Source organism: Bacillus sp. SD088, from assembly GCF_017355205.1.
GTDB lineage: Bacteria > Bacillota > Bacilli > Bacillales > Bacillaceae_C > Lederbergia.
In genome coordinates, this window is the sequence record NZ_JADIJK010000010.1 from 1 (window position 1) to 115,343 (window position 115,343).

114 protein-coding genes, 1 tRNA gene, 2 pseudogenes and 2 other annotated features (1 of these 119 running past the window's edge) are annotated in these 115,343 nt (G+C 38.3%); of the genes and pseudogenes, 34 read left to right on the forward strand and 83 right to left on the reverse strand.

Annotated elements, in window-relative coordinates:
- Positions 1-257: 257 nt before the first annotated feature.
- A complete protein-coding gene (locus IPU53_RS10200) occupies positions 258-1,121 on the reverse strand; it encodes a nucleotidyltransferase-like protein (protein WP_207450425.1) in 864 nt (287 codons plus the stop codon).
- 221 nt (positions 1,122-1,342) lie between these two features.
- Here IPU53_RS10200 and IPU53_RS10205 point away from each other — a divergent pair, with 221 nt between their 5' ends.
- Both IPU53_RS10205 and IPU53_RS10210 read left to right on the forward strand, forming a co-directional pair.
- Positions 1,343-1,696, forward strand: a complete 354-nt coding sequence (locus IPU53_RS10205) for a YgzB family protein (protein WP_207450427.1) — start codon at positions 1,343-1,345, stop codon at positions 1,694-1,696.
- A gap of 141 nt (positions 1,697-1,837) precedes the next feature.
- Positions 1,838-2,476 (forward strand): YesL family protein, encoded by a 639-nt coding sequence (locus IPU53_RS10210; protein ID WP_207450429.1) that lies wholly within the window; start codon positions 1,838-1,840, stop codon positions 2,474-2,476.
- A 109-nt stretch (positions 2,477-2,585) separates the two neighbouring features.
- On the opposite strand, the gene perR is transcribed toward IPU53_RS10210, so the two are convergent.
- The 4 genes from perR to IPU53_RS10230 form a co-directional block, all read right to left on the reverse strand.
- Positions 2,586-3,023, reverse strand: a complete 438-nt coding sequence (gene perR, locus IPU53_RS10215; RefSeq protein WP_207450431.1) for a Fur family transcriptional regulator — start codon at positions 3,021-3,023, stop codon at positions 2,586-2,588.
- 96 nt (positions 3,024-3,119) lie between these two features.
- Positions 3,120-3,665 (reverse strand): cob(I)yrinic acid a,c-diamide adenosyltransferase, encoded by a 546-nt coding sequence (locus tag IPU53_RS10220; RefSeq protein ID WP_207450434.1) that lies wholly within the window; start codon positions 3,663-3,665, stop codon positions 3,120-3,122.
- A 600-nt stretch (positions 3,666-4,265) separates the two neighbouring features.
- Positions 4,266-4,739, reverse strand: coding sequence for a thioredoxin-dependent thiol peroxidase (gene bcp, locus IPU53_RS10225; protein WP_207450436.1), 474 nt, complete (start codon positions 4,737-4,739; stop codon positions 4,266-4,268).
- Between the two features lie 70 nt (positions 4,740-4,809).
- Entirely contained in the window at positions 4,810-5,217 is a 408-nt protein-coding gene (locus IPU53_RS10230; RefSeq protein WP_207450666.1) for an ion channel, read from the reverse strand.
- 370 nt (positions 5,218-5,587) lie between these two features.
- Here IPU53_RS10230 and IPU53_RS10235 point away from each other — a divergent pair, with 370 nt between their 5' ends.
- Positions 5,588-6,883 carry a glutamate-1-semialdehyde 2,1-aminomutase gene (locus IPU53_RS10235; protein WP_207450438.1) on the forward strand — a complete coding sequence of 432 codons (1,296 nt, stop codon included), beginning with the start codon at positions 5,588-5,590 and terminating at the stop codon, positions 6,881-6,883.
- Positions 6,884-6,980: 97 nt separating this feature from the next.
- Positions 6,981-8,048: an FUSC family protein gene (locus tag IPU53_RS10240; protein ID WP_207450440.1), complete on the forward strand. Its 1,068-nt coding sequence runs from the start codon at positions 6,981-6,983 to the stop codon at positions 8,046-8,048.
- 68 nt (positions 8,049-8,116) lie between these two features.
- Here IPU53_RS10240 and IPU53_RS10245 read toward each other — a convergent pair whose 3' ends face one another.
- The 5 genes from IPU53_RS10245 to mutY all read right to left on the reverse strand — a co-directional run bounded on the left by IPU53_RS10245 (position 8,117) and on the right by mutY (position 13,343).
- Positions 8,117-9,865 carry an ABC transporter ATP-binding protein gene (locus IPU53_RS10245; RefSeq protein ID WP_207450442.1) on the reverse strand — a complete coding sequence of 583 codons (1,749 nt, stop codon included), beginning with the start codon at positions 9,863-9,865 and terminating at the stop codon, positions 8,117-8,119.
- A gap of 254 nt (positions 9,866-10,119) precedes the next feature.
- Entirely contained in the window at positions 10,120-10,650 is a 531-nt protein-coding gene (gene ntdP, locus IPU53_RS10250) for a nucleoside tri-diphosphate phosphatase (protein ID WP_207450444.1), read from the reverse strand.
- A 307-nt stretch (positions 10,651-10,957) separates the two neighbouring features.
- Positions 10,958-11,155 carry a gamma-type small acid-soluble spore protein gene (locus tag IPU53_RS24940; protein ID WP_242698216.1) on the reverse strand — a complete coding sequence of 66 codons (198 nt, stop codon included), beginning with the start codon at positions 11,153-11,155 and terminating at the stop codon, positions 10,958-10,960.
- A gap of 94 nt (positions 11,156-11,249) precedes the next feature.
- Positions 11,250-11,996, reverse strand: coding sequence for an enoyl-[acyl-carrier-protein] reductase FabL (gene fabL, locus IPU53_RS10260; protein ID WP_207450448.1), 747 nt, complete (start codon positions 11,994-11,996; stop codon positions 11,250-11,252).
- A 225-nt stretch (positions 11,997-12,221) separates the two neighbouring features.
- Positions 12,222-13,343 carry an A/G-specific adenine glycosylase gene (gene mutY, locus IPU53_RS10265; protein WP_207450450.1) on the reverse strand — a complete coding sequence of 374 codons (1,122 nt, stop codon included), beginning with the start codon at positions 13,341-13,343 and terminating at the stop codon, positions 12,222-12,224.
- Positions 13,344-13,497: 154 nt separating this feature from the next.
- Here mutY and IPU53_RS10270 point away from each other — a divergent pair, with 154 nt between their 5' ends.
- The 3 genes from IPU53_RS10270 to IPU53_RS10280 all read left to right on the forward strand — a co-directional run bounded on the left by IPU53_RS10270 (position 13,498) and on the right by IPU53_RS10280 (position 14,942).
- Entirely contained in the window at positions 13,498-14,478 is a 981-nt protein-coding gene (locus IPU53_RS10270) for a metal-dependent hydrolase (protein ID WP_207450452.1), read from the forward strand.
- A 102-nt stretch (positions 14,479-14,580) separates the two neighbouring features.
- Positions 14,581-14,751 carry a small, acid-soluble spore protein K gene (locus IPU53_RS10275; RefSeq protein ID WP_207450453.1) on the forward strand — a complete coding sequence of 57 codons (171 nt, stop codon included), beginning with the start codon at positions 14,581-14,583 and terminating at the stop codon, positions 14,749-14,751.
- 26 nt (positions 14,752-14,777) lie between these two features.
- Positions 14,778-14,942, forward strand: coding sequence for a YpzG family protein (locus IPU53_RS10280; protein ID WP_207450454.1), 165 nt, complete (start codon positions 14,778-14,780; stop codon positions 14,940-14,942).
- Positions 14,943-15,031: 89 nt separating this feature from the next.
- Here IPU53_RS10280 and IPU53_RS10285 read toward each other — a convergent pair whose 3' ends face one another.
- Both IPU53_RS10285 and recX read right to left on the reverse strand, forming a co-directional pair.
- A complete protein-coding gene (locus IPU53_RS10285; RefSeq protein ID WP_207450455.1) occupies positions 15,032-15,352 on the reverse strand; it encodes a YfhH family protein in 321 nt (106 codons plus the stop codon).
- Positions 15,353-15,366: 14 nt separating this feature from the next.
- Positions 15,367-16,158 (reverse strand): recombination regulator RecX, encoded by a 792-nt coding sequence (gene recX, locus IPU53_RS10290; protein WP_207450456.1) that lies wholly within the window; start codon positions 16,156-16,158, stop codon positions 15,367-15,369.
- A gap of 122 nt (positions 16,159-16,280) precedes the next feature.
- On the opposite strand from recX, the gene IPU53_RS10295 reads away from it, so the two are divergent.
- Together IPU53_RS10295 and IPU53_RS10300 are read left to right on the forward strand one after the other, a co-directional pair.
- A complete protein-coding gene (locus tag IPU53_RS10295; RefSeq protein ID WP_158323265.1) occupies positions 16,281-16,403 on the forward strand; it encodes a YfhE family protein in 123 nt (40 codons plus the stop codon).
- Between the two features lie 23 nt (positions 16,404-16,426).
- Complete coding sequence (locus IPU53_RS10300) at positions 16,427-16,612, forward strand: YfhD family protein (protein WP_207450457.1); 186 nt, start codon at positions 16,427-16,429, stop codon at positions 16,610-16,612.
- A 59-nt stretch (positions 16,613-16,671) separates the two neighbouring features.
- Here IPU53_RS10300 and IPU53_RS10305 read toward each other — a convergent pair whose 3' ends face one another.
- The 4 genes from IPU53_RS10305 to IPU53_RS10320 all read right to left on the reverse strand — a co-directional run bounded on the left by IPU53_RS10305 (position 16,672) and on the right by IPU53_RS10320 (position 20,305).
- A complete protein-coding gene (locus IPU53_RS10305; protein WP_207450459.1) occupies positions 16,672-18,135 on the reverse strand; it encodes an arylsulfatase in 1,464 nt (487 codons plus the stop codon).
- Between the two features lie 21 nt (positions 18,136-18,156).
- On the reverse strand, positions 18,157-18,774 hold the full coding sequence (locus tag IPU53_RS10310; protein WP_207450461.1) for an NUDIX hydrolase: 618 nt from the start codon (positions 18,772-18,774) through the stop codon (positions 18,157-18,159).
- 294 nt (positions 18,775-19,068) lie between these two features.
- Complete coding sequence (locus IPU53_RS10315) at positions 19,069-19,578, reverse strand: DoxX family membrane protein (protein ID WP_207450463.1); 510 nt, start codon at positions 19,576-19,578, stop codon at positions 19,069-19,071.
- A gap of 352 nt (positions 19,579-19,930) precedes the next feature.
- Positions 19,931-20,305 carry a DUF488 domain-containing protein gene (locus tag IPU53_RS10320; protein ID WP_207450465.1) on the reverse strand — a complete coding sequence of 125 codons (375 nt, stop codon included), beginning with the start codon at positions 20,303-20,305 and terminating at the stop codon, positions 19,931-19,933.
- Between the two features lie 93 nt (positions 20,306-20,398).
- On the opposite strand from IPU53_RS10320, the gene IPU53_RS10325 reads away from it, so the two are divergent.
- Positions 20,399-20,566, forward strand: coding sequence for a hypothetical protein (locus tag IPU53_RS10325; protein WP_207450684.1), 168 nt, complete (start codon positions 20,399-20,401; stop codon positions 20,564-20,566).
- Positions 20,567-20,792: 226 nt separating this feature from the next.
- Here the strand turns inward: IPU53_RS10325 and IPU53_RS24945 are convergent.
- The 5 genes and pseudogenes from IPU53_RS24945 to IPU53_RS10350 form a co-directional block, all read right to left on the reverse strand.
- Positions 20,793-21,053, reverse strand: a pseudogene (locus IPU53_RS24945) (DUF5412 family protein); the annotation flags it as partial.
- Positions 21,054-21,650: 597 nt separating this feature from the next.
- Positions 21,651-23,384 carry a thiol reductant ABC exporter subunit CydC gene (gene cydC, locus IPU53_RS10335; protein ID WP_207450467.1) on the reverse strand — a complete coding sequence of 578 codons (1,734 nt, stop codon included), beginning with the start codon at positions 23,382-23,384 and terminating at the stop codon, positions 21,651-21,653.
- On the reverse strand, positions 23,381-25,105 hold the full coding sequence (gene cydD / locus IPU53_RS10340; protein WP_207450469.1) for a thiol reductant ABC exporter subunit CydD: 1,725 nt from the start codon (positions 25,103-25,105) through the stop codon (positions 23,381-23,383). The genes cydC and cydD overlap by 4 nt, the downstream gene beginning before the upstream one ends.
- Positions 25,106-25,459: 354 nt before the next feature.
- Positions 25,460-26,461 carry a cytochrome d ubiquinol oxidase subunit II gene (cydB, locus tag IPU53_RS10345; protein ID WP_207450471.1) on the reverse strand — a complete coding sequence of 334 codons (1,002 nt, stop codon included), beginning with the start codon at positions 26,459-26,461 and terminating at the stop codon, positions 25,460-25,462.
- Positions 26,448-27,851: a cytochrome ubiquinol oxidase subunit I gene (locus IPU53_RS10350; RefSeq protein WP_207450473.1), complete on the reverse strand. Its 1,404-nt coding sequence runs from the start codon at positions 27,849-27,851 to the stop codon at positions 26,448-26,450. The genes cydB and IPU53_RS10350 overlap by 14 nt, the downstream gene beginning before the upstream one ends.
- A 492-nt stretch (positions 27,852-28,343) precedes the next feature.
- Between IPU53_RS10350 and IPU53_RS10355 the strand changes: the two genes are divergently transcribed.
- Both IPU53_RS10355 and IPU53_RS10360 read left to right on the forward strand, forming a co-directional pair.
- A complete protein-coding gene (locus tag IPU53_RS10355; RefSeq protein ID WP_207450475.1) occupies positions 28,344-29,165 on the forward strand; it encodes a hypothetical protein in 822 nt (273 codons plus the stop codon).
- A gap of 841 nt (positions 29,166-30,006) precedes the next feature.
- Positions 30,007-30,447: a hypothetical protein gene (locus tag IPU53_RS10360; protein ID WP_207450477.1), complete on the forward strand. Its 441-nt coding sequence runs from the start codon at positions 30,007-30,009 to the stop codon at positions 30,445-30,447.
- Positions 30,448-30,490: 43 nt separating this feature from the next.
- On the opposite strand, the gene IPU53_RS10365 is transcribed toward IPU53_RS10360, so the two are convergent.
- From IPU53_RS10365 to IPU53_RS10395, 7 genes and pseudogenes are all read right to left on the reverse strand, one after another.
- Entirely contained in the window at positions 30,491-31,465 is a 975-nt protein-coding gene (locus IPU53_RS10365) for an ABC transporter ATP-binding protein (protein WP_207450479.1), read from the reverse strand.
- Positions 31,462-32,448, reverse strand: coding sequence for an ABC transporter ATP-binding protein (locus IPU53_RS10370; RefSeq protein WP_207450481.1), 987 nt, complete (start codon positions 32,446-32,448; stop codon positions 31,462-31,464). Before IPU53_RS10370 ends, IPU53_RS10365 begins: the two co-directional genes overlap by 4 nt.
- A gap of 5 nt (positions 32,449-32,453) precedes the next feature.
- Positions 32,454-33,380 (reverse strand): oligopeptide ABC transporter permease, encoded by a 927-nt coding sequence (opp4C, locus tag IPU53_RS10375; RefSeq protein ID WP_207450483.1) that lies wholly within the window; start codon positions 33,378-33,380, stop codon positions 32,454-32,456.
- Positions 33,381-33,437: 57 nt separating this feature from the next.
- Positions 33,438-34,394 (reverse strand): ABC transporter permease, encoded by a 957-nt coding sequence (locus tag IPU53_RS10380; protein ID WP_207450485.1) that lies wholly within the window; start codon positions 34,392-34,394, stop codon positions 33,438-33,440.
- 134 nt (positions 34,395-34,528) lie between these two features.
- A complete protein-coding gene (locus IPU53_RS10385) occupies positions 34,529-36,265 on the reverse strand; it encodes an ABC transporter substrate-binding protein (RefSeq protein WP_207450487.1) in 1,737 nt (578 codons plus the stop codon).
- Positions 36,266-36,331: 66 nt separating this feature from the next.
- Positions 36,332-37,525, reverse strand: coding sequence for a M20 metallopeptidase family protein (locus IPU53_RS10390; protein ID WP_242698217.1), 1,194 nt, complete (start codon positions 37,523-37,525; stop codon positions 36,332-36,334).
- 186 nt (positions 37,526-37,711) lie between these two features.
- A pseudogene (locus IPU53_RS10395) lies at positions 37,712-39,057 on the reverse strand (MATE family efflux transporter).
- Between the two features lie 145 nt (positions 39,058-39,202).
- On the opposite strand from IPU53_RS10395, the gene IPU53_RS10400 reads away from it, so the two are divergent.
- Positions 39,203-40,024, forward strand: coding sequence for a MerR family transcriptional regulator (locus IPU53_RS10400; protein ID WP_207450491.1), 822 nt, complete (start codon positions 39,203-39,205; stop codon positions 40,022-40,024).
- Between the two features lie 23 nt (positions 40,025-40,047).
- On the opposite strand, the gene IPU53_RS10405 is transcribed toward IPU53_RS10400, so the two are convergent.
- The 10 genes from IPU53_RS10405 to IPU53_RS10450 all read right to left on the reverse strand — a co-directional run bounded on the left by IPU53_RS10405 (position 40,048) and on the right by IPU53_RS10450 (position 55,522).
- Positions 40,048-41,259, reverse strand: coding sequence for an MFS transporter (locus tag IPU53_RS10405; RefSeq protein WP_207450493.1), 1,212 nt, complete (start codon positions 41,257-41,259; stop codon positions 40,048-40,050).
- A 617-nt stretch (positions 41,260-41,876) separates the two neighbouring features.
- Positions 41,877-43,427, reverse strand: a complete 1,551-nt coding sequence (locus tag IPU53_RS10410; protein ID WP_207450495.1) for an NAD(P)H-hydrate dehydratase — start codon at positions 43,425-43,427, stop codon at positions 41,877-41,879.
- 378 nt (positions 43,428-43,805) lie between these two features.
- A complete protein-coding gene (locus IPU53_RS10415) occupies positions 43,806-45,095 on the reverse strand; it encodes a hypothetical protein (RefSeq protein WP_207450497.1) in 1,290 nt (429 codons plus the stop codon).
- Between the two features lie 13 nt (positions 45,096-45,108).
- Positions 45,109-45,765: a rhamnogalacturonan acetylesterase gene (locus tag IPU53_RS10420; RefSeq protein WP_207450499.1), complete on the reverse strand. Its 657-nt coding sequence runs from the start codon at positions 45,763-45,765 to the stop codon at positions 45,109-45,111.
- Positions 45,766-45,801: 36 nt separating this feature from the next.
- Complete coding sequence (locus IPU53_RS10425; protein WP_207450501.1) at positions 45,802-48,312, reverse strand: glycosylhydrolase-like jelly roll fold domain-containing protein; 2,511 nt, start codon at positions 48,310-48,312, stop codon at positions 45,802-45,804.
- 734 nt (positions 48,313-49,046) lie between these two features.
- Positions 49,047-50,354, reverse strand: coding sequence for a coiled-coil domain-containing protein (locus tag IPU53_RS10430; protein WP_207450503.1), 1,308 nt, complete (start codon positions 50,352-50,354; stop codon positions 49,047-49,049).
- 501 nt (positions 50,355-50,855) lie between these two features.
- On the reverse strand, positions 50,856-51,548 hold the full coding sequence (locus IPU53_RS10435) for an OmpA family protein (RefSeq protein ID WP_207450505.1): 693 nt from the start codon (positions 51,546-51,548) through the stop codon (positions 50,856-50,858).
- Positions 51,538-53,376: a MotA/TolQ/ExbB proton channel family protein gene (locus IPU53_RS10440; protein ID WP_207450507.1), complete on the reverse strand. Its 1,839-nt coding sequence runs from the start codon at positions 53,374-53,376 to the stop codon at positions 51,538-51,540. Before IPU53_RS10440 ends, IPU53_RS10435 begins: the two co-directional genes overlap by 11 nt.
- Before the next feature lie 423 nt (positions 53,377-53,799).
- Positions 53,800-54,840, reverse strand: coding sequence for a YdcF family protein (locus IPU53_RS10445; RefSeq protein ID WP_207450509.1), 1,041 nt, complete (start codon positions 54,838-54,840; stop codon positions 53,800-53,802).
- A gap of 97 nt (positions 54,841-54,937) precedes the next feature.
- Entirely contained in the window at positions 54,938-55,522 is a 585-nt protein-coding gene (locus tag IPU53_RS10450; protein ID WP_207450510.1) for a TetR/AcrR family transcriptional regulator, read from the reverse strand.
- A 164-nt stretch (positions 55,523-55,686) separates the two neighbouring features.
- Between IPU53_RS10450 and IPU53_RS10455 the strand changes: the two genes are divergently transcribed.
- The 5 genes from IPU53_RS10455 (at position 55,687) to IPU53_RS10470 (ending at position 59,605) form a co-directional block, all read left to right on the forward strand.
- Complete coding sequence (locus IPU53_RS10455; protein ID WP_207450511.1) at positions 55,687-56,457, forward strand: SDR family NAD(P)-dependent oxidoreductase; 771 nt, start codon at positions 55,687-55,689, stop codon at positions 56,455-56,457.
- Between the two features lie 299 nt (positions 56,458-56,756).
- A complete protein-coding gene (locus IPU53_RS10460; RefSeq protein ID WP_207450512.1) occupies positions 56,757-58,001 on the forward strand; it encodes an aminopeptidase in 1,245 nt (414 codons plus the stop codon).
- Positions 58,002-58,384: 383 nt separating this feature from the next.
- Positions 58,385-58,603, forward strand: coding sequence for a GyrI-like domain-containing protein (locus IPU53_RS24960; protein WP_242698220.1), 219 nt, complete (start codon positions 58,385-58,387; stop codon positions 58,601-58,603).
- Complete coding sequence (locus IPU53_RS24965) at positions 58,600-58,890, forward strand: GyrI-like domain-containing protein (RefSeq protein WP_242698221.1); 291 nt, start codon at positions 58,600-58,602, stop codon at positions 58,888-58,890. Before IPU53_RS24960 ends, IPU53_RS24965 begins: the two co-directional genes overlap by 4 nt.
- Before the next feature lie 211 nt (positions 58,891-59,101).
- Entirely contained in the window at positions 59,102-59,605 is a 504-nt protein-coding gene (locus IPU53_RS10470; protein WP_207450513.1) for a GNAT family N-acetyltransferase, read from the forward strand.
- Between the two features lie 175 nt (positions 59,606-59,780).
- Here IPU53_RS10470 and IPU53_RS10475 read toward each other — a convergent pair whose 3' ends face one another.
- The 3 genes from IPU53_RS10475 to IPU53_RS10485 all read right to left on the reverse strand — a co-directional run bounded on the left by IPU53_RS10475 (position 59,781) and on the right by IPU53_RS10485 (position 62,990).
- On the reverse strand, positions 59,781-60,779 hold the full coding sequence (locus tag IPU53_RS10475) for a zinc-binding dehydrogenase (protein WP_207450514.1): 999 nt from the start codon (positions 60,777-60,779) through the stop codon (positions 59,781-59,783).
- 63 nt (positions 60,780-60,842) lie between these two features.
- A complete protein-coding gene (locus IPU53_RS10480; RefSeq protein WP_207450516.1) occupies positions 60,843-61,697 on the reverse strand; it encodes a DegV family protein in 855 nt (284 codons plus the stop codon).
- Between the two features lie 417 nt (positions 61,698-62,114).
- Positions 62,115-62,990, reverse strand: coding sequence for a YitT family protein (locus tag IPU53_RS10485; RefSeq protein WP_207450518.1), 876 nt, complete (start codon positions 62,988-62,990; stop codon positions 62,115-62,117).
- A 330-nt stretch (positions 62,991-63,320) separates the two neighbouring features.
- Between IPU53_RS10485 and IPU53_RS10490 the strand changes: the two genes are divergently transcribed.
- Positions 63,321-64,070, forward strand: a complete 750-nt coding sequence (locus tag IPU53_RS10490) for a phosphotransferase family protein (protein ID WP_207450520.1) — start codon at positions 63,321-63,323, stop codon at positions 64,068-64,070.
- Positions 64,071-64,094: 24 nt separating this feature from the next.
- Here IPU53_RS10490 and IPU53_RS10495 read toward each other — a convergent pair whose 3' ends face one another.
- Entirely contained in the window at positions 64,095-65,537 is a 1,443-nt protein-coding gene (locus IPU53_RS10495) for an HD domain-containing protein (RefSeq protein WP_207450522.1), read from the reverse strand.
- Between the two features lie 454 nt (positions 65,538-65,991).
- Here IPU53_RS10495 and IPU53_RS10500 point away from each other — a divergent pair, with 454 nt between their 5' ends.
- Positions 65,992-66,399, forward strand: a complete 408-nt coding sequence (locus IPU53_RS10500) for a hypothetical protein (RefSeq protein ID WP_207450524.1) — start codon at positions 65,992-65,994, stop codon at positions 66,397-66,399.
- 72 nt (positions 66,400-66,471) lie between these two features.
- Here the strand turns inward: IPU53_RS10500 and thrS are convergent, their stop codons facing one another.
- The 11 genes from thrS to IPU53_RS10555 form a co-directional block, all read right to left on the reverse strand.
- Positions 66,472-68,391, reverse strand: a complete 1,920-nt coding sequence (gene thrS, locus IPU53_RS10505; protein WP_207450526.1) for a threonine--tRNA ligase — start codon at positions 68,389-68,391, stop codon at positions 66,472-66,474.
- A 54-nt stretch (positions 68,392-68,445) separates the two neighbouring features.
- Positions 68,446-68,669, reverse strand: a binding site (T-box leader).
- A 251-nt stretch (positions 68,670-68,920) separates the two neighbouring features.
- Positions 68,921-69,144: a binding site (T-box leader), on the reverse strand.
- A gap of 619 nt (positions 69,145-69,763) precedes the next feature.
- On the reverse strand, positions 69,764-70,546 hold the full coding sequence (gene ant(9), locus IPU53_RS10510) for an aminoglycoside nucleotidyltransferase ANT(9) (RefSeq protein ID WP_207450528.1): 783 nt from the start codon (positions 70,544-70,546) through the stop codon (positions 69,764-69,766).
- Between the two features lie 106 nt (positions 70,547-70,652).
- Positions 70,653-71,330: an ABC transporter permease gene (locus IPU53_RS10515; protein WP_207450530.1), complete on the reverse strand. Its 678-nt coding sequence runs from the start codon at positions 71,328-71,330 to the stop codon at positions 70,653-70,655.
- Entirely contained in the window at positions 71,323-72,246 is a 924-nt protein-coding gene (locus IPU53_RS10520; RefSeq protein ID WP_207450537.1) for an ABC transporter ATP-binding protein, read from the reverse strand. The genes IPU53_RS10515 and IPU53_RS10520 overlap by 8 nt, the downstream gene beginning before the upstream one ends.
- A 125-nt stretch (positions 72,247-72,371) precedes the next feature.
- Positions 72,372-73,307, reverse strand: coding sequence for a sensor histidine kinase (locus IPU53_RS10525; RefSeq protein WP_207450538.1), 936 nt, complete (start codon positions 73,305-73,307; stop codon positions 72,372-72,374).
- A gap of 3 nt (positions 73,308-73,310) precedes the next feature.
- Positions 73,311-74,003, reverse strand: a complete 693-nt coding sequence (locus IPU53_RS10530; protein ID WP_207450539.1) for a response regulator transcription factor — start codon at positions 74,001-74,003, stop codon at positions 73,311-73,313.
- A 249-nt stretch (positions 74,004-74,252) separates the two neighbouring features.
- The gene (locus IPU53_RS10535) at positions 74,253-75,128 is read right to left on the reverse strand and encodes a DNA-3-methyladenine glycosylase family protein (RefSeq protein ID WP_207450540.1); all 876 of its coding nucleotides are present in this window, start codon (positions 75,126-75,128) and stop codon (positions 74,253-74,255) included.
- Between the two features lie 125 nt (positions 75,129-75,253).
- Positions 75,254-76,051 carry a delta-lactam-biosynthetic de-N-acetylase gene (gene pdaA / locus IPU53_RS10540; RefSeq protein WP_207450541.1) on the reverse strand — a complete coding sequence of 266 codons (798 nt, stop codon included), beginning with the start codon at positions 76,049-76,051 and terminating at the stop codon, positions 75,254-75,256.
- 75 nt (positions 76,052-76,126) lie between these two features.
- A complete protein-coding gene (locus IPU53_RS10545) occupies positions 76,127-76,924 on the reverse strand; it encodes a YfkD family protein (protein ID WP_207450542.1) in 798 nt (265 codons plus the stop codon).
- An 81-nt stretch (positions 76,925-77,005) separates the two neighbouring features.
- The gene (cax, locus tag IPU53_RS10550; RefSeq protein WP_207450543.1) at positions 77,006-78,061 is read right to left on the reverse strand and encodes a calcium/proton exchanger; all 1,056 of its coding nucleotides are present in this window, start codon (positions 78,059-78,061) and stop codon (positions 77,006-77,008) included.
- Positions 78,062-78,173: 112 nt separating this feature from the next.
- Positions 78,174-79,022, reverse strand: a complete 849-nt coding sequence (locus tag IPU53_RS10555; protein WP_207450544.1) for a YihY/virulence factor BrkB family protein — start codon at positions 79,020-79,022, stop codon at positions 78,174-78,176.
- A gap of 187 nt (positions 79,023-79,209) precedes the next feature.
- On the opposite strand from IPU53_RS10555, the gene IPU53_RS10560 reads away from it, so the two are divergent.
- Positions 79,210-79,431, forward strand: coding sequence for a DUF1128 domain-containing protein (locus IPU53_RS10560; RefSeq protein ID WP_207450545.1), 222 nt, complete (start codon positions 79,210-79,212; stop codon positions 79,429-79,431).
- 638 nt (positions 79,432-80,069) lie between these two features.
- Here the strand turns inward: IPU53_RS10560 and IPU53_RS10565 are convergent.
- The 3 genes from IPU53_RS10565 to IPU53_RS10575 all read right to left on the reverse strand — a co-directional run bounded on the left by IPU53_RS10565 (position 80,070) and on the right by IPU53_RS10575 (position 83,066).
- A complete protein-coding gene (locus IPU53_RS10565) occupies positions 80,070-81,662 on the reverse strand; it encodes a GNAT family N-acetyltransferase (RefSeq protein WP_207450547.1) in 1,593 nt (530 codons plus the stop codon).
- Between the two features lie 37 nt (positions 81,663-81,699).
- A complete protein-coding gene (locus tag IPU53_RS10570) occupies positions 81,700-82,269 on the reverse strand; it encodes a glycerol-3-phosphate acyltransferase (RefSeq protein WP_207450548.1) in 570 nt (189 codons plus the stop codon).
- Between the two features lie 284 nt (positions 82,270-82,553).
- Complete coding sequence (locus IPU53_RS10575) at positions 82,554-83,066, reverse strand: type 1 glutamine amidotransferase domain-containing protein (protein WP_207450549.1); 513 nt, start codon at positions 83,064-83,066, stop codon at positions 82,554-82,556.
- 199 nt (positions 83,067-83,265) lie between these two features.
- Here IPU53_RS10575 and IPU53_RS10580 point away from each other — a divergent pair, with 199 nt between their 5' ends.
- Positions 83,266-83,718: a flavodoxin domain-containing protein gene (locus tag IPU53_RS10580; RefSeq protein ID WP_207450550.1), complete on the forward strand. Its 453-nt coding sequence runs from the start codon at positions 83,266-83,268 to the stop codon at positions 83,716-83,718.
- 59 nt (positions 83,719-83,777) lie between these two features.
- Here IPU53_RS10580 and motB read toward each other — a convergent pair whose 3' ends face one another.
- From motB to hmpA, 4 genes are all read right to left on the reverse strand, one after another.
- Positions 83,778-84,563: a flagellar motor protein MotB gene (motB, locus tag IPU53_RS10585; RefSeq protein WP_207450551.1), complete on the reverse strand. Its 786-nt coding sequence runs from the start codon at positions 84,561-84,563 to the stop codon at positions 83,778-83,780.
- A complete protein-coding gene (gene motA, locus IPU53_RS10590; RefSeq protein WP_207450552.1) occupies positions 84,556-85,350 on the reverse strand; it encodes a flagellar motor stator protein MotA in 795 nt (264 codons plus the stop codon). Before motA ends, motB begins: the two co-directional genes overlap by 8 nt.
- 91 nt (positions 85,351-85,441) lie before the next feature.
- Positions 85,442-85,819 carry a J-domain-containing protein gene (locus IPU53_RS10595; RefSeq protein ID WP_207450553.1) on the reverse strand — a complete coding sequence of 126 codons (378 nt, stop codon included), beginning with the start codon at positions 85,817-85,819 and terminating at the stop codon, positions 85,442-85,444.
- A 333-nt stretch (positions 85,820-86,152) separates the two neighbouring features.
- Complete coding sequence (hmpA, locus tag IPU53_RS10600) at positions 86,153-87,373, reverse strand: NO-inducible flavohemoprotein (RefSeq protein ID WP_207450555.1); 1,221 nt, start codon at positions 87,371-87,373, stop codon at positions 86,153-86,155.
- 193 nt (positions 87,374-87,566) lie between these two features.
- Here hmpA and IPU53_RS10605 point away from each other — a divergent pair, with 193 nt between their 5' ends.
- From IPU53_RS10605 to mreBH, 4 genes are all read left to right on the forward strand, one after another.
- Positions 87,567-88,016 carry an RrF2 family transcriptional regulator gene (locus IPU53_RS10605; RefSeq protein WP_207450556.1) on the forward strand — a complete coding sequence of 150 codons (450 nt, stop codon included), beginning with the start codon at positions 87,567-87,569 and terminating at the stop codon, positions 88,014-88,016.
- A gap of 243 nt (positions 88,017-88,259) precedes the next feature.
- Positions 88,260-89,492, forward strand: a complete 1,233-nt coding sequence (locus IPU53_RS10610) for an aminopeptidase (protein WP_207450557.1) — start codon at positions 88,260-88,262, stop codon at positions 89,490-89,492.
- 48 nt (positions 89,493-89,540) lie between these two features.
- On the forward strand, positions 89,541-90,056 hold the full coding sequence (locus IPU53_RS10615) for an acyl-CoA thioesterase (RefSeq protein ID WP_207450558.1): 516 nt from the start codon (positions 89,541-89,543) through the stop codon (positions 90,054-90,056).
- A gap of 318 nt (positions 90,057-90,374) precedes the next feature.
- Positions 90,375-91,382, forward strand: coding sequence for a rod-share determining protein MreBH (mreBH, locus tag IPU53_RS10620; protein ID WP_207450559.1), 1,008 nt, complete (start codon positions 90,375-90,377; stop codon positions 91,380-91,382).
- Between the two features lie 90 nt (positions 91,383-91,472).
- On the opposite strand, the gene IPU53_RS10625 is transcribed toward mreBH, so the two are convergent.
- The 4 genes from IPU53_RS10625 to queF all read right to left on the reverse strand — a co-directional run bounded on the left by IPU53_RS10625 (position 91,473) and on the right by queF (position 95,109).
- On the reverse strand, positions 91,473-93,038 hold the full coding sequence (locus tag IPU53_RS10625; RefSeq protein ID WP_207450560.1) for a flotillin family protein: 1,566 nt from the start codon (positions 93,036-93,038) through the stop codon (positions 91,473-91,475).
- Between the two features lie 14 nt (positions 93,039-93,052).
- The gene (locus IPU53_RS10630; RefSeq protein WP_207450561.1) at positions 93,053-93,583 is read right to left on the reverse strand and encodes an NfeD family protein; all 531 of its coding nucleotides are present in this window, start codon (positions 93,581-93,583) and stop codon (positions 93,053-93,055) included.
- 370 nt (positions 93,584-93,953) lie between these two features.
- Entirely contained in the window at positions 93,954-94,601 is a 648-nt protein-coding gene (locus tag IPU53_RS10635) for a queuosine precursor transporter (RefSeq protein WP_207450562.1), read from the reverse strand.
- Positions 94,602-94,611: 10 nt separating this feature from the next.
- A complete protein-coding gene (gene queF, locus IPU53_RS10640; protein WP_207450564.1) occupies positions 94,612-95,109 on the reverse strand; it encodes a preQ(1) synthase in 498 nt (165 codons plus the stop codon).
- Positions 95,110-95,443: 334 nt separating this feature from the next.
- Here queF and IPU53_RS10645 point away from each other — a divergent pair, with 334 nt between their 5' ends.
- Positions 95,444-96,013 carry a beta-class carbonic anhydrase gene (locus IPU53_RS10645; protein ID WP_207450566.1) on the forward strand — a complete coding sequence of 190 codons (570 nt, stop codon included), beginning with the start codon at positions 95,444-95,446 and terminating at the stop codon, positions 96,011-96,013.
- A gap of 328 nt (positions 96,014-96,341) precedes the next feature.
- Here IPU53_RS10645 and IPU53_RS10650 read toward each other — a convergent pair whose 3' ends face one another.
- Together IPU53_RS10650 and IPU53_RS10655 are read right to left on the reverse strand one after the other, a co-directional pair.
- Positions 96,342-96,494: a hypothetical protein gene (locus IPU53_RS10650; protein ID WP_207450567.1), complete on the reverse strand. Its 153-nt coding sequence runs from the start codon at positions 96,492-96,494 to the stop codon at positions 96,342-96,344.
- Positions 96,487-96,654 carry a hypothetical protein gene (locus IPU53_RS10655; RefSeq protein ID WP_207450568.1) on the reverse strand — a complete coding sequence of 56 codons (168 nt, stop codon included), beginning with the start codon at positions 96,652-96,654 and terminating at the stop codon, positions 96,487-96,489. The genes IPU53_RS10650 and IPU53_RS10655 overlap by 8 nt, the downstream gene beginning before the upstream one ends.
- Positions 96,655-96,817: 163 nt before the next feature.
- Here IPU53_RS10655 and IPU53_RS10660 point away from each other — a divergent pair, with 163 nt between their 5' ends.
- Positions 96,818-97,108 (forward strand): hypothetical protein, encoded by a 291-nt coding sequence (locus IPU53_RS10660; RefSeq protein WP_207450569.1) that lies wholly within the window; start codon positions 96,818-96,820, stop codon positions 97,106-97,108.
- A gap of 341 nt (positions 97,109-97,449) precedes the next feature.
- Here the strand turns inward: IPU53_RS10660 and IPU53_RS10665 are convergent, their stop codons facing one another.
- On the reverse strand, positions 97,450-97,629 hold the full coding sequence (locus tag IPU53_RS10665) for a twin-arginine translocase TatA/TatE family subunit (RefSeq protein WP_396019942.1): 180 nt from the start codon (positions 97,627-97,629) through the stop codon (positions 97,450-97,452).
- Between the two features lie 191 nt (positions 97,630-97,820).
- Here IPU53_RS10665 and IPU53_RS10670 point away from each other — a divergent pair, with 191 nt between their 5' ends.
- The 4 genes from IPU53_RS10670 to IPU53_RS10685 all read left to right on the forward strand — a co-directional run bounded on the left by IPU53_RS10670 (position 97,821) and on the right by IPU53_RS10685 (position 100,403).
- Positions 97,821-98,438 (forward strand): DUF47 domain-containing protein, encoded by a 618-nt coding sequence (locus tag IPU53_RS10670; protein WP_207450571.1) that lies wholly within the window; start codon positions 97,821-97,823, stop codon positions 98,436-98,438.
- A gap of 16 nt (positions 98,439-98,454) precedes the next feature.
- Positions 98,455-99,453 carry an inorganic phosphate transporter gene (locus IPU53_RS10675; protein WP_207450572.1) on the forward strand — a complete coding sequence of 333 codons (999 nt, stop codon included), beginning with the start codon at positions 98,455-98,457 and terminating at the stop codon, positions 99,451-99,453.
- A gap of 309 nt (positions 99,454-99,762) precedes the next feature.
- Positions 99,763-99,954, forward strand: coding sequence for a hypothetical protein (locus IPU53_RS10680; protein WP_207450573.1), 192 nt, complete (start codon positions 99,763-99,765; stop codon positions 99,952-99,954).
- Positions 99,955-100,064: 110 nt separating this feature from the next.
- Positions 100,065-100,403, forward strand: a complete 339-nt coding sequence (locus IPU53_RS10685; protein ID WP_207450575.1) for a hypothetical protein — start codon at positions 100,065-100,067, stop codon at positions 100,401-100,403.
- Positions 100,404-100,514: 111 nt separating this feature from the next.
- On the opposite strand, the gene IPU53_RS10690 is transcribed toward IPU53_RS10685, so the two are convergent.
- Positions 100,515-100,587 (reverse strand) — tRNA-Arg (locus IPU53_RS10690).
- 178 nt (positions 100,588-100,765) lie between these two features.
- Here IPU53_RS10690 and IPU53_RS10695 point away from each other — a divergent pair.
- Positions 100,766-100,909 (forward strand): hypothetical protein, encoded by a 144-nt coding sequence (locus tag IPU53_RS10695; RefSeq protein WP_207450577.1) that lies wholly within the window; start codon positions 100,766-100,768, stop codon positions 100,907-100,909.
- A 144-nt stretch (positions 100,910-101,053) separates the two neighbouring features.
- On the forward strand, positions 101,054-101,188 hold the full coding sequence (locus tag IPU53_RS25285) for a hypothetical protein (protein ID WP_278253269.1): 135 nt from the start codon (positions 101,054-101,056) through the stop codon (positions 101,186-101,188).
- A gap of 72 nt (positions 101,189-101,260) precedes the next feature.
- Here IPU53_RS25285 and pabC read toward each other — a convergent pair whose 3' ends face one another.
- From pabC to IPU53_RS10770, 15 genes are all read right to left on the reverse strand, one after another.
- Positions 101,261-102,112 carry an aminodeoxychorismate lyase gene (gene pabC, locus IPU53_RS10700; protein ID WP_207450668.1) on the reverse strand — a complete coding sequence of 284 codons (852 nt, stop codon included), beginning with the start codon at positions 102,110-102,112 and terminating at the stop codon, positions 101,261-101,263.
- Positions 102,113-102,114: 2 nt separating this feature from the next.
- Positions 102,115-102,696 carry an aminodeoxychorismate/anthranilate synthase component II gene (pabA, locus tag IPU53_RS10705; RefSeq protein ID WP_207450579.1) on the reverse strand — a complete coding sequence of 194 codons (582 nt, stop codon included), beginning with the start codon at positions 102,694-102,696 and terminating at the stop codon, positions 102,115-102,117.
- Positions 102,693-104,093: an aminodeoxychorismate synthase component I gene (gene pabB, locus IPU53_RS10710; protein WP_207450581.1), complete on the reverse strand. Its 1,401-nt coding sequence runs from the start codon at positions 104,091-104,093 to the stop codon at positions 102,693-102,695. Before pabB ends, pabA begins: the two co-directional genes overlap by 4 nt.
- Positions 104,090-104,758 carry an HAD family hydrolase gene (locus tag IPU53_RS10715; RefSeq protein ID WP_207450583.1) on the reverse strand — a complete coding sequence of 223 codons (669 nt, stop codon included), beginning with the start codon at positions 104,756-104,758 and terminating at the stop codon, positions 104,090-104,092. The genes pabB and IPU53_RS10715 overlap by 4 nt, the downstream gene beginning before the upstream one ends.
- Positions 104,755-105,918, reverse strand: coding sequence for a DEAD/DEAH box helicase (locus IPU53_RS10720; protein WP_207450586.1), 1,164 nt, complete (start codon positions 105,916-105,918; stop codon positions 104,755-104,757). Before IPU53_RS10720 ends, IPU53_RS10715 begins: the two co-directional genes overlap by 4 nt.
- 89 nt (positions 105,919-106,007) lie before the next feature.
- Complete coding sequence (locus IPU53_RS10725) at positions 106,008-106,946, reverse strand: methyl-accepting chemotaxis protein (RefSeq protein WP_207450588.1); 939 nt, start codon at positions 106,944-106,946, stop codon at positions 106,008-106,010.
- A gap of 247 nt (positions 106,947-107,193) precedes the next feature.
- Complete coding sequence (gene hisIE / locus IPU53_RS10730) at positions 107,194-107,844, reverse strand: bifunctional phosphoribosyl-AMP cyclohydrolase/phosphoribosyl-ATP diphosphatase HisIE (protein ID WP_207450590.1); 651 nt, start codon at positions 107,842-107,844, stop codon at positions 107,194-107,196.
- Positions 107,834-108,595 (reverse strand): imidazole glycerol phosphate synthase subunit HisF, encoded by a 762-nt coding sequence (gene hisF, locus IPU53_RS10735; RefSeq protein ID WP_207450592.1) that lies wholly within the window; start codon positions 108,593-108,595, stop codon positions 107,834-107,836. Before hisF ends, hisIE begins: the two co-directional genes overlap by 11 nt.
- 6 nt (positions 108,596-108,601) lie before the next feature.
- Positions 108,602-109,297, reverse strand: coding sequence for a 1-(5-phosphoribosyl)-5-[(5-phosphoribosylamino)methylideneamino]imidazole-4-carboxamide isomerase (gene hisA / locus IPU53_RS10740; RefSeq protein WP_207450594.1), 696 nt, complete (start codon positions 109,295-109,297; stop codon positions 108,602-108,604).
- Positions 109,298-109,647: 350 nt separating this feature from the next.
- A complete protein-coding gene (hisB, locus tag IPU53_RS10745) occupies positions 109,648-110,235 on the reverse strand; it encodes an imidazoleglycerol-phosphate dehydratase HisB (RefSeq protein WP_207450596.1) in 588 nt (195 codons plus the stop codon).
- Positions 110,236-110,250: 15 nt separating this feature from the next.
- The gene (gene hisD, locus IPU53_RS10750) at positions 110,251-111,540 is read right to left on the reverse strand and encodes a histidinol dehydrogenase (protein WP_207450598.1); all 1,290 of its coding nucleotides are present in this window, start codon (positions 111,538-111,540) and stop codon (positions 110,251-110,253) included.
- Positions 111,537-112,160: an ATP phosphoribosyltransferase gene (gene hisG, locus IPU53_RS10755; protein ID WP_207450600.1), complete on the reverse strand. Its 624-nt coding sequence runs from the start codon at positions 112,158-112,160 to the stop codon at positions 111,537-111,539. Before hisG ends, hisD begins: the two co-directional genes overlap by 4 nt.
- Positions 112,157-113,281, reverse strand: coding sequence for an ATP phosphoribosyltransferase regulatory subunit (locus tag IPU53_RS10760; protein WP_207450602.1), 1,125 nt, complete (start codon positions 113,279-113,281; stop codon positions 112,157-112,159). The genes hisG and IPU53_RS10760 overlap by 4 nt, the downstream gene beginning before the upstream one ends.
- A 292-nt stretch (positions 113,282-113,573) precedes the next feature.
- Positions 113,574-114,581, reverse strand: coding sequence for a family 20 glycosylhydrolase (locus IPU53_RS10765; RefSeq protein WP_207450604.1), 1,008 nt, complete (start codon positions 114,579-114,581; stop codon positions 113,574-113,576).
- A gap of 447 nt (positions 114,582-115,028) precedes the next feature.
- Positions 115,029-115,343, reverse strand: the 3' portion of a protein-coding gene (locus IPU53_RS10770; protein ID WP_207450606.1) for an ABC transporter substrate-binding protein. It continues 1,029 nt past the right edge of the window; the window shows 315 of its 1,344 coding nt (coding positions 1,030-1,344); its start codon lies off the right edge, out of view — the gene reads right to left on this strand; its stop codon occupies positions 115,029-115,031.

Here is a 115,343-nt window from a genome sequence, read left to right on the forward strand (position 1 = left end):
ACATTCCTACTCAATTGCTGGCAATGGTTTAAAACCATTTATCCAATATTTATTGACGTTCGTTTCGTTCAGTTTTCAAAGATCAAATTCTTGTTCGCCGCCTCGACAGCGACTTTCTTATAATACTTCATTCGATTAAGAAAGTCAAGACTTTTTTCCGTGTTATTGTTGCTGTTTTTCTTTGTCATCAGCGACGCTTACTAATATAACAAGAATTATATTCTTCGTCAATACTTTTTTTGAAAAATTATTCCATTTTATATTTTATATTTTATATGGAATAATCCGGGCGTTTTCGATTCTACTTGAAAGGCATCGATCACATCCTTTTCTACGAGATGTTCAATCAATATATTTAGATCAGTCCCATAATAATTTAATTCAGGATGAGATTTGATTTCATTCATATTCCAATCAGGCTGCATTTTTAATATTTTCTTTACATGTTTGGTCCCCGCGGCTGTTCTAGAATAGATTAAAAATTCACTTGCGATAAAAAGCAACTCTAATCTTTTTTCAATTGGTTCATCACTTTTCGTTAGTTCTTCATATAACTTATAAATTTCTGGATCTAATTGTTTTACCTGATTCCACACAGTGAGCTCCGGATGCAAACCTTTTTCAATAATGGCTAGGCGGGCTAGATGATGCAGAGAGTGGACAGTGTGATTAAATGCATCCATAAACTGTTTTGTCTCAAAGAAGCCTTTAGCCATCCAATATCTTCTAATTAACTTAGCAAATTCAATCCCTGTTTTTATTTCTCTTTCATATAATGGAAAGTCTTCAAGTTCATTTTGGAGATTAAAGAGATAATCGTTTTTATCAAATAGAATCTTGCCAACATGAACCCATTCGACGATTTTCCTATTAGTTCCAAGCAATAACCATTCCTTCAATTGCTGATCACTAACAATTTGCAAGGCAATTTTAATATCCTCAAATTGATAGTGCTTCAAAGTTGTTGATTCTTTCTCTATATCATAAACGATCACAAGTAAGATAATATCAAAGTTGTTTGTAATGGCAGGGATATGAGGTTTCTTATGAATTTGTAAAACCCCCAGAGAATTTTCCATGCTTGCTCGCTCTTGATATATATGTCTTAAAATATCCTCCATCCTGTTTTACCCTCCAAATAAATCGATTTAAAATATAGGTTTCGACATTTTTCTATAAATTCCTTCTAACTGACACGAGCATAGAGTAAATAAATCTATGTACCCATCATTTTATTGCCTAATCGCAAAAGTTTTTTTCGATTTTTCGTCATCAAAGTTTAAGTAATTAATGGGACGTGTACCATTGATTATGGTATAGTTTATTTTCAGGAGGGCTTGTAATGGCAAAAAAATATTCGAGTAAGATAAATAAGATCCGTTCTTTTGCATTGGGTCTAATCTTTATCGGTTTCATTATTATGTATGTAGGGATTTTCTTTAAAAACCATCCTTTAGTGATGACCATCTTTATGTTGCTTGGGCTACTTGCTATCGTCGCCAGTGTCTTCATCTATTTTTGGATAGGTATGCTTTCAACTAAGGCTGTACAGGTTGTCTGTCCGAATTGCGGTAAGACGACGAAAATATTGGGTAGAGTAGACATGTGTATGTATTGTCATGAACCTTTAACTATTGATCCTAATCTTGAAGGGGTCGAATTCGACGAAAAATACAATCGGAAAAGAAGACAATAGAGGAATTTTCGAGGGGAAAACCCCTCCTCAAACTTCCTTAAGTAATTAGATTTACTAGATTCACAAACTTCGTTTCAGAAATGAAAGATTCATGTTATAATATAATTAAGTACAAGAATTTAACAGATAGTTGGTGAGACATTGAATATTTTAAACAGCAGATTGTACAGCATTTTGGAAACGGTGTCTTTTTTCTTCCTTTTAAATATCCTTTGGTTTATTATGTGTCTTCCAATCATTACGATTTTCCCAGCAACAGCTGCGATGTTCGGAGTGGTTCGGCAATATATAATGAAGAAAGATTCAGCCGTATTTGTACCTTTTTTTCGTTTCTTCAAAGATAATTTTAAACAAAGCTTTATTTTAGGGATCATCGTTTTTGTTTTTTCGTATATCTTCTATATTGATTTTATGCTGATCAGTAGTTTAGGCAATGTTATGCAAAACCTTTTGTTGGCCTCCTTATTTTTAATTGCCCTTATTGGAACATTAACATTCGTCTATATTTTTCCAATGATGGTGCATTATAAATTAACTTTATGGTCAACCATTAAAAATTCATTCTTCTTTTCGGTAAAATATTTCCCGACTACACTTTTATCGATTATTTTTATAGGACTAATGCTGGTTGTTTTATATTATTTGCCAGTTGCTTTTCTCATGATCTTTAGCTTTATGGCATATGTTACCTTCCTTATCTGTCATAGCCGTTTCCATAAGGAAGGAGAGCTTGCAAAGAAACATCAATTAACGCAGGAGCACCCTTCCGTTGAGGGGTAGTGAGAATCGTCTAGAATTAGGCGTACTTCCAACAGTGATGCCGGGATAAACGAAGTTCTAGCAAAAAAATAGCAACCTATTGGAGAATAGGTTGCTATTTTTAATTTTTTCAATGTGTCTTTTTATCGTGACAATCAGGACAAACACCATAAATTTCCATCCTATGAGAGTCCACTTTAAAGCCAGTGACATGTGCAGCTAATTGCTCTACATCGTCTAGCCCTGGATAATGAAAATCAACAATTTTACCACAATGCTCACAAATAGCATGATAGTGGTCAGATGTCACAAAATCAAATCTACTTGAAGCGTCTCCATACGTAAGCTCTTTGACTAAGCCTGCCTCACGAAAAACACGTAAATTATTATATACGGTTGCAACACTCATGTTCGGGAACTTACCTTCAAGTGATTTATAAATTTCATCTGCAGTTGGGTGTGACATCGATTGGACAAGAAACTCCAAAATCGCATGACGCTGAGGAGTGATTCGAACTCCAGTTTCCTTTAGTGTGTGGATTGCTTCTTTTAATTGATGTTCTGACACCGTCATGCACCTCTTTTCTAACATAAAATTGATTATCTATTTATAATTCTTATAATTAAGTTTACTAAAAAATAGTTGATACGTCAATGTATCCACTTAATCATGAAGGTTCATTTCTTCATAACCTAAGGTATGATTCACATATCGAGCGGATACAAATAATAAATCAGAAAGCCGGTTTAAATACGGAAGGACAAAGTCATTTTGAACCTCCACGGCAACTGCCAACCTCTCCGCTCTCCGTACTATCGTTCTTGCAGTATGTAATGTGGCACCAGCTGGATGTCCTCCTGGTAAAATGAAATTTTTAAGCTGAGGTATTTTTTCTTCCCACTCGTCAATCAACGTCTCCAATTCGAGCACATCTTTTTCCAAAACTTTCCATGCTACTTCTTTTTCTGGTGGGGTAGATAGTTCCGCCCCTACATGAAAAAGCATTGTTTGGATTTTGTGGAAAGCCTTTTTTAGGTTATTTATTTCCGCATTTTCCATATTATGAAGATGGCTTAGAGCCAACCCAATCATTGAATTCGCTTCGTCAATTGTTCCATATGCATCTACTCGAATATCATGCTTAGATATTCGACTTCCATATACTAAAGAAGTTGTGCCTTTGTCACCTGTCTTTGTATATATCTTCATTATATTCCCTGCCTTCCATTCATGAGTATCCTAAAAAAGATGTTCAAATAGTTCTTCTACTAAATGCCAGCACGTCCTGTGGTAGCTCGTTGGCTTGTTCCTACGTTGCTCGAAAAAGAAATCCCTTTCCTTCGTCCGATGTGGATTCTGGGAAGTTTTCCTGTTGTCATGTATCAGGAAATGATCTTCCGTTAAAAACGACTACGTTCTGTGGGCACCACGGAAGTCAGTACATCCTGTACAAGTCCGCCTCGAACTTTCGATGTACACGCTTGGTCCTTTCTATCCTCTTTTTTGAACATACATTTAAAATAAAAAGTGGGCTGAAATAAATCAGCCCGGAAAAATTTATATGCAATGAGGAGGTATGCCCTACTTTACTTTATGCGCGGGTGCTTATTTAGAATGGACAACAGCCGGCTTTTTCGAAAAATAGGCCATTATTTTTCACTATTGTTTAAGAATTTATAAAATTCTAGTTTATGGCTACATTGCGGTTTGACATCCACACCGAGCATCGAGAAGCTCACATGGTGCGAGTTCATTGGCGAAGATATGCGGACGCAGCTATCTTAGCAGACATCCCCTTACAGCGATCACTTAAGATAGGCTAGTTTGGATAAAATTCAATGCTTCTTGCACATGACCGCTTACTTTGACTTTACGCCATTCCTTGGCTACTTTGCCCTCTTTATCAATAATAAATGTCGAGCGTTCAATCCCCATAAATTCTTTCCCAAACATTTTCTTATGTGTCCAGACATCAAATTTCTCAGCTACTTCATGTTCATTATCAACAAGCAATAAAAATGGCAATCCATGCTTATCAATGAATTTCTCATGCTTCTCAAGTGGGTCGGCGCTTACACCCAAAATCACGGCATCTAACGCGGAGAAATCTTCATGATGGTCTCGAAAATCACAAGCTTCTGTTGTACAGCCAGGGGTCATATCTTTCGGGTAAAAATACAAAACCACATGTTTTTTTTCTCGAAAATCTGACAGCTTGACCATTTCTCCATTACTGGCTTGGAGTTGAAAATCTGGTGCCATCTCATTCACAGTTACAGACATCAATAAGTTCCCCCTCTGTTCATCATTTCATTAAGCGTACAAAAAAATGTGCAGGAATTCAAATATTTGATCATTTAGGCCGTTCATAATCTATAAAGGTTCGCACTACGAAAGCGGCTGGGATTGTATAACCTAGTAAAGCTTCGATCATTACAAATAGTCGTCCAATTCCAACAGGCACCACATCTCCAAAACCCACTGAAAATAAAGTAATCGCACTTAAATATAAAGAGGTTGATAAACGCTGATTCCAATCACTAGATTCCTGGAGTGAAGAATCAATGATCACCGTCCAGCCCTTAATCTCCAATAAAAGAAAAAGCAGGCCAAAACCAATCATGATCACCACATATGTACAGCCTAAAAAGGCGAAATTTTCAAAAGAAACTTGTTTATATTTAAAGCGATTAGGGATAAACAATAATCTTAATGCGAAAAGAATACAAATGATTACTGCAAAAAAGATCATATACCACATTAACATCACTTTTCCTTTCTGTTCTATAAGTTACGAAAATAAAAATGCGAATAGAACTAAGAAAAGCGGAGAGCGACTGGTTAGCGACGTACAAATTTTAAGTCTTCTGACGAAATATAGGAAACACGATGAGCCAAAAGGTGAAGCGATGTTGACTTATCATAGGAAGATGGCGTAAATTTGCTAGGAGGCGAAGCTAGACAGAGAAAAGCAGAATCAACTGTTTAGCGGCATCATTTAAAACTTGATTCCCTTTCATTGCGCAGTTTACGTAGAACGTCTACAATAATAGAAGCTTGTGGATTTATAAGAATGCAAATTCGCATAAAATGATCATGTTTTATACAGCGAGAAAAAAGGAGTCTTAACGATGAATGTTACACAATCAGAAATCATCCAAAAAGAAGCGATGGAACATATTGTTGGAGGAGTAAACAGTCCATCCCGTTCCTATAAAGCTGTCGGCGGCGGAGCCCCGATTGTCATGGAAAAAGGAAATGGTGCGTATTTATATGATGTAGATGGTAATCGATATATTGACTATTTAGGGGCATACGGACCTATTATCACAGGTCATGCCCATCCACATATTACAGACGCTATTAAAAAGGCGGCTGAAACGGGGGTCTTATATGGTACTCCCACTCCCCACGAAGTGAAATTTGCAAAAATGATTAAGGAAGCTATTCCGTCCCTTGATAAAGTTCGATTTGTAAATTCGGGTACTGAAGCTGTCATGACGACGATTCGCGTGGCGAGAGCCTACACTGGAAGAGATAAGATTTTAAAATTTGCTGGTTGCTATCATGGCCATTCAGATCTTGTTTTGGTTGCAGCTGGCTCTGGTCCATCGCAATTAGGAATGCCTGATTCTGCCGGAGTCCCACAAAGCATTGCTAAGGAAGTCATCACGGTTCCTTATAATGATATTGAGGCATTTCTAGATGCTATCAAAAAATGGGGGCCTGAAATTGCGGCAGTTCTAACCGAACCAATTGTAGGTAATTTTGGCATTGTTGAACCTTTCCCTGGTTACCTAGAGGAAGTGAAGAGATTAACGCATGAGGCTGGTTCCCTATTGATTTTTGATGAGGTGATTACTGCTTTTCGATTTATGTATGGTGGAGCCCAGGATTTACTTGGTGTCACCCCAGATTTGACTGCACTTGGTAAAATTATCGGTGGCGGCCTTCCAATCGGTGCCTATGGAGGGAAAAAGGAAATTATGGAAAAAGTTGCTCCTCTTGGCCCAGCATATCAGGCAGGTACCATGGCTGGAAATCCGGCTTCCATGTTATCAGGGATTGCTTGTTTAGAAGTTTTACAAAAAAATGGGGTGTACAAACAACTTGATCAGCTAGGGGCACATTTAGAAAAAGGCATTTTAGACGCTGCCAACAAATATAATATTTCCATTTCCATTAATCGTTTAAAAGGGGCATTAACCGTTTATTTTACACAGGAAAAGGTTATAAACTATAATCAAGCAGAAAGCACGGATGGAGAACTTTTCGCTCGGTTTTTCAAGCAAATTCTTCACAATGGTATTAATCTTGCTCCATCCAAATATGAAGCTTGGTTTATTACAACCGCTCATACAAAGGAAGACATTGAAGAAACAATAAAAGCTGTTGAACTTTCATTTGCACAGCTTTCCAATGCCTAATTTTACTAAGAGAGAAAATTGTAAAGCGCCTGAATAGAGATAGGCTGTTCTTCCAAAACGCTATGCGTTCTTATCACCCAATGAAAGGAAAATGTATATGAAGCTTGGTGCCCGCATGTTAAAAACGGGAATAGCCATCATTTTGGCTTTAATGCTTGCAGAGCTTCTCCATATTCCAACACCTGCTTTTGTTGGGATTGCGGCTATTTTTGCTATACAGCCAACGATTTATCGATCTTATTTAACCGGTCTTGAACAAGTACAAGGAAATATTCTTGGAGCTGCCATAGCTATCGGCTTCGTGCTTGCTTTTGGGAATCATATTTTAGTGATCGGCTTAGCTGCAGTTGTGGCTATAGGCCTTATGGTTAGATTTAAACTTGAAAATGCGATCCGTCTTGCCCTTGTAACAATCGTGGCTGTAATGGCAGCACCAACGGATGATTTTCTTCAAGTAGCCTTATTACGTTCAGGTTCGATTTTCCTTGGGATCGTCTCATCATTTATTGTGAACCTAGTTTTTCTACCGCCTAAATACGAGACAAAGCTTTTCCAAGGCATTTCTTCAGTGACAGAGGATATTATTAAATGGACGAGATTATCCACTCGCTTTGCCTCAGAAGAAGGACTTTTAAAAAAGGATCTAGCCCAATTAAAAGAACGTTCAACAGGAAATAATCAACTATATTCCATGTATAAGGAAGAAAGAAAGTATTTTCGGAGAAGTGAATATTCCAAGGCAAGAAAGCTTGTCATTTATCGGCAAATGATTCATGTTAATCAGAATAGCCTAGCCATTTTAAATTTACAGCATAAATATGAAAATGTCTTACACCAATTACCAGAGGATTTACAAGTTCACACACGCAGAAGACTAGATTTCTTACTAAGTTATCATGAACAATTATTAATGAAATTTATGGGGAGAGTGCGGCAAGAAATAGAACTAGATCCTTTTCAAGATGAAAATGTGGAAATCAGCCAACTCTTTGATCGCTTTATTACAGAAGTAAAGAAAGACGAAGATTATAATGAATATCAACCCTATCATCTAATTCATTTTTTCTCAGCTTTACTTGAATATGAAGAACAACTGGAACACCTAGATCGATTAATTCGTTCCTTCCAACTGTATCATAAGAAAGACGCCGTTTTTACAAAGTAAAAAGATGTGGCTGGTAAAAAGCCACATCTTTTTATATATTATTTCGCCTATCTAAATATTAGACTTAGCTAAACACCCAATTGCTGGACTTCAAAGAGTCGAGAATAGTTTCCTTGTTTTTGCATCAATTCCTCATGTGTTCCCATTTCAGTAATTCGTCCATGTTCAATCAGTATAATTCGATCTGCATGGGTAATCGTGGACAGACGGTGAGCAATAATAAATGTTGTTCGATCCTTTGCTAAGGTTTCAAGAGCCTCTTGGATAAGATGTTCACTTTCAAGATCAAGTGCTGAAGTAGCTTCATCCAAAATTAAGAGCGGTGGATTTTTAAGAAAGACACGGGCGATTGCAATCCTTTGTTTTTGCCCACCAGACAGCTTAACCCCTCTCTCACCAACCATTGTCTCATAGCCATCAGATAGATTGATTATAAATTCATGTGCGTTTGCGGCTTTGGCTGCTTGATAAACCTCTTCATCAGTTGCTTCCGGTTTTCCTAGCAAAATATTGGCTTTCACAGAGTCACTAAATAAAATATTATCCTGCAGTACCATTCCAATGCGATCTCGCAGGCTTCGTACTTTTAAATGGCGAATGTCTTCTCCATCTAATAGCACTCTTCCGGAACTAACATCATAGAACCGCGGAATCAAGCTGACAAGTGTTGATTTTCCTCCTCCACTCATACCAACGAGTGCAATCGTTTCACCTGTTTGTACATGCAAATGAATATCTTCTAAAACAGGTTTCTCCTTTTGATCATAGGCAAAAGTAACATGATCAAATTGAATATCTCCTTTTACTTGCGCCAGTTCAATCGCATCAGGTGCATCTTCAATATCATATTTTTCATCAGCTAATTGAAACACTCGATCCATCGAAGCGATAGCTTGAGTTAAGGTTGTTGATGAATTCACTAAACGCCTTAAAGGATTGTACAATCTCTCAACATACCCCATAAAAGCAACCAAGGTCCCAATTGAAAGATTTCCGTTGATTACCTGGTAACCCGAGTATGTAATAACAATTAATGGGGCTAAATCAGTAATCGTATTGACGACAGCAAAGGCTTTTGCTGTCCAACTTGTATGAATTAATGCCCTGTTTAAAAAATGACTATTGTTTTGATCAAATTGCGTTTGCTCATGGTCCTCGATCGCAAAACTTTTGATGATCGACATTCCAGCAACTCTTTCATGTAGATAACTTTGAACCTGTGCAAGTGCTTGAGATCGTTGTCGAGTAAGTTTGCGCATATTCCCAAAGAAATAACGAACAGATATAATGTAGAATGGGAATACGGCCAGAGAAACAAGGGTTAACGGAACATCAAGTGATACCATAATAACAATCGCAATAATAACTGTAGCCGCATCAAGCCATAGATTCATTAGTCCAGTGATAACAAAGTCCTTCGTTTGCTCGACATCATTAATAACCCTTGAAATGATCTCCCCTGCTCGAGTATTGGAGTAAAATTTAAAACTTAATTTCTGGATATGTGTAAATAAGCGATCTCGAATATCATATAAAACTTTATTAGCTGTCCACTGTGCAAAATATTGTCTGAAGTATTCAACAGGTGGCCTGATGATAATGAAAAGCGTAAACATGATGCCCATCGTCCAAAATAATTGAGTGGTTTTTTCCGTAGCAGTCATATTTTCCGCACTAATGACATCATCAATCACATACTTCATTAACATCGGAATAAGAAGTGGAATCGCAAATTTAATTACTCCTATAATAAGGGTCCAAAATATCCTCCAGCGATACGGTTTAACAAACTTTAAATATCTTTTGATAACTCCCAAACCAAAAACTCACTCCTAACATAGAAAAGCGCAAGCGCCTTGATGTAACACGAAAGGCTAACTTCGCGCCGTCCTGGCGCAACGCCGATGGGCTTGCATCCTGCAAGCCTCTCGGGGCTAGGCGCAGGAGCTAGACAATAGAGAAGCAAAAGCGCTGGTTCAGCGAATGAACAGATAAAGCTGTGTCCTGTTGTTTCGCCTGAACTAGTACATCCTATACATCACAGCGATCTCCCGACCTGTATCCGGCAAACCTAACCTCTATAACTCAAATAGCGGTCATACCAAATGTCTATAAAATCTGCTGAAAATGGGCCTTTTCTTTGCCGAATCCAAAAGATAAGCTTTTCCACATTTCTTTTTAAAATATGGTCAATCTCTTCGGGATATCCCATATGTAATCGATTGTATTCGTATTCATCCTCATCTAGAAGTGAATATGTCATATCTGGAAATACTTTAATATCCAAATCATAGTCGATGTATTTTAACGCCTCTACATCCACAACAAAAGGGGAGCCTAAGTTACAGTAATAATAAATACCATCGTCTCTGAGCATTCCAATAATATTGAACCATAAGTTTGTATGGAAATAGGTAATCGCTGGTTCACGAGTGATCCATGTTCTCCCATCTGATTCCGTTACTAACGTATGATCATTTCCACCAATAAGTAAATGACTATTTGCTTTCAATACTTTCGTTTCTTCCCAAACACGATGTAAATGACCATCATGTTTGTAACTGTGTATTTGTATATTCTCTCCTTCAACTGGAATTTGCATTGATTTCTCCTACTTTCTCTCTCCCTATACAATCGTTTCTTGGTTAAAGTACGTTTCAAGTTTTATTAATATTTTTATTATAACGTTTTTCGTTCTCTTTTAAAACCAATCCGTTTACACATTTTCCTTTGAAAACAAGAAAAGCGCAAGGCCGATGGACTCGCTCCTGCGAGCCTCGAGCCGATGGCGCCTGGAGCTAGACACCAACTGCAAGGTAAGCAATTTATCCACAAGCCAAGAATTTTATAGTTTCCTTCACAAAAATAAAGGTCTAACTTTCAAATGAAAGTTAGACCTTTGTTGGACATTATTGTTGTCCGAAGTTTCCAGCGTTTTTCGCTTTGTTTTGTTCTGCTTTTTGGTTTCGCTCTTTTACAGATTGTACATCTGTTTCACTACCGAATTCAGCACCGAAATTTCCTTGTGCACCAGCACCAGCAGATTGAGCGTTTTGTTGTTTTACTTTTTCAACGTTTGTGCCTGCTTGAGATTTTTTGTTTGCCAATGGTATCACCTCCACGTTTGTTAATGTAACCAAACATGAATTTTTAATCCCAAAAAAACAAAAAAATTTTCTTACACAAGTTACGAACTGCTCCCTATACGAGAATAGAGCGTCCACCATCTACAATAATCGTCTGCCCTCTGATCATCCAGGCATCATCAGAGACTAAAAATAAAATAGTCTTTACAATATCATCGATTTCGACCATTCGTCCTGCAGGGGTATGTTTTCTTGCATCCTCTAGCAGCTCTTCTCGATTCGGGAAATGTGTTAAAGCCTCTGTATCAATCGCTCCACCTGATACAGCGTTCACCACAATGTTTTTTGGCGCTAATTCAACAGCTAAATATCTTGTAAGTGACTCGACAGCCGCCTTTGATACTCCCACATTTGTATAGTTCTCTAAATAACGAATCGAGCCAAGAGAACTTAAGCTCACAATCCTTCCCCCACCTGTTTTTTCCATTAACTTTGCGGCTTCCTGAGCACAGAATAGTACTCCCTTTCCGTTAATATTCATTGTCCAATTCCAGTGCGTTTCTTCGATTTCCATAATAGGTCGCAAAACACCTGAAGCTGCATTATTAATTAAAACATCCAATCTGCCAAATTCCTGGTCAATTGTAGCAAACATCGCCTTAATTTTATCAACATCACCTATATTTGCTCGAACAAGGAGAGCTTTTCTGCCTATTTTCTCAATTTCCTCCGCGGTTTCCTTAGCCTTACTTTTACTACGTGCATAGTTTACTACAATATCATATCCGAGTTTTGCTAAAGCGATCGCTGTTGCCTTACCTACACCACGACTACTTCCTGTGACGAGTGCTACTTTATTCATTTTTCATCAACCTTTCTTTTTCCTATGTATAGTTTACCTTGATGTCGATGCTTGGACAATAAAGTGAACCTCAATCAGTGGGGGGGTTCTTTCATCCCCCACTGATTGGTAGTTGAACAAATCGGGCTTTTACTGGCTGTTGATCCCCCACTTACAATTCTAGGTGTTCCACTAATTCTTGAAGTGGGGGTCTTACAGCCAGTTAATGCGGGATAAAGAGCATTTTTAATTAATGCTTTTCATGCCGTACATCTCTTTATAGGCTTTCCAAATCTTTTGATGTGGTACAGGGAACGCGAGAGCTTCAAGCTCCTCTTGCGTAACAAGACGAACTTCATCTGGATGATTCAATGTTTTGGTGATCTCGCCTGCAAAAACATCCATTGACCATGTTAAATGAGAAAAAACATGATCCACATGAGTAAAAGTCCCTGTTTCAAGCTGTATATTTTCCTTGTATTCTTCCTTCAGATATCTGGATAATGCTTGTCTTTGGGTAGAGTATTGCTTAGTTGTAACTACTTCTGTTGTAGGAAATTCCCAAAGATTCGCTAGTAAGCCTTCATTCGGTCTTTTGCGAATAAGATAACGATCATCAGTTGTTTTTAATACTGCTGATACTAAAGAGAGATGCTTCACTGATTTTTTTCGTGTCTTAATTGGCAGAACTTGTTCCTTTCCATTCGCATACCCTTGACAATGCTCCCTTACTGGGCAAAGCAGACAGGCAGGAGACGTTGGCGTGCAGATAAGGGCTCCTAATTCCATTAAAGCTTGATTAAAGTATGAGGGATTAGCCGGATCAATTAAGGTCCGAACAGCTGCTTCAAATACTTTTCTTGTTGAAGGCTTTGCTATATCCTCTTCGATTAATAAGATTCTAGATAGCACACGCATAACGTTTCCATCTACAGCTGGCTCTGGTTTTCCATAGGCAATACTTAGAATCGCACCGGCTGTATAGGGGCCGACCCCTTTTAATTTTGAAATTTCTTTTTGAGTATCGGGCACTTTCCCTTCGTATTGCTCCACTACTTCTTTCACAGCTGAATGCAAATTTCGAACACGGGAATAGTATCCTAGACCCTCCCATATTTTGAGAATCGATTCATCATCGGCAGCAGCAAAAGCTTCCATCGTAGGGAATGTTTTCATAAACCGTTCAAAATAGGGAATGACTGTATCTACCCTTGTTTGTTGTAACATAATTTCCGATACCCATACTTTATACGGTTGATTATCTTTTCGCCACGGAAGATCACGTTGTTCTTCTACAAACCAATCAAGCAAATCTTCACGAAATTGTTGAATATTTATATCCTTATGCTCTAAATTAGATTCTTCCATATTTAACGCTCCTACAGGTTAATTACTACTCCATTTAGGGAATCATAAAAATGATAGGACTTCAAGTCCCATATTGCATTCTCAATTTTTTTAAAATATGATTAAAATAAGGAATCAAAGTTCACGAATACCCTTTTTCTAAGGAGGATTTAGTTTGGATACTGCCACTCATTTTGCCATGGGTGTTGCGATTGGTGGGCTCGCTACCCTAGATCCAGTTGTTGCTGAAAGCACCGCCAATACTCATAGTGTTTTAGTAGCGGCCATCATTGGATCGCAAATACCTGATATTGATACTTTTTTAAAACTACGTAATAATGCCGTTTATATAAGGAATCACCGCGGAGTGACTCACTCTATACCTGCTATTTTATTTTGGCCACTCGTTGTGACGGCTTTGGTTGCTTTCATTTTCCCAGAAGCCAATTTATTTCATTTGTGGCTTTGGTCCTTTGCAGCTGTTTTTTTACATGTGTTTGTTGATATTTTCAATGCCTACGGGACTCAGGCATTACGGCCTTTCTCGGCAAACTGGGTCGCATTGGGGGTTATTAACACCTTCGACCCGATCATCTTTGGACTCCACATCTTAGCTATTTTCATTTGGGCATTTGGAGCAGACCCGGGTGCCACATTTTTAACCCTATATATTGTTGTATTTTTCTACTATCTTCTTCGGTTTATTATGCAGAAGGTCGTAAAGTCAGCCGTACTAAAAACCATTCCAGATGCGGAAGAAATCATTATCGCACCTACGATGCATTTTAATCAATGGCGATTAGCTGTGATTTCAAAGGAATTTTTCTATGTTGGTCGGGCGTTTAAACGTTCCATTACCATCTTTGATAAATTTAATCGGATTCCTGTCCCTGAAACACCAGAAATTGAAGCTGCAAAACAAGATAAAAATGTTTCAGCTTTCTTATCTTTTTCTCCGATATATCGTTGGGAAATTAAAGAATTCGATGATTATAAAGAAGTGCGTTTTATTGACTTAAGATATAGAAGTAATGGACATTACCCCTTCGTTGCCATTGTGCATTTAGATGCGGAGCTACAAATCCTCACTTCCTATACTGGCTGGATTTATAGTGAGGAAAAACTTAGAAAAAAATTAAATATAGTTATCGACTAAAGGTGGGACTTTACCAGCTATCCTTTGGACGTATGTTTTTCAGTTTATAATCCATAATAAAGGTGACGACTTAAAAACCGTCAACTAAAGGAGGGTGTCCCATTGCGTAATAAAGCAAAAGATTTCCCATATAAAAATGAAAACAAATTTGAAGGTGAACCACGAGCCAAGGCTGAATATTCTCCAATGAGAGCAAATGGAACGATTAACACCGATCCACAAGGCAGAATGCGAGCATCTGGGAATCGAGAAGATAATTCCAGTCAGTCCTGATCATTCACCAACAAGGAGGATTTTCAATGGGTAAAAGCGATGGGAATACACATCAAAACCGTAGTTTAAGTCCTTTTAACCGCGGATTTTATAATCCGAAAAAAATGAGTTCTCAAGTAAACGGGCAGACAGAGCTTTCCCAAACAGACATCATCAGAGAAAGAAATGCTGTAACACGATACAAAAAATAAAGCTGACCTTTATCCAGTGGGAGCAATCTCTCACTGGATGATTTTTATCCCACATTAAAAGTAATCATATTCCATGATTAAAATTTACTTTATACTTTTTTAAGTAAGGAAATTGGCAATGCTTCCTCTTCCCCTGCCCCATTTAATCGATAGCCCCAGGCAAACACCCCTTTTAGATAATCGATTTTAAAATAAGTCCCAGGTGCCCCTTCTACCGCATAAATTTCACCGGGGATAAAATCAGTCGGAGATAACAAGTAAGCCTCTGCCATTACGGCTCTTCGCTCCATAACAGCAAATTCATTGACCATCCCAAGTTGTTCAGCCTTTCTTGCCTTCTCTTTCGTTAAAGCAATTTCGTGTTTAAGTTCTTCATTCGTCATTTCACTGTATTTTTTTTCCCTTTCCATTACAAAAATCCCCTTTATTCTTTTTGATCTAAAAAACGGCCAATCATGTCTATTTCAAAGCCTTTACGAAATAATGCTTGCTTCATCTTTTGGTTGTATTCAAATCCTTCTAAATGTTGATATTTTCGATGAGCTTTTTCTCCGTGTTTGAGAAGAGATTCCCATTCCTCATCTTCGTCTTTTTCATATTCAATTTCTTCGATCGCCACTGTGATAATTGAAAATGGAAAACCCTTCGTCTGTAAAAACTGCTCCAACTTTTGCTTTAATATCTTCTCAGAGAGTTTTTTATTTTTCGTCGCATATTTATTGCCCAACTGAATAGCGTGATCAATTTGATCTGCTTTTTTGTAAAGAGCTAATGCCTCTTCTATATATGCATCTGAAATATCCTTTTGTAATAGTTCTTGTTTTATATTAGCTGGACCTTTTTTTCCCGCATTTATTTGCGTGCGCACATAGGCCTTCGCAAACTCCAGATCATCCACATAGCGATGCTCCTGTAATTTTTGCATTACTTGTTCAATGACTTGCTCATTACAATCTTTTTTAGCTAAATGCTTCTTAATTTCGCCTTCGGCTCTCATTCGGAATGATAAATAATGGATCGCTTCATTATAGGCTTTGCGAATTTCATCCTCATATTGTAGCTGAACAACCTCAAAATCAGCTAATTCTTTGCCTTTTACTAATCCATTTCGAATTAATATCGCTTCATCCACACTAAAAGCGTATTTCTCATCTAAATAAAGATTATAGCGATCTGCTCTTTTCTTTTGCGCTGTGATTTTAGTGATGATCGCCACCGCTAATCACCCCTGCTTTCTTATTTACTGGCTCTATTTTACCATAATCTCTTGCATGTATGTTTATCAAGGTTTTTGAGAAAAATGATAGGGAATGCCACGAACAAAAGGAGTTGATCCTTATGAGCAAAAATAAAAACGTTCAAACGAAGAGCACATTATCTACTACACAAGAAGTGCTTTATGCAAAAGAATTTAAACAGGCAGATCGAGCTGGCGGTTACACGCATTCAAGAAGAAAATAACACAATATATGGAGGGTTCAGATATGGGTAGAGATGATCGAAGAAAGGCCCGTGACAAGAATAAACAAAAGCTTCCGCAAGTGCCAAACAATATGAAATCGGATGGTCTTGATGTAGAATTTTCACAAGAAGCAGCAGATCAAAATGACCTAGAAGCCATGGAAAGAGCAGACGAAGCGGACAAAAGAGCTAAAAGACGTAAAAATTAATATCTGGAAGAACAAGGAATTAGGGATGGACATTGTTCGCGTCCATCCCCAATCTTTTATTAGTCTATATTATTTTTACTATTGTGAAGAACAGCCTGAGGCTGCTGCCCAACAATTAGTTGTGTTCCATCTGAGTAACCTTCTTCTCTACCTTCTAACTCTTTTATTAATAATTGCCGTAAAGTATTTATTTTATGGATGTATGCTTGTTGATTGATTAGATTTTTCATTTCATAAGGATCTGCTTCTAAGTCAAAAAATTGCTCTTCACCAGTTTGTGAATACCAAATGAATTTTTCTTTTCCATTGACAATGAAATGATGTGATTGCCTGCCTTGAGTGTGTTCACCATGAAGGTACTCTCGCCAGTCACTCTCTCCATCCTTAGTTAATGGAAGGATACTTTTTCCTTCTACACTTGACGGAATTTCTATATCTGCAACATCTAATAAGGTTGGCATGATATCACGTAATTCCACTACACTAGAACAAGTCGTTCCTTTTTTTAATCCTAATTGATTACCCGGATCTGAAAGGATAAAAGGAACTTTTGCGCTTCCTTCATATGCTAAAGACTTTCTCAATAAATGATGATCTCCTAATAATTCCCCATGATCTGAAACAAATAAAATGACCGTATTATTATAAACCTGATATTCAATAAGACTTTGGATAAACCGCCCTATTTGATCATCAATATGGGCAATTAAAGCATAATAAGCAGCTCTCGCTCTTTTCAAACGTTGCTTCGGTACATTCCCGCCTCCAGCAGTTGGCAGTAGGCCTTCCTGGCGTTCATCTAGGTCATTTGCCCAATCCCCTATAACAGGTTCATCCATATCCAGACTCATATAATAATCGAAATAAGCCTGTGGTGGATCAAACGGTGGATGCGGGCGGACAAAGGACATTTTTAAAAAGAACGGTTTGCTTGGATCTCTTCTTCTTAAGAAATCAATCGATTGTGTCACAACCCAATTGGTTGGATGAAATTCTTCGGGTAAATGCCATGGTCGACTCATAGCAGAAGCATTACAATCCAAACCGATATCAGTTAGATCACGATGCCCGCCAAGTCGTTCCCTAAGCCATGGTAAATAATCATCTGTATGGTCAAAGAATTCTTGAACTGGTGTGTCCTTCATTCGGTTATGATGTAAATAGCCATCATGTAAAATGACATTATGAAAGCCACATAACTTCCTTGTTGGGTACACATGCATTTTCCCAACAGCTTGCGTATGATATCCAGCTTGGCTCATTTCTTCTGGAAGCAAATGAGGATATTGGTAGGGAACCCGATCCTGGTAGCCGACTCTTCCATGCGATCGCTGTGACATACCAGTTAAAACGGCGGCTCGCGCGGGAACGCAAGTAGGGGTCGCAGAATAAGCATTCGTAAATCGAACACCCTGGAGGGCAAGTTGATCGAGATTAGGCGTTTCTACGACAGGATGGCCAGCAATACTTAAACAATCAAAACGCATTTGATCGACCATTATCATCAATATATTTGGTTTCATTTTGTTCTCCTTCTTTTAAGGTTAATCAAAGTATGTCTCTTTATTTGGATTTTCCAGATAGTCAAAAAGCATATGTATTTGTGCTTCTGTATTGCGATTTTGGGATAAAGTAGGCAAATGATTTTTCGAAAAAAATTGGACATCATCGGTTTCTACACCACTAGTCGCACTTCCCCCGACAATCTCACATTGAAAAAACAATTTATAATAATGGTAAGGCTGGGGTGGATGAGCATGTTTATGTGTATCGCAAACCGCAAGTAACTTTTTTACATTGACAGCATAGCCTGCCTCTTCGGTGATTTCTTTAATAATATTTTCGGATGGAGAAAGACCAATATCACAAAAACCTCCTGGTAACGACCACGCTCCATCATAATTTTCTTGAACTAAGAGGATTTGGTTATTTTGAAAAACGGCTCCTCTTACATCCAATTTAGGTGTTTGATAACCGGTTTCATTCGCAAACAACTCATACACTTTTTCCATTTCTGTCGAGGAATAATCAGCCATGATTTCTACACTAATTTTTCGCAGTTCTTCAAATCGTTCCAGGTCATATACATCCTTAGAAAACGTTAATCCTGCTTGGGAAATGGCTTGAATTTTCTTCGCCCATTCTAACCATTTATATTCCATGTTTACACCTCTAACATTCTAAAATTACAGTCCCTCTTATAGACCATTTCGATAAAAAATGCAAAAATCCTCTAGATTTGTTTTTTTCATTAAGAAAAGCGCAAGCGCCTTGCTCAGCCCCGACAAGCAAATGTTCTGAGACAAGAAAAGTCCGGTTTTGACTTTTATTGGCTCAGGTTATTTGACCTCGAGGGGCTAGGCGCTGGAGCTAGATCAAAACACTAGCCAAAATTTTATACTTTCTTATCTTTCTAGAAAAAAGGGAAAGCTATTTTCAGCTTTCCCCTTCTTAGATTACTGTGTAGCAACCCTTCGGAACTTTTTAAAGATATTTTTGTCTTTCAAGTTTTTGATCGTAGCTGGGACTAAGAAGCGGTCAACTCCGTAATATACTGTTCCATTGATGACAAATAAGAGAATGATGGCTACGGCAAGTAAGATTGGATTTGTGCTAATCGTTCCTGCAAGTAAGAAGTTCAAGTTCATGAATGCTCCTGCAATCAGAGCTGGGATTGTCAATGCACCGACAATTAATCCAAGACCAACGAGTATTTCGCCTGCTGGGATCAAGATGTTGATAATCTTCACATTTGGAAGGGCAACATGTTCAAGGAAAGCGGCATACCATCCTTGGACAACTGGTGCTTCTCCTCCTGCTTTGGCTAACGCCCCTTGTAAAAATCCCCCTGCATCAAATGCGCCTAATTTATGCCAACCTGCTTCTAACCATTGAACACCTAACCAAATTCTTAATGCGGCCCATACAATTGCTACCCAACGATTTTCATACCATTTATTCATCATAATCACTCCTGTTTTTTATTGTTTGTGAAAGTATTCACATTAGGATGTAAAAAAATATTAGGACACTGTAGCGAATGTTTGTTATTTTATATTTGTTTGTGAATATTTTCACTAACTTTCTATAGATTTAATATACTATGAAATTCACTGGAAAGCAAGTTGTTTTTTAAAATGACACCTTTTTGTCAAAAATTGGAAAAGTATCCACGGAGAAGCGTAACAAAAAGAGGTACCACATACCATACGGGTTTATAAAAAGATTAAAAAGGATTAAAGAGCACCATACGGGTTTAAGATTCACCTTTAAATGATTAAAGCCTCCCCATGTTTGGTCGTAAATCCTTCCCTCCCACTAGTTGCTAGATCTGTTCCGCAGCATTAGTTCCTTTTTCAATAGAACAGCCTGATTATGCTGCTCATCTTTTGCCGCATAAAGTAAGGTAATGTCATTGTTTTTTGCTTTTTCCCATAACTCTTCAAAGGCAGCTTTCTTTTCCTCATCGTTTCGAAGTTCATTTACATATTTTTGCTCAAATTCTTCAAAATGTTGAGAATCATGCCCGAACCATTTTCTCAATTCGGAGCTAGGTGCCACCTCTTTCAACCACTCATCCAATTTTGCATCTTCTTTTTTTATACCTCGTGGCCAAATCCGGTCAACAAGAATTCGAAGGCCATCTGATTGGTCAAATGAATCGTAAACCCTTTTTAGTTGAATCTTTGGCATAGTTTCCCCTCTCCTCTCGATCTTTCATCCTTATTCATGTTATCCCCTTTTACTGGTCATACTAACCCTATCATAGATAAGGAGGCTTCACCCATGAAAAAGAACAAACAAAAAACAATCATTAACCAAGAAGACATGACCATTCGAGCAAATCTCAATAATCTAGAACCAGGTGATTCTGTCAATAAAGAACGTACACTTGAAACCGCGAACAGTAAACTAGCAAAAGATGAAATTCAACAGCAAAATAACAACCTTTAGAAAAGCAGACCCATTTTTTGTTTTAGACAAGTTTCAAAAAAATAATTAGGACACCTTTGCTTAATGTCACACATTTAATGGTGAAAAAAAGATGAGGCTGAGACAAAAATGTTTTCATGCAAGACAAAACCGAACTTCTAGGTTCATATGCCCCGTTTTCTTTGGTGAAACGCTTATACCCCAGCCTCACCTTATTATTCCTTAATTAAAACCTATAAAAAACTGATTACTTCTTAAAGCACCTTTTATAATCGTTTTTCATTAACAAACTTTGGCAAGCCAAACCATAGTGGTCATAAATTTCGTCCCTAACATCCAAATTAGTACTGCTATCTGACTCTGGATAATCTGGTTCCTCATTAGTGATAGCTAAAGTATTTTCACCATTCCAACTTATAGAAAAGTGACTTTTTGCGTCACTATAGTAAATTACCTTGGTCTTATGATCTGTATTGTTAGTGATTTGCACCCAAATATTAACCCCTCCTGCGGCACCTCCATACGTTCTATAGTAAGCATTAGCGGTGTATTTACCATTCGGGGAAGTTTATAGGTCCTTCCAGAAGCGTTCCTTTAAGGTTATTAAATGTAAAAAAGTATTGTGTATATAAAAAAGCAGCTAAAATCAACGTCGCTCCTATTAAGGAAGCGATTAAAAGTCTTTTAGGAAACGGAAACTCTCTCTTTTTTACAAAATAAATAAACAACTTAACAACAATAAATAGTATGACTGTTATGACGAAAATGAGGAGACTGAAAAGATTTAAGTAAATATTCATACTTCCTCCAATGAATTAACATTCTTATATAGAGTAACACAAAAGTACCAATTTTCTTTTAATGATTTCATCAATAATTTATGTGTTGCTTTATATACAATTTTGCATAAAAAAAGTAGTTCATTTTGGACTGCGTTTTAAGATTTGTACTCCAAAACTGAACTACTTCCAACTATAAGTGATGTTATGTGTGACTTTAAAGATAAAAGTACTTTTATAGCAAAGAATACTTTTATCTTTTATTTTACAAAGTAATCTGGTTTCTTTTCGGCAAATAATTAAAATTCGGCGAAGTCTCGGTCGTGTCAGGCACCTGCACCTCTATCCATAGCATATAATTCACGATAACGTTTGTGTTGTTTGATTAGTTCGGTATGGGTTCCTTCCATAGTGATCTTGCCGTTGTCTAGAAAGATGATTTGGTCCATTTTTTCGAGTCCGGTTAGGTGGTGGGTGATCATGATTATTGTTTTATCTTTTAATGTCTCAAACATGGTGTTAAGCAATTCCTTTTCTGTGATTGGATCAAGGCCGATTGTTGGTTCATCCAAGATAACAATCGGTGTTTTTTTCAATAAAATGCGTGCTAATGCAATTCGTTGACGTTCACCACCTGAAAAACGTTGCCCTGTTTCTTCCATTTGCGTGTCTAATCCCTTTGGAAGTGAGTGTATATACTCGTCTAATTTTACTTGTTGAATCACATTCTCTAGTTCTTCTTGCGTTACATTATTATTTCCTATGCGAATATTATTTGCAACGGTTGTAGCAAATAAGTATGGCTTCTGATTTAAGTAACCAATTCCTTGATAAATTTTGTCCCCATATTTTTCGGGTGACTGTCCAGCGATTTCAATCTGTCCTGCTTGCGGTGTGACTGCGCCTAATAGTAGTTGCGATAAAGTTGATTTTCCCGCACCGCTTTTTCCTAATATCGCGATTTTTTGTCCATATGGAATTGAAAGCTGAAGATCTTTAATGGCTGCTTCCTGCTCGTTTGGGTAATGGAACGTGATATTATCTACAAGGATTGCAGGAGTTGGTGCATCAAAAGGCTGAGAGTCCTCTTCCGATTTCTCTTGTGAAAACTGGCGAACATCATCAATGCGTTGTAGTGATTCTTGATAAGTTGGTATATTTTCTACTGCGTCTGAAACTGGGATCAGTCCCTCCATGATTGGAAAGACCACTAAGGTAAATGCCGCAATATAGGTTGGGGCGATTTGTCCGTTGCCCGCTGCGATTCCAGCCCATATTCCTACTAGCAATAAGATAATCCCTGATAAACACTGTAATTGGAATGTCCGCGCTTGTTGCCAATTCGCAATCGCTTTCTCTACTTTATTTCCTTGTTTTGTTTTTTCTAAAAAGCTCGTAATAAAACGATTCTTCCGTCCACTAATCATCCAATCATGCAAACCAAAAAGGGCATCCGTTAAATCCTGATAAGTATGTTTGCGATTCTTTTTCAAGCTAATTTGCTTTTTCTTTAAACTAAACAACGATAATAAGGGATACACAACTAAAACAATACTAAGAAGAAAGGCCATTCCAATCGCAAACTTCCAGTCAAACAAAGATAAAGTTATAACTGAAAAAATAAATAAACAGATAGCGGAAGCAGTTGGAAAGATGGTTCTTATATAGACATCTTGCAAATGCTCAATATCATCAGCTAATGTCCCTAACAAATCGCCAGTTTGAAAGCGTGAACGAATAAATAACGCCTGCGGCTCAAGCATTTTATATAAGTGTACGCGCATATCACCTAATATTTTTAATACTGCGTGATGGCCAACTAAGCGTTCCACATAACGTGTCACTGCTTTGGATATACCAAAAGTCCGGACAGCGACGATCGGAACATATAAAAGCAAGATCGTCTCAGGTCTTTCAGATGCTCGTGTAATTAAATACCCGGAAACAAAGGTTAAAAAGGAAGCTGAGAGAAGTGTTAGCACGGCTAATACTATCGTTGTAATCATTACAGCCCTATATTGTTTTAAATAAGGCTTTATATAAATGTGATAAAGATTCAACGATCATCGCCCCCTTTTTGTGCTTGTCGTAATGCTGAAAATGTTCCAGGTCTCTGTATTAAATCATGATAATGACCAGTTTCTACAAGTTTGCCATTCTCCATAACAAAAATCCAATCCATGCTTTGCATCCAATGCAATCGATGAGTTGCAAAAAAGACTAATTTCCCTTCCATCAATGGCAGCATTGCTTTTTTCAATTCGTACTCCGTTTCAATGTCCAAATGTGCAGTCGGCTCATCTAACAACATTATTGGGCGATCTTGAAGCAATCCTCTAGCTAAAGCGACTCGTTGCTCTTCCCCCCCACTTAAATTACGCCCACCTTGACCAATAACCTCTTCCAACCCATTCGGAAATCGAGAAACTAATGCCGTTAATCCGACTTTATCAGCTGCTTCCTTAACTTTTTCCTTAGGAGCATCAGGCGCATATAAACGAATATTCTCTGCAATCGTTCCTGCGAAAATATGTGGATGCTGCGGAATATAAGTTAATTGTTTCTGCCAATCCTCCAAAGAAAAATGCGGGATTTTTTGCCTGTTACAACTGATTTCACCACTAGTTGTCTCTAAAAAACCCGTTAATAAGTCAATAAGCGTGGATTTTCCCGATCCAGAAGTTCCCACGATACCAATTTTTTGTATGCCACGTACGTCAAAATTAAGGTTTTCAAGACGAGTCAAGCCTTCTTCAGATTCCATACTGACGTTTTTTAACGACAAAACACTATCTTTCGTCCAAGCCGGAATAGCGATTTCAGCTTGATCATTAGCAATGGTTTTCATCGCTAAAATTTGATGAATTTTCTCTCCAGCTTCCTTGCCATCCATCGTAGCATGATAATCATTTCCCAATTCCCGGACTGGCAGAAAGTATTCAGGAGCTAATATTAGAATCAACAGGGCAGGTAAAAGTATAATATGACCGTTAATTAAGCGTAATCCTAGCTCGACGGCAATAATCGCGACGGATAAACTCGCAAAAAAATCCAATGAAAAGGTGGACAAAAAAGCGACCCGCAATGTACGGTTTGTCGCAATTCTATATTTATTACTAACCGTTTCAATTGATTTAGCGTGTGATTTACTTTTCCCAAGATATTTAAGAGTTACTAATCCACGTAATGAATCAACAAAATGCCGAGATAGTAATTGATAGGTTTCCCACTGGGCATCCATCTGCTTCTGCGCTGCCATCCCTAATAAAATTAAGAAAATAATCATAATCGGCATCACAACAGCTAAGATAACACCTGAGGCAAGGTCTAAAGTGGTGACATAAATGAATAAAATAATCGGTACACAGACCATCGCAATTACTCTCGGAATAAACAGCCGTAAATAAGTGCGAAATTGAGGAATCCCTTCCATAACCAATGTCACGAGTTGTCCAGTGCCCTCTTTCCCAACCATCCTTGGCCCCAATGCAAACAACTTTTTTAATAAAAGTTGCTGATATTCGTTCGCTGTGTCTTCAGCAAACTGATAGGTTAACTTTTCTTTTATCCATTGAATCAAATGACGCAAAATAAAGGCCACAATAAAAATCGCCAATAGAGGAAGGACTGCTTTCCACGCAGTCCCCTCATACATATTCACAATTGCAGCCGCTAGATAGCGGGCCTGCACAATTAAGATAATCGTTTGGATTACCGTTAACAAACCAACGATGAATATAAGACGTTTGCTTCCTTTATAATGAAGAAGATGTTTATCCATTAGTCTTCTAAAAGCTCCTTATGAGATGATGATCAAAAAGTCCGGTAAAAATGACACTGCGAGATAAATGATCTTCGACTAAGTACCGACACGTCCTGTTTCGAACGTCGAAGTCACCACATCCTGTGGTAGCTCGTTGGCTTGCCTTTCTGCTGCTCATGTATCAAGATAAGGATCTTCTGCTAAATTCGCCCACGTCCTGTGGGCAACGCAGAAGTTAGTACATCCTGTACATGTCCGCTGCTCAAGGCTGCGCCGCCTCGAACTTTCGACACCACAGGATGTGCTAGTGTGGCGTTGCTGACAGGACGTCAGTACCTTTAGCCGACGGGTCCTTTTTATCCTCCTTTTTGATCACACATTATGCGAGACTCTCTTACGAAAAATATAGTAACTCCAAAATGTATAACCTAAAACAATTGGGATCATTGTTGCTGCCACAATCGTCATTAATTTTAAAGAGTATTGACCAGATGCCGCATTATATACCGTTAAATTATTGGCAAAATCGGTCGAGCTAATGAGTACGTTAGGAAACAGGGCGATAAAAAACGATGACATAACAAGAATCATGATCAAGCCTGTTACGGTAAAGCTATACCCTTCTTTTTTATTACGTAAAAGTGGATATAAAGATAAGTACAACACGACCACTAAACCGTAGAGTGTGTAAAGAATCCAACCTTTATCAGCTAGAGCATCTGTATAGATCCCTGTTAAAACAACGAAAAGTACCACAACGAAACCTGTCAAAAAGTAAATCTTTAATCCCATTTCCTTCGACTTTTCTCGTAATGACCCTGTTGTTTTTAAGGAAGCAAACATTAAACCGTGCAAATAGGAAAGGAGTACGAATGCAACGCCACCTACTAGGGTATAAATATTAATTATATCCGTGAAGCCAGCATACATATTCATTTCTGCATCAATGGGCAATCCTTTAATAAGACTAGAAAACATAACACCTAATAAAAATGGAGGTAAAATACTTCCAGCAAAAATGGCCCAGTCCCAGACTTTTATCCAATGTTCTGAATCAACTTTTTCTCTAAACTCGAAGCTTACTCCACGGGCAATTAAAGCTAATAATAATACAACAAACGGTAGATAATAGCCGCTGAACAATGTTGCGTACCAGTGCGGGAAGGCAGCGAACATTGCTCCCCCCGCTGTGATCAACCATACTTCATTCGCATCCCAAAAGGGGCCAATACTTTTAATTAGCATTTGTTTCTCCTGTTCATTTTTCGCGAGAAACTTTGTCCCCATACCAATTCCAAAATCAAAACCTTCCAAGAAAACAAAGCCAACAAATAAAACGGCAACAAGGATAAACCATACCTCACTTAGTTGCATGTTGAACACCTCCAAGATCAAACGGGTCTGACGCTGATACATCTTCCTTCGCTTTTGCATGCGGCCCTTGCTTGATCACACGGATAAATAGATACACCATCACAATTGCTAAACATGCATAGATGAGAGAAAAGGAGATAAGCGAAAATAAGATTTGTCCTGCACTCACATTCGGTGAGACTCCATCCATTGTCTTCATAAGACCATTGACTACCCAAGGCTGGCGACCAATCTCGGACATAATCCAACCAAAGGAATTACCGATGAATGGTAAAAAGATAGCAGGAACCAACCATTTCAAATAACGAATGCTATGGACTAATTTTTTTCTCCATAATAAGAACAGACCTAAAGCACTAAGCAGGATTAGAATTCCACCAGTTCCGGCCATAATGCGAAAACTCCAAAATGTTGTTTTCACTGGAGGTATATAAATGCCTTCTCCATGCTTTTCAATCATTTTTTCTTGTAAAGTATTCATTCCTTCTACTTTTCCACTAAATTCACTATACGCCAAGTAACTTAATAAATATGGTATTTCGATCCGATGGGTACTTTCCTGGTTTTTAGTATCAATATTGGCAAACAGAGTCCAAGCTGCGGGATCACCGCTATCCTCCCAAAGCCCTTCAGCCGCTGCCATTTTCATTGGTTGGGCATGCATTAAATAGGTTGCTTGCGCGTGACCAGAAAAAGCGAGTCCTAAGCCAGCGACCAATCCAATAACAAGCGAAATAGCAATCGAACGTTTAAAAATTTCCACATCTTTTTTCTTAATCAAATACCAAGCACTGACACCAGCAATAAAAAAGGCACCTGTAGCAAAGCTTCCAAAGATTGTATGTGGAAAGGCAACCCAAAGTTTAGGGTTGGTCAACACAGCTACAAAATCGTTCATTTCTGCGCGACCATTTTGAATCGTATAGCCAACGGGATTATGCATGAAGGAATTGGCTGCTAAGATCCAAAAAGCGGACATAATTGTACCAATCGATACAAGCCAGATACAAGCCAGATGTAATTTTTTCGGTAATTTATTCCAACCGAACATCCATAATCCAATAAAGGTAGATTCTAAGAAAAAAGCTAATAAAGCCTCAACAGCAAGCGGCGCTCCAAATACATCACCGACAAATCGTGAATAACTTGACCAGTTCATCCCAAATTGAAATTCCTGGATAATCCCTGTCACCACTCCGACTGCAAAGTTAATTAGAAAAAAGATACTCCAAAACTTGGTCATCTTCAAATAAACTTCTTTTTTCTTTATCACATACAGTGTCTGCATGATCGCAATAATAAATACTAGACCAATGGACAATGGGACAAAGATAAAATGAAACAATGTCGTTGAAGCAAATTGAATCCTCGCAAGAATAACCTCTTCCATTCCATTTTCCTCCTTAAGTGAAAAAGTGAACAAACTTTGACAAAAGTAATTCATTTTGTGTGCTTGTGCACTTTTAGTTCGTGAAATTATGAACAAACTTTGACAAAAAAATTTATGCAAAGACATGAGTGAGAATTTTCCTCTGTAATGTCTATGGCAAATCCAGGCGGATAGTAAATCATCCCCCGTTTACCTTTCAGCCAAGGTCCAATGATTTTCCTTTTTCTCCAAATAGTGAATAACTGAGCATTCTATATCTCTATCATACTACAGATTTTCAAAATGGGGATAAGGTTATGTTACAAATTCGGTACCAATATAAGTCCATTTATTGAACAGAGAATAAGCGAGCAATTTTTACTAGCTTATGAGGTTTTATTGTAAAAAGGTTTATGGAATTTGTCAATCAAGCTAGTTTTTTATTGACGTTTTTTTGAGCATTATTAGAGGTATAAATAACGTGTAAACTTTAAAACAAGGGTGGTTATGATGATGAAAAAGGCTATACAAGTCGCTATTTTTCTTATTGGAGGTTGTGCAACTAAGGATCACTCTTCACAAGAAACTCCAGCAGAAAACAATGCTGAAACTGATGATGTAAAACAAAGTGAGGACCAAGACGACGCTAAGCAAGATCCCCAACCTAATGAAGAGGAGAATTCCTCACAACCAGAGCAACAAAACGAAAAAGAGCTTGCACAGGAAGAGATAATGAAAGGAATAAAAGGGCAAATTGATACAGACCTAACGATTGTTCTTCCAGACAGCATCCCTTTAGATAAAGGGGAGCATTTGACAGCTGCTACCACATCATCAGAGGATCAATATACGGTAATCTTTTTTGCTAGTCAAACTCCGATTCTCATTAATAATGATCAATTAAATGATGGTGATGCTAGGCAGATTGCACAATTAACCGTACAACAATACGATACTCAGGAACAGGCAAACGAAGAAATAGCTTATGAAGATTTTGAACAAAACGGCGGTAATGAAGTGGATCTTGGTCATGACATCACTGGGTATCAAGATGCAGGAGCAGGCAGCCTCTGGACAGGCTGGAATGAAGGCCGCTGGGCATTGGTAGCACATACGCAAACAGATCAAGCAGAGTCTGGTGAAGAACTGGCCCGCAATGCCGTCACTTTTCTAGAAGATCATTCATTACCGATCCCAGAAGAAAATGGTTTTGTTCATTTGGATGCAACAAGGGATGATCAGCAGATTCTCTGGCAAAAAGAAAATGTCGTTTATCAATTAGACCAAATCGCTGATCCGATCATCGGTTTAAAGATCGCAACATTATTTGAATGATGGATTACTCTTGAAAATTGCGATTAGAAAAAAAGTGATACTTAATTAGCGGGGATTTTCTTCCATCCCCACCTTCGCTTCTCCGTATTTTCCAAAGTCTTGAAGCGAGGATTACAGCCCGGGAATGCGGGATAAAATAGTGGATTTTTTGCTAAATCATCACTTTCCCTTCTCGGTTTAAGGCATCTGCTCATGCATTCTACGATGTGTGCTCATATTGTAGAGTATGGGGGTGATGGATTGTCTGGAAAAAGAAATCAGCTCGGTTGCATTTTTCCTGGTTATAGATGGTGTGGACCAGGATGTAGTGGGCCTGGTTCTCCTATTAATGATGTGGATTCCTGCTGTATGAGACATGATCGCTGTTTGAATAGGGGGATTCATCCTTGTATATGCGATGAACAATTCATGCATTGCCTTCGTCCGAAAATGGATCGCAGAAGTCGAGATGGCCGACATGCGAGATTGATGTATAGAGCGATACAATTGAAAACAACTTTTCAATGTCAACGATTCGGAAGGGATTGGTGAAAGCCGCTTAATCAGCTCCTTCCGAATCTCTTTTTTTTACAGAGTATGTTCTAAGAGCTCAGTAAAAATGACACTGCGAATTAATGAATCTTCCGTTCAAATCCAAGAAGTCAGCACAAACGTGCAAGTCCGTCTCGAACTTTCGACGTACAAGCTGATAGAACGTCAGCGTAGTCGCCGACTTGATCCTTTTGAATACGAACTTATCATTTTCCTGGTGTGATAAAGTTTTGTGTGAAAGGAAACTAGCATTCTCCTTAAACTTATAGGATAATATTAGAATAATCAGGACTTTTAAGGAGGGCTTACATTGAAAAATCATCCCATATCATTACCAATTGCTTACATGATTGAGACACTAAGAAGCCAGGGGATATCTGACGCAGAGATACTAAATCATATCAAGCGAAAGGATGTTACCCCTTGGGTCCATATAAATGAACGCTTTGATTTTAATGAACTTATAGAGCTCGCAGATCAAGATCAAGAAGCCTTCACCTCCATCATCAAAGATGGTTACCAAATTAAATTTATCACGATCAGAGGCCTGCAAACATTGCTAAAACTTAAATTCCAACTAATCGAAGGCCGCGATTATCAGCTTACTAACAAAGGGATCAAAAAACTACATATCAAAAAGGACGCCTGGCTTCAGCTCAAATCATTACTATCGAAAAATTGTCTAGTCCAAGAAGAACCTCTTGAAGAGAGCAGTACCTATAGAAATGTAAAAATTGAATTAGGGGTCTGACCCTCATTCCGTTAATACTTTATCACAATGGGGGTCAGGCCCCTTAAACTAGATGGCAAGCTACATAATGCTGGTCTTCAATTTCGCGAAATTCGGGTACTTGTACTCGGCAAATATCCTTTGCTAAGGGACAGCGTGTGTGAAATTTGCATCCTTTTGGAGGATTGGCTGGATTGGGGATGTCCCCTTTCAAGATGATTCGTTCGCGTTTTAATGTTGGATCGGGAATGGGGACCGCAGAGAGTAAAGCCTTTGTATAAGGATGAAGCGGGTTCCCATATAGTTGATCCCGACTCGCCAGTTCCATCATAGAACCAAGATAAAGAACGCCTATTTTTGAACATAGATGCTCGACAACACTTAAATCATGCGAAATAAATAAGAAAGTAATATCTTTCTCTTTTTGCAATTTCTGAAATAAATTAATGATTTGCGCTTGGATGGAAACATCTAAAGCCGACACTGGCTCATCAGCAACAATAAAATCCGGCTCTAAAATGATCGCCCTTGCGATGCCAATCCGCTGTCGTTGTCCCCCACTGAATTCATGGGGAAATCGTTCATAGTGATAAGGAGCAAGGCCACAAATATCTAACACCTCTAACACTTTTCCTCTTACCTCTGTCTTGCTACATAAACCATGATCCAGCAATGCTTCCCCAATCGCATCACCAATTCGAATCCTAGGGTTTAACGAACTAAACGGGTCCTGAAAGATAAATTGCAATTTTGGCCGTAAATTCCGCATGTCTCCCTTAGCTAGCTGATGAAGGCTCTGCCCATTATATTTGACTTCTCCTGACGTAATCGAATGGAGGCGGAGGATGCTTCGGCCAATTGTACTTTTTCCACTCCCCGATTCTCCAACAAGTCCAAACGTTTCGCCTTTTTCAATAGTAAAGCTCACGCCATCAACTGCCTTGACCACTTCTTTATTGCGTTTAAAAATCGAAGAGGTTTCACCAAAATATTTTTTCAGATGATCGACCTCAATTAACGGTTCTGCCGCTGCTGTCATACACTCACCTCTTCTTCATATAACCAACAAGCTACTTGATGATCATCCTTAATCGACTTCATACTAGGGCTCTTCTCAACACAAATCTTCATACAGTGCTCGCAACGATCACTAAAATAACAAGATGGCTGCAAATCAATCAAGTTTGGCACCTGTCCAGGAATCGTATAAAGCGTCTCTTTACGTTGATTGATAACAGGCTTAGCTGCAAGTAGACCTTTTGTATATGGGTGTTTTGGGTTCTTAAATAATTCTGTGACAGGCGCATGTTCAATAACCTTTCCCGCATACATGACGATCACATAATCAGCAACTTCTGCTACAACTCCAAGATCATGAGTAATCAATAGCATCGACATTTGTCGATCATCCTTCAGCTTTCGCAACAATTCTAAAATTTGCGCTTGAATCGTGACATCGAGGGCTGTCGTTGGTTCATCTGCAATTAATAATCGCGGATCACAGCATAAAGCGATCGCAATCATAATCCTTTGCAACATCCCACCACTCAACTGATGGGGATAAGAGGAAAAGATCTCTCGACTTCTGCCAATTCCAACCAATTCAATTAATTCTATCGCCTTTTGCTTTGCTTGCTTCTTGGAAATGACCGTATGTTCCATCAAAGGCTCAATTATCTGTTCGCCAATCGTTAAGACAGGATTAAGCGAAGTCATTGGCTCTTGAAAGATCATAGCAAAGTCATTCCCACGCATCCTTCGTAAATCGCCTTTTTTCATTTTCAACAAATCTTTTCCTTCGAATTTAATCTCGCCTTCACATTTAGCTCCTGATGAATGATCGATTAATCCCATAATAGACATGGCTGTAGCACTTTTACCACATCCCGATTCTCCGACCAAACATACGGTTTGCCCTTGCTTTATTTCAAAACTTACATCATTCACTGCGTTCACATTCCCAGCTTCTGTTTGAAATTGGGTAAGCAAGTGATTTACCTGCAGGATAGACCCTTCTGACACGTCTATTACCTCCTCTTCATGTTTGGATCGATTGCGTCGCGCAAGCCATCACCGAGTAAATTAATACTAATCACCGTTAGGAAGATTGCCACACCAGGTGGAATCCACAGCCAAGGGCGCTTTTGAAAATCAATCAGTGAGTTAGCTGCATTGATCATATTGCCCCAAGAAGCTGTTGGTGGAACGACCCCTAGTCCAAAGAAGCTTAGGACAGATTCACTTAAGATCGCACTCCCAACACTCAATGTCCCTGCCACAATTAATAAAGGAACGGTATTTGGTAATAAATGATTCAACAGCTTCCTTCGATCCCGCAGTCCTAATGCATCTGTTGCTTGAATAAATTCACGTTCTCGTAAACTAAGAATTTGGCTTCGTACTAATCTCGCAAGTCCGGGCCAGCCGACTAGACTTAGCATTAACATAACGATATAAAGCCGTTGCTCAGCTGGTACTTTCCACTCTGACATCACAGCCGCCATAATAAATAATAATGGTAAACCAGGCAATGTCATTAATATGTCTGTGGTTCTCATCACAATTTGATCGATGATCCCTTTATAATAGCCCGCTAATACACCTAATATAGCTCCGATTGTTAAAGACATGACCATCGCGCCTAGCCCTACTGTCAAAGAAATTCTCCCAGCTAACATCAATCTTGTTAAGACATCCCGTCCTAACTTATCTGTCCCTAGCCAATGAACAGTACTGGGAGGTTGATTGATATTCGTTGGATCCACACCAGAAACTCCATAGGGAGAAAAGAAAGGACCTAAAAAGGAAAACAAAAAAACAAAAATAAGAAACCCTAATCCTGAGAGGGCGATTTTCTTTTTTAACAAACGACGAAACACCTGTCTCCAAAGAGAAGATTTTTGTTGTTTCGTATGTATCTTTGGATCCATCGTCGTTACTGAAGAACTTTCCATATGTTTCAACTCCTTATAATTCACAGGAAAAGGAATCCACTTTTTTCCAATAAAAAATTACTTTAAACGAACTCGGGGATCTGCTACTCCATATAATAAATCTGCTACTAGATTGCTTATAACGGTCAAAAGGGCGATAAACATCGTAAAGCCCATTAATAATGGATAATCTCGAACCGTAAAAGCCTGCATGTAAATGGCTCCGATCCCTGGCCAATTAAAGATTTGCTCTGTAATAATCGCACCACTGAACAAGGCTGGTAACTCAAAGGCAAATAAAGTAATTGCTGGCAAGAGAGCATTTCTTAATGCATGTTTATAGACAACCGCTTTTTCCTTCAATCCCTTTGCCCTCGCTGTACGGACAAAATCCTGACGAATCACTTCAAGCATATTGGTTCGGAAATAACGGGCTAAACCGCCAATCCCTAACATCGTTAAAACTAACACAGGTAAAATCATATGCTGGCCTACATCTTTGATATATGCCCAGCCAGTATAATTACTTCCAGTAGTGATCATACCTCCAGCTGGAAACCAGCCAAGATCAACGGCAAGAAATTTAATTAAAATTAAGCCAAGAAAAAACGATGGGGTAGCCATACCGGCAAACACTAACACAGTTGCCAATGAATCAAATAAAGAATATTGACGAGTCGCAGAAACAACGCCGACAACCAAAGCAACTCCCCATGTCAGAATCAATGAAGCTAACGCAACAAAAAAGGAACTCCATAAATAGTTTCCTAGCACTTCGACAACTGGACGTTGGAATTGTAACGAATAGCCAAGATCACCTTGCAGAAGATTTCCCATCCAGATAAAATATCGCTTCAACATCGGCTGATCAAAACCATAAAGCGCGTATAGCTCGGCCTTCCGTTCAGCCGTTAAATTTGGATCGGCATCAATAAAGTTACCAGGAACTAATGAATACAAAAAGAAGATCAGCAATGAAGCTCCAAGCAAAGTTGGAATTAAATACAACACTCTTTTTAAAACATATTCTTTCAAGCTTAGTTGCCTCCCATCTATCCACAAGGATGATGACTATTTCCAATAATTTTCTTATCTAATTGGGCGTACCCGCACATTGTGCAGATACGCCTGAATGAAAACGATGATACATATTTAATAGATTTACAGGATTATTGTTGCACATCTACTACTTGTAGATTTTTCAAGCTAGGAGCAATCCCGCGATATCCATTTGGTTCAAAGCCCTTTACCCGTGCGTTCGTACCACTTAACACTTTTGTATAGGACATTAAAATCACCGGAGGATCCTCATCCAATGCTTTGTATAATTCATGAAAAGCTTCTGTTCTTTCATCTTGATCATTGGTCGCGATCGTAGCATCGATCAAACCATCAATCTCCTCATTTCCATACCCTTTTATAATCGAATCCTGTGTTTTTGTGTGAAAGCTATCAATACCATCATAAGGATCTGTCAGCATAGTCGTGGAGAAAGATGCCAAGTCATGATCGCCCTTCTCTACTCGGGAAAGCAAAGCATTGAAATCCATTTGTTCTACTTGTAGATCAATCCCGATCTCCTTATAATTTTCCTTTGCAATCGGAATGAAGGTATCTCCTAAGCCACCAGCAGAAGTAAAGTAATAGACAACGAGCTTTTCACCATCTTTTTCTCGAATGCCATTGTCTCCTTCTGTCCAACCAGCATCCTCTAACAATTGTTTCGCTTTTTCTGGATCGTAGTCTGTGCTACCAATTTCATCTGTATAAGCCCAAGATGCTGGGGAAACCGGAACATTCGCCACTTGCGCATAGCCTTGGTAATACGTATCAATAATCGTTTGTCGATCAAGTCCGTATATAAAGGCTTGTCGCACTTGCGGATCTTTGAAAATCTCTTTCTCATGATTAAATGTGACATAACCATAGGCAGAAGAGGTATATACATTAATATCGGCAAATCCTAGAGCTTGTAAAAATTCAAAATTATCTTGGCTAGCAGCCAATCCACTGTAATCCAATTCACCCGTTTGGAAAAATTGCTGAGAATCCCCTTCAGTTGTTTTATAGATGAATTGATCCACTTCAGGCTTTCCATCATAAAAATGTTCATTGGCTTCATAGCGAATTTCTTGACCTGGTAAGTAGTCGACAAAACGGAATGGTCCTGCCCCAACTGGTTTTAAATGCAAGCCATTTAAGTAATCAAGATCACCTTTTTTATAGTCTTTTCCATAGTAGTCTTTCTTCAACACTTGACCGCCAAGTAAACGCAAGGAACGAGCATTTACTTCTTCTGTCGTAATTTCAATCGTTTTATCATCCACTACTTTAATACCTGAGATACTATCAGCATCTTCGTTTTTATAATCTAATCCCCCTACAACTTTTGCTTCCGTGATATCCGTACCACCACCATAACTAGGATCATGCAGGAGCGTTAGGGTAAATTCAACATCTTCAGCTGTTAGCGGTGTTCCATCATCAAATTTCAAATCATCTCGTAAATAAAAGATATATGTTAACCCATCTTCGGATACATCCCATTCTTCAGCAAGTCCTGGGATCGGTTCACCTGCTTCATTGATATCCACTAATGGAGGAAACATCACCGATTGAACATTTCCATCATAACCACTTGAATTAAAATAAGGCGTAAATACTCCCCCAGGCTCTTGTAAGCCCACAACTACCATATCCCCCCGATTGACAGCTAATTGAGGAGAAGCTGATGGGTCTTCTGCTGGAATTTGCATATCTTCTACAACATTCGTTGTATCCGCGGCCTTTTCAGTGTCTGCCGACTTTTTCCCATCATTTGTTGACGTTTCTCCTGAGCTACAAGCAGCTACAAGTAAGCTGAACAATATTGTTACTATTAACAAAATCCCTTTTGACTGTTTCATTTTCTTCATTCCTTTATTCTTATTCAAAATTTTTTGACAAAAATCCCAAAAAAACAAAAATGATTGTTAAAACAAATAATGGGCTACAATTTTCACAAAGGATCTTTCGATATTTAGTAACGCTCGCTCATCGAAATCAAACCTCGGATGATGATGGGAATAATGAGTCTGTTCGTTGTCATTTCGACTCCCTACTCTAAAATAGGTTCCCGGTCTTTCTAGTAAAAAGTAGGAGAAGTCCTCTGCACCCATGGAAGGCTGTAAAGTAATAACAGCTTCATCTGAAAATTCTTCCTTGAAAAGGGTTCTCGCAAGCTCTGTTTCTTTCTCATGATTATATAGAGCAGGATATCCTAGTAAATAGTCGATCGAATAATTTGCTTGAAAGGCAGACGTAATTCCCTTTACAATCGAATCAATATCCTCTTTGACTTGCATCCTCACCTGTTCATCAAAGGTACGAACAGTTCCTTCGATTTTGGCATTTTCTGCAATGACATTAAATGCATTTCCAGCTTGGAACACGCCCACTGTCACAACAGCAGATTGTAATGGATTTACTTGTCGACTAACGATTTTTTGTAAAGCATTAATAACTTCACTGCCAATCACAATGGAATCAATCGTTTCATGAGGTCTTGCCCCATGCCCGCCTTTTCCTTTAATCGTAATTTCAAATTTATCGACTGCAGCTGAAGTAAAACCTTCTCCCACCGCAACTTGCCCTAATGGAATATCAGATGCTAAATGGGCACCGAATACATAATCCACGCCATCTAATACATTATCCTCAATCATGAATTTCGCCCCACCAGGTGGCAGTTCCTCTGCAGGTTGGAAAATAAAGATGATCTTACCATTAAGCTTTTCTCGAAACTGGCTTAGCACTTGCGCAGTCCCCAATAAAGCAGCTGTATGACCATCATGCCCGCATGCATGCATCACTCCAGGTTTTTGCGATTTATAAGGTACATCCTTTTCGTCTTGAATAGGTAATGCATCGAAATCAGCTCTTAAAGCAAGCGTTGGTCCAGGATTATTACCTTTAAGAATGCCAATAAGTCCATTTCCGCCGATCTTTGTTTTGACCTCTAAACCAAAACTGATTAACTTTTCCTCAATAAACTTTGCTGTTTCTGTTTCCTGAAAAGATAATTCAGGATGCTGATGCATGTATCTCCTCCATTGGACGATCTCTTGATGATTTTTCTCCAACTCTCTGTGAATTAACGCTAAGTCAGTTTGATTTGTCTTTTGCAATTTGAGTTCCCCTTCCTCCCAAAAACCTATTAAACTTATAGGAATTAGTAACTTTGATTTATTGTATGGCATATTCTAAAAATTTTCAACTACTTTTTCGTAATTATGGCAAGAAAAAAGCGTTTTATTTATCTATTTATTCTGAAAAATAATGATAAAAAGGAGAAACCCGGTTAAAAAACTCAGTTAACCGGACTTCTTAAATAGCTTCCCCTTTTCAGAACGAACAAGTTCTATCCATTTAAATTTTAGTGCTAGATAAGTGATGAATACTGTTAATCCCTCAGCTAGCGGGAAGACAAGCCAAATGGAATTGGAACCGAAGATTTTTGGCAAAATCAAAAGCAAGGGGATGAATATAACAAAACTTCGGCTTAAGGTAATCCCTGTAGCAATACGGACTTTCCCAATCGATTGATAAAATTCCACAAAAACCATGTTGATTCCTAAAAACAGGTACCCAGCAAAAAATAGACAATTCCCATTTTTGTATAATCAATAATCTCGGGAATTTCGATGCCGAATAAATCAATGATCATTCCTTTTCCGGTAAGCCCAACCATAAATATCGCTACTCCAAGACCAAATCCTGTGATGAGCGCAATCCGGATAAATTGTTTCATACGTTGATAGAGCTTCGCACCATAATGATAACTTGTAATTGGTTGTAAAGCTGCTCCAACTCCGATAAAGAGCATAATAAACACCGTATGCATATAGTTCACAACCGCATAAGCAACAATCCCGATTTCCCCGACATACTGGCTAAATGTTACGTTAAATGCAACTGTCATGACAGCAGCCGAACCTTCCACAATAAAACTCGGAAAGCCTATTGAGAAAATGTTCCTCAGAATAGAAAAATCAAGTTTCATCCGTACAAATCCTAATTGTTTTTTCTTTGTTAAGAAATGTGTAAGTAAAACGAAAATCCCTATTATGGTACCGAGTACCGTTGCATAAGCCGCCCCTTTTACACCCCAGTGAAAAACGAAAATAAACAGATAGTTTAATCCAATATTTACAACAGATGTTACGATCAATCCCACCATCGCGAGTGTAGGGTTTCCGTCATTTCGAATAAAAATACTTAAAATATTCTCAAGGACAAAGACAAGCCCAAATAAAAGGATAACATGAAGATAACTGTCAACATACGAAATAATCGAATCATTGGCCCCGAATAAATAAGCAAGTCGTTGTTCAAACAGTAGACTGAATACAATAATCAGTCCCGTTGTCACAATCGCAAGGATAAGTGAATGTGTAAATATGTCTTTTGCCCGATGTTGATTATTTTGACCAAGGGCAATGGAATATAGTGTGGCACCACCCATGCCAATCCACAGTGAAACAGATAAAATCACCGAGTATATGGGCACTGCGATATTAACACCTGCTAGCCCTTTTTCTCCAACACCGTGGCTGACGAATAGGCCATCGATTAAAATATTGATGGCCATAAGCATCATTCCAAATAAAGAAGGGATTAAATACTTCCTAAATAATCGACGGGGCTCCATTGTTTGCATGATTGAATGATTGTTTTCCATAAAAATACCACCTAAAGTTAAATTCTCTCAAGACTACTTTGTTTTTTAATGTTATTTTTCCTTTCTATGCTATGATGATAAGGTATTCGGTTACCGTATAGTCAAGAGTAAAGAGGTGGAAAAATTGGAGTCTCCGAAAAAGTTATTTACGACTGGGGAATTTGCAGAATTATGTAGCGTGAAAAAGCAGACTTTTTTTCATTATGATGATATCGGCCTGTTAAAACCAGAGTATAAAAACGATCTGGGTTATCGCTTTTATTCCGTTCAACAAACAGAAGTGTTCGCCGTGATTGAGATGTTAAAGGAGATCGGCATGTCTTTAGCTGAAATTAAAGACTTTTTGCATTTCAAATCGCCTAAAGAAACAATCGATTTATTAGCGGAAAAAGAAGAAGCCATGAAGAAAAAAATCGCAAAAATGCAGCGCACCCAACAAGTCATTCAAAACAAGAAAAAACAAATCGAAGAAGCATTAAGGTTAGATTTTGATCGCTTTACAATCGAGGAATTGGTAGATGAAAGCTATGTTTTAAGTAAAAATATTTTAAACTGTTCAGATAAAGAATTTACGAAATCGATTATGTCATTTATTAAATATACAAAGCGCGAAGAACTAGATATCGGTTATCCGATTGGAGGTTTAATTAGGCAGGAACAAATCCTGGCTGCTGATTATTGGAATTATTCGCATTTTTATATGCGTGTCGAACACTCAGCTATCAAAGATCCTTTTATTAAAAAAGCGGGAAAATATGTTGTTGGCTATCATAGAGGTAGTTATCTAACAATCAAAAAAACCTACGAAAAAATAAAAACATATTTGAGTAAGAAAGGCTATCTCATTTGTGGCGATAGCTTTGAGGAATATGTAATGGATGAGGTAAGTGTAAATGGAGAAGAAAATTATGTGACAAAAATTATGATACAGGTAGAAGAAAAGTAAACTACACTTTTCTTCTACCCTAATTATGCCATATTCCATTCAGAGGATTGTGAGCTCCTCTGTTTTAAACTGAGCATTACGATAAAAGAGACAATATATAAGGCCGCTAAGTACACCATAGCCGTCATCATACTATAATTTTGTAAGAGATGGCCAACAAGAATAGGAGAAAAACCGCCTAATGCCCTACCGAAGTTGAAAATCGTGTTCGTTGCTGTGCTCCGGATATGGACTGGATAATAATGGCTAATAAGTGCACCATACCCGGCAAACATTCCGTTCGAGAAGAAGCCAACAATGGCACCTCCAATTAACACACCAGCACTTCCTGTTGCAAAAGAGTATAAAAAGACAGCACTCGCGGACGCAAGCAGAAAAATCCCAAAGGAACGTTTGGCTCCTAATCGATCCATAAATTGCCCAAAGGTCAACATACCAATAATCATCCCGACAGCCGTACTAATCGTCCATAATGCTGAACTTGATACTGATAGCCCTTGTGATTGTTGTAACATCGATGGTAACCAAATCATCAATCCATTATATCCTGCTATTTGAACAGTCGCCATAATTGCAAGGGCAATGGTAGTGATCGTTGTTCTTGGTGTACGAAACAGTTCACTTAATTTTCCTTCCTTTTGCTTCAGGCTCATCTTTTCTTCCTTTTGTGCAGCCAACCATTCTGGTGATTCCTTCAGATTTTTTCGCACAATAAAGGCAAAAATAACTGGGATAACACCTACGAAGAATAATGCCCTCCATCCCCAGTAAGGGAGAATCATCGCACTTAATAGCGCCGCTAGAATGACACCTATTTGTGCTCCAGTACTAACGTAGGAAGAAACCCTGCCTTGTTTATGTTTTGGCCACGCCTCTGCTACGAGAGCCATACCAATACCGTATTCTCCACCTGCGCCAATTCCAGCAATAAAGCGAAATAAATAAATTTGTTCAATATTTGTAGCAAATCCAGTTAAGGCCGTGCCAATCGCAAACAAAAATACAGTATAAGTAAAAATTCGAACACGACCAAACTTATCGGCTAAGATACCAAAGATCACTCCACCAATTAGCATGCCTATATTGGTTATCGATGAAATGAATCCGCCCGTTGCAAGATCAATATGAAACTCTGCGACGATCATCGACATGGCAAATGAAATAAACATAATATCCATGCCCTCTAGTGTCAAACCAGCCATAGAGGCGACTACTGTTTTCCTTTGATAATTCATGTGTTTTTTCCACCCTTCAGTGTTTGTTTGTGTTGCCAAAATCTTCTTGTTGGTTTGAAGGAATGGTCTTTTGTATGTTGTCTCAAACAAACATCTCCATTCTCTTTTCAAGTCTCACAGGACGTTGTTTAAAAGAGATTAAGCTTGTCTCCATTAGAGGATGTTCAAAAAGTCCGGTAAAAATTACACTGCGAATTTCTTCGTTGGCTTGTTTCTACGCTGCTCATGTATCAGGGGAATGATCTTCTACTAAAACCGCCCACGTCCTGTGGGCAACGCAGAAGTCAGCACATCCTGTGCAAGTCCGCTGCTCGAAACTGCGCCGCCTCGAACTTCTTGGTCCTTTTTATCCTCCTTTTTGAACACGCACCATAAGCAAAATAAATACCCTTCCGTCGCAGAGGACAAAAGGGCATAGGTAAACATAGACATAGAAATATCTATATACTCGTCCTTTTCGGCCTCTCGGGACCGGTTTAAAGGCTATATATTTGTTACATATAATAGCATGTTTAATCTTCTTTATCAACGGAAATTGTTTTTAAGTTTACCATTTTTTTCATAGAAGATCGTTTTTATGGAAGAACAGCTAGTTTTTTAAATAGAAGGTCTAGCCATTATGTCAGCTCGTTCAATTGCCTTCTCACACCTTCTAGCAGATCTGGCGGTGTTACTCCATAATGGGATAATGTTTTAGCTTGATCTTCCCCTGATTTGGCATGTAAATAAGTCGCTGTGATAATTGCTGATTCTGCTGTCACTGCTTGGGCTAAAAAGGAAGCAATCAGACCAGCCAAAACATCGCCGCTCCCACCCTTTCCAAGTGCATCATGCCCATGTGGATTTATATACATGTTCCCATCTGGTGTAGCAATGATTGTTCGATGACCTTTTAATACTAAGTACAGCTGTTTATCTCTAGCAAAGCTTTCCGCTATTTCCAGACGCTTCTCCTCAACATCTTTGATTGAACAGTTTAATAAATTCGCCATTTCCCCAGGATGTGGAGTGAAAATGACATCTCCTTTATACGTCCGGATCAAGTCCATTTGATTTCTAAGTAAAAATAATGCATCCGCATCGACGACAACCGATTGCCCTTGCAGTTCGTTAAAAAGATCCTCTAACCACTTTTCACCTTCAGAAAACCGGCTCATCCCCGGTCCAATCACAATTGTATCATATTGCGGTAATTTGCCTGCAAGTTGGGTCACTGCTTCGCAAGAAAAATGTCCGTCCTTTTCTGCTAATGGCAAATATAAAAATTCAGGATTCTGACTGGCGACAATCGCATAGATCGTTTCGGGAATCGCTAAAGATACCAAACCGGCACCACCGAAAAGTGCTGCCTTTGCCGCAAAGGTCGGTGCTCCTATAAAAGAACGTGAACCACCCAAAACAAGCACATGACCAAATGTCCCTTTATGCCCATCGATAGGCCGCTTCGGAAGGGAAGCTTGAATAAGTGATTCAGTTATCAGCTTAGGCATGTTTAAACCCAACTTTCGAACAACGGATGGAGGAACTGAAATATCAACCGTCTTCCAGTCTCCAATATAATGCGGACCAGCTTGTAAGAAAAAACCTTTTTTTGGAAAGACAAAACTAATTGTCTTAGTTGCCTGAATGGCGACTCCTTCTACACTCCCATCATCACTTGCAACACCTGATGGAATATCAACGGAAATAATCATTTTTTTATTGGCGTGTTGATTGACCATCTTGATAATTTGTGCCCATGGTTCTCTAACTGCACCTTTGATACCTGTGCCAAGTATAGCATCGACAATAATATCAGCCTCAGATATTTTATTTTGAAGCTTGTCTAAGTGTTCCCTTTCGATATGGAATATAGGAAAATCACGGTTCTTATACACATTCCAATGGACTTTGGCATCCCCACTTATTCGAGCTGGATCTACTAGTAGACAGACAATTGGTTTAAGTCCCAAATCAAAGAGCCTGCGAGCAATTACAAAACCATCGCCACCATTATTCCCACTTCCAATGAAAATCAGGATTCGCGGATTTGGCTGAGAAGTACTGGTTACTATTTCTTCAACCATTTTAGCTCCAGCATTTTCCATCAGCACAGCCCCAGGCAAGCCAATTTTTTCTATTGTATATTGATCCATAGCTTGCATTTCCTTCTGACCTGCTACATACATTTTCCATCCCTCCTAAACTTATAGGGGATATTTCACTTTTTTGCAGAACTTCTATCCTATATTGAACAAGATTATCATCTACGAATGGAGAGTCTGCTAGGCCCGTTGATTTCCGTTCCAAGCGGACGCTTTCCGGGGGACAGCTCATGATGCCTTCGCGGAAAGCGAGCAACTGTAGTGGAAATCAACCACACACTATCATGGTAGAGATTCTTTACCAAAACATTCTTTTTTGAAAAGGTTCAATAAAGCCTAGATTCCCAGTACGCTTTTGGTTATTCTGCGGATTGACAAGTGAAACTCCGAGTGTCGATAAACAGCAGATCACTTCCTCTCCTGTTCTCAGATATAACTTTCTATCAGAAAGATCCTTTGAATTTAATCATACTCTCCTCCTGGATATAGTGTCACGGAATATAACCTTTTTTCTTGAGATCGTCCCCCTCTTTTACCTTGAAATAAAGAAATGGGCTTACTTGCATACATATAAGCGTTCTGGTCATTGTAGATGATTATATTTTCATACCCGCTCCCAAATAAGTCCGCATGTACGACATAGCCATCTTCTGGAAATTGTAGGACGGGGTTCATATACCCATCGTATAAAGTGGGGTTTACTCCCCCACCCCTTCTATAAGCTAAAATATAATCTAAAAGATGATCATCCCAATTTCTCATTGTTTCAATGATGGTGAGCCAGCCTTTTGTTTTACGATCCTCTTTCCAAATTTCTTTTCCATTTGCATCTAATAAAAACAAACCATCCTTTCCATTGTCATTACCGCGAACAATGCGATCAAGTCCAGCAATTTGTAATCCGGGAAGGTCGTCTCGAAATTTTCCTAAGCTGACATGTTGGGATTCAATTGATCCTTCATATCGCCATAGCTCTGTTCCATAATGGTCATACATCACAGTCACACTGCCACCAATAACAATTTGATAATGATCGGATAAATCGGGATTTACTTTGCCTATCCATATACAATCCGCATGATCTTCTAAATTTGCACAAGACCATAACTTTTCCCCGTCAGCGCTTAAAAAATCATAGCCTGCCATTACTTCATCCCGACCATCTCCATCAAAATCAAAAACCCAAGGAAAATGCCCGACATTCCCCTTATACGTCCAAAGCATTTGGAAATCTTGATCCATTGCCCACATTTGCTTATAACGGTCTTTTAAAATAATATCTTGTGGAAAATCTCCCCCTGTTAAATTCGCGATCATGATACAATCATGAGCATATTCAGACGGTAAATCGTACACTTTCTTGATCTTTCCAGTCAAGCCTTCTATAATATGAAACTTCTTATCCATGACACATAGTACTTCATTATGGCCATCTCCATCAATATCATAGATTTGCACGGGGTAATCAGAACCGGGGCCACCAGGATGAGCATCTGGCTTTCCCCTTTGCCATAATATCCGTCCTTCTAAATCAAATGCAGTCATTGATTGAATTTGATGAGGGATATAGCGATCATCAACCCCTCCATCTGGTTGAACCATTAATAAATCCATCCTGCCATCGCCTGTTAAATCACCTACATACATCTTTGTATTTTTCCCAGCAGCAGAGATATCAAGTTTTCCAAGTAAAATAGGTTGAAGAAGCAAGTTATTGTTTTTTAGTGGCTGGGTCTCCTGTTCTAAACTCATATAAAAGCCTCCTTTATTTCACGTAATGAGAAAGTTCAATGGTTAACCCTTTTATTCCTTCACTTACTAATCTCGCCATCTCATTAGCCCCTTTTTCAGTAAAATGGGTACAATCTGTTTCATTGACTGAAATCATAAAAAACGGAAAAACTTGATCATAGCTTAAGGAAGAGAAATAATGGATGCTTTCCTTCATTAGATCAATCAACATCACATTATATTCCTCAGCCACTTCTTTCATCGCATTGCAATAGTCACCAAAGTCCTCAAGAAACTCTCCATTTACATAATGTAGTCGTCCCACAGGGGTAATCAGTATAGGAATAGTCTTTTTCTCTTGAGCTACTTTTATATATTGCTTCAAATACTGTTTATAATCATCATAAGGCTCTGTATAACGTTCAGGACGAGTTTTCGTAGAATCGTTATGCCCCATTTGGATGAACAGATAATCTCCCTCTTTCATCTTCTGCTCTATTCTTTCTAATCTTCCTTCTGTTATAAACGTTTTAGAACTCCTACCTCCAATTGCATGATTAAAAAAATGTACATTATCCATAAAATAATTAGCGATATATTGTCCCCAACCTGCTTGAGGAGAACTACTAGAATCATAACTTTGAACAGTTGAATCCCCTGCCAAGTAAACATTAATTTTCTTATTCTCCATACATGACACTCCTCGTGTAACATTTCATTGTCTCTCTTAGCTATTTGCTTTACGAAGATGTTGCCCATCTTTCCTCTCTTGATTGAATGGCTTTATTTCAATTTCCAATTCAACCGGTCCAATCAGACCTGATCTTAACGAAACTTGATCCATCTGATTCGCCATACTATTAGTTACTTCCACTCGGATAATATTGCGCCCTTTCTTTACAAAACTCGGATTTAGATTAAATGTATAGGGTGCCCACATTTCCACTCCTATTTCCTTTTCGTTGAGGAATAATTTAGCAATTTCATGTACCTCCCCTAAATCAACCGTAAGTTGTTCGATGGAAGCTATTTCATCAAGATGGAAGCTATTTTCATACGTAAGAGTTCCCGAGAAAAATGCCATTCCCTCCCAATCATTCCAGGGCCGTAGGACACCATCCTTTAAGGGGAGCAGTCTATGATCGACTTTCCATGCTTCCGTTAAAGTTAATTTCTTTCTCTGTGGTTCAAATGCTTCCTCTATTTCTATAAGCGGCTCTTGATTAGGATCAACGCAATAGACAATCGAGGATCTGCGTGAAAGAGTAATCGGTAACATCCCATCTTCGTACACAGGACATTCCTCTATCGTAGACTTCCATGGATCCCATCTTTCTACCTTTCCCTCTTCCTTCAAACAAATTTGTCCTTGATAATCCTCTTCTCCTTCATTGACAAGCAAATAGAAAATAAGCTGAGCTTTCCTTACCTTACTTAGCCGTATCGATGAGTCACTAGGAATCAAATGAAACTCATTGCGATACGACGACGGAATCGCTTCCAAAACATCTGATGGTTTGCGAATATAAGTAGCTTGCAGATTAGATGGCCTGCTGTTTTTCTCATGCCAAACAATTACTTGACCACCTCCAGTGATAAATGTCTCTAATGCATGGATAATGGACTTTTCTAATTGATGATCTGCCTCGATAACAACAACTTCATACTTTTGATTGGCAATTCGTATCGCTCCATCCTCAATCTTACAGAAGGATTGTAAAAGGGATTCTTCCAAATAATTAAATTCAATTTGATTCTCATACAATGGTTTAACAATTTTCCAAGGGAGAAAATCTTCTTCACTTAGAACCGCAATGGTTGTTTCATTTGTACTATCGGTCATAAGCCAGCTTAAACTCTTCATATATTGCGCAAATTGTTTATAATACGGCCACCAGCTATTATTCGGTCCGACATCAGGTGGCCTTTCATGACTTCGTCTCTTCCCATCAATCGAATAATAGAAAGCATGGGGGCATAATAGATTCACTCCTCTTACTAATAACCAATCCATATACCATTTCATATCACCTGGACTTAGAGCCCAATCACTTTCTTTACTACATACCCCTAGAAATTCATTGAGGTTTCGGCGTCTGCCACGATGTCTAGCAGCATCTGCAGAACATTTTCCCGCTGTAGAATGGTGCCCGCCTATTGCTTTTCCATCTTCAGGAGCCACCCAGCGCCACACCACATCTTGCCCAGGTATTTGAAAATGCTCTAATAACCCAATATCATCACTAGCTGCCGGATGACCAGTTAAGGCAATATTATGATCATGACACCACTTGCTAATCGGATGATAGTAAGATTCTGTCATTTTCGCATTCACGGTTTTTCGATAATTTTTTCTGACGAGAGCTGTTCTTTCACCAGCCTCAAACCATAGTAAAGGCAAGTCAGTTTCCATATTTCCATTTTTTTTATAAAATTCTAGGAAGTTAACTGTCCATGGCTTTAATCCACGTAATGAACCTCTTCCTAATATATCGGGTTCATCAGTAAACATTGCAATAATTGTGTGACCAAAATATTGTTTTAGTCTTTCATAATACGTATCATGTGTTAGCTGAATAAATTTCTTCACTGCATCTGGATTTAATAAATCGGTAGAGGCTGGCGCATTTGCTTCTCTATCATCTTCTCCAAAATGAATGCCACGAATTGTCCCGCGAGAAAATAGTTCAACGAAAACTAAAATCGACCAATTTTCATCTTTTGGGCAAGTAATTTGGACTTTGTCATTTTTTACCTCAAGCAACTGAGTTTCATAATCATAAATTACAGACTCTGATTGTTTTTTTATTGCTTGCACAGAAACAACGTTTTCATTTTTTTCTAAATCTAAAATAATTTCATTAATCCCAGTAACACATGGATACTCGGTCATTTTCAAACCACGACTTGCATACTCAGGATTATCTCTGACAACCTTTCCATTTGCCGATCCTGAAGGGTACATCGCTTCATCATACAAAATAACAGACATATCTAATTGTTCTGCTTCTTGCACGGCGACTTCTACAAAGTTCATAAATTGATCAGATAAGTATTCTATCTCGATTGGGATTCCAATTCTTGGATGTAAAACAAACCCATTTACTCCTTTTTCATGAAAATCATGAATTTGCCGACGAATCTCCTCATTTGAGAGACGATCATTCCAAAACCAAAACGGAATAGGCGTAAATTCTTCCGAAGGATGAAGAAACTGCTCCTGAATCGAAGTGTTCATTGTTCACAACTCCTTATGATTTTAGCTCTTTTTATAGCTTAGGAAATTATAAAATTGTTGCTTGTGGGTAACTAGCTAATGTCGCGGTCGACATCCAGCTCCAGCGCCTAGCCCCGAGAGGCTCGCAGGATGCGAGTCCATCGGCGAAGACATGCGGAAGTTGTGTCCTTAGCCGATGTTCCACGAAATAACCCTGAAAAAAAGCCTCTTAATAGGTTCAGGAACATTTGCTTGTCGGAGGCCAACAGGATGTAGGTCAGAACAGCCTTACGACGTACAGGATGTACTACTGCAGACCAAACGCTAGGACGGTGCTGTTTCAGTCTGCCGCCAGGACGGCGCGAATTTAGCCTTTCTTCTAGTTCAAGGCACTTGCGCTTTTGTATAAGTTCAAATATTCCTTATTGTACGCTTATACAAAAAAACATAGAACGAGTTTTCTACCTTATTGTAAAACAAGAGAAGACAAAATTCAGTAAAAAATTTAAATTATCTTAATTTTCCCGCCCCATATTTCTCTCCTTATCTTCTAACTAATCTGTACAAGGTGTTTTACTAAGGATGGATAGAATAATAGAATCACTATCCCATACTCTGATAAAGGCAACTTTTAATCAGATAAAGTCTTACTGCCCCTTCTCACTCGAAAAATCTATTATAAAATATAACGTCAAAAAACAGGTTCCAAAGCGATTAAATACCACTTTAGAACCTGCCATAGTAAAACTCTCTAATTATTCAACTACACGTCGTACAACACCTTTAAAAGCACCCTTCCAATAGGTATTGCTCATAGAATCAATCGATACACCATGGGAGGTATTATCATTAAGGAATGTGCCGTTCCCTAAATAGATCCCAACATGTCCATTAGTTTTGTATGTATCAAAGAAAACAAGATCGCCTCTCTTCATTTCAGAAGCACTTACGGCTCTTCCATTATTAACAAGTTGATCTGTTGACCATCCAAGATTTACCCCGGCTGATGCATATGCCCAATGAACAAACGCCGAACAATCGAATACTCTATTTTGGATATCAGCAGTTGTGCGACCTCCTCCCCATTTATAAGGAGAGTTTCCAACAATTGATGATCCTACACTTATCGCCGTTTCAATCGCCCCTACCCCTTGCTTAGACACAGGAGTCGTTGATTTAGCAGTCTTCTTCTCTTCTTTCACTGCGGTCGTCGATGTCGTTGTCGCTTTACTTTCATTACTCTTTTCTGATGTTGATTCTTTCTTTTCTGATGTTGTTTCTTTCTCTTCAGAAGATGATTCTTCCTTTTCAGCTTCTTTAGCAATTTGCTTTTCTGCTTCTGCTTTCAGTTTCTTTTCTCTTTCCTTATCTAACCACTCTGCTTTTTGATTCTCTAAATCACTTAAATCAGCATTTGCGCTATTTTGTTCTTGTTTTGCTGAAGCCAACATGCTCTTCTTATCATTCATTTGATATGTAAGATCTTCCTTTAATCCTTCAATTTCTTTAAGTTCTTTTTGAATCTTGTCTAATTTATCGTTTAACTTTGCTTCCGAATCTTCCAATGTTTTGATGTCTTCTTTTTGTTGATCCAGAATACTTTTATCAGCATCAACGATCTTAGCCAAAGTAACAGTTCGATCAACAAAATCTCCAAAGCTTTCGGCATTTAAAAGGACGTCTATATACGATGTAACGCCATTACCACTTTGCTGAATGGAACGCGCTCGCTTTTCGAGCATTTTATAACGCGCTTCAATTTTTTTCTTCACGTCCGCAATTTCTTTCTCTAATGCTTTTACCTCATCTTTGGTCTTTGCAACATCTTTCTCATTAGCCTTAATTTTGGCATTTGTCTCATTTACTTTAGCATCCAGCTTCTCCACGAGTGCTTTCATTTCCGCTTCACGTTGCTGTAAAGCTGAAATTTCTTCCTTTTTCATCTCAATCTTTTGATCTAGCTCTTCGTTCGCAAACACAGCCGAACTAGAAAAAGTAGAAAATAATACACTTGCCCCGATGATAGACGTCAAACCAACAGATAGTAGTTTCCTTTTTTTCATTTTTCTCCCCTAAACTCCCTTATATTTTTCTTTTTTAATAGACTAAAAGATTATTCGTTTATAATTATGTATGACGGACTTTCTTTTCAAGAAAATCCTAACTCAATAGTTGTATTTTACTAGTGCAAAAGTGACAGCACATAAGATTTGACTTCATTATAACATCATCTTTCGACAAATAGGGATTTTTTCCATTACATTTATATTTCAAATTCATTACATTGTTGTCGAATAGGTTTATAAATCTAGTAAAGAACAAAAGCGCAAGCGCCCGTTTAGCGACGTACAAACTTTTTAGGGTTCTGACGAGATAAAGGAAACACCATGAGCTTGGAAAGCGAATGGATGTTGACTTATCGTAGGAAGAAACCGAAAGTTTGCTAGTCGCTGGGCGCTGGAGCTGGATGTCAAGCCGCAACGTAAACAGTTATCCACAGGCCAAGAATTTTATAGTTTTCTAAAGCACAAAAAAACATGAGAATTTTCTCATGTTTTTTTGTGCTAATTACCTAAAAGTTCTCTTGTTTTATTTAAGATTTCTTCATCCTTCAATCGAAACTTAAATTCTACTCGTCGTGATTCGTCTGCACTATATTCTCCCTGCTCGTTTGTTCGAAAGTCTGTATATGACTTGCTGTTAACGGTTAATTTATTTTCTAATTGCTTCTGAATTTCTTTATAGGGAAAATCCTCACTTAAAATATAATCCGCCACACTATAGGATCGATCCTGTGCTAATCGTAAATTATATAAATAGCTACCATCTCGATCGGTATGTCCCTCAATAATAATCTCAGCCACATAATCTTCATAACCGCTCTTCAATAGCACGTCTAAATATTTGGGAACAAATTCATCTAAAAATTCTAAGGAAGCTGGCTTTAATTCCGACTGATCATAAGGAAAGAGAATCTCTGTATTGAAGATCATCGCTCCTGTTTTTTCATCAACCTCAATTCCTGCTGCGGAATCCTGAAATTCTGTTTTTAATTCATCCACCAATTGAGAACGAACTCCCATGATTTGATCAATCGTTTGTTTCATTTCTTTAATTTGCAATGATTTAATAACCATCATAATGATAAAAATAAGCATAAAACATAATAAAATCGTTGTTAGAAGATCTGTAAAAGAAGGCCAAAAATGAGAATCATCTTGCTCATTTTTAAAGAGACGCATATACTTAGTAGTCATTACGGCTCAATCCCATCCCACTATTTACACGAACGGTTTCCTGTTCAATACGATTAATAGAATTCATCTGCCGATTGAACGTATGAAACTCCTGCCCAAGCTCCTGTAATAATTGCTGGATCGAACGAAAACTATTTTGTTGAATGTCTTCTGATCCTCTACGGATTTCCGTGAATTCTTTCCTCATTCCATTTGTTGTTAATTCAATTGAATCTCCAATATTTCGCGCAACCTGGTCTAATTTCCCCCCAAGTGTTCCCTCTAGACTGGATACATAGTTTGAGAGCGTTTCTTTTAGTAGGTCCACTCCTGTATCCAATTGTTGCTCTCGCTGTTGGAATGACTGGTTCATTTTCGATAGAACAGCATTCATTTCGGTGATCACCTGATTATTTTTCATGCCCATTTGTTCATATGTTCGAGAAGCCTTCAGCACATTCTGTTCAAAAGTTGCTGATTGTGTGGAATGATCTTTTAAATGGTCACTAAATGTTCGATTGAAATCCTCGAGCTCGCGAAAACGATCTGACAGTAAATGTTTATATTCATTTTGAGTTTGATTAATGACTTCTAGAGCTTTGGGCAAGTGAACAATCGAATTGCCAAGTTGATCAAATTCTTGTGACAGTTTGCTTAAATGAGTAGTAATCCCTGCTAACTTACCCGTCACATCAGTTCCAAAGACTTGTTTAAATTCCTGATTATGCTCTCCCATCTTCCTTACTAATTCATCACTCTTTTGCATCATTTTATCAACTGTATGGCGGATCGTGCCTTGTTCTTCTACAAGGGCGCTTGTAAAATCTTTAAGCTCATCAACCGATTCTCCATATCGACCAAGTGTTTGAATCTGTACATTCGAAGTTTCCTGCATTTTTTCATAGGTTTTTTCAAAGGCGGTTGCCAATCGCTCATTTCTTCTATCCGCTTTTTTAAAATAGGCAAATAAAGCTGCAAAATTTTTATTCAGCTCTGTTGTCCCTTCACGAAATCCCTCCGTAATCAGCTTCATTTGCTGAAACAGCTCTTGAAAATCCTGCAAATTATTCGAAAGACCTTCATTAAAAGCCGCTAAGTCCTTTGCTGATTGTTGTAAACCTGTTGTATATTCTTGAAAACCTGTGAAAGCTTTTTCCATATTTTGCAGAGATTGTTGATTGGTTTGCTGCAGACTTATAATCGATTGGTTGATAGTTTCCGAGACTTGAATAAGGCGGGTCATTCCATTTTGCTCATGCCCCTCCAAATGACTTTCAACCATTAACATGATATCTGTTAACATATATTCTGTATTGAAGAATTTCACTAGTAATGTCATCAACAGTGAGAAGCTCATCCCGACAATACTTGTGTAAAAAGCCACATCAATTCCCGATAACACTCCTGTAACATTTTCAACGAGCTGATCTTCAGCCGTTTGAATACTTCCTAAAGAGATCGTTAGTCCAATAAATGTTCCCAGCACACCAAGAAGTATAAAAACCGATACCGTCATTTGCACGATTTTAATAAGCCCAATAACGGGTATATTCCACAATCGCCAGCTTGAAAAACGTTCTTGTACGAACGTTTCTGCCTTAATTGTATCTACCTCTTGCCTCTTTTCGAACTGTTCCTTAAAAGTTCGCAGGGGTTCCATGTCCAAATTATTTGTTTCTTTTAGATGATTACGTATTCTTCTTAGCTTCATATACAAGGAAATATGAATCCCTATGGCCAAAATAAATATAATAAACAAAGCCATGAATATTAGTTCGATGATGGGATTGGCTAACATCGCCTCTGCCTTTTCCGCGGTCGTAAACAATTCCAAAATGGCTTGAATCATTCCTTTTCCACACCCTTTCAAAACAAAATGGAAGAGGAAACACTGATCATATCGTCAGACATTTTCCCCCTTGTCCTTTATTGCTATTCAGAATATGGATGATTCATGAGTAAAAATTAAAGGAAATCAGTCATGGAGTATGTCCCCGAAGTCGAAAATTTGCCAAAAGGCCTCCTTGTCGCGGGCATCGCTTTAACCTTCAACCTGTAAAGTCTTTAGCTGATGCTATTCCCACTAACGTCTCGTCATTTTGCGATTTTCTTAGCATTTACTCATAAAAAAAGAAGGAGAATCCTCCACTCTTTTTCGTTGTTGAAGACTTATTCTCTAGCCCCCCTTTCAGTAGAAAATGTTTTTAGGCTGGACATGGTTAATCGAGTGGTACGGAAAGCAAGATATAAACCATGAAAATTTTATATTATTCTAATAAACGAATAACCAGCTGACAATAGATAATAGTATCGATACGGTCATAATACCGATAACCACGACTAAATGTTGTTTGTGTTTTAGTGATATAATTGCTAGGTATTCTCTAACCATGGCGTTTGGCCAATAGTAAAGGGCGGTTTTTGCTCCAATTCCTTGGCTATCTAATCCAACCTTCCGAGCATAAATACCAGCGCGGAAAAGGTGGAAATTATTAGTTGTAAAAATACTATTATACGATTCATTCGGGCTCAATTGGTCTAATAGCTCTTTAGAAAACTTCATATTTTGATACGTATTAATAGAACGACTTTCTTGAATAGTATCTTTTGCCGGAATACCGTGCTGAATAGCATACTGTTGCATAGCTTCAGCCTCTGGAAGGCTTTCGTCAGCACCTCGGCCCCCAGATAGAATAATCTTCGGTGGAGTAGTTTTTGTTTTCTGCTTATTATAGAATTCTATTGCTTTATCAATCCTGCTAGCTAATAGGGGTGGAACTTTATCCTTTATTAAGCCGCTTCCAAGAACAATAATAAAATCCTGTCTATATTTTGGCCGATTAAATTGATATAACGTATATGCGGTAAAGAAGTTTAACAAATTAAGAAAGAAATAAAGCACGACTAAGGACACTCCACCAAATAGCGGTTGTAAATGATCGGAAACATATTGAGAAGGATTCAATTGCCGAATGATTAAGATGAATATAATTCCAAATGCCGTAATCATTGTTAACGAATTAGCTAGCCTTCTCCCTTCCTTCCTTATAAGAACTCGAGCATTTATAAAAAGTCCGACAATTAACGCAATTACACCGAATGGGATGATAATAACTAAGGTGATAATCGGAATAACAATTAAGAATTTTAATGCTTGAAGATCCGTCCGAGTTGCATACACCGAACAGAGCAGCAAGAAGGAAATAATAAAAACATTAAATAATAAACCATTAATTATTCTCCTCGGCTCTCTTAAATACGAATACACAAACAATAGAAAAAGAAGAACGGTAACAACACCTATCCAAACCATAATTTCACCTCTTTGTATTTCTTGTTGAATGTAATTGTTTATTGTAATACCAGCCTAGACTATGTATACACTTATATAAATTTACAAATCGAATTTGTTAATTCTTTACTTGGAAAACCTCAGTCTTTATAAGCATCAATTCAATAATCTGCTCGGACATATAATAGGAGGACGGAGAAAAGCCATCTTCAATCCACCGAATAACGAGACCTGCGATTCCATGCGATCGATAGATATATAACCATTTTGGATCAAGTTGTGTTTCTTCCTTTATTTCATATTGATATCCCTCAATAAACAATTCCTCAATCGCTTTTGCCATTTGATATCGAAAATCCACCTGGAGATGATCGCTTAATAACATATTAAATAATTGGGCGTTTTTTTCAAAGTAATGAAAAAAGGTAAGATCTTTTGCTTGCAGTTCCTTCATATTCACTCTTTTTAATTCTTTATAAGGTTGACGTATTTCCTTGATCATTTCATGAAGGGTTTCCTGAATTATTTCCTGTAATAAGTTTTCTTTTGTTTCAAAATGCGAATAAAAGGTGCCACGATTATAGCCTGCTGTTCTCACAATTTCTGTTATCGTGATTTGGTCAAAAGGTTTCTGGGCTAACAGCTGAATAAATATTTCTTTTAAAGCTTTTTTTGAACGCTGTATTCGTTTATCAATCATCATTTTCCCCTCTGTTCTCCTTTTATAATAAAGAGTATTATTTCAACATTTTTCTATACAAATATATATCTTTTGTATGTTACTGTACACTTTCAGGTTATTGATGATTGAAATAGGAGAACCTTTAATCATATAGTGAAAATATAAAGAGTGAAGGAGGAAGATTTATGACATTTCCAGTACTAGAAGGAAAAGTAGCAATTGTAACAGGCGGAGCCATGGGGATGGGCGAGGCTACAGCCAAGCTTTTCGCAGAAGCAAAAGCAAAGGTTGTGATTGCAGATTTTAATGATGAAAAGGGAAATGAAGTAACAGCAGCAATCAATGCTAGCGGAGGAGAAGCAGCTTTTATAAAAACAGATATCTCGAAATCTGAGCAAGTACAAGCCATGGTTCAATTTGCCGTTGATACTTTTGGCAAATTGGATGTTGCAGTAAATAATGCAGCTTTAACTCCAGATGACAAGCCCGTAGCTGAGTTTGATGAAGATTACTGGAATCGACTTATTTCCGTAGATCTGACTGGGACAGCCCTTTGTATGAAATATGAATTACAACAACTGTTAAAACAGGATAATGGTGGTTCGATTATCAATATTTCCTCTGTTAGTGGATTTCGTCCCCAACCTAATAACATTGCTTATGTAGCAGCAAAGCATGGCGTTGTGGGGATGACGAAAGTAGCTGCAATGGAGTATGGTTCAAAAAACATTCGCATCAATTCCGTAGCTCCTGGTGCAATCGATACACCAATGCTACGCGGAGCCTTGGATCAATTTGGTTTCACAGAGGAAGAATATGCACCACAATTAAGTCTATTGAACCGGTTTGGACAACCGAAAGAAATTGCACAAGCAAGTCTATGGCTAGCGTCTGATGACTCTTCTTATATCACTGGAACAACGATTCATGCTGATGCTGGTTATACTTCACGGTGAACCAATTGGGGGTTTGACTCTTAGGTGATCCCCACTTACCATTTATTCTCCACAACTATAAAATGGTACTCTAATAATCCCGGATCAAGTTCAATTGATACGGGATTATTTGTTTGTTCTCTTTTAATGACAAGCAAGGGAGTATATTTACGGAAAAAAGTAGAGTATAATATCAGATGGTTATATAGATACCTTTATTAAGACAATCACGTATTTCCACTATCTATGCCGTGTTGTAATCGCTTAAAAAGCGTCAAGCAAACATTTCTAGCTTTCACTAATAATTGGAGGTTTTTAAAATGACTTTACCAAATTTCGAGGAAAACTTGCAGAAATACGCAAGACTATTAGTTGCAAAAGGAATTAATGTCCAGTCTGGAGATTGGGTGAAAATGACGATTACAGTCGACCAGGCACCATTAGCCCGTCTTATTACAAAGGAATCCTATCAATTAGGAGCTGAAAAGGTAATTATCAAATGGTCTGATGATGAAATAAGCCAATTGCATTACTTACATCAACCCGTTGAAGTGCTTACCAACATACCTGATTACGAAATTCAGGAATCTGAAGACCATGTGTTGAACCATCGTGTAAGTCGATTATCAATTGTTTCAAGTGATCCGGGCTTATTAAATGAGGTTGATCCTACAAAAGTTGCGACTTACCAAAATGTAGCTGGTAAAGCCTTCAAAGCTCAACGCATCGCTACGCAAAATGATGATGTAAAATGGACAGTGGCTGCAGCTGCTGGCGCTGGTTGGGCAGCACATGTTTTTCCTGACTTATCTACTTCTGAAGAACAAGTAGATGCCCTCTGGGATCAAATTTTTAAAACTTGCCGCGTTTACGAGGACAACCCTACTGCTGCTTGGGAAGAACATAAAAAGACATTGAATGAAAAGGCCGCGATATTAAATGAAATTCAATTTGATGCTCTCCATTATACAGCACCTGGAACAGATTTAACTTTGGGCTTACCTAAAAACCATATTTGGGCTAGTGCTGAAAGCTATAACCCCAAGGGTGAAGATTTTATCGCCAATATGCCGACGGAAGAAGTATTCACTGCTCCTGATACTCACCGCATGGATGGGGTCGTTCGTAGCACGAAGCCTCTAAGTTATGCTGGTACCCTTATCGAAGGCATAGAGGTTCATTTTAAAGATGGAAAAATTGTTGATATTTCTGCTGAAAAGGGTGATGAGGCGATTAAAAAGCTTGTTGATGATAATGAAGGAGCGACAGGCTTAGGTGAAGTGGCCTTAGTTCCAGATCCATCACCTATTTCTCAATCAAATATTATATTTTTCAACACCTTATTTGATGAAAATGCATCAAATCACCTAGCGATCGGTTCGGCGTATCCAACCACTATTCAAGGCGGGACGAAAATGAGCCAAGAAGAATTATTAGAACATGGTATGAACACTTCCGATGTTCATGTTGACTTCATGATCGGCTCTGACAAAATGGATATTGACGGCATCAAGCAAGATGGTACGATTGTTCCTATCTTTCGAAATGGAGACTGGGCAATTTAAAGAACAAAAGCGCAAGCGCCTTGATCAGCCCCGACAAGCAAATGTTCCTGAACCTAGGAAGGGGCTTTTTCCCTTCATAGGTTCAGGGTTATTTTGCAGAACATCGGCTAAGTTCGCGCCGTCCTGGCGCAACGCCGATGGACTCGCATCCTGCGAGCCTCTCGGGGCTAGGCGCTGGATGCCCAAGCCGTTTAGGGTTGTATAAACTTTCTTAATAGGGATGAACGGCTAAAAACGTGCCATCCTGGCGGCAGACTCAAACGCGAAGTCCTGTCGCTTCGTCTGCACTCGTACATCCTGCACCCCGCTTCCTGCGGCAAATGTTCTGAGAGAAAACTGTTAAAAGAAATTGATGGCCCTTTAGGGGAAAGGGAGGAAATAATTTGAGTTATGAAATTATAACGTTACCCGCCTATCGAACAGTAGGATTAAAATGGGAGGGAACATTCTCTGAAATTGTACCAAATTTAAAAAATGTCATTCAACAAGTTGAAGACCACGCCAATGAGATAGAGGATAAGGTGAATCCTACTGTTCAATTAGGTCTATCTTATCATGTAATTGAAAATGGATTCGCACATTATGCAGTATATTTTAAGTGAGTGAGGAGCAGAAAATACCTGATGGGATGATTGAAATATGGGTTCCTGAATGGACTTATGTGAAGACGACACATAACAGAGGAGAAGATATACAAATGACCTATACGGATTTACATCACTGGTTATTTGATAGTGACTATACCGCATTTAGAAAATCTGGTGTAAATTACTATGATCCTTATATGCCAATTAAACATGAGCATTATCCAGTTGACCGTGATCCAAGTGATCCTCATTTTGATATTTATATTCCAATTGTAAAAAAACAACGTTTTCTTATTGAATAAAAAGAGACATTAGTCGATTAAGAATTAAACAACTATAAGGAGCCCTACTACAATAAGATGGAGAAAACCTCGTATCTTTAAAACAAAATTAAATAATTTTATTACAACTAAAAACAAATGACAATTTTATCGTTTACTAAACCAGAACAAAACGCCGTTCTAACCTGCTTCATGCGGGACTGCAATAAGTAATTTAAAGATGGAGAAAAACATGGAGTTTAGAAAAACAACAATAGAAGATATCAATCAGATTATGTCCATTTTCAAACAGGCCAAACAATATTTTAAAGACAATCATATTGATCAGTGGCAAAATAATTATCCCAATATCCAAACCATCAAAGATGATATGCAAAATGAATATAGCTATGTTTTATTAAAAGACGGCACCCCTGTCGCCACTGCCGCAATTTCCTTCGATGGAGAAAAAACCTATAAAGAAATTTATAATGGTAAGTGGTTGAGTCATGGGGAGTATGCTGTTATCCATAGACTTGCAGTAGATCAACAACACAAAGGGCTAGGGATATCATCTGAGATTATGAAAATTATAGAAAAGATGTGTGTTGAGAGAGGAATCAACAATATTAAAATCGATACACATGAACAAAATTTGCCTATGCAAAAGCTCCTGCAAAAAAATGATTTCACATATTGTGGTGTTATTTTTTTAGAAGATGGAAACAAACGGATTGCTTTTGAGAAGATAATTTAAAGATGGGAATGGGGAGTGGTTCTCCCCCTCTCCCCATTATAATAATTGAAAAGCTAACTTCTTAGCGCTGTCCAAATCAAATGAAACATACCTCGTCAATGTTCCTCGACTTCCTGAAATAGCAATTTACAACCTTAAATGCAGTAGCACCTTAAACATATCTGCCACTTACTATCTAATTCAAATCAATAGAAAAGCCGATCTTGCCTAATTGTCCCGCTGATTCGATTCGCTTGAATCCTTGAGCAAACTGTTGCAGTGGATAGACTTGATCGATGACAGGTCTAATTTTATGCTCTTGGATAAATTGCAACATTTCCTTATATTCCTCAGCACTTCCCATTGTGGAGCCTAGGAGATTATATTGTCCATAGAAGAAATCGCGTATATTTATTTGCACATCATCCCCAGCTGAGGCACCAAATGTAACGATCGTTCCTCCGGGACGTAGTTGATTGAGTGACTTATTAAATGTCGCAGCACCAATACTTTCAATGACGAGGTCCATTTTTTCTCCAGCAAGTTCTTGCTCCCAATCTTCCTGACTAGCGATTGCTTTGTCTGCCCCTAATTCTATCGCTTTCTCACGCTTTTCTTTTGAGCGTGATGTCACATATACTTCCGCTCCAACCGCTTTTGCAAATTGCAATAAAAACGTCGCTACGCCGCTTCCAATTCCTGGAACAAGAATTTTCATGTTTGGCTGTATCTGCCCTCTTGTAAATAGCGCTCGATACGCTGTAAGGGCTGCAAGGGATAATACTCCAGCTTCTTCCCAAGTCAAATATGCTGGTTTCTGTGCGACATTAGCTGCTGGCACAATAATCTGTTCTGCGAACGTGCCATGGAAAGGAAACCCGACAATTTCAAAATTTTGTGGCGGTACCGCACTATTTTTCTCCCAGCCTAAACCGGGATTAATCATCACTTCATCGCCAACCTTCACGGTTGAAACACCATCCCCAACAGCATCCACAATTCCTGCGCCGTCTGAACCAATAATTAACGGAGGATCATTGGGCTGATGGCGATGAAGGACAAATAAATCACGATGATTAAGCCCAGCCGTTTTTAATTTTACTCTGATTTCTCCAGCCCCTGGCTCCTCCTCTTTCATTTCCCGATAGGAGAGGCCTTTAAAGCCTGTTTCTCCTTCATGTACAACTGCCTTCATGTATTCTCACTCCATTTATAAAAATTTTTCCAACTCTTGTAACAATGATTAGATTCTAACATTCTATTTATTTGTGACGAACAATATGCCGAGTGTATTAGGGCCACAATGGGATGAAATCGTGCACCCAGCCCGTGTCACTAGAATTTCTTTAAATTCCGCCACTTCTTCGATGGTCTCTTTTACCGTAGCAATATGTTCTGGAGAAGTACCAGAGTGAGTGATAAAAACCCGATCAAGCTTTACATCTGATCGCCTATTAAGTCTATCCATTGTGTAGCGCCTTAAGGTTTTTGGCAAAGCTCCCCGATATTTTTTCCCTACATCCATGTTTCCGCTTGCAGGATTCACTTCAATACAAGGTTTTATATTTAAGAGATTAGCACTAAAAGCAGCAATAGCGGAGCATCTTCCTCCCTCATGTAAATAGGTAAGTTTATCAATTACAAAGCTTGCCTCTACTTTCGACTTTAGATGATTCATCTCTTCGGATATTTCCACAGCAGTCCTCCCTTGAGCAATACGATCAGCTGCTTCAATCACGAGCAAACCCATTCCTGTTGAGAGATTGCCTGAATCAACGGGATAGACGCTTCCAAGCTCTTCTGCTGCAATACAGGCATTTTGATAGGATGAAGAAATGCCTGAACCCAAACTAATATGGACTACATCATATCCTTGGTCTGTCCATTGTTTAAAATAATCGATATATTCCTGGGGATTGGGAGCTGATGTTTTCGGCAAAATACGTTGCCTTTCAAAGGTTTCATAAATATCGTCTGGGCTGATATTCACTCCATCCTCATATTGTTTGTCCCCTAAATTAATGTGAAGGGGTTGGCAGTGAACGTCATATCGTTCTTTCAATCTATCATCCAAATCACAAGTACTATCTGCACTTAATATTATCTTCTTCAATATTTTCTACCTCACTTATCATGACAGCATAGTTTTGAAAAAAAGAAGGGAAGTTATCCCTTCTTTTTACTAATAAGTCTAGTTGTAGCAAAAGTAATGGCCAATGCGATTAAAGGAATGACAAGAGGTGAGAGTACATCTACACTTCCAAACTCAACCTGAGAATTAACAGGAGTCTGATCCCAAGATAGGTTGGGGGTGTACATAAATGTTAGTAACATACCTGATAATATTTGCAAGATGACCAGGAACAACAGAAAAACCCTACAAACACTAACGATTTTTGCAAGCTCATACCTCCTTTCGCAACCATTCATCCCATTCATAACGTCCTGCTGATTACTAATAAGTTTATCATATATCTGCTCTTAATAAAGCGATATCTCATCCACCACTAATTCAGATAGAATTGCTGACTTAATGAACATTACGCTTTTTAAAGCTTCCACCTTTAACCTCTGCAACATCATATACTGTAACAAAGGCATGTTTGTCAATTTCATAAATAATTTCTTTCATCTTACTATCTTCTAGCCTGTTGATAATACAAGTAATTTCCTTGAATTGCTCATTTGTATATCCACCCTCGACAACATTATAGGTTGCGGATCGACCTAAACGGTCTCGTATGGTTTCAACCATTAACTCAGGTTGAGTTGTGATTATTTTAAAGGTTTTAGACCCACTTAACCCTTCTTCAACAGTATGAATCACCTTAGAAGCAATAAAATAAGCAATCCCCGACATGAAAGCTCCCTTTAGACCAAAAACGGTAGAAACAATTATGAACACAAATAAATTCAAGAACAAGATCAAGTCACTGGTTCCAAATGGTAATTTTCGAGCAAGTAAAACGGCTAACATATCAATGCCATCCAATGCCCCACCATTTCGCAATGCTAACCCCATTCCAAAACCAATGATAATCCCACCAATTACCGTGACTAACAATGTATCTCCTTGAATAATTGTCGGTATATGATGCATAAGACTAGTGCTAATAGCTAGGGAAGCAATGCCAATCACTGAATAAATAGCAAAGCTCCTACCAATTTGCTTATATCCTAAAAAAATGAAGGGAAGATTTAGTATGGCAATAAGAAGTCCTAGTGGTAGTCCAATTAATTGTGAACCAACGATACTCAGACCTGTTACACCACCGTCTGATACATTATTCGGAATTAAGATTGATTCTAGCCCATACGCTGTTATAAATGCGCCAAGAATGACTGCTATTCCTCGCAATACTTTTTTGAGCCTAGTCGTTCCTTTTTTCTTCGCTATTGTATTCATTTCATTCCTCTTTTCAAATCGCTTAATTACATTTTTTTATTTTATTACCAAAAATAACAAAAACGCAAGTATAAAAACTTTGTCAATCTGAATGGTATTTATAGTTTTAGCTTAGAGAAAAGAATGTATTCTGAACAAGACCTTTCCACTAATTTGTAACTACTTTTGATACAATAGTGGGAAAGAAAGTCAGGGAATAGATTTCTTTCTATACTATATTTTTGATGGTTGGCCCCCGAAATGAAGTTAATTCAAGAAAAAAGAGGATGGCTGAGCACATCGCCATCCCTGTTAAGCTGGTTATTCAATTATATTTAGGAGTGGATTCAAATGGATTTAGGCACTCCAATTGCCACAGGCAATACAGCAAAAATCTATCTTTGTGAGAATAAAATTGTGAAAGTTTTTAAAGATTTTTTACCATCTACTGAAGCTTTATATGAAGCAAATAAGCAAAAATACGCTTATTCCTGTGGTCTTTCGGTTCCAAAAATAGTAGATGTCACCAAAATAAATGGTAAACAAGCTATCGTCATGGAATATGTGGAAGGTAAGACACTAGGTGAACGTCTATTTGAAAATGAGGATCGTGCTGAATATTTCATGAACCTCTCCGTTGATGTGCAACAAAAAATTCATGCGACTATCGCGGATTCATTGGAACCTATGTCTGAAAAATTAATCCGCCAGATCAAAGCATGCGATCTGTTGAATATACGCCATAAGTCCATGCTTATTAATAAATTAGCTGCAATAAAATATGAGAAAAGACTTTGTCATGGAGATTTCCATTTATATAACTTAATTCACTTAAATGATGATGTAGTAATTATTGATTGGGTTGATTCCAGTGCTGGTGATATACGCGCTGACATCTGTCGGACGTATATCTTATACTCTCAAGCCTATCCAAAATTAGCTGAAATGTACCTGCATCTTTATTGTAGGCGAAGCGGGTTATCAAAAAATGAAATTTTCCAATGGGCCCCTATCATTGCAGGGGCAAGACTCTCAGAGAATGTGTCATCCGAAAATGCCCAACGTCTTTTAAAGATCGTATATCGCTACTGTTTCGTTTAATGTATATAGCTGAAACCTAGATGGCTATTGAATTTTTAATAATTCACTAATTTCCTTAAATGCTTTAGAAGTCTGAGCATGATTTAACCACTCAGAGCTAACCATCTCTTCATTTGTTGTGAGTATTTCGACTATATCCATATCATTGACAGTCGTATTTATAGGCATCCATGTTCCATTAACCCTTGCGCTAGACATTCTTTTTGCTAATCGAGGATTTAATGAAAAGGCAAAATCAATAATGGTGGAGCCTTCCGGTAATGAAATCACATCCATTTTAGGCGTATAAACTGTTATTTCTTTTTGAAAAAGTTCAAAAGAGATTAATCCTTCAAATTCAATCGGAGTAGTTGTGATTGCTTTTACCGTATCAATGGACTCGCCTAATAAATTTTTACTTAAACCTCTGATCTCTTTCTTTGTTAAATTATTCTCTAACAAAGCAAATACGCCAGCATCACTTATGTTCCGGTCTTTCTCAGATTGAATAATAAAATTCACCTCGACATTATTGATATGCACTTTTGTATTTATTTGCCTTAAAAATGGTGATACCTCGATGGAGATATGATCTATCATTTGATGTACCAAGGGTTTATACAACTTATGAATGATTCCTAAAGCAGCGTAACAGTCGATTGTTGAACTGGTCACCACCTTTATAAAAAACAAATTAGATAGATCATGTTCCTCTTGTAATAAGGAGTATGATTTATACAAAGGCACTTTCGTCCATTCGAGATCAACGATGAGTGCTCCTCCTTCTTTCTTTAGTTCTCTTGAACAATTATTATATATCTTTCCAAAAATGTTAGCGTAATTATTAATTAATGTTTGTGTGCTTTGACACATAGGCGGATCTAAATAACCAAAGCCAATTTCCTCTAGCTCTTCTTGGAGTTTGTATAATCCCAATCTTTCAGCAAGGGGAGCGAAAAAGATTAAGGTTTCATTCGCATAAGGAACCTTCTTTTCAACCCTTTTTACAGCGAGTGTTCTCATATTATGCAATCGATCCGCAATTTTTACAGCTGCCACTCTGATGTCCTCTATAGAAGCAGAAAGCAATTTCTCTGTGTTGATTGCTTGATATTCCAGCTTTTTAAACGTTCCTTTTTCTACCTTAGTCAAGCCATCTACGATGTTTGACACTTGTTTACCGAACTTTCGATCAATTTCAGAGATGGGTACAGGCGTATCTTCCACAACATCATGGAGTAAGGCCGAAATTAAAGTGATGATATCGGCATTATAGTCCAAAAGAATTTCACATACCGCGATCGGATGAGTGATATAAGGTTCACCCGTAGCCCTCTTTTGTCCATCATGTGCTTCTTCAGCAAAATCAAGCGCTACTTTTAAACGTTCCATTTCTTCCTTTGAAAGATAATGACTCTTTTTCATTAATCCTTCTTTTACATCGTTCACCACGGTTTCCCCACCCTTTTTGAGTATTATAACACTCACGGAGAAATTTCCTATAACTATTTTTTATTCAATCCAGTTAAAAGGAATCAATAATTATTTTTCATACCACTATTTTTTACAACTAAGCTATATCTCAAAGTATAAATACACACCTCAACCAACTCCCCCACAAACAACACCATACTCCTGAAAAATTGAAGTATGGTGTAGCCTCTATAAGTTCTCAATATAAAGTACAATGTGCGGTATATAGTAAAATAAAACCATTAAACATAAAACAGAGATTATAAATCCCCTTACTTTTTTTATCTTTAACTGTACAAAATTAGATATTATTACAAGTACGTTAAAGAGGGCAATATCCGTAAACCGAACTTCTTATACCTTTATATTTAAGAATTATTTAATAAAGGTTTTAGATTTTTATAAGATATTATGTTTAATGTATAAGTTGTAAGCATTTCAAATTGAAAAGAAAAGAGGTCAACTAACTATGTCAAATAGTAATATAAAATTAAATTGGAAACTGATTGCTATCCTTTCTCTTATTGCACTCGTAAGACCGATATTGAGTATGACAGGGATATCCGATGCAATTGGGAAGCCTATTGCAAGTTTAGGCGTGACTATTATTATTTCAATCATTTGGATCATAACAATTATCATAAAGAGGGATCCCTACCCTATACAAACATTACTTTTCGTAGGAATTGGATACGGTATTTTCGCAATCATTCTTAGTGGCATCTTCTCACCGATCCTAACGGGACACTTACAAGGACCTTTAACTAATCCATTTGCGCTTGTCAGTGTTTTGGTAACAAATGCTATATGGGGCTTAATAGCGGGGGCAATTGCTATCGCCTTCTTAAAAATAGGGATGACAGACGGTTCAAATTGAACCAAGAATAGCAAAGACGAAAGAACCGAAGCTGATTCTTTCGTCTATTATTTTGGCACTACTTTCAAATAACTAAAGGCTGCGTTCTTGTATTTGCCGAATAACTTTATGCTTAAAATCTTTGAAAAGCTCACTCTTTGATTGCTGTTCTCCGTATTTTCTAACATTTAATGATTCTTCCTCTACTTCATTATCTCCTATCACGACCATGTACGGAATTTTTTGCATCTGCGCTTCCCTTATTTTATAACCTAGCTTTTCATGACGATCGTCGATTTTTACTTTCACGCCTAATTTTTTCAATTCCTTTTGAACTTTTAGGCAATAATCGCGATGAACTTGTGAAACAGGAATGATTTGCACCTGTACCGGAGCCAGCCATACCGGAAAAGCCCCAGCAAAATGCTCAATCAAAATGCCAAAGAAGCGATCAATAGAACCAAAAATTGCACGATGAATGACAACAGGACGAACCTTTTCATTCTTCTCATTTATATAAGTAAGATCGAATTTTTCAGGCATTTGGAAATCCAGCTGAATAGTTCCACATTGATGACTACGTTTCAATGCATCTCGAATATGAAAATCAATCTTTGGCCCATAAAATGCCCCGTCCCCTTCATTTAATTGATAATCCACCTGAAGATGGTCGAGTACGTTACTCAATGCCTTTTCTGAAAAATCCCAAAGAGCATCATCGCCCATCGAATCTTCTGGACGAGTCGAAAGTTCAACGGAATAGTCAAAGCCAAGTGTACGATATACCTGATCAATTAAGTAAAAAACCTGCTTTATTTCGTTCTCAATTTGATCTTCCCGAACAAATATATGAGCATCATCTTGACAAAAAGTTCGAACTCTTAACAATCCATTCAATGCACCACTATATTCATGGCGATGAACTTGCCCGAATTCTGCTAATCTGATGGGCAAATCTCGATAGGAGTATAAATTATTTTTGAAAATGAGCATATGTCCCGGACAATTCATTGGTTTTAAAGCAAAATTCACCTCGTCTACTTCAGAAAAATACATATTCTCATGATAATGATCCCAATGACCGGATTTTTCCCATAGCTGCTGATTCATCATGAAAGGTGTACGGACTTCTTCGTAATCTGCACTTCTTTGTACTTCTCTGGAGAATGTTTCTAATTCATTTCTGACAATTTGTCCTTTTGGTAGATAAAACGGCATTCCAGGAGCTTCCTCTGAAAACATAAACAATTCTAACTGCTTCCCCAATTTACGATGATCTCGTTGTTTCGCTTCTTCTAAAAAGCTCAAATGCTCTTGCAAATCTTTCTTATTTTTAAAAGCAACGCCGTATACTCTTTGCAGTACATCATTGTCACGATCTCCTCGCCAATAAGCACCTGAAACTTTTGTTAATTGGACTGCTTTGATAAAACCTGTAGATGGTAAATGTGGACCCCTGCATAAATCAATGAATTCTCCCTGTTTGTATAAAGTAATTTTTTCATCGTCGGGAAGGCTTTTTAATATTTCGATCTTATAAGGTTCATCTTTTTCTTCAAATATCCTTTTAGCTTCTTCGTAGGAAACTTCGATTCTTTGGATTGCAAGATTTTCCTTGATAATTTTCTCCATCTCTTTTTCAATGGCCTGTAAGTCATCTTCATTCAAGCTATGCTCGAGTTTCATATCATAGTAAAATCCATTTTTAATCACTGGGCCTATGCTCAATTTCACATTGCCATATAATCTTTTGACTGCTTGCGCTAAAACATGTGCAGATGTATGACGTAATACATGTACCCCCTCTTCTGAGTCCAGTGTGATAATAGAAAGACTTGTGTCGTTGTTTAATTCATAGTGCAAATCAACAGGTTGCTGATCTACCTTCCCCACTACTGCTTTCTTTCTTAAACTCAAACTAATCGCTTCTGCAACATTCGCTACAGTTGTTCCTGCCTGAAATTCCTTTACCCTTCCATCTGGAAATTCGATGCTTACCATGTTTTTACTCATTGTCCTAACACTCCTTTATGATTTGTTAAATAAAAAAAACACACTCTTCCCTGTAAAAGGGACGAATGTGCGATCCGTGGTTCCACCCAACTTTCCATAAGATCTACTATCGTCTTATGGCTCTGGTGCTGTAACGTCGCATATACGGTATTGGATACTTTGGTTCCCCAATACGGCTCAAAGGTGGTAAGTTACTTGACTGTGTTAGGAAGTTTTCAGCTTCTCTTCCCTCTCTGTAAACCGTTCAAAGTAACTCATATCCTTATCATTGTCAGTATCGATATTCTTTTTTAGAGGATGTTCAAAAAGTCCGGTAAAAATGACACTCGAGATAAATGATCTTCGACTAAGTACCGACACGTCCTGTGGGCAACACGGAAGTCAGTACTTCCTGTACAAGTCCGTCTCGAACTTTCGACGTACAGGATGTACTAGTGTCGGCGTTGCTGACAGGACGTCAGCGCTCTTAGCCGACTTGGTCCTTTTTTGAACACGAACTTTAAATATAAAAAAACACACTCTTCCCAAAAAAAGGGACGAATGTGTGATCCGTGTTTCCACCCAACTTTCCATAAGATCTACTTTCGTCTTATGGCTCTGGTGCTGTAACGTCGCATATACGGTATTGGATACTTGGGTTCCCCAATACGGCTCAAAGGTGGTAAGCTACTCGACTGCGTTAGGAAGATCCCAGCTTCTCTTCCCTCTCTGTAAACCGTTCGAATTAACTCATATCCTTATCAAAGCTAATTTCATCATTGAATAGATATTAATTTCTCCATATATTACAATACCTTCATTTATTTTGCAATAGCCTGTATTCAGGAACCACTTTTTTGCCGACTTTTCCATTCACTTAGCAGTTTTTCGGTTTATGAATAACGAGAAAATAAGCACGATACTAAGCAACAAAGAAATAGTGGAAAATAGTAAAATAAATATGGAATTGGACAGATTAAATAGAAACTGAAAACAGAAGAAGGCTGTAACATAGACATACCCATATAACCTTTTTTATTCTTGGATCTTGCTCCCGATCTTTCAACTGATAAAGTGAAACTTCATTCAGTGGTTTTTTTTTCCATCCCTCACTGAATGTTTAAGGATCAAAGGCTAAATTCGTAACATCCTGTTGCAACGCCTTTGTGACCTGCGTCCTGCCGGCCTGAACCAATCGGGTATTTACTGGCAGTTGTCCCCCACTTACAATTCTCGTTTTCACCTCGAATTCTTGAAGTGGGAGGGCTTACTGCCAGTTAATTCGGGATAAAATACTAAAACAATACTAAAACTAAATAACTCAACACACTTAAAATAAGCGTAAACAAGCCGTTCCCCGTTAAGCTCCCCTCCTAAAAATAATAAACTCAGCTTAGCAAGGATAAGAGACTATCGAGTTTTTCATATGCTGAACAAGCGCTAACACCTCAGATTCCAATCCTCCCCACTTATCAACACACTCTCCACGATAGGCTTTTCTAGCTACGTCAAGTAAGGTCGCATGTTCTTTAGGCAATTGAGGTATTGCCCATTCTGCAGCTACATCTTTTGGGGAAATTTCACCAACATCCATAGTCAGCCACATTCGGGCTAAGGTTAAAATGACATTACGTTCATCACCCTTGATTCCCCCAATTAATTCTGGCAAAGACTCCTTAATCGCTCTGCGAATATCTGTCATTGGAACAGGAGCAAGTATATCTGAAGCATCAGGACCAAAAAGAGAAACACTATTCTCTCTGACTTGCGCTAAAACAATCGTTAAATCAGGATCATAAGCTGGTTCCTGGATTTGTCCTTGTTCAAAGTCGTCTCTAAGCCATTCACCATAGATAAACTCATTTTTAGGTGGATATTGCCATGGTACCACATCTCCCTGGTTGATCACTGTAAGTTCTAATGGTCTAACTGAATCTGTATTACCAATCCTTCCAGATATAAGCATTAGTCTATCTGTTAGTTTTTTTCGAGTTATGGTAGGCAAACGATGATTGACGATCACTAAGATATCTACATCACTGTTAACGCGCAATCCTCCCATTACCGCAGAACCAAATAAATAGACCGCGACTACCTCACTACCTAGCAATTCCTCTATCATTTTTAATGCTTGAATCGCTTCTTTTGGTATTTTTTCGTTATTTAACTTGTTCACTACTTTAAACTCCTTTACTTTATTCTCTAATCAATGTTAGTAAAGAACTTCCTATTTTGAAACGGCCAACAGAAACCCTAATGCTTGCAGACCCGCTTACAATTCACTAAATCTCACCGATCCTCTCAGCTGTTTTTATGGAAAGGAATAAACTTAGTGTCCCAATTAAACATAATATTGTTATGATAAGCTCATAATTAAAATGGAAAATGGAGGAAAGATTTGGTATATTCATCGCGACTATTGCACAGATGATGGTTGAAACTGTTGCTCTTTTCCATATTGCAAAGAAAAAGAGCGGGATAAAACTAATGAGCACATTACTAAGTGATCCAACAATCATACCACTCAAGTAATTTACGATATTTGCTCCTGTTATCGAAAAATGGATAATCGGCCACACTTGGTTAAACAAATAAATTGCCACACCTGTCAATAGAAAGGAGACGATGTTCGTCACAAAGATGAAAAGAGCAATAAACAGTGCCTTTGCCAAAAAAAGTTTTCTTCTGCTAATTGGGTATCCGAAGGAAAGTGTAATGGTTTTATTTTTATATTCCTCTATGAAAACCTGAGTGATTAGCGATGCCCCAAACAGAACTAACCCCCTTTGGATGGATTCGGTCAATTGAAATAGAGAAGCAAAGTTCTGACCAAAATCAGCACTGACCATTTTTATAAAAAACATTGGTAAAAACATAAGAATAAACCAATAGATGGCAACCTCACCTAAAATGGATTTTTGCTTTAATTTCCCCCATTCCAGTTTTACAAGTTTACTCAATCGTGCCACCCCCATTAATTTGCTTATAAAAATAGTCTTCCAACGAATTCTTATGTTTTTGGATTTCTTCTATCCCTATCCCCTGTAAGACTAGCATCTTGGAAATGGCATTTGGTGATTGTGTCCAATCATAGATTCGAATTTTATTATCTTGGATGATTTTCATATTGGAAATTTGTAGTTCACTTTCAAGTAAATAAACGGTTTTTTCGATATCTGTCGTTACAAGCTCAATATAATCGGTTTGTTGCTTTCGAATATCTGCTAAAGCGACCTCATTCACTAACTTACCATTGTTCACAACACCGATTCTGTCGACAACTTGTTCCATTTCACCTAAAATATGACTTGAAAGCAGAAAGGTAATTTCGTAATTTTTATTAAGCATAAGAATTAAATCACGAACATCCTTAATTCCAATAGGATCCAACCCATTAGTTGGTTCATCTAAAACAATGAGTTCAGGCTTCGTAATGATCGCTCTGGCAATGCCTAATCGCTGCTTCATTCCGAGTGAAAAGCTTTTCACTTGCTTCTTTTCCATCCCCGTTAAATGAACCAAATCCAAAGCTTCCTTTATGGCTTTATGATCGTAAAATCCTAAATATTCACAATGAAGGCTTATATTTTCACATGCTGTTAAATGCTCAAAAAAGATTGGATATTCAATAATACTTCCGACTCGTTTTAAAACGGACTTTGACTTTTCTGTAAACGTGCTGCCAAATAATTCTATTTCTCCACTTGTGGGAATCATTAATCCAGTAAGCATTTTCATAATGGTTGTTTTTCCTACTCCATTTTGTCCAAGGAAACCATATATTTCTCCCTTTTTAATATGAAGATTGATATCAGAAACGAGTTCTCTACCATTAACTTTTTTGGTTAGCCCCCTCGTTCGAATGATGTCATGCATTTTTTTGCCTCCCTTGCTATCTACATTTATCATAAGGAGCAGCTCTCTCATTTTTCTTTCTTATTCCTTACAAATTTCTTACATGCCTATTAATCGTTAAGGGAGGCCGAACTGAATATCTCCTCTTAATACATAATCCGTTTAAATACACAAGTAAAGACCGTCTTTTTATACGGTTTACTTTTTAACTGAATAGAACCCTTCATAGCCTCTGTCAATCGTTTTGTAATACTTAACCCAAGACCACTGCCTAAAAATTGTGGATTTCTTGCATCATCTAACGTATATAACCGATCAAATACTCGATCCTGATGTACCTCGGTTATTCCTTTTCCTTTATCCCAAATATCGATTGCGATGTATTTTCTATCTTCTCGTAGTGTTAAACCAAGCACCCCCCCATCACTTCCATACCGAATAGCGTTGGAAATTAAATTACTAAGTATGCGATTTAGCGCCTCTTCGTTCCCCAAAATATAATAACGTTCTTCGGGAATCTCAAGCTCCACATGAAGGTCTTTTGCTTGCAACGATTCAAAAAATTCCAACACATTTTTCCGACAAATTTCATTGATCGCTATTCTACTCAGAGGAATTGCATAATCATCCGCTTCTATTTTCACAAGATCAAAAAATTTATTCATTAAAGCTATTATACTTAGCGTTTTTTGATGAAGACGGAGAATGATCTCACTCCGCTCTTTCTCAGTCATCTTATGATTTAGTTTTAATTTTTCTCCATAACCCAAAATAACGGTTAGCGGTGTTTTCATATCATGTGACATATTGGAGAGCATTTTTCGTAAACTCTCTTTTGATTTTGAATAATCTGCCCTTACTTTTTGGTTATAATCTAAAAGACGATTGATTTGAATCAGAAACAGTTGGATATTTTTTTCATCTGTTCGAATAAACACTTTCTCTGCTGACTCTCGACTCACAATATCAGCTAATGTTTCATTTATTTCATGAAGATTTTGATCCAATTTCCTTCGGGAAAGATATTGCCATCCATTAATAGTCACTAATATCACTCCAACCATACTAAGAACAAGGACCATATACTATTCACCTAACTTATATCCGATTCCCCAAATCGTCTGAATATAATTTGGATTAGACGGATCGTCTTCAATTTTTTCTCGAAGTCTTCTGATATGTACATTAATCACATTTTCATTTCCATAATAGTCAGCTTCCCAAATAAAATGATAAATTTGTTCCTTTGTAAACACTCTACTTTGATTTTTCATAAAGAGCTTTAGCGTATGGAACTCCTTTGATGTAAGCTGAACGGATTTATCCTTGATTTGTGCAGAAAAGGTATTAAGATCGAGCGACAGCTCCTTATATTGAAGGTGCGTAGTTTTTGGTTGAGTCTCTGTTGGAATATATTGCGTTGCCCTCCGAATAGCAGCATGTACCCTTGCTGTCAGTTCTATCATGGAAAAAGGCTTGCTTATATAATCGTCAGCTCCAAATCCGAGCCCTAATGCTTTATCAATGTCACTCCCTTTTGCTGAAATAATCAAAACAGGCATTAAGCTCGTTGATCTTATCTGTTTTAAAAAGTCGATTCCGCTTAGTTTAGGAAGCATTAAATCGAGCAAGATTAAATCTATTTTATTTTTTCCAAGAAGAGCTAAAGCCTCTTCTCCGTCAAAGGCAGTCAATACTGTAAAATTTTCCTCTTCTAAATGACTGCTAACCAACTTACTTATCTCTAGGTCATCTTCTACAAGTAGAATATTCTGCATGTTCTCACATCCGATCTTTACTTAATACCACTGGTCACTCTCGCATAATCCCCAAAAAAGCTGGAACAAAAAGTACCAAAGAAAAAACTAACTCCTTGGTGCATATCTACCTATATTTCCTCCGCTAAGACAAGGCATTGTTTTTCCTTGGAGCTTAATATGTCCCAACCTCTTTTGATAAAACATCTATATTTGTCCCTTCCCCATTAGTCCTACTCCGTTTAAAGGGAAGAGAAGGTTTTGCCGCCATCACTCTTCCTGTGGCTCGATGCTTCTCCATAAGTAAAGAGTGGCATAGCTCAGATACGGTTCCCATTCTCGACTGTACTCCAACATTTCTTCTTTTGTCGGTTTATGCTCAAGAGTAAATAATTTTTTAATCGCATTTTGAATGCCGATATCAGCAATAGGAAAAAGGTTCGGTCTACCCAAAGCCGAAAGTAAAAAAGATTGAGCTGTCCATGGGCCAACACCGCGAATTTTCACCAATTCTTGCTTAATCTCTTCATCCGAAAGCTTGGCTAATTCTGATAAATTGATTGTTTTGTTTGCCAGTTTCTGGGCCAGTCCAATCACATATTCAGCTTTTCTCTGACTGAATTTTAAAGCTCTTAATTGTTCAGGCTCCAGTTGTGCGATCGTCTCGGAGGTTGGATAGAAAGGAACCCCATCAATTTGAAAACCAAATGTTTTCACAAATTCTGTTGTTAAGCGAATGGCAAATTTCATATGTATCTGTTGATGGATCATTGCTTTCACTAATGTTGTATAGGGTGCAAAGTCCAATGTAATCGGAGTCCCATGATGAACAATAAAAACGTCTTTTAAAGTGGTGTTTAAAAAATGTGCATGGATATCTTTTAACGAAATATTCCATTGAAAGATCGTAAAAATTCTTTCTAACACTTTTTCTTTTGTTTTTTCTTGAAGTCCGCTTACAAGAAATGCAGGTTGATCTGTTGTACCAATCGCTTGCACAGTGGCTACTTCAGGTTTCTCTCCATAAATTGGCACTTGGATCAATCTTTCCAGTCGATTCAATTGGTTCAAAGGATCAATTGCTAATCGGCTTAAAGCTAAATCAAAGTCATAAGGACCGGTAATCTCAATTTTTTCTTTCCACATGTACAAAACCCCAACTAAGAAATATTTTCTTTAGTATACCATACGTAAAAAGTCAATAAACCGCACCGTTAACTACAATGCAAAAAGGCCATCCAAATTATTGGATTGGCCTGTAAAGCTAGTCCTCACATCGTCAGGGCTGGGTTTTTAATTTGTTCTTTCATGACAAAATCGTCTAAGCTTTTGAAAGTGTAACCTTGCTTTTTTAAGTCTTGGATCACTTTTTCAAGGGCTTCTGCATTGTCCTTTGAAACGGTGTGAAGAAGTAAAACTGCTCCAGGATGAACTTGCGCTAAAATCTGGTGATGTGCATACTTCCAACCTTTTTGATGATCTACTTCCCAGTCTTTATAAGCAAGTGACCATAAAACATGGGTGTATCCCGCTTCTTGAGCTACTTTTAATGTACGCTCACTTAAAATCCCTCTTGGTGGACGCAGATATTGCATTCCTTTTTGCCCTGTGATTCGTTCGGTTTCTTTTTTTACTTTTTCTAGTTCTTGCTTAATTTTTGGTACACTCATTTGTGTTAAATCCGGATGGCTCCATGAGTGATTTCCGACTATATGCCCCTCGTTCACCATCCGTTTTGTGAGATCTGGGGCTGATCTTACATAATGACCTGTCACAAAAAAAGTTGCCGGCACTTTTTCTTTTTTCAATACATCGAGAATTTGCTTGGTGTATCCATTTTCATAGCCATTATCAAAGGTTAAATATAAGGTTTTATCATTAGGATTTCCTTTATAAAAAGCACCATACTTTTCAAGTACAGCTTCATATTCTTGTCCAGCATCTGCTTGTTCTCCATTCCTTGCTTTCTTAAATCCCCAATGAATGGCTTTATTCGAAATGGCAGCTGCGGAACCCACAAAGCCAAATAGCAAGAAGAAGATAAAGCCGATCTTTATCATTTTTTTCATCTTTTTCTCCTTTCCACCTTTTTCATAGTTTTTTCTATCTGTCCACATTCATGTATGACAAAAAGAACCATTTGCTTAAGGTGTTGTTTGAAAGGTGAAATATAGATGATCTTGGATCGGCAGCCATGCGCCTATTTTCTGGGAGGTGACATTTTTCACAACAATTTCGTGTTTCATTCCACGTATGACTACATACACCTCTCCATATGTGACTTCTCCTTTTTCTACAATCGCGGGGACATAAGCATTTAAATGACCGATCTTTTTCGGATTTACATTATAGACCTGCTGTTGTTTCGTTCCCGCCCCCACCATTGTTTCTAAACTTAAAGGAAGCTTTGTTTTCTTTCTTGCTTTTAATAAGATCATGTTTTGCACATCATCTGCCTGTTCAACTTTCGAGGTTAATCCACCCTTTATTCTTTTTTGAACTTGTTGGGCATAACTCATTTGCTGGTTTGCTGTCCCTGAACTATTGTCATACGTATTCGTATTCACTTTTTGATACTGCCAGTTTGGAGTCGACTGCTCAGATTGATAATTCAGTGGAAAGGTCCCCATAAAAATAGTTGCTCGCATCCCTATGGCGAATGGAGATTTATTAATAGATGATTCATTCAGAATTTTAATTAGGTATGGATTTTCAATTGGTTCATCTGAGGATTCTAATAATTCTTTAGTGAATTCACTCGGCTTTAATTGAGGTAAATCTTCATTTTGATTTGGATTGGTATTTTCCTGTTCAATATTAATAACAGAAGAAGGTAATTCGATGGCATCTTTTTTGGACTGTTCTTTCGCTAATGTATAAGTGCTTGGGCCACTTAATAATAAGGAAAATGCCATTCCAAAAACTAAAAAGTATTTTAACATAAAGGCAAACCCCTTTCTATTTTAAAAAAAGTATCATTGTTTGCCCTTATGTTTTTCAGAAAGTCTTTCATTTATCCATGATTATAATAAATAAAAACCTAAAGCCATGATTAAATAGGCGGAAACAAGGGTTGCCCCTTCGAACCAATTGGATTCTCCGTCATTGGATAATACAATATTAAGAAGAACAGCTGTCACCATCGCCACAATTTCTGGAATGGTAAAAACAAGTGGCATGGTTTCGGAGAAAAACAACGAAATCAATACCAAAATCGGTGCAACAAACATGGCAACTTGCAATGTGGAACCAACCGCAATTTCAACGGCAACATCCATTTTATTTTTAAAAGCCATTAAAACAGCGGAAGCATGTTCAGCTGCATTTCCAACAATTGCCACAATAATAACCCCAATAAAAAGTTCCGTCCAGCCAAATTGCTCACCTACTGTTTCAAAGGTATGGACAAGCTTTTCAGAAATGTACGCCACAACAAGGGTTGCCAATGCTAAAATCAGGATCGCTTTTCCTTTACTCCATTCTGGTTCTTCTGTCTCGATATTGTCTTCCGCTTCCTTCGTATGATAGACACCGCGATGGGTGACAAGCTTAAATAATAAAGCAGCGATGTATAACAATATCAAGATGATCGCAACTCCGACACTTAAAGCCATAGTTTTGGCTTCAGTTAAATTGCTACTAAATATTTCGGGTATCACGAAGGCTACAATGACAGCAAACATTAATAAACCTGAGTTATGTCTCGCATCAAACACATTGAATTTCTGCACTTTAAATTTCAGTCCACCTATAAAAAAGGATAGACCGCCAACAAGTAACAAATTTCCAATCACAGAACCTGTTAAAGATGCAAGGACTACTCCTATTAGGCCTGCTTTTAATGAAAAGATCGAAATGATTAATTCAACGGCATTCCCAAACGTTGCATTCAATAACCCGCCGACTCTCGGTCCTACCACAAGGGTTAAGCTCTCTGTTGCTCTCCCCATAAAACTAGCAAGGGCAATGATAGTTAAACAATAAATAATGAACATAAAGATCGTTGGAAAATGAAACAACGCTCCAATGACGGATAAAGGTATACCAATAATCAACATAATAAGAAATATTTTATTCATGATGCCAAATCCTCTCAATGAAATAATTTTGTTCTCTTATTATGTCCATATCTATCCGTTTATTTCAGCTCACGATGCTGAAAAGCTTCTCTATTGCGATGAAGGCTTGTGCTTAGTGATCATCATCTGCTATTAAAGAGTTCAGTTCTCCTCCAACCATAATAATGATTGCGGAAAGATAGAACCATAACATCATAACAATAATCGCTCCTAGGCTTCCATATGTAGAGGTGTAGTTTCCAAATTCAGATACATAGTAGGAAAAACCGAAGGAAACAATAATCCACCCAACGCTAGCGAATAGCGCCCCTGGTGCTGCTGTCTTGAATTTCACCTTTGTACTTGGTGCGAGTAAATAAATAATGAAAAAGACAAGGAATAAAATAATCGGAGTTAAGGTCCAACGAATAATGCCCCAAATCTTTAAAAATTCGTTCGAAAAGCCGAGGCTAGAAAACACAAACACTCCTAATTGTTTGCCAAAAACGGGGACCAATAACGCAAGCAAAAATACAAAAATCATTGCCAATGTCAATATAACGGCCAAACCTCTAGCTAAAATAAACGGTCTTCCCTCTTCCACATTATAAGCACGATTTAAAGAACGCATAAGTCCATTCATTCCATTGGAGGCAGACCAAATCGTCCCAATAATCCCGATCGATAAAAGCCCGCCACTTCGATTATCCATCACTTCATTCAGCGTACTACGAATCATATTAAACGTCTCTTCGGGTGCAAAGCCTTTGATCATATTGAACAGATCATCCTGACTCAATGGTGTATAAGGCAAAAGGGTTGCCACAAAAATTAATAAAGGGAATAAAGATAACAAAAAGAAGTATGCCAGTTGTGCAGCCATCCCAGTTACATCATTATCCATAATTTTCACTATTAATCGTTTGATAAATTTTATAAATCTTTGGGAATCTTTGCGCATTTTAATTTTTCTCCGCCGCATTCCATTCACCTCCATTCTATCCATTGCTGTTATTTTACCTTTTTCAAGACAAACGAAACATCCTTTTCCTCCTTATTACTTTGTAATAGTGCATTTTAGTCCCTAAATAGGATTTCTGATATTTGACAATTTTTAAAAGAAGTGAAAAAATATGAACGATGGTACATCGGGGAAGGGATGAAATCGAATGGATTTATCACAAAACACACCAGAAAACATTGAATATATGGTCAATCAAATTGCAACAAAAATTAAAATGGTTAATGCCAGTGCCATCCAATATACAGATATGGGCATGGCAACATTTGAAGAATTGAGAGACATTTATGAAATGGTTTTGAGAAAAAACAATTTTAGTCCAGGAGAAATGCAAGCACTAGCAGAAGAATTGGGCAGGCTACGGAAATAAGAACAAAAGCGCAAGCGCCCGTTTAGCGACGTACAAACTTTTTAAGCTTCTGACGAGATAAAGGATACACGGCGAAGAATGAGCCGATGTTGACTTACGCAAACAGAAGCTTAAAGTTTGCTAGTCGATGGGCGCTGGAGCTAGACGACAAAACTCAAAGTTATAACTTATCCACAAGCTGCAATTTTATAATTTCCTAAACGACAAGAAAAGCGTAAGCCGCCCGCATATCGGCGACAAGCAAATATTTTGGTCCAAAGAAAGGCGTCCTTTGCCTTTCTTTGGATCAGGTTATTATGCAGAACATCGGCCAAGCTCGCGACGTCCTGTCGCTTAGTCTGCACTAGTCATCTTGTACGATGAACTCACATCCTGTGAGCTTCTCGGGGCTAGACGCTGGAGCTGGATGTCGGCCGCCACATAAGCTAGTTCCCCACAAACCAAGAACTTTACAATTTCCTAAAACCAGAAACAAAGGCTTCTTTTTTTAATGAAGAGGCTGGAGTTTAACTAAAATGCTAAGCTTCTAAGACGAACAATGCATTACGATTAGCGAAGTATATTACCAGAGCACGGATACGCACAATACTAGTTCGTTTTTTTCTTTGGTGAAAAACACTTTGTACCAGCCTCTATCATTAGTTGCTTACTTCAGATGCGTAATGGTCCTTGTATCTTGAAAAAATAGTAAGAAGCCTGTTCATATCTTTTTCAGATACCTGATTCATACAGGAAATTTGGAGCCAGTTCTTCTTTTGTAAATAGCTACTTTCATAATGAAGCAGGTAGCCGTTCAAAAAGAGATTGTCTCCGATCGTTCTCGCTTGCTTTTCTTCCGAGAATGCAATCGTCATAATCAGAGGGGCAGCATGTTCCCAAGGAGCTAATACGCTCCCACCCATTTCTTCAATTGCTTTTCTAATTTTCTCATACCGATACTTTATTCGATCATATACCTCGTCTGGCTGCTCATATTTTTTCAAGGCTTGTGCTAGAGCCTCAACGAGATTTGATGATTGTGTATAAGGAACCCCGTTTGCTGCCACATAGGAACCTAGATCCAAATAACGCGGCAGACAAGGGCTTGACTCAACTTCTTCTTGATGAAATACAAATGATAATCCTGTATAACTTCCTAAAGTTTTCCCACTTACTCCTGAAGCAAAAGTGACTCCCTCTAAATTGAGTGGAACAGCCCCCAACGAACTAACGCAATCCAAACAAAGCTTTACGTTATGCTTCTGGCTGATTTCCTTTAAACGCTCAAGATTGTTTAATACTCCTGTAGATGTTTCACAGTGTACGGCCCATACCCATTCGTATTGGTTCTCATGAACGAGTTGGGACACCGGGTCAAACGGAAATGGTTCTCCCCATTCTACTTGATAATGATCAAAGCCTAATTGCCAACGCTTCGCATGGTCCATAAGTCTTTTACCAAATTCCCCATTGATTAAAATCAAACCTTTTCCATTCAACAAAGACAACTGTCCTGCAACCACATCATTTGCTAACGTTCCTGTCCCATGCAACACCTGGACAAAGTTGGCATTTGTCAATGTGGTCAGCTGTTTTTGGACATGAGTAAGCATGTGATCAAATTCTTTTGAGCGGTGTGAATATGGGCTGCTTGTGAATGCCGTCTGTACTTCATCCGCAATCGTAGCAGGCCCGGGCATGAAATTGACCGGTTCTTTTAAAATTTTCCCAATATCTGATGCTTCAAAAATAGCTTTTGTTAAATACATTGGCTGAAAAGCTGCCTTTGCATCCCCAATTAAATGAGCGAAAGGTTGAAAGCCTAAATGCTTATATAGTTTCTGTTGTCTAGTGGTCCCAGAAATAATGGCCGCATCATAACCCATTTTCAAACAATAACGAATAAGCGACTGCGTTAATCCAACGAACACCCTTCCATTTCGATGGTCGGGATCTACGGCTAGAAGCCTGATTTCACAAAGATTCTCAGCCTGGACTGGAAGATGTTCTTCCACCTCTCCTATTTTTTGATCTAGTGAAAAAGGACGCTTATGTCTTACACAAATCATCCCAATCACTTGATCCTTTTTTAAAGCAATGATATAAGTGTTTTCATTGTGGAATCGATCACGCAATTGCTGTGTAGCATTTTCCCCATGTTGTGGAATTTCTTCCACAAATGTTTGATAATTTAATTTTTCTATTTGTACAAATTCTGCTGGATGATCAGCTATTTTAAAGAACAGGCTCATTAACGATTGTCCCCTTCTACCAAAATTTTTCCTCTATCTATCTCTTTTTTTGCAGATGTTCTTTTATCGTATGCCGGTGGGCAAATAACACAAGTACAGAGATACAAGCACTCCATGCGACTTCTGCTATTGGATATGGAACCAATAGCATGACGACCGGATACGATCCAACTGCCACCATACCTGCCATTGTAAAGCTTTTCAGCCAAAAATAAAAGCCAAGAAATACACAAATAAACAAAATGAATAAGAGCGGATGAAAGGTTAGAAATCCGCCAATAAAGGTGGACGCTCCTTTCCCTCCATTGAAACGGAATAGAATCGGAAAAACATGACCTCCCACAACAAACAATAAGGCCGCAAGCTGAACACTAGGGGAAAAGTCAAAATAGCGACTCACGAGTATCACGATTCCCCCTTTTCCTGCATCTCCAAGAAAAGTCAACACAAAAGCAGTTTTCCCAAAAACCCTGCCAGCATTTCTCGCTCCAACGTTCCCGCTTCCCTCTATATGAAGTTTTTTTCCGTAAAAGAATTTCGCGATAATTTGTCCTGTTAAGACATTCCCTAATAAGTAGGCAAATACAAATAATAATAATTCATTCATAAGCAGAGTCCGTTCTTTTTTTTCATCATACCACGAAATTCCAGTCGATCCTATCATAAGATTTAGATTTTTCACATGTCCGGTTGAAATTCATAACTTGTTTTTGCCAAAAAACAGCCTATTTAATATACAATAACGCTTGCGATCAAATCCATCCTTGATTTCCTCTGCTGGGACGTGCAGCCTAGCCATCGCCGCCTGCGAGTCTCTCACGAATCCCCAGTAAGCAGAAAAAAAGATGCAAGAGCCAAAAAAGGCCTCGCATCTTTCTATCATCGTCAAGCTTACAGTAATTTCAGTGATTCACGGACAAACGCAGGAATATCGTCTGGCGTACGGCTTGTTACGAGTTGGTCTGAACAAACCACAACCTCTTTATCCTGAAAGTGAACACCGGCATTCTCAAGATCCACCTTGATTGACACATACCCTGTTGCGCCACGACCATCAAGCGATTTCGCTGTAATTAATAGCTGTGGTCCATGGCAGATCGCAAAAACAGGCTTTTTATCATCCATAAAGGCTTTCGCAAATGTAACAAAGCGCTCATCTGCTCTTAGCTGATCAGGTGAAAAGCCTCCAGGTATAAATAAAGCATCAAAGTCGTCTGGGTTTACTTCGTCAATTCCTTTATCGATTGTTACTTTTGCTTGTTTGTTTTTACCGTCTACTGTTTTACCTGCTTCCTTTTCAATTGTTATCACTTCATGTCCAGCTTCTTTAAAAGCGTCAGCCGGCTTTGTATATTCCGAGTCCTCAAACATATTCGTTATCACTGTTGCTATTTTCTTTCCCATTTCTATCAACTCCTTCAGAAAGGATATCTTCACTTGTATCATTCCCGAATCAACTAGATTCAAACGTATCCTTCTTTTTCACCTGTTTGTCATGATTTAAAAGGCACAGATCTGCTAAAATAAATAGAGAGGAATACAAACATCATTTCTCGACTCATCTTTTGATTTGCGTTTTATTTTCTTAGAAAGAGTGAAGTTTATGAAAAAGGTTATATTGATATATACTAGCTCAACAGGGAGCACCGAAGCAATCGCTGAGGTGATCGTCGAGGAGTTAAAAAAGAATAATGAAATTGATTTCACGGTTAAAGATTCATTTGATGCCATCCCTGCTGAATTACAAGCATATGACGGTATTTTGATCGGAACCTATACTTGGGATGGCGGGGTAGTTCCAGATGAATTTATGGATTTTTATGAGGAACTCGATGGTGAAAATTTAACTGATAAAGTAGCCGCTGTTTTTGGGTCTGGCGATTCCTATTATACGAACACCTTTGGAGCAGCGCTCACACTCTTTTCAGAGAAATTATCCGAATTAGGAGCTAATGTGATTCTTCCAAATTTCCTTATTGACCTATTTCCTGAGGATACAGATCTTGTCTCTGCTAAACAATTTGCCCAGCATTTTAGTCACATTCTTTTAAAATAAGAAAAAGCATCGTATGGGTTGAATTTAATAACCGTCACACGATGCTTTTTATATTATCTTCATTCCTCTGATTTCGTTCTAGGCAGAATAAGTACTTCAACTCGTCTATTTTGGGCTCTCCCGACATCCGTATCATTATCGCCCACTGGTTGATATTCGCCAAAGCCTTTAGCACTAAACCATCTAGGATCAAGCTCTTTATCCTCCAAGAGAATCTTCATAAAATTAATTGCCCGCATCACGCTTAGCTCCCAATTCGATTCGAAGTTCGCATTCCGAATGGGAATATTGTCCGTATGACCACTAATAATTATATTACGTGGTGGATCCATTTCTAAGAACTTTGCCAACTCTCTTGCAGTCGTTTTATCTTTCTCTCGCACTTCAGCCTTTCCAGACTCAAACAAAACATTATCTCGAATTGTCAGTAACAAACCTTCCCCTGTTAACGAGGTAGCAAACTTATTATTAAACTCATTTTCTTTAATGTATGAATTGATTCTTGCTTGAATTTGTTCTAATTCTTTTTGCTCCTCTAAATCGAGAATGGTCTCTTGCTTTTGTTGCTCTATTTCCTGTTCGGATGCCGCTCCTGCATCAGCACCATCTTTACTATGGTCATCATTTTCAACTGGGTTTTGATAGTCAATTGGTCCCGTCCCACCAAGAAAAATGCCATTGAATACTTGGGACATTTGCTGGAATTTCTGTGCATCCACACTACTTGTCGAGAACAAAACGATAAAGAGTGCCAAAAGCAATGTCATTAAATCGGAATACGGTAAAAGCCAAGATTCATTTACCTCTTGCTCTTCTTCCCTTTTTTTCCGTCTATGTCTAGACATTTTGCATCTCACCGCTTTCCTCTAATATTTCTTGCCGTTCAGAAGCAGGAAGATAAGAGGACAATTTTTGTTCAATAATACGCGGAGCTTCTCCCTCAAGAATCGATAAAATTCCCTCAACCATCATACCCTTTAAACGAATTTCTTCTTGAGATTTTCTTTTTAACTTGTTTGCAAATGGGTGCCACAGCACATAGCCTGTGAAAATCCCCAGCATCGTCGCAATAAATGCGGCTGAAATCGCTCTTCCCAATTCCTCCGTATTGTCCATATTCCCTAATGCGGCAATCAATCCAATCACCGCTCCAAGTACGCCTAGAGTCGGGGCATATGTACCAGCTTGAGAGAAAATTTGCGCACCTGATTGATGTCTTTCTTCCATTGCATCAATTTCTTCGTTCAAGACATCTCTTATGTAATCCGCATTTTGTCCGTCCACAGCTAAATTTAATCCACTTCTCATAAAGGGATCCTTAACATCATCAAGCTTCGCTTCCAACGCTAGGAGTCCTTCTTTTCTTGCTAATTGAGCAAGTTCAGAGAATTCCATAATGACATCCTTTGGTTGGTAGTCTTTCTTTTCCTTAAAAATAACCGCTAATAATTTTGGCACTCGTTTAATTTCGGAAGTAGGAAATGCGATCACCACACTTGCCGCCGTGCCTACAATGATAATTAAAATGGCTGCTGGATTGAGCAGGGCTGCTAGGCTAACACCTTTCATAACCATCCCAACTCCAACAGCGAGAATTCCCATTATCAATCCAATAAGTGTTGTCTTATCCATCTGTTTCACCCTAAACTTTCATAAATGTCTTACTGTATATATCGACAACATTTTACATTATTGAATCTTTTTTCCATTTTATGTCTATGGATTATCTTAAAAATTTATCTTCTATTTGATCTTGATATTTTCTGAACACACTTGAATTGGTTTTCATCCGCTTTTTCGACATAAGGCGATTGTACTCCGCTAACTTCTGATTTAGCTCCTTTTTCAACTCATCTTTTTCCATCTTATCTTCGGAATGACGAATTAAATCCTCTATTGACATGATCTCTTTCTTAACATTCATTTCATCAGGGGAAAAGCCAGCGTTTTTCATCATTCGATAGGCCATTTTCAGATCATCTGGAATCCCTTGCAATGAATCAGGTGGCAATGGTTTGCCAGCCCCAGGTAAATGGTCAAATGCTCCTTCTTCATAAGCCTTACGAATTTTTTCCTCTGTCATTCGTTCAAAACGATCCATTTTCCACGCCTCCCTATCAATTCTTTACTCTAAGTATACCCTTTCATCCCAGCGAAACGAAGGACAGATTATGGCGATTTTTCAAAAGTAGCAACACTCAAAAAGGAGCGTTCTTAAAGATCTAAAATCGCCAAAAAGGCTCCCTTGCCGCAGGCATCGCTTCAGCCTCCTCACTTCTCTCCGGGGTCTTCAGCTGATGCTATTCCTGCAGGCGTGTCACCGTTTTTGACGATTTTCTTAGTGTTCATTCACAAACAAAGAAGGAGGAAAATTCATTCATTTCTACTTTCTTTTTTCGTTGTTGAAGACTTATTGGACAGCCTCTGCATATTTTTAAGCGGGCGTTGTTTCTTTCGTAATTTGCATCGCAGGGCCAAAGAATTCAAAACGGATATTTTCTTTAGGTATTCCTAAATGTGCAAGCATGTTGACGACATTTTTTAAAAATGGAACTGGCCCACACACGTAACAAACCGTATTCTCGGCTATTTTATCTTGCAAAAATTCTTCCGTTATATAACCCGTGAAATGATGATCTCCATTTTGAGCGATCGGTTTTTCATACCCATAATAATAAGCACCATTATTCAATTGTTCGACAAGATTTGCGGCTTCTTTGGCAAATGCATGAACTTCTTCAGTTCTCGCTGAGTGAATAAAGGTGACCGTTCGGGCTGTATTGTCTTGTACTAAAGTATCAAGCATGCTCATCATTGGCGTAAGGCCAACTCCTCCACTTATGAGTGCAATGGGTGCTGTTTCTTCTTCCACTAAATGAAAATCACCAGCTGGTGCACTGACTTCAACTTGATCTCCGACTACAACATGATCATGGAGATAATTCGATACCTTTCCATTAGGCTCAAAGTCCTTTTCCTTTTTAACGGAAATTCTGAAATATTCTTTACTTGGGGCGCTTGAAAGACTGTATTGGCGATTGAGCGTGTAGGTCTCTCCGGGAATTTGAACTCGAACTGTAATGTATTGCCCTGGTTTATAGGTTGGGACAGGTTTTCCATCAACTGGCTGAAGATAAAAGGATGTAATCACTTCACTCTCTTGGACTTTATCGATTACCTTGAAGAACTTAAAATCCTTCCAGCCTCCTGATTGTTTTTCAGCTTCTTCATATAAATCTTCCTCTAATCCAATGAAAGCTTGTGCAATAACACCATAGGCTTCTCCCCATGCCTCGATCACTTCATCTGTAGCTGCTTCGTCAAGCACTTCTTTAATCGCTATTAATAGATGTTTCCCGACAATTGGATAATGTTCAGGTTTTACTCCCAAGCTTCTATGCTTAAAAGCAACCTGTTGAACGGCGGGTAGAATCATTTCAAGTTGATCAATATTCTTTGCAGCTGCATAGACCATATTAGCCAATGCTGTCTGTTGACGACCTTGAGATTGGTTCGCATGATTAAATATATTTAATAGTTCTGGATGATGGGTGAACATGTTTTTATAGAATACAGAGGTAATGTTCACTCCTTGGTTTTCCAATACAGGAGCCGTTGATTTAACAATATCGATCGTTTTTTGTGAAAGTGTCATTTGAATACCCCTCTTAACATGTATTTTAAATATATCTTTACTGTATAATAATCTATTTTTAAAAGCAATATTTTAAATACATGTTTAAAATACTGTCACAAAACCGTCTTGAAATGTTCAAGAATGAACAAAGGGACCCTCTCGCTTTTACCTAGAAGCTGAATCCCTGTATAATACGTGATAGGTGATGATTATGAGATTAACAAATTATACAGACTATGCCTTACGCGTGTTAATTTATATAACGGCCAAAGAACAAGATCAACTTTCTACAATCTCTGAAATTGCAGAGGCTTACGATATATCAAAAAACCATTTAATGAAAGTCATTCATGAACTTGGAAAGCTAGGGATCATCACAACCATTCGAGGACGTGGAGGCGGGATTAAATTAGCTCTTCCTCCCGAAGACATTAATATCGGCGCACTTGTTCGAAAAACAGAAGACGATTTTAAATTAGTTCCTTGTTTTGAAAAAGGCAATCATTCTTGTGCAATCTCGCCGATCTGTGGTTTGAAACACGCACTAAACAAAGCCTTACTGGCATATTTGCAAGTGTTGGATGAATATACTTTAGCAGATATTGTTGTGCAACCGGATCGCTACCGTACCCTGCTTGGAATCAATCAGCCCAAATCTTAATAAAAGAGCCCCATCATAAATCCTATGTGACTAATTTTGTTGTTTTCTCTTCATTTAGGGTTCTATGGGTCGTTCTATGTGATCGCTTTGAGGTTTTTATGTGACCAGTTTGATGTTTTTCTTTCGAGTGCAGGTATTTTAGCGCTCAAATCCTAATGTGAGCTTCTAGCATGAGTTGGATATATTTTCTTTCATTGCTAAAGTATAATAGAGATAGACTACATATTATAAAGGAGAATAGTTATGCCAAATTTTCAAGAAAACCTAGAGAAATACGCAGCATTAGCTGTCCAGGTAGGAGTGAATGTTCAAAAAGGACAAACACTTGTAATCAATGCAGCAATTGAGACGGCAGAATTTATTCGTCTTGTTGTTAAAAAGGCTTATGAAGCAGGTGCGAAAAACGTAATTGTAAACTGGAATGATGATACAATTTCCAGATTGAAATATGATTTAGCTCCTGACGAAGCTTTCCAAGAATATCCAATGTGGCGGGCTAAAGAGGTTGAAGAACTTGCAGAAAAAGGGGCCGCTTTTATGTCCGTTGTCTCCTCTAGCCCTGATCTTTTAAAAGGGGTCGATTCCTCAAGAATTGCCAATTTCCAAAAGGCTGCTGGGAAAGCAATGGAGAAGTACCGCCAATATATTCAATCAGATAAAGTCAGTTGGACTGTAATCGCCGCTCCTTCCAAAGATTGGGCAGCAAAAGTCTTCCCTGATGCTGCTTCAGATGAGCAGGTTAAACTGCTTTGGGAAGCGATTTTTAAAGCGACACGAGTAGATACAGAAGATCCTGTTGTGGTATGGAAAAAGCATGATGAAACATTGCATGAAAAAGTCGACTATTTAAATCAGAAGCACTATAAAAAACTACATTATAAAGCACCTGGAACAGACTTAACGATTGAATTGCCTGAAAGACATCTTTGGGCTGGTGCTGGCAGCTTGAATCAAAGCGGGCACGAATTTATGGCCAATATGCCGACAGAAGAAGTCTTTACAGTCCCACAAAAAGAAGGTGTGAACGGTTATATTTCTAGTACAAAACCGCTAAGCTTTGCCGGAAATATTATTGATGAGTTTACTGTCACTTTTGAAAATGGACGGATTGTCGAGACAAAAGCAAAAGAAGGCGCAGATATTTTAAAACAATTAGTCGAAACCGATGAATGTTCTCACTATCTTGGAGAAGTAGCCCTTGTCCCACACAGTTCTCCCATTTCTCAAGCGAACATCTTATTCTACAATACTCTATTTGATGAAAATGCCTCCAACCATTTAGCTATTGGGAGTGCGTATGCCTTTTGTATCGAGGGTGGGAAAGAAATGTCCCAAGAAGAATTAGCTGAAAACGGCCTAAATTCCAGTATTACACATGTCGACTTTATGGTAGGCTCTGCTGAAATGGATATAGATGGCATTACAACAGATGGGAAAGTTGAACCTGTATTCCGCAATGGGGAATGGGCATTTTAATGATAACTGGCTTCTGAGAAGCTTTCAGAATGGGAGTTGTAAAAACAAATGGAACAAGCTAAGAAAAAGCCGATGAAAGAAACATTGACCATTAAAACGAGCCATGTCTTCCCACCTGACGCCAATCATCTTGGAACTTTATTTGGCGGCAAATTAATGTCTTATATCGATGATGTCGCTTCTATCGCAGCAATTAAGTTAGCGAGAAGGCCTGTTGTGACGGCTTCAACGGATTCAGTTGACTTTATTAAACCGATTAAAATTGGTGATTCTGTGACCTTAGAAGCGATTGTCACATGGACGGGTTATAGCTCAATGGAGGTATTTGTAAAGGTGATTGCGGAACAATTACTTACCGGGGAAAAATCGGTTGCCGCTCTGTCATTTCTAACCTTTGTCGCCTTAGGAGCAGATGGAAAACCTACCGCAACTCCCGAAGTTTATCCAGAAACAGACGAAGAAAAATGGCTTCATCAAACGGCAAGTCGTAGGGCAGCTCATCGGAAGTCCAGAAAGCAAGAGAGTAAAGATTTAGTCACCTTTTTCTCGAACAATTTCATATAAAATAAAACTTCAACAAGTGGGAGTTTCTACCACTTCGTTAATAAGGGGCCCGACTAAAGAAGGAAGCTTTGTTATTAAAGAGCTTCCTTTTTTGTAACATTTTTACAGACGCGTTAAATTTTCTTAACAAGGAAACCAGCATTTCTCTTCTTTTGCTTGAATTCTCTAGGTTTCTTTCTTCTTCCTTTGTAACATAACAAATTCTTCCAATTTCTCCCACCTGTTTTTCGGGAAATTATTCTTTATACTATATTTGGTGAACCTTTATAAACAACTGAAAAAGCATATACAAATTTAATGGATAAAGGATGAATGAGTATGTTTGGGAATGCAGAAATTGGAATTGATCTTGGGACAGCGAATGTCCTTGTTTATACAAAAGATAAAGGGATTGTTTTAAATGAACCTTCTGTTGTAGCCATCAATACACAAACCAAACAAGTATTAGCGGTTGGAACAGAAGCAAAAAGTATGATTGGAAAAACGCCAGGAAATATTGTAGCTGTCAGACCATTACAAGATGGAGTGATTGCTGATTTTGATATTACAAGTCAATTGTTAAAAGCCATTATTAAAAAGGCTGGAAGATCACTTGGTTTTTCATTAAGAAAACCGGATGTCGTTGTTTGTACTCCGTCAGGAGCCACCTCTGTTGAACGGAGAGCGATTCAAGATGCAGTTCGATCTTGTGGTGCCAAAAATGTCCATTTAATTGAAGAACCAGTAGCAGCAGCGATTGGTGCAGGTCTTCCCGTAGAGGAGCCGATTGCGAATGTCATTGTTGATATAGGTGGTGGCACAACCGAAGTAGCGATTATTTCTTACGGGGGTGTTGTGACTTGCCATACGATTCGCGTTGGTGGAGATCTATTTGATGAGAGTATCATCCAGCATATTCGGAAAAAGTACAATTTATTAATCGGTGAATTTTCAGCAGAAACAATCAAAATGGAAATTGGCTATGCGTTGGTTGAACATGAGGAAAAAAACATGGATATCCGCGGAAGAGATTTAGTCACTGGCCTTCCAAAAACAGTCAATCTTAGTTCCTACGAAATTCAAGCAGCTTTAAAAGAATCGTTGTTAAATATTTTAGAGGCGATACGTGCAACATTAGAAGAATCTCCCGCGGAATTAAGTGGGGATATTGTCGAAAGAGGAATTATTTTAACTGGTGGAGGAGCCTTATTAAATGGGATTCAAGAGTGGCTTGGGAAAGAAATTATCGTCCCTGTCCATCTTGCTCCACATCCATTGGAGTCTGTGGCCATTGGTACCGGACAGGCCCTAAAATTCATCCATAAATTAACACCTGCTCGAAAATAATAGACCTAGATTACTATACTAGCATAAGAGTGAAATTCCCAATTCTGATCTAGTCAAAAAAACTCTTGGGAGGACATCCTCCCAAGAGTTTTATTTTTCTTCTTCGTTATTGACATCTTGATTTTCATCACTTTGATTGCTTTCACGCATTTCTTGGGTTAGTCCATCGATACTCTCACGAACATTCCCTTTACCAGACAGGTTTGTTAATAGTTCTTTTACATCAATCCCTGCGGATGCTTTTAAGGATTCTTGCATCGTTGACATAAGATTTGTCGCATAGCCTGTCACCTTATTGGCACCGCTGTTTTCGCCATTGGAACCAGTATCCACAACAGTGATCTTATCAATATTGCTAAGTGGTGCCGATACTTCTTTAGCATATTCAGGAAGCATCTTTAAGACCATATCGAGAATGGCTGCCTGACCAAATTGATCGAAAGCTTCAGCCACTTTGCGTTTAGCTTCCGCTTCAGCAACCCCTTTAAGGCGAATAACCTCTGCTTCAGATTCCCCTTGAGCTCTTTGAGCATCTGCTTTCGCTTGACCATCTAAGCGCACACGTTCAGCATCTGCCTTGGCAGTCGCTTCAACACGATATTGATGGGCATCCGCTTCGGTCATTTGCTTCAATTTTTCAGCATTAGCAGCCTGTTCAACCGCATAGCGATCCGCATCAGCTTTCTTTTTAACCTCGGAATCGTATTGACGCTCACGACGTAGAATTTCTTTTTCTTCCAATTCAATTTGCTTTTGACGTTCAATAATTTTAATCTGCATTTCTTGTTCGGTTACTTCTTGTTTGGAACGAGCCGTTTCAAGATCATATGCTTGGTCCGCACTTGCTCGTGCTTTATCTTGATCACGACGATATTCCGCCATTTTCATCTGATTTACTTTCTCAGCTTCGGCGATTTCAGTTGCCCGCTCTAACTCTGAACGTTTTGCATCTTTTGTTGCTTCCGCACGTTTAATTCGTGTTTCTTTATCGGCTTCCGCTGTTGCGATATCTGCATCACGTTTCACTTGCGCAATCCGCGGTTTCCCTAAAGATTCGAGATAGCCATTTTTATCACGAACTTCTTTAATAGTAAACGATACGATCACAAGTCCCATTTTCGCTAGATCTTGAGAAGCTACTCGTTGTACTTCTTGAGAAAACTTATCACGATTTTTGTAAATTTCTTCAACTGTCATGGAGCCAAGAATAGAGCGCAGATGCCCTTCCAATACTTCTTTGGCTTCATTTTCTCGATCTTCTTTTGATTTGCCAAGAAATTGTTCTGCTGCTGTCGCAATCTCACCAATCGATCCACCAATTTTAATAATTGCTGTTCCATCGGCCATAACCGGAACACCTTGTTCAGTGTATACTTCGGGGGTCGTTACCTCTAGCTTACTAGATAGTAAACTTAATGGTTCTGCTTGTTGGAACACAGGTAATACGAATGTACCCCCACCACGGATAATTTTTATTTTATTTCCTGATTCATCTGTGTGTACATTTTTTCCACCTAAATAACTTCCAGTCACGATTAGCGCTTCATCTGGTCCTGCAGTACGATATTTTGTAATAAAGATTCCAAGCAGGGCAATTAAAATAAATACCACAATTGCTATAACAACCCAAATTCCTATATTTAGATCTGCTGGCATGCATTTTCCTCCTTTTATTTAAAGCTTGGTTGATAAGGGACTACATATAATACACCATTTTTCACTTCAATTACTAACACTTCCGCTCCTTCTGCTATGTTGGTACTTTCATAGCTTGCTGCAGGCTTAGAGATCATCCCACTATAGCTTTCAATCACTACTTCTCCAAAGCCTTCAGTCGGAATCGAGACGATGATTTTTCCAACTCGGCCTTCCAGAGACTTTTCCGTGTAGCTTAATGATTGTTCGGCTGATTTCATAGGGACTAACACAAACACATTGAGAAGTACATCCAGTAACAGCGATATAAAAGCAGAAATCACGATAATAATATAAGAATTTAATGAGGTCGTTTTTTCAAGAATAAACCCTCCTGCTGAAAAAAAGGTAATAAACGCTAAGATCAGAACAGGATTTAAAAAGGGAATGACCTCATCGGCTCCATCAAAGATATCGCCAAAAAACAAATATAAGAGCGTTAAGACTCCAGAAGCAACAAGCAAAATAAGATAAATCGTTTCAATCGGATAACCAAATACTGTCATCGTCATCACTCTTTTCATATTGCTTTTAGATGTTAACTTACGAATACACCACCTATCTATCTATTGTGTACTAAGTTATACGAGTGAGTAAATAAATTGGTTTCAAAATTTAATCTTTTTTTCAAAAAAATTTTCCTTTTCTAGAGCTCCCCCTCTGATGAGATGAAGAAATAAACGTTTTATGTATAGATAAGAGACATGGAGCTACATAGATTCGTTATCATGAGACAGGGACAAAAGTGTTTTCACCAAAGAAAAAACAAACTAGTATGGTATATATACTCGCTCCGGAAATATACTTCGCCAAGGCAATATTGTTCGGCTTTGATGCTTAACATTTAGTTATGTCCCGGTCTCCGGTCTTTTTGTGTTACTCTTGAATAAGATGGGGTTCAGTTTTATGTTGGCTTCTTCGTTCAATCCCTCTACACACCTTAACACCTAAATATACAAACGGTGTATCAAGGATCGCGACTAAAAACTTAAAGACATATTGGGTCGCGATTAGGCCAAGCAGAGCTAGAAACGGCATGGTACCAAAAAAGGCAATCGTTACGAAAATGATCGTATCCACTAGTTGCCCCACCATTGTGGAAACGTTATTGCGGATCCATAACTTCCCATTGCCATGCCGTTGCTTTAAACGATGGAAAATTGTAACATCCAAATTTTGACTGACTAAAAAGGATAGCAAACTCGCAATGGTCACACGAAAACTTGCGGAGAAAATCGTCGCAAACTCGGGTTGATGCTCATAATAGGGAGCCGCCGGTAATTTTATTGTAATATAGATAAAAACCACAGCGGCAATTTGTGTAAAGAGTCCAGCCATAACCGTTTTTCGTGCCGCTTCCTTTCCGTAAACTTCTGTAATCGTGTCTGTGATTGGATAGGTAAAAACATAAATAATCACAGCAGCAGGCAGAACAGCCCAACTACCGAGACTAAATAATTTCACCGCCAAAATATTGGATAAGATCAATAATCCAACATAGGCGCCATTCAAATATAAAAGCATCGTGCCCCCCCTAACGATTATCCACTTTTTCAGGGTACATATCATGATTCATTAGACGGTGCTCGGCCATTTGTTCATATTTTGTCCCTGGTTTACCAAAGTTACAATATGGATCAATGGATAATCCACCACGTGGAGTAAATTTCCCCCATACTTCCACATAGCGTGGTGCTAATACTTTGATTAAATCATCCATAATCGTATTAACACAATCCTCGTGAAAATCACCATGATTACGAAAACTAAATAAATAGAGTTTCAGCGATTTACTTTCGACAATTTTCTTATCAGGAATGTAACTAATATAAATCGTTGCAAAGTCGGGTTGTCCTGTTTTCGGGCATAGTGATGTAAATTCTGGACAGTTAAACTTGACAAAATAATCTCTTCCTGAATGTAAATTATCGATCGGTTCTAATACTTCTGGTGAGTATTGGTCTAGATACTTTGTTTTTTGATTCCCTAATAACGATAAATCCTGTAATGTTTCTTCATCTCTTCCTGCCATAAAAAATAGCCTCCTTTTTATGAAAAATGCAAGCCGCCGTATGGATAAACAGTCGTGGCGTGACGTCCTGACCTCCATCACATAGCTCAAAAAGCCATATCGCGACGGATATGGCTTGAATTTCGATTCATCCATAGTTTTTTATAGAGGGTTAATCGCTATGAACCTCTCCCCGTCAGGGCTATTTAATTCCTTCCCTATCTTACCGCCTTCTCTTGCTTTTCGTCAATACCAATTTTCCAGAATAAAGCGGCTAAAAATTTTTTTCAAAATCGTTTATACTTTTTTTTTCAAATAAACTTCTATAAAATAGTGATAGAAAGGGTGAAGAAAATTGACATTATTATCAGAGATACTCGAATACAATCAACAATTTACAGAGGAAAAACTATATGAAAACTTTTCTACTACAAAGTTTCCAGATAAGAAAATGGTAATCTTTACTTGTATGGATACGCGACTTATTGAATTGCTTCATAAAGCAATGAATATGAAAAATGGTGATGCAAAAGTCGTCAAAAATGCTGGAGCGATTTTGACACATCCTTTTGGAAGTATTATGAGAAGTCTACTCGTTGCTGTCTATGAATTACAGGCGGAAGAAGTTTGTGTCATCGGCCACCACGATTGTGGCATGAGTGCCCTAGATTCCAAGAAAATGATTCATGATATGAAAGAACGTGGAATTACTCAAGAAACACTTGATATTGTTACACATTCGGGGATTGATTTAAATCAGTGGCTACAAGGGTTTGACAGTGTCGAAGAAAGTGTCACCCATAGTGTAGATATGATCCGTAATCATCCTCTTATGGTCAAAGATGTTCCCATTCATGGACTTGTGATTGACCCAGAAACTGGAAAATTGGATGTCGTTGTGGATGGGTATAAACATACAAAATAACAAAAAGAGAAGACAAGGCTGAGACAAAAGTGTTTTCACTCAAGAACAAACACTACTAGGTGCATATACCCCGCTCCGGAAATATACTTCGCTTTCCGCGGGCGGCTGGTGAGCTCCCCGTGCTGTCGTACTATGGGATCTCACCAATCTCTTTACGACGAACACGATGTTTCTAGTGTCGGCGCTGGCACCAGGACGTGACCGCCATTAGCCGACCTCCCGTTGGAGTCTAGGCAACCATTGTTCGGTATTGAATGTTAGCATTTAAGTTATGTCCTAGCCTTGCCTTCAGATTATGATAAATCAGGCTCTAGAAAAGCGATTATATTCACGGACAATCCTGCTCTTTCTTGCTTTTATCTTCTTTCTTTTTCTTAGATTTATCGGTGATTTCAGGTATTTCATAGTATTTTGCAGCATTGATATCACCGAATTCCGAGCCAAATTCCTCATTTGTTTTCCGATCTTTTTTCTTACTCATTTGCCCTTCCCTTCTTTCCATACTTCGAATTACGATTTGCTCCTTTACTCAGATCTTCTTCAGTCGCAAATTCAGCAGTAAAATCGGACTCTTCGATATTTTCAGTAGGTGTTTTCGCATATTTTTCTACAGCATTTCTTGTTGCTTTTCTTTTCACCATTGAGCATCCTCCTAAATATGTGTGCCTCTCGTCCCTTATTCTTCCCTATCGTCCATTTCCTTAACAGCACCACTATTTTCCAACTATTCATTGAAAAAAAGCTGAAGAAAATTCAATCTTTGGGAAACAATAAACATCATTATATAAAGTTGAAGGTGATAGTATGGAGTTTCCAGTCATACATACAAATTTTTGGGATGGTGTTATTGCTGTACCGTTAATCGTACTGATTACACAATGCTTTAAATTTTTTCCAATTCCTCGTCAATATTTTCCAACCATTGCATCACTGCTTGGGTTTTCTATTTCCATTTTTTATAGTCATAGACATAACCTTTGGGCGGGATTTTTTATGGGTGGCTTTTATAGTGCAGCAGCTGTAGGTACGTACTCCTCTCTCAAAACATCATGGATAGCATTTAAAAATAGAAAAAACAAAAAGGCCCAAAGCTAAGATATCCTCCATAAAATAGGTTTTACAAATGGAAAAAGTCATCATTTATAATGATGACTTTTTTAAATACTTCACGAATATATTTGATAACTTGTTATTTTTCTTAAGATAAATTGCCGCGGTTATATTCTTTCTTAAACCTAAACGACGTAAGCCCTACCTCTCATACATCCTTACGGCTCCGAAGCCGATCCAGTGTGAATAAGTCTTTACAAAAACATAGTAAGAACGCCAAATCATTTATTTCATCTATTTAAATATTTTCAAGTTCATTCGATAAGTAACATTTAATATACCACGAAAAACTCTTTTAATCAAGTCCTATTACAGATTGCTCTATTTCAGGATTGATTATTGTCTTTCTTTTCAGTTTCATCCTCATTAGATAAACCTTGGGTTGCTTTTTTAAATTCTTTCAAGGTGCTGCCCAGTGCCTTTCCTAGTTCAGGTAATTTACGGGGGCCGAAAATAAGCAGAGCAACAATAAGAATAATAACAAGACTACCGATTCCTGGTCTCACAAAAAGCATCTCCTTTTTTATTTATATCATACTCCTTTCCGAACAAATTTAAAAGGAGGAGCCCGAATAAGTCGACACAAACAATCCTAATGTAAATTTTATGTAAATGTTTCGTTAAGATTATGTCGTATATTGTCAAATTACGCTATTATAATATGGCTTGATTGATTATAAAGGGGAGAAAATAAAAAATGTTTAAGAAAAAAGAGGATCCATTTTTTATTCATTTAGCCAATATCTCGGCTAACCTAACGGAAAGCATGAATTATTTCATGGATTATAAGCTAACCAATCTAGAAGATCTAAAAATCTTCTCCGACAAAATGAAGGATTATGAAAGTAAAGGAGATTCACTCGTTCATCAGGTTATCTTAGATTTAAATAATGTCTTTATTACCCCCATTGAAAGAGAAGATATTTTAGCGCTTGCTATGAATATGGATGATGTACTAGATAGTCTAGAGCAAACAGCAGCCTTATTCGATATGTACTCTGTGACAACAGCAGATCATTATATGTATCAATTTGTGGATGCTATCAAAAAGTGCGTCCTAGAAATTGAAGAAGCCATTGGGGTATTATCCCCAAAAACCCTTCCTTTAATTAGAAAACATGCGATAAAAATTAAAGCTTATGAATCTCAATGTGATGCGATACTACGTGAGTCTATTCAACATTTAATGCAAACTGAAAAAGACCCAATCCGAGTGATTCAGTATAAAGAAATTTATGAGGAACTGGAGGAAGTGGCAGACTGCTGTGAGAATGTCGCTAATATTTTCGAAGCTATTATTATGAAAAATGCCTAAGGAGTAAATATATAACATGAATACATTCCTAATCGTAACGCTTTTAATTGTCTTTTTTGCAGTCGTGTTCGACTTTATTAACGGGTTTCACGATACAGCTAATGCGATCGCCACTTCGGTTTCAACGAAAGCTTTACAACCAAGACATGCCATTCTATTAGCCTCTGTCATGAACTTCGTTGGTGCTATGACATTTACGGGAGTGGCCAAAACGATTACAAAGGATATTATTGATCCTTTTACATTAGAAAATGGGACAACCATCATCCTTGCAGCTCTATTAGCTGCAATCATTTGGAACTTAGTCACTTGGTATTATGGAATCCCAAGCAGTTCCTCTCATGCGCTGATTGGCGCCATTGCAGGTGCTGCCATTGCCGCCTCTGGCTTTCACTCATTAAATTATAGTGGTTTTCTAAATATTATAAAAGCGTTGATTTTGTCCCCCCTTCTCGCCTTTGCCGTTGGTTTTATTGTTTATAGTATAGTCAAAGTAATTTTTAAAAACAGCAATTTGACGAAAACAAACAAAAACTTCAGGAGGGTACAGATTGCGACAGCTGCTTTGCAAGCATACTCTCATGGAACAAACGATGCTCAAAAAGCGATGGGGATTATTACGATGGCTTTAATTGTCAACAATTACCAACAATCAGATGATGTTCAATTATGGGTACAATTTATTTGTGCTTTCGCAATGGCGATGGGGACTGCATTGGGTGGATGGAAAATCATCAAAACCGTTGGTGGGAAAATTATGAAAATCCGTCCAGTCAGTGGAGTTGCTGCAGATCTAACAGGGGCTTCCGTTATTTTTGGTGCAACTGCTATTGGTCTACCAGTCAGTACAACCCATGTAATTTCTTCTTCCATTTTAGGGGTTGGCGCTTCCCACCGATTGAAAGGTGTTAAATGGGGAACCGCTAAAACAATGCTCATTACATGGCTGATCACACTACCGATCTCGGCTATCCTTGCAGCTATCTGTTTTTTCATTCTTAATCTCTTCTTTTAATAGGTACTTTTCCTTGCAAATGTAAAACGATCCAAAGCAAATTTCCCGGAAAATAGTAAGTTTTGAAAAGTTGGTTTACTAAACATACTAACATTAGTAGCACAAACAATGGCCTTGGTCTGTTCTACTAATGTTAGTATGTTTTTTATCCATATACCAGTGCGACTTTTGACACTATTCTCCGCAGAAAGTTTTTTACGATTAACAAGGTAATCTTATTTTCCAGACCAGCCATTTTTATGAATAAGAAGGATATTGGAGCAATATGTCGAAATAAGGAATAGGTCGAAAATAGATGGAGGATCATTAATGAAATTTAAAAAGCCACGATCTCCTTTAAAAAAGATCCAAGCACAAGCTAAAAAGTCAGTCAGAAAAAACATTGTTCCTGGCTATGTTAAAGGTGGAGCAACAGCTTTAAAAGATCCGATAAAGTATGCCACGAAAAAAGCAACAGGTCAACCATTATCGAAAGAAAAAAGGCTTTTTCACGTTATTTAAGTAGTTGTGCTACTCCCGAATAAAGCGAACTAAAAAAGAAGAATGTAATCAAGTGAGGTATGTAGATTGAAATCGTATAGAAAACAAACAAGGAAAGCCGGAGGGTGAAAATGGCTCAAGTCCAAAAGGTTGAAACTTACAAGGGCAGAAATTCTTTTTTCGATGGGGGTCTACTACAATACATAGGTTGGGTTATTCTTGGCACACTCGTAACGACTTGTACCTTGGGTATTTGTTACCCTTGGTCTATCACTATGATCTATGGATGGAAAATCAATCATACTGTTATTGAAGGTAAGAGAATGCAATTTCACGGTTCTGCCATTGGATTATTTGGCCATTGGATTAAATGGTGGTTCTTCACCATCATAACACTTGGTATTTATGGTTTTTGGGTGTTCATTAAATTAGAAGATTGGAAAGCTCGTAATACGACATTTATTAATTAAGAAAGTTTTGGAACAAATTGCCTTCTCATTCGCGCCAGGGCATTTCCCCACACAAAAAATAGCAAGGGCACAAAAACGCTGTAACCCTTGCTATCACTTACCTCTACATGACGGCCTCGGCAGGAATCGAACCTGCGGCACATGGTTTAGGAAACCAATGCTCTATCCTCTGAGCTACGAAGCCACAATTTCATCACTATTTTTCACGACTTATCCATTATAATACAAAGTTTCTTTGAATAAAAGCCCTAAATATTATATAATGAATTTGAACGAGTTTTTGACTCAGCTTAATGTACAACTTATCAAGTTTAAGACGTTTACGTCTTCTATGTATATATAAATAAGAGGGGGATTTCAAAATGCAATTTGGAATTTTAATTGGACTAGTCATTGTTCTTGGTACAGTCGCTTCATTCTTGTCTTACTTTATTTCTAAAACTCTTAATTTTAATGATTCATCAAAAGTAGATGAAGTTCCTGACAAATATACACATACCAGCTAATCACAATCATCACTTCTATTGTCATCCATACAGTAGAAGTGATTTTTTTATAGTTTTAGAATATTTTCAAAGGGTAATGGAATACTAATGGGTATGAAGAGTGTTACTTCTGTTCCAAATTTTGTATAAAGAGGAGGAATAAGAATGGGTGTAGGAGTTGCCATTGGCATGATCGCTGTGATTATGTTAATTGCCCTTTTTCTCGTTTATTTCTTACGTGGTCCACTCAACTCAGAAGATGCTCACACAGTTGATCGTCCCCCAGATGACAAAGACTAATTTTTAGGGTCTGTCTAGAAAAGGCTGTTAGTCTTTTTTCAGACAGACCCTTCGTTCAAAAAGTCTAATAATCTATTTTGTTGAAATATGCAGATCCACAGTCTGGTGATACAAGTGATAAAGTTGTTTGGTATAGATGCCATTCTTTCCAGAAAAGATGTGCTCTTCACAATTTTGCACCGGAATTATTTCTTGGATCGAATTGGTCAAAAATACTTCTTCTGCCCTAAGTAGATCTTCCTTTTGATAAAAACCTTCCTTCACTCTTAAACCTATCTTGACTGCCAGTCCCAAAATAAACTCTCGGGTAATGCCTTTCAGGATTCCTGTTTCAACAGCAGGTGTGTGAAGGACATTGTCTTCAATCCAGAACAGATTTGAAGTCACTCCTTCCGCTAAAAAACCTTTCTCTGTCAGAAAAATCCCTTCTTTATTTGGATCAGCTCCTACTTCTCGTTTAGCGATCACATTATTCATAAAATGATGCGATTTTAAACGTGTGACCATTTCTGGGGTATTTCTAGTTAATCTTAAAAATATGATCTCTTTATCTCTTAATGGTTTGAATACCGGAAGTTCTTTTTGAAAAATGATAACGGTCGGCGATTCATATGCAGTTGTTTGAATACCTACCTGTCCGGGACCAGCGGAAACATTGAAACGAATATAGGAATCAGGCAAAGCATTTAACTCTGATAGCTTCTGAATCCACTCCAATACTTCGGCATACTTGAATTGTCTCGCTATTTGAAGTTGCCTCAACCCACTATTTAATCGATCTAAATGTTGCTCAAGTAAAAAGGGATGCCCTTTATATGTTCGCAAGGTTTCAAAGACTCCTAAGCCATATAAATAACCATGATCGAACGGGGAGATGCTTGCTTTTTCTTGCCGAATAAACTCACCATTGAAGTACATGTACATCATTATACAACTCCTGTCTGATACGTTTGCAAGAAATTAAATAACAACTCCTTGCCTGCCTCTGTTGTAATCGACTCAGGATGAAATTGAATACCTTCCACTGCCCATTTTGTATGGCGTATGCCCATAATCTCTTCACTTACTGTCCAAGAGGTGATGCTTAAGCAATCTGGTAAACTTTCTTTTTCAACAATAAGAGAATGATATCTTGTCGCCTGAAAGGGACTCGGTACCTCGGTATAAATCGTCTTTTGATCATGGTATACTTCCGAGGTCTTTCCATGAAGCAGTTGCTTTGCTTTTACTATTTTCCCCCCAAAGGCTTGAGCTATTGCTTGATGTCCTAGACAAACTCCCAATATTGGAATCTTCCCTGAAAAATAACGGATTACTTCTAGGGAAATGCCAGCTTCATTTGGCGTACATGGACCAGGTGAAATCACAATATAATGAGGAGAAAGCTGTTCAATTTCATTTAGACTGATTTTATCATTTCTTTTGACAACAACCGATTCTCCTAATTCTCCTAAATATTGGACAAGGTTATAAGTAAATGAATCATAATTATCAATCATCAGAATCATCGAACGCTCTCCTTTTTCTCAGCTAATTCCATTGCTCTCCATAATGCCTCCGCTTTCTTCAGCGATTCTTTATACTCTGCTGCAGGATTCGAGTCAATCACAATTCCTGCTCCAGCTTGTACATGGGCCATCCCTTCCCGCACAAGCATCGTTCGAATAACAATATTTAAATGCAAATCTTCGTTAAAACCGATCCAACCAAGCGAACCTGTATAAATCCCTCGTTTGACTGGCTCCAGTTCTTCAATAATCTCCAATGTACGAATCTTCGGTGCTCCTGTAATCGTACCGCCCGGGAACATCGCTTCGACTAAATCACAAACTGTCTGCTCTTCTGCTAATTGGCCACTAACATGAGAAACAATATGCATCACATGGGAATATTTTTCCACTGTCATAAATTCATCGACATGAACGGAACCATATTCACAAACACGTCCAAGATCGTTTCTTTCCAAATCGACTAACATAATATGCTCTGCACGTTCTTTTTCATTCTCAATAAGCTCGTTGACTAATGCTTGGTCTTCATTGTCATCTTTTCCCCTTGGTCTTGTCCCAGCAATCGGTCTTGTACTCACATGTTGTCCATTTTTTTGAATTAGCAATTCAGGAGAACCGGAAATAATTTGGAAGTCAGGTGTATGGAGATACCCCATATATGGCGAAGGATTCAATGTTCTTAACTCTTTGTAAATGGCGATCGGTGAAATGCCAATTTGCCTAGATTGCCGAACAGCTAGATTCACCTGAAAAACATCACCTTCTCGAATATAGGCCTGAATCTTCTGCACAGCCTCTACAAACTCTGCCTCTGTAAAAGAAAACGAAGCATGCTCAGCAATCTCGAAATGTTCGAGTGAATTTTCTTCTTCAAGTGCTTCGGTTAACCAGCTTTGTTTCAGCGTCGCTAACTTTTTTTCTGCTTCCTTTTGGTTTAATACCATCAACCATAAGCAGTTATCTTCATGATCATAGACCGCCCACTCATCAAATATTAGAAAATAAAGGATTGGGAGCTGCAAATCATCTTCTGCTAAACTAGGCAATTCTTCGATATACTGACAATAATCATAACTAATATAGCCAATTGCTCCACCTTGAAAATCTGGAAGTCCTGGCTCTGGGCAGAATGCAAAAGACTTCATCCACTTCTCAAGCTCTGCAAGGGGCTTTCCTTCTAAAATATTCGTATTTCCGGCTTGTTCAACCTCTAATAAATTTTCATTGCCCTGTATTTTAGCAAAAGGATCGATCCCAGCTATACTATATCTACCAGCACGCCCACTCTCTAAAAGCACATGATGAGTTGAATCAGCTGTGAGAGACGCATATGTATAAAAAAAACGATCTATTGAATAAGGGATTTTTTCATATAAAAGATTGGTTTGCTTCATACGCTATTCCGTCCCCTCATGAGTTCATCAATAAGTGTTCTTAACGATTGCCCTCCCATTGTTTCGATCCTGGCATCAAATTCTTGGAATTCAAGATCTTTTGTCACTGGGTTTGGAACAATAATACAATTCATTCCTGCTCTTTTTGCGGCTATGGAGCCATTAAGCGAATCTTCAAAGGCTATGGCTTCCTCTGGATTTACGCCCAATGCTTCGACCGCTTTTACATACAATTCAGGGTCTGGCTTAACTTTTTTGACATGATCTCTTGTTTGAATCGTCTCGAAAAATCCGAGTAATTCATGTTTCTTCAGAAAAGGCATAATCCAGCTTTCATTTGAACTTGTTGCTAAACCAATACGCAGATTCAATGCTCTTGCTTCCTCTAAAAATTCCTTCACTCCTTCTCGAAGGGCGATTGTAGCCATTCTCTCTTTATGGAGCGCTAGAGCTGCTGTATTAATTGCTTCTATTTGTTCATTTTCCTTTAATTGCTCTACCATATATTGATAAAAGGCATCATCGTGTGTACCAATGATCTGTGCAAAAACTGGCAAAGGCAGTTCTACTTTATAATCAGCAAGTACTTCTTTATAACACTCATACCAAACAGTTTCAGTATCTAATAGTAAACCATCAAAATCAAAAACCACTGCTTTTATCATTTATCTCTTTTCCTTTCTTTTAATTTTTGTGATGCTTCAACAAAATTCCCTTTATAAATACGTTTTAACTTGATCGGCCGTTTAAGTTCTTTGCTGAACTTTTTCAACTCCCTTTCTTGCCTTGGTGTAACAAATGAAACCACTGTTCCCGCATTTCCCATACGACCGGTTCTACCAGATCGATGAATGTATTGATCCAAGTCCTTCGGAAAATCATAATGGATCACATGAGTAAGTCCCTCTATATCAAGACCCCTTGCCGCAATATCAGTGGCCAACAATAAAGTGATGTCTCCTTTACGCAAGGCGGTTAAGGCTAGCTCTCTTTCCCTTTTACTCAATTCACTATGAAGAAGGCCCACAGAGACATTCTCATATTTTAGCTTTTCATAAAGTACATTCATATTTCCACGATCACGGACAAACACAAGGGCTTTCACCTCATTCATAGCAGCAATTTTTTGCAATAATTTGGCTCGATCCCGTGGCTCGGCTAATAAGTACAAATGGTCGGTACGATATACAGCTTGCGATTGCACTTGACCAACCGTCATAAATTGCGGCTCTCTCCCAATCATCGCCTTAATCTGATCAGATTCTTTAATAGTAGTCGCAGAAAATAGTAATAATTGTCGATCATTCATGCTGGACTTCACAATCGTCCGGACTGTATTCAAATGCTCCTCATTTAAAAGCTGATCCCCTTCGTCGAGGACGATTGATTTTACTTCATGCATTTTTAGTTTTTTTAGTTTAATCAGCTCTAAAATTCGTCCAGGTGAACCGATTATGATTTGTGGGCGTGTTTTTAATTTCTCAATTTGCCGCTTAATATTTGCTCCACCTACGAAAGAAGCTCCTTTGACATCCGTACCTTTCGTCCACTTCTGAACTTCTTGATATATTTGCATGACTAATTCCCGTGATGGAGCTAAGATAACCGTTTGGATGGATGAGTTTTCTTCATCAATCTTCTCAATCAGTGGTAAAAGATATGCAAGTGTTTTTCCCGTTCCTGTAGGGGATTTTGCGATTATATCTTCTCCATCCATAATGGAAGAAATTACAGCCTCTTGTATAGACGTTGGTTGCGTAAAACTAGATTGGTTCCAGATTTTTTGTGTATTCGCATTGAAATTTGATAAGAATGGTTTTTTCATCGAGTTAGTGCTCCTTTGTATTTTACAGGTTCATGAATCTTATCATACTACAAAATCCATTAAAAAAACTGCCATAGTTGGCAGCTTTTTTAATGTTTCAATTGATGAATACCATTCTCCAATCGTTCATCGACAATTTTAGCATCTTCAATATGTTCCAAAATAGTTTCATGGGCACTAGTAAACAGGGTACGCGCTTGGTCTAATTCTTCTTTGACCGAATCTGTGAGTTGCTTTTGCTCCTCAATCATTTTCTCCATCGCTCCGATATCTAATTGACTGTCTTGAATCACACCCATCATTTCTTCTATATTTTGCGCAGCTTTTTCACTCATTTGAATGCCTTTTTCAATGAGCCCTGAACTCTTTTTTGTCGCTTGCAGTGCGTTTTCAATTTCTTCTTGAAGTGCATTTGTCAGTGCTTGAATATTGGCTGTGCTGTCCGCTGTACTTTCAGCTAATTTTCGTACTTCTTGAGCTACCACTGCAAAACCCTTCCCTGATTCCCCCGCTCTTGCTGCTTCAATTGAAGCGTTTAAAGCGAGTAGATTGGTTTGAGAAGCGATATCCTCGATCACATCGACAATCGATTGAATTTCTACTGATCTCTCACTAAGATGACTCATATTTTCCTCAGAAGATTCGATTTCCTTCCCCAACTCCTGAATAATTTGAGCCGTGTTTTTTACATCTTCAGCGTTTTGTTGAGAACGCTCTACTTTCCTTTTTGAAAAGTTTTTTAAAGACATGCCTTTCTCATAAAGATTGCTTGATTTTTGCGCTGATTGTTCACTAATCTCATACACATTGCTAAATCTATTCTCGATTTGAGAGATAACCTCTTCCAATAGACTATGTTGAGAATTCACTTTTTCATGCTGTGAAATGGCAGCTTGTAATTCATTCCTTATATTCAAAAACCAATCTCGGTCTTCTTCTTCTTTAATTTCATAGGATTTTCTTAATTGTTCCATTTCTTCAAGTAATGTATTCACTTGTTGCTGATCTTTCTTCTTTGTCTTAAACATCGCTTTTCCCCCACATGACCTTTTAACTAAATCATAACATAATTACCTTTTTTTGTAACCTTTAGTTCAAAAGTTTCGACATCTTTTTTACGATAATAAATAATCCATATACTATGGTTCAATCAGGTATACATTAATGCAAAATATCAATATGTAATGTTTCATCAAAAACAAAAATAAGACTTTATACCCGGATCAATAGTATCTATATATATAAAAACAAGCCCCTGCGCAGGAGCTTGTTTTTTCACCAATTTTCTATTTCTGTTCGTTCCTTTTTGGCATTTCCTTTTTTATGGGATCTTTTTTCGAGTTCAGATTCTACTTCATCCAAAGCGACTCCTTGATCGGCTAACATGACAAGACAATGATAGAGAAGATCGCTACATTCATTAATAATCTCCTCTTTATCTTGGTTCTTAGCGCCTATAATAACTTCTCCAGCTTCTTCAATCAATTTTTTCGCGATTTTGTCTGTCCCTTTTTCAAAAAGATAGGTTGTATAAGAGCCAGCGACAGGGGTTGCTTTCCGTTCTTGAATTTCATTCATCAAACGTGCATAAATCGTTTGGTTCGAGGACTCTGTTACTTCCCCCTCTATCTGATGAAAGAAGCAGGATTTCTCACCTGTATGACACGCAGGACCTAAAGGATTGACTCTGATTAAAAGCGTATCCTGATCACAATCTAGCTGAATAGATTTAACCAATTGTCGATTTCCAGATGTTGCACCTTTATGCCAATATTCCTTGCGAGAGCGAGAATAAAACCATGTTTCCTTTGTCTCAAGTGTACGTTCATACGCTGCTTCATCCATATAAGCGAGCATGAGCACATCGTTTGTTTGATCCTCGACTATAATCGCAGGGATCAATCCTTTTGAAAAATCAGGCTTCATTTATTTTCACTCCTTGGTCAAGACAAAGCTCTTTTACAGCTTGAATACTTGTTGTCTGTTCATGAAAAATCGATGCGGCTAAGGCAGCATCCACATTTGTTTGTTCAAACACCTCGACAATATGCTCAGCACTGCCACAGCCTCCTGATGCAATAACAGGGATGGCAACAGCCTCGACAACCGCTCTCGTTAATTCAAGATCATATCCATCTTTCACTCCATCACGATCAACACTCGTTAATAAAATCGACCCGGCCCCAAGCTGCTCTACTTTTTTAGACCATTCAATCGCATCTAATCCTGTATCTTTTTGTCCCCCACGCGTCATCACATGCCATGTCCCATCTGGAGCAAGCTTCGCATCTACAGCCGCGACAATGGACGCAGCACCAAATTTTTTCGAGGCTGCGGCAACTAACTCGGGATTTTGAACAGCAGCAGAATTAATTCCTACCTTGTCGGCGCCAGCATTCAGAATCCTTTCAACGTCCTCAAGAGATTTAATTCCACCACCAACAGTAAAAGGAACCGTCGCCTTTTCAGCCACTTTCTGAACCATCTCAACAAGCGTATCTCGCTCTTCTGTTGTCGCTGAAATATCAAGAAATACGAGTTCATCAGCACCATCTTGACAATAAGCTGTCGCCATTTCAACAGGATCACCCATTTCTCGAAGCCCTTCAAAATGGACACCTTTCACAACTTTCCCATCTTTGAAATCTAAACAAGGTATTATTTTCTTTGCTGACATATATGTTCAACCCCTTAATTTAATAGTGCCTTCGTACATCGCCTTTCCAACAATTGCTTCTTGAATGCCAATTTCAGTGATCGCATCTAAATCTCCTTGATTGCGGATTCCACCAGAGGCAACAATATCACAGCTAACGGCCTCATGAATTTTTCGCAATTGCTCAAGATTCGGCCCTTGCATCGTTCCGTCTTTGGAGATATCTGTAAAAACAATTCTTTTTACACCTAACTGCTCCATTTTTTGCGCAAATTCGAGATAATCAACCTCTGTTTCTGTTTCCCAGCCTCTTGTCGCCACTTTTTCATCGCGTGCGTCAATGCCAATCACAATATTTTCTTGATACTCTTCTAAAGCTGCTTTCAAAAATGCTTCATCTTCAAGAGCCGCTGTGCCGATCACAACTCTAGACACCCCTGCCTCAATATAGGCCTTAACCGTTTCTAGCGTCCGAATCCCACCTCCCACTTGAATTGGAACAGAGGAGGAGTTGGCTAGCTTTGAAATTAAGTCGAGCTGTTCCGGCTTCCCAGACCGCGCTCCATCCAAGTCCACCATATGAACAACCTTTGCACCATCTTCGATAAAAGTATGTAACTGAGATTCTGGAGCGCTCCCTACTTGCGTTGTTTGTTTAAAATCTCCTTGATAGAGTCTGACACATTTTCCATTAATGAGATCCATTGCCGGTAAAATAACCATTTTCTTCCCCCTTGTTAAGAAAAGCGCAAGGCGCCCGCCTATCGGCGACAAGCAAATGTTCTGAGACAAAGAAAGGCGTTCTTTGCCTTTCATTGGCTCAGGTTATTTGACCTCGAGCCGATGGCGCCTGGAGCTGGACAATACCTATATCCAGCGCCAATGTATCCTAAGATAAATTTTTATAATTTCTTATCTTTTAAGAAAAGCGCAAACGCTCATTTATAGTTGTTGGAGCCAGATAAGCGCCAAATTTCTTTTTTTATTTTATTGAATTGTACAATTTACTCTCGGATAACAGTTTTTTACTTCCAAGCAAGGACCAAATTTACGAGAAGATAGCTTATTTCGAGCTATTCCAGTATACCCTTCGTGGAAATAACCCCTTTTATACTTGGATCAATACGGACTGCTTCTGCTAAAGCGCGCCCAAGTGCTTTAAAGAGGGCCTCAATTTTATGATGGGTATTTTCCCCATATAGAATGCGGGCATGTAACGTAATTCCTGCGTTGAATGCAAAGGCGCGGAAAAATTCCTTCACCAATTCTGTATCAAAATTTCCTAAAGATTGAGTGGAAAAATCGCCATCAAAATGAAGATAGGGGCGGCCACTGATGTCTAATGAAACAAAGCCAAGTGCTTCATCCATTGGCACATAGGAGGTGCCATAGCGAACAATTCCTACCTTATCACCTAAAGCTTCCCGCACTGCTTTCCCTAATACGATCCCTGTATCTTCCACTGTATGGTGACTATCAATATGTAAATCACCTGCGACTTTTACGCTTAATCCAATCCGACCATGTCTAGCAAATGCTTCGAGCATATGATCGAAGAAACCGACACCTGTTTCGACTTCAACTTGACTTGGATCATCTAAACGACATTCCAGTGCAATATTTGTTTCCTTTGTCTCTCTTTGATTAGAAGCTATTCTCATCTCTTTCACTCCTACTTATTCACGATTATGATTCATTCTTATGGCAACAGCTCGGCCGTGGCCAGCAAGTTCTTCCTGTTCTGCAATACTTTCAATAGCGGGAGCAGCCTTTTGTAAGGCCTGTTCTGAATAATATACATAGGTCGTTTTCTTGATAAAATCGTCTACCGATAAACCCGATGAAAATCTCGCCGTCCCTGATGTTGGTAATACATGATTCGGTCCTGCAAAATAATCTCCAACCGATTCTGGAGTATGGTGTCCGATGAATACAGAACCAGCATTTTTCACTTTTCCTAAATAAGATAAAGCATTATCGATTTGGATTTCCAAATGTTCGGGTGCTAAATCATTGACAAACATGAAAGCCGTGTCAAGCGAATCAACAAGAACCGCTCCCCCTTCATTTTTCAATGAGGTTTCTGCAATCTCTCTTCTTGGTAAACTCTCACATTGTTTCTTTAATTCGACTATTACCTCATTTAGTAGCTGTTCCGAAGTGGTAAATAAAAAAGCACGCGCTTTTTCATCATGCTCTGCTTGGGCAATTAAATCGGCTGCAACATATTCAGGACGAGCTGTTTCGTCAGCAATGATTGCAACCTCTGAAGGACCAGCAATCATATCAATGCCCACATCACCAAAAACAAGAGATTTTGCAGCTGCAACATATTCATTCCCTGGTCCAACAATTTTATCGACAGCTTCGATACTTTCTGTCCCATAGGCCAATGCAGCAATCGCTTGGGCCCCACCCACTTTATAAATGGTTTGCACACCAGCTATATCTGCTGCAACCGATAAAATAGGGGCGATTTTCCCCGCTTTTGCCGGTGTCACCATGACAAGTTGAGAAACATCTGCTAAAACCGCCGGTATAGCATTCATTAACACACTAGAAGGATAACAAGCTTTCCCGCCCGGGACATAAATGCCAACCCGTTCAATCGGCCGAAATAACTGTCCGGACATCACTTCATCTGTTACTTGCATGATCCGCGATTGTTGGAGCTGTTTGGCATGAAAAGAGCGGATATTCTCTGCAGCCTTCTGTAAAGCTGTTACTACATCGGCTGGTACTTCTTTCCATGCAGCTTCTCGTTCTTCCTTTGTGACAACAAGATTTTTTGGTGCGCCTCCATCAAATTTTTCCATATATTCCCGCAAAGCAGTATCGCCATTCTGACGCACATTTTCAATAATTGATTGTACTGTTTTTAGAGTCGACTCCATAAATGGCTGTTTTTTTGTTTTTTTAGAAATAAATTGCTCTGTAAATTTGTTTGGAGAATAAATCGAGATCATTTGACAACCTCCTCAATTCGAAAAGCTTCGATAAAAGGATAAAGAATCGCTTTTTTTAATTTCAAGGAATTACGATTGGCAATACACCTTGCCGAAATCGAGAACATCTCTTCTTTCACAATCAAGCCATTTTCTTTTAGCGTATTTCCTGTTTCTACAATATCGACAATATTATCAGCAAGACCTAGAAGTGGAGCCAATTCTACTGAGCCTTCCAATTTTACAATATCAACAGATTTGCCCTGTTCCCGAAAATAGTTTGTTGTAATATTAGGATATTTTGTCGCAATTTTTTGCTTGCCTAATGAGGTATTAGATTCAGGTTCTCCAGCAACTGCAAACCGACATTGCCCAAACGGAAGTGGAAGCAAATCAAAGACATCAGGCTGAACTTCCAGTAAAATATCTTCGCCAACGATTCCCAGGTCCGCGATTCCATGTTCCACATATGTGGCGACATCGATCCCTTTGGCAAAAAAAGCCAAAAACTGGTCCGTTTCTACTTGAAGTTTCCTACCTTTATCAAGTAAAGGGGCTACATCGAATCCCCGCTCTTCAAGGAACTGAATAAACTGCTTCTCTACCCTCCCCTTTGTTAAAGCGACAACAGGCTTTATCATCTTTCCATCACCTCTATCCTTCCATCTTTTTCAATGATTTCTAAAATAACATCATATTGAATATGTGCCAATGGCTCTGTTTGAATATCCACAATTGCATCCTGATATTTCATTCTTAATTTTTCTGCGTCCACTAAAGTAGCTTCAGAAGCGATGACACAAATATGTGGAGTATCCTTTGCTTCCTCTATATGTTCTGCCAATACATCCACATCAAAAGCTAGACCGACAGCGGAGATTGGTTCACCAAACTGTTCATAAAGCCGATCATATCTTCCTCCTGAGAAACAATCCGCTCCTGTTTCTTTCAAAAAGCCTCTGAACATCGTTCCTGAATAATAAGGGAGATTTTTTACTCTTCCTAAATCAATTAAAATCTCCTGATTCCCTGATTGTTCTACAATTCTAGCAAGCTTTTTCAAGTGGTCGACTATCTCTAACAAATCCGCTCGATCTTTCCAACGTTCTTCATAATCTGTTAAGATCTCTAAAGAGCCAAAAGCATCGACAAGAGAAGCTAATTCTACTGCACTTTTTTCATTTTTTCCATTAAGCGCAATTTGATAAACCTCATCTTTTTTCTTATCATGCATCGCCTGTCTTAATCGTTTTTCATCTACTTCCGACAACGATAATGGTCTGACTAAACTTTCAAAAATTTCAGTGTGGCCTAGTTCAATGAGACAATCTCCCATCTGTAACTCCTTCAATAAAGAGCTCGCCATATATAAGCTTTCACTTTCTCCCATTAATGGCGGTAAATGCAAGGATTCCACACCAATTTGATGGGATTCAATCCCTGGGATTGATTGTTTAAAAACGGACCCTATGTACCCCCATTTTTGTGGGACCTTTGCTTGCGTTGATAATGCGCGTGCAATCGATGTCGTCCAGTCAGGACGTAACACCTCAATTTCGCCTTCCGGGTTAAACCATTTCATCATATCCTGCAATTTCATATCTACATACTGATTCGTAAAAGTAGCAGCATACTCTACAACTGGTGTCGAAATCAGGGAATAACCTCTTCTTCTTATTACTTTTCTGAATACTTCCATGACATGGAAGCGATGATCAATAGAAGACCCCATTTCATCTCTGCTACCTGCCGGCAAAAACATACAAGTCACATCCTATTTCTTTAATCCACTATCACTCTATCGAACTAAAGGATATTTTTAATTTCTTATACTGTATCATACTATAAAATGTACCGTCAATGGTAAACCAGGAAAAAGAATATTGTATGAATCCTGTTTACAGAAATGAACAGTGAATACTGTAAAGAAGACCCTAGAATTGAGGGTATATAGGAAAGATAGCGATATCAACTCCTATCTGACAGGGTCTATTCATTCCTATCTCCACAAAAAAGCCCTTAGCAATGATTGGTTCCATCATTACTAAGGGTGTTCACTTTAATCTCTTTGTCACCTGTTCCAGTGTTTCACTTAATTCCTTCAATTCTCCTTCAAGTTGGTTGGTGATAAATTGTTCAAAAGCGGGCTTATTCCAACCATTCCATGAAGTAACGAGCATTCCCGGCATCCGCTCTTGGACATTAAGTTCCTTTGCCGCCTGTAAGCTTTCTTCAAGAAAAGCGATGGCTGCGTTTGTTTTATACCAACAGGCAGGAATTACTTTAAAACCCTTTTCTAGAAATATCTTAGTAGAAGGATAAGATGGGTGCCGGTCATAATGCCAATCAGTAATCGTAATATCTGCTGGGATTTGGTCAATCGCTTTATAAGTGCCCAATGTATCTGATTCCCATCTATTATGGTATCCTGTTTCTTCACTGCTTATTAATCGGTCTCCCCACATGAACATTTCCAAGCCATGCTTTTCAACAATGTGACGATGCATATCCTTTACTGCTTTTGCGAATAAATCTGCACGTTCATGTCCCTTACAGCGAGGACATTGATCATCCGCGAGCTCGGTTACTTCATCCATCCCAACATGAAACCCATCACATCCAAAGGCTTCGATTAATTCATTGATCAATTCAAAAGCAAGCCGATTTACATCCGGATGATTGGGGCACCAACTAGGAGCAAAAAAGTCAGGCCATTTCACATCGGTTGGAACATGAGGGGTTTCATCAAATTGAGGATAGTTTTTGAGAATACTATTTCGTCCTCCTCCCCACCCCTGATGACCTAGACATTGAAACAACGGGATTAATCGAATACCATTTTCACGACAGAGCGAGGATAATTCTTTTGCGTCTTCTTTTGTCAGTGTACCTTCAGATAACTCAGGATGTGATTCAAATTGAAAGGACGTATTACATTCCAATAGCAATAAATTAATCCCTTTTGGTACCAATACCTTTACAATAAATTGTTTGAATGGTTCTACCAAATCATGGGATCCAAAGCGTAAATGAAAACCTCTTACCGCTTTAGCCATATTCATTTTTCCACCTCGTTTATTCGTTTCGTATAAAGTGAAACTTCATCAGTGAGGATTTTCTTCCTCCCCACTGATTTTCAGAGGATCAAAGGCTAAATTCGCGCCATCCTGGCGGCAGACTCAAACGCGACGTCCTGTCGCTTCGTCTGCACTAGTACAGCCTATACGTCGCTACGCCTTTGTGACCAACATCTTGTTGCCTGAACCAATCGGGGATCTACTGGGAGTTGCCCCCCATGTTTCTCCTCGAATTCTTGAAATGGGGTCTTACTGCCAGTTGATTCGGGATAAAAGAGGCTGGGACGAAAGTGCTTTCACCAAGGAAAAAACGAACTAGTAAGTGCATATACTCGCTCCAGAAATATACTTCGCTATGATAATACATCGTTCGTCTTTGGAGCTTAACATTTTAGTTATGTCCCAGCCTCCTACCATATCCTATAAACTCCATTACTCTTGAGCTTTTTGCCGCTCCACAAGTTCGGTCATCTGTTCCTCATATTGGCGCAAGTATTCATTAACATCCTTACCGGAATTGGCGAACTCTTCAAATTCCCCCCATGGGATACTTCCATATTTAGCTGGATTATCCGGTCCTGTTGCATAGCCATTTTCGAAAAGTGCCTGAAGATGTTTATCACTTATTTCTGGCTTCCCATCACCAAATGCGGCTTGTACATCAGGATTTACTAGGATAGAAGCGGTACCTTGTTTAGATTTTTCCATTTGCACTTCATCAGACAAAAGGTAATCAATCATTTCCAT

Bases quoted from the DNA above. Each gene is read 5' to 3' on its own strand.
- IPU53_RS10605 (WP_207450556.1), top strand. From the start codon at position 87,567: ATGAGATTAACAAATTATACAGACTATGCCTTACGCGTGTTAATTTAT.
- IPU53_RS10315 (WP_207450463.1), bottom strand. From the start codon at position 19,578: ATGATGAATAAATGGTATGAAAATCGTTGGGTAGCAATTGTATGGGCC.
- IPU53_RS10435 (WP_207450505.1), bottom strand. From the start codon at position 51,548: ATGACTACTAAGTATATGCGTCTCTTTAAAAATGAGCAAGATGATTCT.
- IPU53_RS10725 (WP_207450588.1), bottom strand. From the start codon at position 106,946: ATGTTTAAGACAAAGAAGAAAGATCAGCAACAAGTGAATACATTACTT.
- IPU53_RS10720 (WP_207450586.1), bottom strand. From the start codon at position 105,918: ATGAAAAAACCATTCTTATCAAATTTCAATGCGAATACACAAAAAATC.
- cydD (WP_207450469.1), bottom strand. From the start codon at position 25,105: ATGGATAAACATCTTCTTCATTATAAAGGAAGCAAACGTCTTATATTC.
- IPU53_RS10365 (WP_207450479.1), bottom strand. From the start codon at position 31,465: ATGACAGCAGCGGCAGAACCGTTAATTGAGGTCGATCATCTGAAAAAA.
- mutY (WP_207450450.1), bottom strand. From the start codon at position 13,343: ATGGAAGAATCTAATTTAGAGCATAAGGATATAAATATTCAACAATTT.
- IPU53_RS10385 (WP_207450487.1), bottom strand. From the start codon at position 36,265: ATGAAACAGTCAAAAGGGATTTTGTTAATAGTAACAATATTGTTCAGC.
- IPU53_RS10485 (WP_207450518.1), bottom strand. From the start codon at position 62,990: ATGAATACAATAGCGAAGAAAAAAGGAACGACTAGGCTCAAAAAAGTA.
- IPU53_RS10575 (WP_207450549.1), bottom strand. From the start codon at position 83,066: ATGGGAAAGAAAATAGCAACAGTGATAACGAATATGTTTGAGGACTCG.
- cax (WP_207450543.1), bottom strand. From the start codon at position 78,061: ATGAATAAAATATTTCTTATTATGTTGATTATTGGTATACCTTTATCC.
- IPU53_RS10535 (WP_207450540.1), bottom strand. From the start codon at position 75,128: ATGTGGAAAGAAAAAATTGAGATTACCGGTCCTTATGACTTTGATTTA.
- pabB (WP_207450581.1), bottom strand. From the start codon at position 104,093: ATGAAGCAAACCAATCTTTTATATGAAAAAATCCCTTATTCAATAGAT.
- IPU53_RS10615 (WP_207450558.1), top strand. From the start codon at position 89,541: ATGGAACAAGCTAAGAAAAAGCCGATGAAAGAAACATTGACCATTAAA.
- IPU53_RS10470 (WP_207450513.1), top strand. From the start codon at position 59,102: ATGGAGTTTAGAAAAACAACAATAGAAGATATCAATCAGATTATGTCC.
- mreBH (WP_207450559.1), top strand. From the start codon at position 90,375: ATGTTTGGGAATGCAGAAATTGGAATTGATCTTGGGACAGCGAATGTC.
- hisD (WP_207450598.1), bottom strand. From the start codon at position 111,540: ATGATCTCGATTTATTCTCCAAACAAATTTACAGAGCAATTTATTTCT.
- IPU53_RS10355 (WP_207450475.1), top strand. From the start codon at position 28,344: ATGAAAAAGGCTATACAAGTCGCTATTTTTCTTATTGGAGGTTGTGCA.
- cydB (WP_207450471.1), bottom strand. From the start codon at position 26,461: ATGCAACTAAGTGAGGTATGGTTTATCCTTGTTGCCGTTTTATTTGTT.
- queF (WP_207450564.1), bottom strand. From the start codon at position 95,109: ATGGCAGGAAGAGATGAAGAAACATTACAGGATTTATCGTTATTAGGG.
- bcp (WP_207450436.1), bottom strand. From the start codon at position 4,739: ATGTCTGTAACTGTGAATGAGATGGCACCAGATTTTCAACTCCAAGCC.
- opp4C (WP_207450483.1), bottom strand. From the start codon at position 33,380: ATGGAAAGTTCTTCAGTAACGACGATGGATCCAAAGATACATACGAAA.
- IPU53_RS10450 (WP_207450510.1), bottom strand. From the start codon at position 55,522: ATGATGATTGATAAACGAATACAGCGTTCAAAAAAAGCTTTAAAAGAA.
- IPU53_RS10570 (WP_207450548.1), bottom strand. From the start codon at position 82,269: ATGAATGAATTATTATTATTTGTATTTGCCTACTTATTAGGGAATGTC.
- IPU53_RS10680 (WP_207450573.1), top strand. From the start codon at position 99,763: ATGAAATTTAAAAAGCCACGATCTCCTTTAAAAAAGATCCAAGCACAA.
- IPU53_RS10460 (WP_207450512.1), top strand. From the start codon at position 56,757: ATGACTTTACCAAATTTCGAGGAAAACTTGCAGAAATACGCAAGACTA.
- IPU53_RS10545 (WP_207450542.1), bottom strand. From the start codon at position 76,924: ATGTTAAAATACTTTTTAGTTTTTGGAATGGCATTTTCCTTATTATTA.
- hmpA (WP_207450555.1), bottom strand. From the start codon at position 87,373: ATGACACTTTCACAAAAAACGATCGATATTGTTAAATCAACGGCTCCT.
- fabL (WP_207450448.1), bottom strand. From the start codon at position 11,996: ATGAATAAAGTAGCACTCGTCACAGGAAGTAGTCGTGGTGTAGGTAAG.
- IPU53_RS10555 (WP_207450544.1), bottom strand. From the start codon at position 79,022: ATGCGGCGGAGAAAAATTAAAATGCGCAAAGATTCCCAAAGATTTATA.
- IPU53_RS10655 (WP_207450568.1), bottom strand. From the start codon at position 96,654: ATGGTGAAAAGAAAAGCAACAAGAAATGCTGTAGAAAAATATGCGAAA.
- IPU53_RS10300 (WP_207450457.1), top strand. From the start codon at position 16,427: ATGGGTAGAGATGATCGAAGAAAGGCCCGTGACAAGAATAAACAAAAG.
- IPU53_RS10760 (WP_207450602.1), bottom strand. From the start codon at position 113,281: ATGTTTTTGCCGGCAGGTAGCAGAGATGAAATGGGGTCTTCTATTGAT.
- IPU53_RS10405 (WP_207450493.1), bottom strand. From the start codon at position 41,259: ATGAATTATCAAAGGAAAACAGTAGTCGCCTCTATGGCTGGTTTGACA.
- IPU53_RS10325 (WP_207450684.1), top strand. From the start codon at position 20,399: ATGAAAAAGAACAAACAAAAAACAATCATTAACCAAGAAGACATGACC.
- IPU53_RS25285 (WP_278253269.1), top strand. From the start codon at position 101,054: ATGGGTGTAGGAGTTGCCATTGGCATGATCGCTGTGATTATGTTAATT.
- IPU53_RS10650 (WP_207450567.1), bottom strand. From the start codon at position 96,494: ATGAGTAAGAAAAAAGATCGGAAAACAAATGAGGAATTTGGCTCGGAA.
- IPU53_RS10220 (WP_207450434.1), bottom strand. From the start codon at position 3,665: ATGAAGATATATACAAAGACAGGTGACAAAGGCACAACTTCTTTAGTA.
- IPU53_RS10630 (WP_207450561.1), bottom strand. From the start codon at position 93,583: ATGACAGTATTTGGTTATCCGATTGAAACGATTTATCTTATTTTGCTT.
- IPU53_RS10455 (WP_207450511.1), top strand. From the start codon at position 55,687: ATGACATTTCCAGTACTAGAAGGAAAAGTAGCAATTGTAACAGGCGGA.
- IPU53_RS10475 (WP_207450514.1), bottom strand. From the start codon at position 60,779: ATGAAGGCAGTTGTACATGAAGGAGAAACAGGCTTTAAAGGCCTCTCC.
- IPU53_RS10205 (WP_207450427.1), top strand. From the start codon at position 1,343: ATGGCAAAAAAATATTCGAGTAAGATAAATAAGATCCGTTCTTTTGCA.
- IPU53_RS10525 (WP_207450538.1), bottom strand. From the start codon at position 73,307: ATGGTCCTTGTTCTTAGTATGGTTGGAGTGATATTAGTGACTATTAAT.
- IPU53_RS10285 (WP_207450455.1), bottom strand. From the start codon at position 15,352: ATGGAAAGGGAAAAAAAATACAGTGAAATGACGAATGAAGAACTTAAA.
- IPU53_RS10415 (WP_207450497.1), bottom strand. From the start codon at position 45,095: ATGAGTTTAGAACAGGAGACCCAGCCACTAAAAAACAATAACTTGCTT.
- IPU53_RS10240 (WP_207450440.1), top strand. From the start codon at position 6,981: ATGAAGCTTGGTGCCCGCATGTTAAAAACGGGAATAGCCATCATTTTG.
- motA (WP_207450552.1), bottom strand. From the start codon at position 85,350: ATGGATAAGACAACACTTATTGGATTGATAATGGGAATTCTCGCTGTT.
- IPU53_RS10410 (WP_207450495.1), bottom strand. From the start codon at position 43,427: ATGTATGTAGCAGGTCAGAAGGAAATGCAAGCTATGGATCAATATACA.
- motB (WP_207450551.1), bottom strand. From the start codon at position 84,563: ATGTCTAGACATAGACGGAAAAAAAGGGAAGAAGAGCAAGAGGTAAAT.
- IPU53_RS10425 (WP_207450501.1), bottom strand. From the start codon at position 48,312: ATGAACACTTCGATTCAGGAGCAGTTTCTTCATCCTTCGGAAGAATTT.
- IPU53_RS10625 (WP_207450560.1), bottom strand. From the start codon at position 93,038: ATGCCAGCAGATCTAAATATAGGAATTTGGGTTGTTATAGCAATTGTG.
- pdaA (WP_207450541.1), bottom strand. From the start codon at position 76,051: ATGAAAAAAATGATAAAGATCGGCTTTATCTTCTTCTTGCTATTTGGC.
- IPU53_RS10440 (WP_207450507.1), bottom strand. From the start codon at position 53,376: ATGATTCAAGCCATTTTGGAATTGTTTACGACCGCGGAAAAGGCAGAG.
- IPU53_RS10235 (WP_207450438.1), top strand. From the start codon at position 5,588: ATGAATGTTACACAATCAGAAATCATCCAAAAAGAAGCGATGGAACAT.
- IPU53_RS10685 (WP_207450575.1), top strand. From the start codon at position 100,065: ATGGCTCAAGTCCAAAAGGTTGAAACTTACAAGGGCAGAAATTCTTTT.
- IPU53_RS10490 (WP_207450520.1), top strand. From the start codon at position 63,321: ATGGATTTAGGCACTCCAATTGCCACAGGCAATACAGCAAAAATCTAT.
- hisIE (WP_207450590.1), bottom strand. From the start codon at position 107,844: ATGAAGCCTGATTTTTCAAAAGGATTGATCCCTGCGATTATAGTCGAG.
- IPU53_RS10610 (WP_207450557.1), top strand. From the start codon at position 88,260: ATGCCAAATTTTCAAGAAAACCTAGAGAAATACGCAGCATTAGCTGTC.
- IPU53_RS10560 (WP_207450545.1), top strand. From the start codon at position 79,210: ATGGATTTATCACAAAACACACCAGAAAACATTGAATATATGGTCAAT.
- IPU53_RS10670 (WP_207450571.1), top strand. From the start codon at position 97,821: ATGTTTAAGAAAAAAGAGGATCCATTTTTTATTCATTTAGCCAATATC.
- IPU53_RS10430 (WP_207450503.1), bottom strand. From the start codon at position 50,354: ATGAAAAAAAGGAAACTACTATCTGTTGGTTTGACGTCTATCATCGGG.
- IPU53_RS10595 (WP_207450553.1), bottom strand. From the start codon at position 85,819: ATGGATCGTTTTGAACGAATGACAGAGGAAAAAATTCGTAAGGCTTAT.
- IPU53_RS10295 (WP_158323265.1), top strand. From the start codon at position 16,281: ATGAGCAAAAATAAAAACGTTCAAACGAAGAGCACATTATCTACTACA.
- ntdP (WP_207450444.1), bottom strand. From the start codon at position 10,650: ATGCAAATTCCAGTTGAAGGAGAGAATATACAAATACACAGTTACAAA.
- pabA (WP_207450579.1), bottom strand. From the start codon at position 102,696: ATGATTCTGATGATTGATAATTATGATTCATTTACTTATAACCTTGTC.
- IPU53_RS10500 (WP_207450524.1), top strand. From the start codon at position 65,992: ATGTCAAATAGTAATATAAAATTAAATTGGAAACTGATTGCTATCCTT.
- hisB (WP_207450596.1), bottom strand. From the start codon at position 110,235: ATGAGAATAGCTTCTAATCAAAGAGAGACAAAGGAAACAAATATTGCA.
- IPU53_RS10230 (WP_207450666.1), bottom strand. From the start codon at position 5,217: ATGTGGTATATGATCTTTTTTGCAGTAATCATTTGTATTCTTTTCGCA.
- IPU53_RS10580 (WP_207450550.1), top strand. From the start codon at position 83,266: ATGAAAAAGGTTATATTGATATATACTAGCTCAACAGGGAGCACCGAA.
- IPU53_RS10305 (WP_207450459.1), bottom strand. From the start codon at position 18,135: ATGAAACCAAATATATTGATGATAATGGTCGATCAAATGCGTTTTGAT.
- IPU53_RS10765 (WP_207450604.1), bottom strand. From the start codon at position 114,581: ATGAATATGGCTAAAGCGGTAAGAGGTTTTCATTTACGCTTTGGATCC.
- IPU53_RS10660 (WP_207450569.1), top strand. From the start codon at position 96,818: ATGGAGTTTCCAGTCATACATACAAATTTTTGGGATGGTGTTATTGCT.
- IPU53_RS10565 (WP_207450547.1), bottom strand. From the start codon at position 81,662: ATGAGCCTGTTCTTTAAAATAGCTGATCATCCAGCAGAATTTGTACAA.
- IPU53_RS10200 (WP_207450425.1), bottom strand. From the start codon at position 1,121: ATGGAGGATATTTTAAGACATATATATCAAGAGCGAGCAAGCATGGAA.
- pabC (WP_207450668.1), bottom strand. From the start codon at position 102,112: ATGTACATGTACTTCAATGGTGAGTTTATTCGGCAAGAAAAAGCAAGC.
- hisF (WP_207450592.1), bottom strand. From the start codon at position 108,595: ATGTCAGCAAAGAAAATAATACCTTGTTTAGATTTCAAAGATGGGAAA.
- IPU53_RS10695 (WP_207450577.1), top strand. From the start codon at position 100,766: ATGCAATTTGGAATTTTAATTGGACTAGTCATTGTTCTTGGTACAGTC.
- IPU53_RS10675 (WP_207450572.1), top strand. From the start codon at position 98,455: ATGAATACATTCCTAATCGTAACGCTTTTAATTGTCTTTTTTGCAGTC.
- hisA (WP_207450594.1), bottom strand. From the start codon at position 109,297: ATGGTTATTTTACCGGCAATGGATCTCATTAATGGAAAATGTGTCAGA.
- IPU53_RS10520 (WP_207450537.1), bottom strand. From the start codon at position 72,246: ATGCATGACATCATTCGAACGAGGGGGCTAACCAAAAAAGTTAATGGT.
- IPU53_RS10420 (WP_207450499.1), bottom strand. From the start codon at position 45,765: ATGGAGAATAAGAAAATTAATGTTTACTTGGCAGGGGATTCAACTGTT.
- IPU53_RS10715 (WP_207450583.1), bottom strand. From the start codon at position 104,758: ATGATAAAAGCAGTGGTTTTTGATTTTGATGGTTTACTATTAGATACT.
- hisG (WP_207450600.1), bottom strand. From the start codon at position 112,160: ATGATAAAGCCTGTTGTCGCTTTAACAAAGGGGAGGGTAGAGAAGCAG.
- thrS (WP_207450526.1), bottom strand. From the start codon at position 68,391: ATGAGTAAAAACATGGTAAGCATCGAATTTCCAGATGGAAGGGTAAAG.
- IPU53_RS10280 (WP_207450454.1), top strand. From the start codon at position 14,778: ATGGGTAAAAGCGATGGGAATACACATCAAAACCGTAGTTTAAGTCCT.
- IPU53_RS10320 (WP_207450465.1), bottom strand. From the start codon at position 20,305: ATGCCAAAGATTCAACTAAAAAGGGTTTACGATTCATTTGACCAATCA.
- IPU53_RS10635 (WP_207450562.1), bottom strand. From the start codon at position 94,601: ATGCTTTTATATTTGAATGGCGCCTATGTTGGATTATTGATCTTATCC.
- IPU53_RS10530 (WP_207450539.1), bottom strand. From the start codon at position 74,003: ATGCAGAATATTCTACTTGTAGAAGATGACCTAGAGATAAGTAAGTTG.
- IPU53_RS10310 (WP_207450461.1), bottom strand. From the start codon at position 18,774: ATGGAATATAAATGGTTAGAATGGGCGAAGAAAATTCAAGCCATTTCC.
- IPU53_RS10350 (WP_207450473.1), bottom strand. From the start codon at position 27,851: ATGGAAGAGGTTATTCTTGCGAGGATTCAATTTGCTTCAACGACATTG.
- IPU53_RS10445 (WP_207450509.1), bottom strand. From the start codon at position 54,840: ATGGTTTGGATAGGTGTTGTTACCGTTCTTCTTTTTCTATTGTTTGTG.